Here is an 88,469-nt window from a genome sequence, read left to right on the forward strand (position 1 = left end):
CGTCCGGCGCCCGGCTCCGGGTGCCGGACACCGGGGCGGCGGAGCCCGTACCGGACGCCGGGGGCGCTCTCGACCCCGCGCTGGTCGCCGGCCGCACCGACCTGCCACCGCTGACCGCCGACGCGGAAGGCTCCGAACTGGCCCTGGTCGACTGGGGCGACGGGGTGCTGACGCTGCGCGCCCCCGGCGGCCGGTATCTGTCGGTCGCCGAGGACGGGTTCGTCCGCGCGTCGGCGGACGAACCCGGCGGATGGGTCGTCCAGGAGACGTTCCGGCTCGAAGCCCATGGGGACGGGCACCTCCTTGTGCACCTCGGGACGGGGGGCTACGTCTCTGTCGCCGCCGGAGCCGTGAAGGTTGCCGCGGATCGCGGATCGGCCGAGACGTTCACCGTCGAGACGGTCGAACGCGGCGAGGAGGCGGTCGCCCGGGCCGCCGCGGCGGCGGACGTGGTGGTCGTCGTCGCCGGGAACGACCCGCACGTCAACGGCCGGGAGACCGAGGACCGCACGACGCTCGGCCTCCCCGCCCACCAGGACCGGCTGTGGCGGGCCGCGCACGCCGCCAACCCGCGGACCGTCCTCGTGCTCACCTCCGCCTACCCGTACGCGATACCGGAGGCGGCGGCGACGCTCCCGGCGCTGCTCTGGACCGCGCACGGCGGCCAGGCGGCGGGCACGGCGCTGGCCCGGGTCCTCGCCGGCGACGTCTCACCGGCGGGACGGCTCCCGCAGACCTGGTACGCCTCCGACGGCGACCTGCCCGGGATGCTCGACTACGACGTGATCGGCGGGCGCCAGACGTACCTGTACTTCGACGGAACGCCGCTCTTCCCCTTCGGGCACGGCCTGTCGTACACGACCTTCGGCTACGAGGAGCTGACCGCGACCGTCGACGGGGAGACCGTCCGGGTGTCCTGCACGGTCACCAACACCGGCCCCGTCGCCTCGGACGAGGTGGTGCAGGTCTACGCCCGCGCCGTCGCCCCCTCCGTCCCGCGCCCGCACCGCGAACTCGTCGCGCACGAACGCGTCCCCCTCGCCCCCGGCTCCACCGTCACCCTCGGCTTCGCGGTGCCGTCGGCCGCCCTCGGCCACTGGGACGTGGCCCACGGCCGGTGGACCGTGGAGCCCGGGGCGTACGAGTTCCAGGCGGGCCCGTCCAGCGCCGACATCCGCCGCACGGTCCGCGTCGAGAGGGTGGGCACGGCCCCGGGCCCCCGTCCGGTCGTCTCCGGCGGGCTCGCCGCGGCCGACTACGACGAGCAGTCCGGCACGGTCATCGTCGACCGCACGAAGGTCTCGGGGGACGCGGTGACCCCCTCCTCACCGGACGGGCCCGGCACCCTGCTGTACCGCTCCTGCGACTTCGCCGACGGCGTGACGGAGGTGGCCGTGACGGTCGCGGGCGAGGGCCTGGTGGAGCTGTCCCTCACCGCCGGCCAGCCGGTCCGCTTCGAGGTGCCCCCGACCGGCGGCCCGTACGCCTACCGCACCCTGAGCGCCCCCCTGGAAGCCCAGGACGTCACGGACCTCCGCGTCACGCTGCGCGGGCGGGTGCGCCTCGCGCGCCTGGACTTCCCGGGCTGATCGCCGCCGCCGCGCCAGGGACTTCACGGGGCGCGGAAATCCGTGGACGGCCCCGCGGAGGATCACGTACGGTGTGGCTCACGCCCTGAAACGGACGGAAGGAGGCGAGTGCCGTGCAGTTCACACCTTTCCCGCGCTCCCTCTTCCGCTGTCCCGGCGTGGTTCGTCCGTTCTGACCGGGAGCGCTCCAAGCAGCCTGTATCCCGGAGGAATCCATGACCGATACGGTCATCCGCGCGCTTTCCGCGAGCGACGCCCCTCTCTTCGACGCACACCCCGACCCCCTCGGCGCCGGTGAAGCCCACCGGCGTACCCGGTTCCGCCCCGACTGGAAGCGCGTCGCCCTGCGCGACGGCGAGGTCGTCGCACGCGGTGCCTGGTGGGGCGGCCCCGACGACGCCGAGCCCGTCAACATCAACTGGTTCGACGTGGCCGAGGGCGAGGAGGAGGCCGGTGCCGAACTCCTGCGCTCCGCCCCCTGGCAGGTCGAACTGGAGATCAACCTGCCCGGCGGCTGGCGGGAGAACACCGACCTGCGCGCCGGCGCCGAGGCCCGCTTCGCCGCCGCACGCGCCGCGGGGTACGAACTCCTCGTGGAACGCTTCCTGTACCACTGGACCCCGGAGCGCGGTCTGCCCGAACGGCCCGGACGCCTGCGCTTCGGCGCCGAACCCGACGACACCGTGTTCCTCGACGCCTTGCGCCGCATCCACTCCGTCACCCTGGACGCCCACGCGCTCAGGGCCATCGAGGAGGGCGGCCTCGACCAGGCCGCCCAGGAGGAACTCGACTTCTTCCACTGGTGCCCCTCCCCGCGGGAGTGGTGGCAGGTCGCGTACACACCGGAGGGCGACCTGGCCGGCATCCACATCCCGGCCCACAACCCCTCCGGCCCCACCATCGGCTTCATCGGAGTGCTCCCGGAGCAGCGCGGTCACGGCTACGCCTACGACCTCCTCGCGGAATGCACCCACCTCCTCGTCGAACACGGCGCGGAGTCCATCAGCGGAGCGACCGACCAGGGCAACTTCCCCATGGCCGCCAACTTCGCCAAGGCCGGCTTCCCCGTCATCCGTGAACGCCTCAACTTCCACCCGGCGGGCCAGGCGTCCTGACGAGTCGTAGCATGCCGCAAGCGGTCCGGTCCGAGCTCAGGTCCGGACCGCTTGCCCATGCCCGGGTCCGTTCACGAGCGGGCCGGTGAGCTTCCTCAGCCGCCGGGTGCACGACGACACCCTGGCGGGTCGCCGCTTCGAGACAGGCACCCCACCCGGTGCGCCGTTGCGGTGTCAGCTCCGGAGGGTGGCGATGGCCTTCTCGATGCGGCGCCGGCGCGTGTCGGCCCCCTTCGCGCTCTCGATGGCGAGCACGTGCTGGCGCTTGCGGGTGTGGGAAAGACTGTCGTACGCGGCGCGGACGAAGGGGTCTTCGTCCAGGGCCGCGGCGAAGTCCGGCGGCTCGACGACGACGCGCGGCTCGGTGTCGAGCTCCAGCTCGACCTCGACCTCCTCGCCGGTGTCGACACCCGCGGCCTCCCGGTTGGCTTTGCTGAGGCCGAGCAGGTGGCGGCCTCGCATGATGGCGACCCGGCTCTTCCAGGAATGCCCGTTGACGGTGATCGTCACCGGCGGCCGCGCGCCTCCGCCGAGCGCGGCCACCACCTCGGGCGGAACTTCCAGGCCCCGCATGCGCTCGGGCGGCTCGACGTGGGACCGAAACTTCATGATCTTCCTCCTGTTGTCCTGCCGGCACACCGCGGATCGCTCCCGCCCGGCTCCCACAGCCGCTGCGAACGGCCGGATCCCGGGGCGCCGCAGCCGAGAGTCCGGACGTCGCCGTCCGGGTCCGCGAAGGTACCGCCGCAGCCGCCGCGCGGCAGAGCACCGGCGGGCTTGAGGATCGTAGCGCCGGCCTTCCGTGCCTCGTCGCCCTATCTCGGCCACGTCGTGGGTCAGTTCCCGTCCAGGACGCCTCCGGGTCCCAGGGTCCTTACCGCGTAGGGAAGTTCGGTGCCCGTCGTCTCCACGTGCGGGCCGTCCGGGGTGCGGGTGACGCGGTAGACCGCCGCCGGGGCGCCCCGGTGGTCGGGGACGGTGACGGTGGTCGTGGTGCCGGGCGTGGCGCCCGGGGCGACGAGGAGGGTGAGGCCGTCGAGCCAGGCGCCGTCCGGGCGGGAGTCGTCGACGGCGAGGGGGAGGACTGCGCCGGGGCGGACGTACAGGGGGAGGCTGTGGAGGTCGTGGGTCTCGTGGCGCCAGGCGGGGCCGGTGACGGTCTCGCCGGTGAGGAGGTGGGTCCATTCGCCCTCGGGGACGTACACCTCGACCTCTCCGCCGGGGCTCATGACCGGGGCCACGAGGAGGTCGGGGCCGAGCATGTACTGCCGGTCGAGGGTGCGGCAGGCGGGGTCGTCGGGGAAGTCCAGCAGCATGGGCCGCATGACGGGGGTGCCGGTGGTGTGGGCCTCGACGGCGGCGCCGTACAGGTACGGCATGAGCCGGTGCTTGAGCCGGGTGAAGCGGCGGGCGACGTCGACGGCGGCGTCGCCGAACTCCCACGGCACCCGGTAGGAGTCGCTGCCGTGCAGCCTGCTGTGCGAGGACAGCAGGCCGAAGGCGAGCCAGCGGGTGAAGACCTCCGGCTCGGGGGTGCCCTCGAAGCCGCCGATGTCGTGGCTCCAGAAGCCGAATCCGCTGAGGGAGAGGGAGAGGCCGCCGCGCAGGGACTCGGCCATGGCCTCGAAGGAGGCCCAGCAGTCGCCGCCCCAGTGGACGGGGAACTGCTGGCCGCCGGCGGTCGCCGAACGGGCGAAGAGGACGGCCTCGCCGGTGCCGCGCTCCTTCTCCAGGAGTTCGAAGACGGTCCGGTTGTAGAGCTGGGCGTAGTGGTTGTGCATGCGCTCGGGGCCGGAGCCGTCGTGCCAGACGACGTCCGTGGGGATCCGCTCGCCGAAGTCGGTCTTGAAGCAGTCGACGCCCTGGGCGAGCAGCGGGCGCAGCTTCTCCTGGAACCAGGTCCTGGCCTCGGGGTTCGTGAAGTCGACCAGGGCCATGCCGGGTTGCCACAGGTCCCACTGCCAGACGTCGCCGTTCGGCCGGCGGACCAGGAGGCCCCGCTCCGCGCCCTCCGCGAAGAGCTCGGACTTCTGGGCGATGTACGGGTTGATCCAGAGGCCGACGCGCAGCCCGCGTTGCTTGAGGCGGGCGAGGATGCCGGCCGGGTCGGGGAAGGTGTCGGGGTCCCAGCGGAAGTCCGACCACTGGTACTCGCGCATCCAGAAGCAGTCGAAGTGGAAGACGGACAGCGGGATGTCGCGCGCGGCCATGCCGTCGACGAAGGAGGTCACGGTCGCCTCGTCGTACCGGGTGGTGAACGAGGTGGTCAGCCAGAGGCCGAAGGACCAGGGCGGCGGCAGGGCGGGGCGGCCGGTGAGCGCGGTGTAGCGGGCGAGGACGTCCTTGGGGGTGGGGCCCGCGACGACCAGGTACTCCAGGCTCTGGTCCTCGACGCTGAACTGGACCTGGCCGACCGCTTCGGAGCCGACCTCGAAGGAGACGCGTCCGGGGTGGTTGACGAAGACGCCGTAGCCGCGCGAGGAGAGGTAGAACGGGATGTTCTTGTACGCCTGTTCGCTGCTGGTGCCGCCGTCGGCCTGCCAGATGTCGACGCTCTGGCCGTTCCTCACGAACGGGGTGAAGCGCTCGCCGAGGCCGTAGATCTGCTCGCCGACGCCGAGCGCGAGCTGGACGGCCATGTGGTGGGCGCCGTCGGGGGTGGTGACGAACGCGGTGCCCTTGCGGCCGGCTTCGGTGAGAGGCCGACCGTCGGCGTCCGTGAAGCTCAGCGTCCAGGGCGCCGCGCGGTCCAGGCGCAGCCGCAGCGGCCCCGAGGCGAGTTCGACGACCGATCCGTCCTCGTGGACCGCGCCGGCGCCCGGTCCGCCGTCCGCGAGGGCGAAGTCCGGTCCGTGGTGGGCCTTTCCGGCGTGGTGGGTGACGCGGACCCCGATGACGCCCTCGGCGTGGGCGCGGCACTCCACGGTCAGGAGGGCCGAGTTCAGGGTGTCGCCACGGGTCAGGACCCGCTTGACGGAGGCGTAGGCGGTGAAGCGGTCGGCTTCGGTGCGCAGGTCGCGGACTTCGGTGGCGTACGAGGCGTGGACGCCCTCGCGCATGAGCCAGAAGCCGTCGGTGAACTTCATGCTGTTCCTTGAGGACGGGGGCGGAGGGGCTCCGCGGAGCCCCCAATAGTTATCCCAGAAAACAAAACGGTGAACCAGCCCCGGCGCCCCTCGGATCGCGCGCGACAGAAAACGCTTTCACGAACCCTGTGCGAAGCATTGACGAAACACGAACGCCCCCCTAGCTTCATGCCCGTTGCACTTCGTACGTCATATATGAGACGCGATACACGAGATCTGAGAGTGCTCCATGGCCTTCGCCCCCAGCCCCATCCCGTCCCGCACCCAGTACGTCCTGGAAGCGATCAAGCACGACATCCTCACCGGGGGCCTCAGACCCGGCCAGGCACTGGTGGAGACCGAACTCGCCACGCGGTTCGGGGTGTCGAAGACCCCGGTCCGCGAGGCGCTCAAGACCCTCGCGGGCAGCGGGCTCGTGGTGATGAGCCAGTACAAGGGCGTCACGGTCCGGATGGTCGACGCGGACATGGCCCGCGCCGTCTACGACGTGCGCCTGCTCCTGGAGCCCGAGGCGGTCCGCCGCGCCGTCGCCTCCGGCGCCCCGCTCGACGCGGCGCACGACGCCCTGCGCCGGGCCGCCGGCGCCGAGGACCCGGCGGAACGGTCCCTGGCCAACCGGGAGTTCCACCGCGCGCTCTACCTGCCCTGCGGCAATCCGCTGCTCGGCCGGATGCTCGACGAGGTCCGCGACCAGGCCGCCCTGGTCTCCACGGTCGCCTGGGCCGCCGTCCCCTCCTGGGAGCGCGAGGCCGCGGAGCACGAGGAGATCCTGCGGCTCGCCGTCGCGGGCGACGTCGCCGGGGCCGGCCGGGCCGTGCACGACCACATCGCCTCCTTCGTCGAGCGCGCCTTCCCCCCTTCCCCCGTGAACAGCGAGTGAGCGCCCACCCCGTGAGCGCACAGCCCGTGAGTGAACTGCGAGGCACCATGGAATTCGAGACCCTCAGGACCGCCCTCGCCGACGTCGTGGCGATCCCGGTCACCCCCTTCGCCGAGGACGGCTCGGTCGACACCGCCGCCCACCGGGCGCTGCTGCGGCGGCTGCTCGACGGCGGGGTCCGCACCCTCACCCCGAACGGCAACACCGGCGAGTTCTACGCCCTCACCCCCGAGGAGCGCCGCGCCGTCACGGAGGCGACGGTCGAGGAGGCGGGCGGCCGCGCGCTGATCCTGGTCGGCGTGGGGCACGACGTGCCGACCGCCGTCGAGGCGGCCCGGCACGCCCACGCCACGGGTGCCGACATGGTGATGGTCCACCAGCCCGTCCATCCGTACGTCTCCGAGAGCGGCTGGGTCGACTACCACCGCGCCATCGCCGACGCCGTCCCCGAGCTCGGCGTGGTCCCCTACATCCGCAACCCGCTCCTGAGCGGGGCCCGGCTCGCCGAGCTGGGCGCCGCCTGCCCGAACGTCGTGGGCGTGAAGTACGCGGTGCCGGACGCGGCCCGGTTCGCCGGCTTCGCTCGGGACGCGGGCCTCGACCGGTTCGTGTGGGTGGCGGGCCTCGCCGAGCCGTACGCCCCCGCGTACTTCGCGAGCGGCGCGACCGGCTTCACCTCCGGCCTGGTCAACGTCTCCCCCGCGCTCTCCCTGGAGATGCTGCACGCGCTGCGGGCCGGCGACTATCCGACGGCCATGAAGGTGTGGGAGCGGATCCGACGCTTCGAGGAGCTGCGGGCGGCGAACGGCAGCGCCGACAACGTCACCGTGGTCAAGGAGGCCCTCGCCTCCCTCGGCCTGTGCCGCCGGGCCATCCGTCCGCCGAGCCGGGAACTCCCCGAGACGGAGCGGGCCGAGGTCGCGGCGATCGCCGGCGGGTGGCCGATATGAGCCCCGCGCCCGCCCGCGCCGGCCGCAGGCCCGAGGAGCTGCGCAGCCACCAGTGGTACGGCACGGACGGGCTGCGCTCGTTCAGCCACCGCGCCCGCACCCGGCAGCTCGGCTACCTCCCCGAGGAGCACCTCGGCAAGCCGGTCATCGCGATCCTCAACACCTGGTCCGACATCAACCCCTGCCACGTCCACCTGCGCGACCGGGCCCAGGCCGTGAAGCGGGGCGTGTGGCAGGCGGGCGGCTTCCCGCTCGAGTTCCCGGTCTCCACCCTCTCGGAGACCTTCCAGAAGCCGACCCCCATGCTCTACCGCAACCTCCTCGCCCTGGAGACGGAGGAGCTGCTGCGCTCGTACCCGGTGGACGGGGCGGTCCTGATGGGCGGCTGCGACAAGACGACGCCGGCGCTGCTGATGGGCGCCGCCTCGGTCGACCTGCCGACCGTGTTCGTGCCGGCCGGCCCGATGCTGCCCGGCCACTGGCGCGGCAAGACCCTCGGCTCCGGTACGGACATGTGGAAGTACTGGGACGACAAGCGGGCGGGCCTGATCGGCGACTGCGAGATGGCCGAGCTGGAGAGCGGCCTCGCCCGCTCCCCCGGCCACTGCATGACGATGGGTACGGCGTCCACGCTCACCGCCGCCGCCGAGACGCTGGGCGTGACGGTGCCGGGCGCCTCCTCGGTGCCGGCGGTGGACTCCGGCCACGACCGGATGGCCGCCGCCTCGGGCCTGCGGATCGTGGAGCTCGTACGGCAGGACCTGCGGCTCTCCGAGCTGCTCACCCGGGAGGCGTACGAGGACGCGGTCGCCGCGGTCCTGGCGCTCGGCGGCTCGACCAACGCGGTGATCCATCTGATCGCGATGGCCGGGCGGTCCGGGGTGAAGCTCACGCTCGACGACTTCGACCGGATCGCCAGGACCGTGCCGGTGCTCGCAAACCTGCGGCCCGGCGGGCGCTTCCTGATGGAGGACTTCCACTTCGCTGGCGGAATGACCGGCTTCCTGTCCCGGCTGACCGACGTGCTGCACCTGGACCGGCCGACGGTGTCGCACCCGAGCCTGCGCGCACAGCTCGCGGGGGCGCTGGTGCACGACGACGAGGTGATCCGGGACCGGTCGCGGCCGCTGGCCGCGGAGGGCGGGGTCGCGGTGCTGCGGGGCAACCTCTGCCCGGACGGCGCCGTCATCAAGCACATCGCGGCCGAGCCGCGGCTGCTGAAGCACACCGGCCCGGCGGTCGTCTTCGACGACTACCGGGCGATGCAGCGGACCATCGACGACCCGACGCTCGGCATCACCGCCGACCATGTGCTGGTGCTGCGCGGCGCGGGCCCGAAGGGCGGGCCGGGGATGCCGGAGTACGGCATGCTGCCGATCCCCCGGTACCTCCTGGAGCAGGGGGTGCGGGACATGGTCCGGATCTCCGACGCCCGGATGAGCGGGACGAGCTACGGGGCGTGTGTGCTGCACGTGGCACCCGAGTCCCATGTCGGCGGACCCCTTGCCCTCGTCCGTACGGGCGATACGATCACCCTCGACGTCGCTGCCCGCTCCCTCCACCTGCACGTCACGGACGAGGAGCTGACCGGCCGTCGGGCCGCGTGGACCCCTCCGCCGGCCCGGTACGAGCGCGGCTACGGCGCGCTGTACATGGAGCAGATCTCCCAGGCCGACACCGGCTGCGACTTCGCCTTCCTGGCCCGGCCGGGAACCACCCCCGATCCGTACGCGGGCTGATCCCCGCCCGCCGGCCCGGCCGTCCGACCATCCGTCCCCGCACCCCGTCCCGCCTGTCCGAAATCTCGAACGTCGTTCGCGAAGCGCTTCACCGAGAACGGAGCCGCCGTCATGGCCTCAGCTGTGACCCCACCGCCCCGCGCCGTCCCGGCACGGGCGCGCCGTCGCACGGGAGCGACGCCCCGCCGACTGCCGTACCTGCTGATCGCCCCCGCCGGACTGCTGATGCTGGGCTTCATCGCCTACCCGGTGCTCAGCGTCTTCTCCTACAGCCTCCAGCACTACAACCCCACGAAGCCCTGGCGGAACGGGTTCGCCGGCCTGGACAACTTCACCCGGATCCTCACGGACGACCCGCACTTCTGGGGGACGCTGACCTTCAGCCTGAAGTGGGTCGTCGTCGAGGTGACGCTCCAGCTCCTGTTCGGGCTCGCACTCGCCCTCATCGTGAACCAGACGTTCGTCGGCCGGGCCCTGGGCCGGGCCCTGGTCTTCTCGCCGTGGGCGGTCTCGGGCGTGCTCACCTCCGCGATCTGGGTCCTGCTCTACAACTCCCAGACCGGCATCACCCGTTACCTGGCCGACCTGGGCATGGGCACGTACGGCACGTCGTGGCTCTCCGACACCGCGACGGTGTTCCCCGCGGCGATCGTCGCCGACCTCTGGCGCGGGGTGCCCTTCTTCGCCATCCTCATCCTGGCCGACCTCCAGTCCGTACCGAAGGACCTGTACGAGGCGGCCGAGGTCGACGGGGCGGGCCGGATCCGCCAGTTCGTCCACATCACGCTCCCGCACATCCGGGACGCGATCGTCCTATCCACACTGCTGCGGGCGGTCTGGGAGTTCAACAACGTCGACCTGCTGTACACGCTGACAGGCGGCGGGCCGGCGGGCGAGACGACCACCCTGCCGCTGTACATCGCCCACACCAGCGTCGACGCCCACAACTTCGGATACGCCTCCGCGCTCACCACGGTGGCGTTCGTGATCCTTCTCTTCTGCTCGATGGTCTATCTGCGCCTGAGCAAGTTCGGAGGCGACGGCAAATGACAGCCGAGTCCACCCTGAGCGCGGCCCCGGCCGCCCCGGCGGCCACCGCGCAGGCCGCTCCGCCGCCCGGCAGGACGCCGCCCGCGACCGTCCGCGGCAGGCGCCGGGCCTGGGACGAGGTGCCCCGCTGGCAGATCTACCTGCCGCTGGGGATCTACCTCCTCTTCACGCTCGTCCCCTTCTACTGGATCCTGCTGTTCGCCGTGCGGCCCGCCGGCTCCACCTCGCTCGTGCCCTGGCCGATGACCACCGCGCACTTCGAGAAGGTGTGGAACGAGCGCAGCTTCGGCGTCTTCTTCCAGAACAGCCTGCTCATCGGCGTCGCGGTGCTGGTGATGACCACGGTCGTCGCCCTGGCCGGCGGCTACGCCCTGGCACGCTTCGACTTCCGGATCAAGAAGGGCTTCATGCTGGCCCTGCTCTGCTCCCAGTTCGTGCCGGGCGCCCTGCTCCTCGTCCCGCTGTTCCAGATCTTCGCCGAGCTGCGGATGATCAACTCGCTCGGCAGCGTCGTCATCGCCGAGACCGTCTTCCAGCTCCCGCTGTCGATGATCCTCATCAGCGGCTTCATCAGGAACGTGCCGTACTCCCTGGAGGAGGCGGCCTGGGTCGACGGCTGCAACCGCTTCCACGCCTTCCGGATCGTCGTCCTGCCGCTGCTGCGCCCCGGCCTGGTCGCCGTCGGCTCCTTCGCCTTCGTCCACGCCTGGAACCACTTTCTCTTCGCCCTGATGTTCCTCAGCAGCCAGGACAAGCAGACCATCCCCGTCGGCCTCAACACCCTCATGGGCGCCGACAGCGTCGACCTCGGCGCGCTCGCCGCGGGCGGGGTCATCGCCGCCGTCCCCGTCGTCGTCGTCTTCGCCTTCATCCAGAAGTGGCTGGTCACCGGCTTCAGCGCCGGGGCGGTGAAGGGATGAACAGCACCCACACGAACAGGGAAGACATGAACACCCCACGCACCCCCCTGCCGGTCGTCCTCGCGGGCGCCCGCGGCCACGGCCGCAGCCACCTCCTCAACATCCGCCGCCTCCAGGAAAGCGGCCTCGTGCGGCTCGCCGGGGTCTGCGAGCTGCGCCCCCTGGACGCGGCCGAACTCGACGGCATCGGGGACCCGGAACAGTCCGCCGACTTCGAGGCGCTCCTCGCCTCCACCGGCGCCCGGATCGCCGTGCTCAGCACGCCGATCCAGACGCACACCGACATGGCCCTCGCCGCCGCCCGACACGGGGCGCACATCCTCCTGGAGAAGCCGCCGGCCCCGTCGTACGCGGAGTTCCGCAGGATGGCCGACGGTGTCGCGGCGGCCGGTGTCGCCTGCCAGATCGGCTTCCAGTCGCTCGGCTCGCACGCGGTGCCCGCGATCCGCAGGATGGTCGAGGAGGGCGCCGTCGGCGAACTCCTCGGGGTCGGCGCGGCGGGAGCCTGGGTCCGGGACGAGGCGTACTTCCGGCGCGCCCCCTGGGCCGGGCACCGGCGGCTCGGGGGCGTCGACGTCGTCGACGGGGCGCTGACCAACCCGCTCGCCCATGCCGTCGCCACCGCGCTCGCGCTCTCCGGCTCCAGCCGCGCCGAGGACGTCGAGCACATCGAGACGGAACTGCTCCACGCGCACGCCATCGAGTCCGACGACACCTCCGCGGTACGGGTCGTGACCTCGGCCGGCACCCAGGTCACGGTCGCCGCGACGCTGTGCGCCGAGCGGTCCTCGGAGCCGTACGTGATCGTCCACGGCACCCAGGGCCGGATCACCTTCTGGTACCGGCAGGACCGGGTGCTCGTGCAGCGCGCCGGACACGGGCCGGAGGAGACCGAGTACGGCCGCACCGACCTCCTGGAGAACCTCGTCGCCCATGTGACGGACGGCGAGCCGCTGTGGGTTCCGCCGGCGGCGACCGGCGCGTTCATGCGGGTCGTCGAGGCGGTGCGGACGGCCCCCGACCCGCTGGCGATCCCCGCCGCCCACTGGCACACCGAGCCCGGCGAGAGCGCGCCCCGCCGGGTCGTCGACGGCGTCGACGCGCTGGTCGACGCCGCCGCCGACGGACTGCGGCTCTTCTCCGAACTCGGCGCCGCCTGGGCGCCGTCGACGCGGGCGGAGGTCCGATGAACGCCGGACCGCCGACCCTGCTGCGCTGCGCGGGCCGCACCGTCGCCCGCTACACCACCCGGCCCGAGCTCGCCGCCGACCACGCGCCCCGGCCCTCCCTGCACCCCGTCACCACGCTCGCCGGGCGGGTGGTGACCGAGACCCTGCCCGAGGACCATCCGCACCACCTCGGCGCGGGCGTCGCCGTGGCCGACGTCGACGGCCGCAACTTCTGGGGCGGGCGCACCTTCGTCCGCGACCGCGGCTCCGTCGAGCTCGACAACCACGGCGTCCAGCGGCACGACGGGTTCAAGCTGTGCGACCCGGACGGCTTCGTCGAGGAGCTGAGCTGGACGGCCGGCGGCGAGCGGCTGTTCCGCGAACACCGCACCGTGGCGGCCACCGCGCTCACCGACTCCGCCTGGGCCCTCGACCTCACCTTCTCGCTGGCCAACGCGTCGGGGCGGGAGCTGTCGATCGGCAGCCCGGCGACGAACGGACGGCCGGGCGCCGCGTACGGCGGCTTCTTCTGGCGCGCGCCCAAGGAGGCGACGGCGCCGGTGGTGTTCGGCGCGGAGGCGGACGGCGAGGAGGCCGTGCACGGGGCGGCGGCCGACTGGGTGGCGCTCGCGGGCGACGGCTGGACGCTGGTCTTCGCCGGGGCGACCGCGGCGACCCGCGCCGACCCCTGGTTCGTCCGCGCCGCCGAGTACCCCGGTGTCGGCTCCTCGCTCGCCCACGACGAGCGGCTCGTGGTGCCGGCCGGGGAGACCCTGGTGCGGCGGGTGGTCACCGTCGTCGCCGACGGCCGCCTGGACCGCTCCGGGGCCGCGGCCCTGGTCCGCAAGGCGGTGGCCGCGTGACCGGGGCGGCCGCGGATCGTCGGGGCGGTGGACTCGCGGCAGGGGCGCCCCCGGGCGCGGGGACCGCCACCGGTGACCTGGGGGACGGGACGTACCGCAACCCGGTCCTGGCGGCGGACTGGTCCGATCCGGACGTCCTGCGGGTGGGCGAGGACTACTACCTGACCTCGTCCAGCTTCGGCCGCGCGCCGGGTCTGCCCCTGCTGCACTCCCGCGACCTGGTCAACTGGAGCCTGGTCGGCCACGCCCTCGAACGCCTAGAACCGGCCGCCGCGTTCACCGTTCCCCGGCACGACCGCGGGGTGTGGGCCCCGTCGCTGCGCCACCACGACGGGCGGTTCTGGATCTTCTGGGGCGATCCCGACCACGGGATCTACCAGGTCAACGCCGCTTCGGTGCGCGGTCCTTGGACCACGCCGCACCTGGTGAAGGCCGGCCGGGGCCTCATCGACGCCTGTCCGCTGTGGGACGAGGAGTCGGGTGAGGCGTACCTCGTGCACGCCCTGGCCAAGTCCCGTGCCGGGGTCAACAACCGGCTCGTCGGGCACCGGATGAGCCCGGACGGAACGAAGGTCCTCGACGAGGGCCGGATCCTCGTGGACGCCGACCGGATCCCGGGCTGGTTCACGCTCGAAGGCCCCAAGTTGTACCGGCACGACGGCCTGTTCTGGATCCTCGCCCCGGCCGGGGGCGTGGCCACCGGCTGGCAGGGCGCGTTCCGGTCGCGCTCGTTCCTCGGCCCGTACGAGGAGCGGATCGTCCTGGCACAGGGCGACACCGACGTCAACGGCCCCCACCAGGGCGGCTGGGTCCGCACCCAGCACGGCGAGGACTGGTTCCTGCACTTCCAGCAGGCGGGCGCGCACGGCAGGATCGTCCACCTCCAGCCGATGCGCTGGGACGCGGACGGCTGGCCGGTGCTCGGCGACGGCGGCGCCCCGGTGCGCGTGCACCGCAAGCCGGACCTGCCGGAGCAGCCGGCGGCGCGTCCGGCCGTGGACGACACCTTCCCCGGCGGGCGGTTCGGCCGCCAGTGGCAGTGGACCGCCAATCCGGAGGAGGGCTGGGCCACCCAGCACGCGGCGGACGGCCTGCGCCTGGGCTGCGTCCGTACGGAGCGCCTGGACGACCTGCGGAGCGTGCCGCACGTGCTCACCCAGCGGCTGCCCGCCGGGGCGCGCACGGTCGAGGTGGGGCTGCGGCTCGACACGGAGGCGCCCGGCGCCCGTGCCGGGCTGGTCGTCCTCGGCGACGCCTACGCCTGGATCGGCCTGGAACGCGCCGCCGACGGCACGACCCGGCTCGTGCACCGCTTCGCCCCGGCCAACGCCGACCCGGAGCGGGACGCGGCCCACTCCCTGCCCCTCAGCGGCGACCGGGTCCTGCTGCGGATCGAGGTCACAGCGGACGCGCGCTGCCGGTTCTCGTACGACGCGGGCGCGGGCCCGGTGCGGCTCGGGCCGGAGTTCGCGGCCACGCCCTGGCGCTGGGTCGGCGCGCTCCTCGGCCTGTTCGCGGGCGCCCCGACGGGCGCGGGGCACGCCGGGACGGCCGTGTTCTCCGCCTTCCGCGTCACCCCCGCCTGACCGCTCCTCCCCCACCGGGCGCCGCCGGCGCCCCCTTCGGACTCCCCCACACCCCTCCCCGCAAGTCCCCGCAACACCCGCAGAGAAGAGAGCCGACGATGACCATCCTCCCCGGCGGACGGCGCAGAGCCGCCCTCGCCCTCGCCCTCTCCGGCGTCCTCGCCCTGACCGCCACCGCCTGCGGTGACGACGGCAGCGGCGCGGGCGGCGACAAGGGCACCGAGGGATCGGGCAAGGGAAAGATCACCTTCTGGGACAACAACGGCGGTGTCCGCACCGACGTCTGGAAGGAGATCATCGCGGACTTCGAGAAGGCGAACCCCGACATCGACGTCGAGTACGTCGGGATCGCCTCCAAGGAGGTCCAGTCCAAGTACGACACCGCCATCCAGGGCGGCGGCCTGCCGGACGTCGGCGGCGTCGGCGCGGCGATGCTCGCCGGGATCGCCGCGCAGGACGCCCTGGAGCCGATGGACGCCCGGATCGAGGGCAGCTCCCTCAAGGGCAGGCTGAACGCGGGCATGCTCGCGAGCGTGAAGTCGGCCGGCGGCCAGGGCAAGCTGTTCACGGTCCCGACCTCCGCCAGCAACGGGGTGCTGTACTACCGCACCGACCTGTTCAAGGCGGCCGGTCTGGAGGAGCCCGCCACCTGGTCGGCGTTCTATGCGGCGGCCGAGAAGCTGACCGCCGCGGACAAGAACCGTTTCGGCTACACGATCCGCGGCGGCGCCGGCTCCATCGCCCAGGCCCTGGACGCCATGTACGGCCAGAGCGGCATCACCTCCTTCTGGAACGGCGACAGGACCACCGTCAACGACCCGAAGAACGTCGCCGCCCTGGAGAAGTACGCCGGTCTGTTCAAGCGGACCACCCCGGCCGCCGACGTCAACAACGACTTCACCAAGATGGTCGCCCAGTGGGACAGCGGCCAGATCGGCATGCTGAACCACAACCTGGGTTCCTACCAGGACCACGTGAAGGCGCTCGGCACGGAGAAGTTCCGGGGCATCCCCAACCCGACCCTGGACGACGGCACCCGGGTGCAGGTCTCCAACCCCGTCGACGGGCTCGGGCTGTTCTCCTCCGGCAAGAACAAGGCCGCGGCGTGGAAGTTCATCGAGTTCGCGGCCTCGCACGAGTCCAACAGCAAGTGGAACGAGTCGGCCGGCGCCATCCCCGCCAACACGGAGGCCGCCGGGGACCCGTGGCTCCAGCAGGCCGAGCCGACCAAGCTCGGCGCCGAGGTCCTCTTCAGCGGCAAGGCCACCATCGTGGAACTGCCGTACTACCTGCCGGACTGGAACACGATCTCCAAGGCCGAGAACGAGCCGGCCTTCCAGAAGGTCCTGCTCGGCAAGGCCACGGCCAAGGAGTTCCTCGACCACCTCGCCGAGCAGCTGAACGCCGCCCAGGCCGAGTGGAAGCAGCAGAACAAGTGAGCGTCGGCCGCCGCGCGGTCGTCACGGCCGGGGCGGGCCTCGCGCTCGCCCTGGCCGGGACCCCCGCCGCCCAGGCCCTGGGCCGGCCCCGCTCGCGGACCCTCTTCGTCGCGGGCGACTCCACGGCCGCCCAGAAGTACGCCGACGCCGCACCCGAGACCGGCTGGGGCATGGCCCTGCCGTTCTTCCTGCACCGGGGGATCGCGGTGGCCAACCACGCGGTCAACGGACGCAGCACCAAGAGCTTCCTCGACGAGGGCCGGCTCGACCCGGTCCTCGCCGCGATCCGCCCCGGCGACCTGCTCCTGGTCCAGTTCGGCCACAACGACGAGAAGACCGCCGACCCCACCCGCTTCACCGAGCCGTGGACCACCTACCAGGACAACCTGCGCGTCTTCGTCGACGGCGCGCGGTCCCGGGGCGCCCTCCCGGTGCTCGCCACCCCCGTGGAGCGGCGGAGGTTCGCCGCCGACGGGACCGCCCAGCGCACCCACGGCGCGTACCCGGCGGCGATGCGGGAGGCCGCCGCCGAGGCGGACGTCCCGCTGCTCGACATCGAGGCCCTGTCCCTGGCCCTGTGGCAGGAGCTCGGGCCCGAGGCCACCAAGACGTACTTCAACTGGACCGCTACCGAGCAGGACAACACCCACTTCAACCCGCCCGGGGCGATCGAGGTGGCCCGGCTGGTCACCGCCGAGCTCCTGCGCACCCGCGTCCTCGCGCCGCGCGAGACCTGCCGCCTGGACGCCGGGATACCCACCGACCGGATCACCTGGCCCGTTTCCGAGGAGAGCTGACCGTGAACCGAAGCAAGCGACTGGGAGTGGTGGCCGCGACCGCCCTCGCCCTGACCGTCACCGCCCCCGCGGCGGGTGCCCACGCCGGTCACCGGCCCGGCGCCGACCCCGCTCGCGCCACCCTCCCGGCCGGCGACGGCTGGGCCTCCGACGGCACCGGCACCACCGGCGGGGCCGCCGCCGACGCCTCGCGGGTCTTCACCGTCACCACCTGGGAGGAGTTCCGGACCGCGCTCGCCGCACCCGGCACCGAGCCCCGCATCGTCAAGGTGGTGGGCACGCTGAACGCGACCGCGGCCGGCTGCGCCGCCTTCGAGGCCCCCGGCTACGACTTCGCCCGCTACCTCGCCGACTACGACCCCGCGGTCTGGGGGTACGAGACCGAGGTCAGCGGCCCCCAGGAGACGCTGCGGGCCGCCTCCGCCACCGCGCAGGGCCTGGCGATCAAGGTGAAGGTGCCGGTCAACACCACGATCGTCGGCGTCGGACGGCACGCGGGGATCACCGGCGGCAGCCTCCAGGTGCAGGGCGTGGACAACGTCATCGTCCGCAACCTCACCCTGGAGAGCCCGCTCGACTGCTTCCCGCAGTGGGACCCGACGGACGGCGCGACCGGGGCGTGGAACTCCGAGTACGACAGCCTCGTCGTGTACGGCTCCACGCATGTCTGGATCGACCACAACACCTTCACCGACGGGGCCCACCCGGACAGTTCGCTCCCCTCGTACTACGGGGAGGTCTACCAGCAGCACGACGGGGAGCTGGACGTCGTGCGGGGCGCGGACCTCGTGACCGCCTCCTGGAACGTCTTCACCGACCACGACAAGACGCTGATGATCGGCAACAGCGACAGCGCGGGCGCCACCGACCGGGACAGGCTGCGCGTCACCCTCCACCACAACCTCTTCGCGAACGTCGTGGAGCGGGCGCCCCGGGTCCGGTTCGGCCGGGTCGACGCGTACAACAATCACTTCGTGGTGCCGAGCGGGCCGTACGTGTACAGCTTCGGCATCGGCCAGGAGTCGCGGCTGTTCGCCGAGAAGAACGCGTTCACGCTCGCCGGGGACGTGCCCGCCGGGAAGATCCTCAAGAAGTGGAAGGACGCGCCGGTGACGGTCTCCGGCAACTACGTCAACGGCCGCCCGGTCGACCTGCTCGCCGTCCACAACGAGCAGTACCCGGCCGAGGCGCTGCGCGCCGACGCGGGCTGGACCCCCGTCCTGCGCACCCGGGTCGACCACCCGCGGGCGGTCCCCGCCCTCGTCGACCATCTCGCGGGCGCCGGCCGTCTGCGCTGAGCCCCGGCATCCCAGGAGGATCCGCATGCCCGCACACCCCACCGGAGCGGGGGCCGTCGGCCGCCGCTCCCTCCTCACCGCCGGCCTCGGCGCCGCCCTCGTCCCGGCCCTGCCGGGCCGGGCGGCGGCCGCCGCCCCGCACCGCGCCCCGGGCCCCTTCGGCCGGTTCGGTTCGCCGGCCGCCCGGCGCGACGAGCGGACGCTGTACGTGCACCCCGGCGGCCTCGGCGACCACACCACCGTCCAGGCGGCGGTCACCGCGGCGTCCGGCGGCGGCTGGACGCTGGTGCTCGCCCCCGGCACGTACCGCGAGACGGTCGCGGTGAGCGCCGCCCGTACCGGCATGACCTGGATCGGGGCGACCGGGGACCCCCGGGACGTCGTCGTGGTGTACGCCAACGCGGCCGGCACGCCCCGGCCCGAGGGCGGCACCCACGGCACGACCGGCTCCGCGACGACCACGGTCCAGGCGGACGGTTTCACCGCCCAGGGCGTCACCTTCGCCAACGACTTCCGCCGCGCCGACCTGCCGGGCGATCCCGGCACCCAGGCCGTCGCGATCAAGGTCCAGGGCGACCGGTCGGCCTTCTTCCACTGCCGGTTCCTCGGCCATCAGGACACCCTGTACGCCGACTCCCTGTCCCTGGGAGCCGTCGCCCGCCAGTACTTCGCGCACTGCTACGCGGAGGGGGACGTCGACTTCGTCTTCGGCCGGGCCCGGGCGGTCTTCGCGCACTGCCACTTCCGCACGCTGCTCCGCACCGACCTGGCGGCGGCCCCGCACGGCTTCGTCTTCGCCCCGTCCACGGCCCGGCCGAACGCGTACGGCTTCCTCGCCGCCCGCTGCCGGGTCAGCAGCGAGGCCCCGGACGGCTTCTACAAGCTCGCCAGGCCCTGGGTGCCCGGCTCCGACCCCACCGCCTGGCCGTCGCTGGTGGTCCGGGACAGCGTCCTCGGCCCCGGGATCGACGCCGTCGCCCCCTACGCCGACATGCGCGACCTCTACCCGTGGCAGGAGCAGCGGTTCGCCGAGTACCGCAACACCGGTCCGGGCGCCGCGGTCACCGTCCCCGAGAACCGCCCGCAGCTCCCGGCCGCCGAGGCCGCGACGGTGACCCGGGCGGCGTACCTCGGCGACTGGGTGCCCCGGCGGCCCCGCGTCTGACGGGCGGTCCGTTCACACGGGCGGCCCGTTCACGGGCACAGGACGGGGAAGTCCGCCCCGGCCCACAGGGCCCGGACGACGGCGGGCCGGGCTCCGACGGGCCCGTCGTCCGGCTCCTCCCCGGTGCTCCAGCGGTGGGCGCGGGCGGGAGCGCCCGCCTCCACCGCGGGCCAGCCGGGGTCCCCGTGGGTGGCGAAGTCGGCCCAGGCGCGCACCATGCGGCGGGCGAGGTCGTGGTCCTCGGGGGTGGGGGCGCCGCCGATGAGGAAGGCCGCGCCGTCGCGGTCGACGTTGCCGAAGGCGAAGGGGACGTCCGCGCAGTGCCAGGCCCGCACGCCCCCGTGCGGGCCCGGCCGGCGGCGGTCGAAGCGCGACAGGAACGCCCGGCCGCCGGCGAGGGCGTGCCGCTCGGCCAGCCGGTTGCCGTACTCGGCGAAGAGCAGGTCGCCGAAGACGGCGAGGTAGACGTCGAGCACCGGGGCGTCGGGCAGCTCGGCCCGGTAGCCGGCCACCAGGCCGGCGGGAAGGCCGAAGTCGCGCGCGAACCGGTCGAGTCGTTCCTCGGTGGTGACCTTCGCGCTGCTGCCGACGGCGTCGAGCAGCCAGTACTCCTCCGTGGTGTGGCAGACCAGCAGGTCCACGTCCCGGGTCGCGCCGGCGGCCATCCCGGCGAGGGGGTCGACGGGCAGGACGTCGCCGTCGAGGACGGGGGCGTAGAGCGTGGGGTCGTAGTGGCGGGAGCCCGAGGAGGGGTCGCGCCGGTAGGCGTCGACCACCCGGTCGGAGGCGGCGACCAGGGCCTGGGGGCTCGTGGAGGCCAGCCCTTCGGCGGTGGCCGGGCAGCCCGCCGCGGCGGCGACCTCGCGGGTGGTGGCGGCCGCGGTCTCCGGCGGGTGGTGCGGGCTGGCGGGGCTGTGGGCGACGGCCCGGTGGAACAGACCCCGGGCGCGGTCCATCACCATCAGGCAGGCGACCGAGGCGGCCCCGGAGGACTGGCCGGCGACGGTGACGTTGCGCGGATCGCCGCCGAACGCGGCGATGTTGTCGCGGACCCAGCGCAGGGCCGCGACCTGGTCGAGCAGGCCGCGGTTGTCGGGGTACTCGCCGTGTCCGCCGGCGGGTACGTGCCCGAACCCCTCGAAGCCGAGCCGGTAGTTGAGGGTGACCACGACGAGGCCGGCGCGGGCCAGCGCGTCGCCGTCGAAGTCGGGCTGGGCGGAGGAGCCGAAGGCGTAGGCCCCGCCGTGGATCCAGACCAGGACGGGCAGGGAGCCGCCGTCCGGTGCCGGGGTCCACAGGTTGACGGTGAGGACGTCCTCGTCGCCGGGCCGCCACACGGGCGCGCCGGGGAGCTCCGCCGACTGCGGGGCGACGGGGCCGAAGGCCGTGCCGTCACGTACTCCGCTCCACGCGGCCGCCGGGCGGGGCGCGCGGAACCGGTCGGCGCCGAACGGCGGCGCGGCGTAGGGGATTCCGAGTACGGCGACGACGTCGGCGGAGGCGCGGAAGCCCCGTACCGCGCCGTGTGTCGTCGTGAAGATGTCCATGCCGTCAGCCTCGCATCGCGCCCCTGGCCCGCACCAACACCAAGATCGCCGCGATTCACGCGTCTGCGGTGTCAATACGGGCGCCCGGGGCGGGAGTTCCGCCTCCGGTCCCGGGCGCCCGCGGTCAGGGCAGCAGGTCGACGCAGTCGACGGCGGTGCCGGGGCTGAGGAAGCCGGTACCGGAGGAGCCGCTGACGATGTTCAGCCTCAGGACGTTGTACTGGCTCGGGTCGGTCTTCCAGGCGCTCGCCGGGACGACGTAGGTGAAGGTGTGGTTGTTGCCCCGGTAGGAGCCGTTGGTCAGCGAACGGGTCGAGGGCTGGGCCGGCGGCGAGGGGACGGCGGAGACCCAGTCGTTGACGGTGACCTGCGGGCGTCCGTTGAGGAAGGCCGTGGTGACCCCGATCCGGAGGGTGTGCGCGGCGGCGGCCTGGGCGGCGGTGAGCCGGAAGTACACGAGGACGCCGTCGTTGACGTCCTTCCACAGATAGCAGGGGAAGGCGGCGGACACGTCGCTCCCGTCGACGACGACGTTCCCGGTCCAGGACGCGGCCCGGACGTCGGCGGGGTGCGCGTACGTCATCAGGGCGGCGTTCTTGAAGGCCCCGGGGGTGCCGTCCCAGTCGCCGATCCGCCAGAGCGCGGGCGCGGTGGCCGGGTCGTTCGCGAGGGTGATCGTGTGCAGGGCGGTGGCGGTCCCGGCGGTGACGGTCACCGCGGCGGTGTGGACGGCGAGTTCGCCCTTGTAGACGGTGAGGGTGTACGTGCCGGGCAGCATGCCCCGGCAGGAGAAGGCGCCGGTGCCGGCGGTGGCGCGGGTCCAGTACTGGGCGTCGGGGTTGGCGAAGCCGACCGTGTACGGGTGGTCCGCGGCCATGCCGGCGAGGCCGACACCCGCGACCCGGCCGCGCCCGGCGGCACCGACCCAGCCGGGGATGCCGAGGCCGTCCACCCAGGACGTGTCGTGGTCGACGGCGCGGAGCGCCGGGTCGGGGGCGCCGCCGTCGGTGAAGGCGAGCAGGTAGGGACCCTGGAGGCCGAAGCGCATGGCCTCGGTCTGGGACTGGCTGTAGTGGAGGATCTCGTACAGTCCGACGCCGAGCTCGTTGGAGTGGCGGAGCAGGGAACGGTAGAAGGGGCCCCCGGACGCCTTCTCGTGGTTGGAGCGGACCATCCACAGTCCCACCGAGCCGGTGGTGCAGCCGATGTGGTCGTAGTCCATGACCCGGACCCCGGAGTAGTGCTTGGAGCGGGTCTGCCCGTCGGCCCGCTGCCACACGTCACCGGCCTCGATGACGGTGTCGGCGCCCTCGACCCAGGAGTCGGGGCCCTCGTTCGGGAAGATCCCGGGCTTGAGGCGGGCGATGAAGCGGGTGGCGGTGAAGGACGTGTCGGCCTTGTCGGTCCACAGATAGACGTTGTCGAGTCCGGCCCGGGCAGCGATGTAATGGCGGAGCGTGCCGTGGACGACGGTGACGAGCACGGTGGAGCCGGTCTGCGCGAGCGACACGGTGGAGGCGCCCAGCCCCGACTCGACGTGCGAGTGCTTGCCCCCGTACCCCTCGTACTCCTTGCCCTTGTAGACCAGCGAGGTGAGGTCCCCGGTCGACTTGGAGACCTTGAACACCAGTCCGGCACCGGTGTCGATCACGTACTGCGTGCCGTCGTCGCTCCAGCCGAACCCGGCCGCCGCGGCCGTGGCCGGGGCGATGCCCCCGGCGGCGGCCAGCGCCGAACCGGCCGCGGCGGCGCCGAGCAGGGTACGGCGGCGGAGGGTGTGTTCGGTGATGTCGTACGAGCTCATCGGCGTGGCTCCTTCGGTACGGCGGTACGGGGCGGCTCCCGGTTGTCTCTGTGTCGCCGCCGCCGGGGGAAGGGTTGCCGGGGTTTCGAAACGTTTCAGACGGCCGCGCGCGGCGGCCGGAGGCGACGCCTGCCGTACGCCACGGTCAGCACCGCGAGGAGCGGGCCCCAGAGCACGAGCGGCGCGTAGCAGACGTAGAAGAACGCCGCCTGCCGGCCCCCGGCCCTGCTCGGGTAGTCGAGGGGCAGGGCGTCGCCCCGGATGGTGGTGCCCAGGACCTCGGTGGCCAGGGCCAGCACGGTCCACAGCAGCGTGAGGGCCGCGGCCCCGAGGGCCGCGGGGACGAGGACGGCGGCCGGTGGGATGCGCCGGCCGCGCAGGACCGGGACCCAGCCGGGGACCACCTCGCCCCACCGGGCGACGAGCCCGACGGCGGTGAAGGCGACGGCCTCGGAGAACAGCGAGAGGAACACGATGTAGAGCCGCTCGGCGACGCCGATCCCGGAGTCGAAGGCCGCCGGCAGCCGCCACAGACCGGCCGGCAGGACGGTGAACGGCACGGCGTAGGCGAGCCGCCGGGTCCGCCGGGAGACTCCGGGCACGGGCTCGTGGGCCGACCGCCAGGCTCTGCGGATCCGGCCCGGAGGGGCGGGTGACGGTGCGGCGGGGCGGAGGGGCTCGTGCTGCATGGGCGGTCCTCGGTCCGGTGGGCCGCCGGGCGACCCGTTCGGTGTCGACGATCGCGGCCGGGGGGCGCCGGGGGATCGGGCCGTGGACGGAACCCGCTCCCCCGCGCGGGCGAGGCGGTGGTACGACCCCGGGGGCCCGCGGCACCGGCCGGTCAGCGGCCGAACGTGCCCCGGAGCGTGGTGCGGCCGCCGTCGGCGCCGGTCAGGACGGCGGTGTAGGTGTCGGCGGAGGCGTCGCGTACGCCCTCGGCGTGGTTGTACTGGGCGGCGAAGACGTGGGGGCCCGGGGGCATGTCGCGGCCCGGCCTGAGGGTCCACCGGTAGACGAGGGCGCCGTCGTGCTCGGACACCGTCACGGTGAAGTCGTCGGCCGGGCGGGTCTGCCAGTGCCCGGTGGTCACGACGCCGGGGGTACGGGCGACGCGCAGCTCGACGGTGAGGCCGGAGACGGGCGAGTCCGTCGTCAGGGCGAGGTCGCTCTGCGCCCACCAGCGGTTGCTGCCGGGGTCGACGGTGCCGGCCGCCCGGGCGGCCGGGCCGGGCGCGGGGAGCACGGTGGCGGGCGGGGCGGGCCGGTCGCCCAGGGTGGTCGCGGCGAGGCCGCCGATGCCGACGACCCCGGCGACGGCCGCGGCGACCGCCGCGCCCACCGTCCAGCGGCGGCCGGCCCGGCGGCCCGCCGACGGGCGGCGCCGGGGCGCCGGGGCGGGCTCGGCCAGCCCGCGTTCCACCCGGGCGAGGATGCGGGCGTGGTCGGGCCGGTGCGCGAGCGCGGCCTCCCTCAGTTCGCGGCGGAGCCGTGTCTCGTCCATCAGCGCCTCCCCGCGGCGAGTTCGGTGGCTGCCCGGGGGCCGAGGAGCCGCTGGAGTTCGGCCATGCCCTTGGCGGTCTGGCTCTTGACCGTACCGACCGAGACGCCGAGGGCGAGCGCCGTGTCCCGTTCGGAGAGGTCGAAGGCGTGGCGGAGCACGACGCAGGCGCGCTTGCGGAACGGCAGGGCGCGCAGGGCGGTCCTGACGTCGACGACGGCGGGCACGTCCGGGTCCTCGGTGTGCTCCGGGCGACGGTCCCAGAAGGCGGCGATGCGGCGGCGTTCGCGGACGGTGCCCCGGATGCGGGTGCGGACGAGGTTGGCGACGACGCCCCGCGCGTAGGCGGCGGGGTGGTCGGCGGCGCGGACCCGGTCCCAGCGGTGCCACAGGGCGAGCATGGCGTCGGCGGCGAGGTCGTCGGCGGCGTCGGTCTCGCCGGTCAGCAGGTGGGCGAGGCGCGCGAGTTCGGCGTAGTGGCGTTCGAAGAAGGCCCGGAACTCCGTCGCGCTGTCCTCGGTGTCAGCGTCCGTCGTGACCACGACGGCCCTCCGGCGGCGAGGCGGGACGGGCCGGTGCGGCGGGGCCGGTGCTGGCGCGCGCGGTGAGCCGCGGCGCGATGAGTTCCGTGCCGCGCGGGGCCTGTCCGGCGAGACGCGCGACGAGGCGTTCGACGGCCTGCCGCCCCATCTCCTGGGCGGGTACGGAGACGGCGGTGAGCGGCACGGAGGCGTGCACGGCGACCTGGTCGGGGCAGATGGCGACGACGGAGACGTCCTCGGGGACGGCGCGGCCCTGGTGGCGCAGGAGGGCGAGCAGCGGCTCGACGGCGGCCTCGTTCTGGACGACGAGGGCCGTGGTGCCGGGGCGTTCCTCGAAGACGCGGGTGACGGCGGCGGCGACGGCGGCGTAGGTGCCGTCGACGGGCCGGTGGAGCAGCCCGACGCCGTGCCGGGCGGCGGCGGTCCGCAGGCCGGTGAGGGTGCGGGTGGCGAAGCCGGTGCCGCGCTCGTAGACGGCGGGGGGTTCGCCGAGGACGGCGATACCGGTGTGGCCGAGGGCGGCGAGGTGTTCGACGCAGCGGGCGCCGGCGGCCTCGAAGTCGAGGTCGACGCAGTCGAGTCCGGTGGTGTCGGCCGCTTCGGCGGTCTCGGCGGGCAGGCCGATGAGGACGGCGGGCCGTTCGGCGGCCTGGAGGCAGGGGATGCGCGGGTCGTCGAGGCCGACGTCCATGACGATCATGGCGTCGGCGACGGCGCTGCCCTCGACGCGGCGGACGGCCTCGGGGCCCTCCTCGCCGGTGAGCAGGAGGACGTCGTAGCCGTGGGTGCGGGCCGTGGTGGTGACGGCCATCGCGATCTCCATCATCACGGGCACGTAGAGGCCGGTGCGCAGCGGCATCATCAGGGCGAGGATGTCGGTGCGGCTGCTGGCGAGCGCGCGGGCGCCGGCGTGCGGCCGGTAGCCGAGGGCGTCGATGCTGTGCTGGATGCGCTCGCGGGTGGGGCCGGATATGGAGCGCTTGCCGCTGAGCACGTAGCTGACGGTGCTGGCCGAGACCCCGGCGTGGCGGGCGACATCGGCGAGGGTGACCACGTGCGCGCTCCTGGGCGTTTCCCGGTGTTCCGGGCGACCGCCCGACGATTCGGCTCCCGACCCTAAGCGGCGGCTCGACGAGCTGTCCAGGCGGGTCGCGAAGAGTCCAAGGGTCCGGTGGCCTCGCGGGGTTGTGCGGTGGCATTCCGCGCGGTGGGATGAACCTCGGACGGCAAGCGCTTTCTGCGCCATGGATCGCACCTTTCTCTTCCGCTCCTCTTCCGCTTTCTTCCGCTCTCCGACAGGAGGACCATGTCCGCCCTGCCCTTGCGCACGCCCCCGTCACCGCCCTGGCACGAGGACGTCTCACCCGGGCGCGGCACGCTCCCGCCCCGCGCCTGGTACGCCCGCTCCGACGCGGCCGCCCTCTCCCTGAACGGCGACTGGGCGTTCCGCCTCTCCCCCACCGCCGACGCCGAGGACGCTTCCTTCGCCGCCCCGGCGTTCGACGCGAGCGCCTGGGGGACGGTCGCGGTGCCGGGCCACTGGGTGCTCCAGGGCAAGGAGTACGGCGGCCCCGTCTACACGAACGTGCGCTACCCCTTCCCCGTCGACCCGCCACGCGTCCCCACCGAGAACCCGACCGGCGACCACCTGCGCCGCTTCGACCTGCCCGCCGACTGGCCGGCGGCCGGCGGCGCCGTCCTGCGCCTCGACGGGGTCGAGTCCTGCGCCCGGGTCTGGCTCAACGGCACGGAACTGGGCGACTTCAAGGGCTCCCGGCTGGCCCACGAGTTCTCCGTCGGACACCTCCTGAAGGCGCGGGACAACGTCCTGGCGCTCCGCGTCCACCAGTGGTCCTCCGGCTCCTACCTGGAGGACCAGGACCAGTGGTGGCTGCCGGGCGTCTTCCGTGACGTGACCCTGCTGCACCGGTCGGAGGGCGCCCCCGGCGACTTCTTCGTCCACTCCGCGTTCGATCACACCACCGGCGACGGCACCCTGCGGGTGGACTGCGACGTCCCGGGCCGGGTCACCGTCCCCGGACTCGGCCTCGATCTCGCCACCGGGGAGAGCGTCACCGTGCCGGTCGAGCCGTGGAGCGCCGAGGTGCCCCGGCTGTACGAGGGCGAGCTCGCGGCCGGCGGCGAGCGCATCGCGCTGCGGATCGGCTTCCGGACGGTGGCCGTGGAGGGCGGGGTCCTGAAGGTCAACGGCCGCCGGATCCTCTTCCGGGGCGTCAACCGGCACGAGTTCCACCCGGAGCACGGCCGGAGCCTGGACCTCGCGACGATGCGGCGGGACGTGGAGCTGATGAAGCGCCACAACATCAACGCCGTCCGCACCTCCCACTACCCGCCGCACCCCGCCTTCCTCGACCTGTGCGACACCTACGGGCTCTGGGTGATCGACGAGGGCGACCTGGAGACCCACGGCTTCGAGGACCTGGCCTGGCGGGGCAACCCGGTCGACGACGCACGCTGGACCCCGGCCCTGCTCGACCGGGCGGCCCGCCTCGTCGAGCGGGACAAGAACCATCCCTCGGTCGTCATGTGGTCGCTGGGCAACGAATGCGGCACCGGCGCCGGCCTCACCGCGGTGGCGGAATGGATCCGCCACCGCGACCCGTCCCGGCCGATCCACTACGAGGGCGACCGCTCCTGCGCGGACACCGACGTCTACTCGCGGATGTACCCGCCGCACGCCGAGGTCGACGAGATCGGCCGGCGGGCCGACGGCGGCCCGGAGTCCCGGCGCGAACTCCCCCTCATCCTCTGCGAGTACGCGCACGCCATGGGCAACGGACCGGGCGGACTCGCCGCATACCAGCGGCTCTTCGAGCGGCACGAGCGCTGCCAGGGCGGCTTCGTGTGGGAGTGGATCGATCACGGACTCGCCCATCCGGTGCACGGGTACGGCTACGGCGGCGACTTCGGCGAGGAGCTGCACGACGGGAACTTCGTCTGCGACGGCCTCCTCTTCCCCGACCGGACGCCGTCGCCGGGGCTCCTCGAGTACAAGAAGGTGATCGAGCCCGTACGGATCACCCCGGCGGGCCCGGACACGGTCCTGGTGGCCAACGGCCACGACGTCGCCGATCTCGCTCATCTCGTCCTCACCTGGTCCTTCCTGGCCGACGGCGAGACCCTCGCCACCGGTCCGCTCGACGTCCCGCCGCTCGCCGCCGGGGCGAGCGCCCGGGTGGCGCTGCCCGCCCCGCCCCCGCACCCGGCCGAAGCCGAAACGCTGTGGACCGTAAGGGCGTTGCTCGCGCACGACACGGCGTGGGCGAGCGCCGGGCACGAGGTCGCCTGGGGTCAGGTCCCCGTCGCCCCGGCGACTCCCGCGCCGCGCGGCACGAGCGGTCCACGGCCCGTGCGCGCGGCCGGTCGGATCACCCTCGGCCCCGGCGTCTTCGACGCCCGCACCGGAGAGCCGGTGGCCATGGGCTCCCTGCCCGTCACCGGGCTGCGCCTCGACGTCTGGCGGGCGCCGACCGACAACGACGAGGGCGCGCCCTGGCAGCCCGACGAGCGCCACGGACCGCTCTGGCGCGAGCTCGGCCTGCACCGGATGCGGCACCGTCTCGACGAAGTCGCCCTGGAGGACGACGGGTTGACCGTACGGACACGCGTGGCACCGGCGGCCCTCGACATCGGGCTGTACACCACGTACCGCTGGACGTCGGACGGCGACGCGCTGCGGCTGCGGGTCGAGGTCGAGCCGGACGGCGAGTGGCGGGTGCCACTCCCCCGGCTGGGGGTCCGGCTCGGCCTGCCGGCGGCGCTCGACCGGGCCGTCTGGTACGGAGCCGGTCCGGGCGAGGCGTACCCGGACACCCGGGCCGCCGCCCGGCTCGGCCGCTGGGAGGCCCCGGTCGACGGGCTCCGGACCCCGTACCTGCGACCGCAGGAGAACGGGGCCCGGATCGACACCCGATGGGTGGAGCTGACCTCCGGCGGCGAGGGCGTACGGGTGGCGGGCGAGCCGTCGTTCGCGTTCACCGCCCGTCGGTGGACCACCGAGCAGCTGGACGCCGCCGCCCACGACACCGACCTGGTGGCGGGCGACACGCTGTGGCTGCATCTCGACCACGCCCAGCACGGCATCGGCTCCCAGTCCTGCGGACCGGGCGTGCTTCCCGCATACCGGCTCGACGCGGCCCCGGCGTCCTTCTCCCTCGCCTTCACCCCGGTGGCCTGACCTTCTCCCCGGCCCCGCGAAGGGGCCGGGGCTCAGGTCATGTTGAAGTACGGCAGGGGCCCGGCGGGCTGGTCGGCGGTCACGCGGCGGACGACCGCGATCGCGAGGACCGCGCACAGGATGCCGAGGCTCTGGTCGACCGGGTTGCGGTAGTCCCAGTGGCCGAGGACGAGATAGTGGAAGGCGACCGAGAGCGGGCCGTCGAGGAGCCAGACGAGCCACCAGGCGTTGATCAGCAAGGCGTCCCGGGGCGGGCCGCCCGCCCGGCGGATGTCGAGGGTGATGCGCCGCGGCACCCACCACATGGCCAGCGGGATGGCCCAGGCGCCGATGGCGAAGCCCGCGGTGTACTTGTGGGTGCCCGGGGCGAGGACCTCGGCGTTGCAGCGGACGCGGAAGAACCAGACGAGGAACGCGACCCAGCACGACACCTGGAGCACGGCCGGAAACGGGACCATGTCCTCGGCGAGCCAGGGCGAGTCCTTGCCACCGCTCGCGATGATGTAGACGTCGGTGAGGGCCTGGGTGGCGATCAGCGACTGGACCACGAGCGCCGGTCCGTTCGGGTTGCGGAATCTGTGGCGGGGCCCCCGCACGGCGGCCGGCCCGACGGGCACGTTGTACGCGTCCATGAAACATCCCCCCGGAATACGGTGCCGCCGCCGTGGTCGGTCACGGCGGCGGTGATCATCCGCATGGTAGGCGGGATACGACCGGGCGCCCAGGGGCCGTCGCCCCTCGAACTCGGCCTACCGGAGCAGCGGTTCCGGGACGATTCCCCGGGCCCGTAGTTCCGCGGCGACGAGAGCCGCGTACTCGGTGGCCCCGCGTACCGAGGTGTGGGTGTTGTCCCGCTTCTCGGTCGTCAGGTAGAGGGCCTTGGACGCCTCGGGGCCCAGCTGTTCGACCCGCGCCCTGGTGAGGGCGGTGAGGTCGATCAGCGGGGTGCCGAGGGTGTGCGCGAGGGCGCGGATCTCGGCGGGGTGGTCCACGCCGAGGCCGTTGACGAGCAGGGCGATGCCGTTGTCCAGGGTGCCGTCGGCGTTGAACCAGCGGCGGACGATCGGGGTGACGAGGACGGGTTCGCCGCCCCGGGCCCGTACCCGCTCGACCATGCCGGTCAGATGGGCGCGGTAGGTGACGGCGTCCGTCTGCTTGTCGTTGTGGGCGAGCTGGATCAGGACGGGATCGCCGGGCCTGATCGCCGCCTCGACCGTGTCGAAGAGCGCCGGGTTCGCCAGGAAGGTGACGGTGCTCTCGCCGGAGTCCGCGTGGTTGGCGACGGCGACGCCCCGCTTCAGGTGGACGGGCAGCTGCTGGCCCCAGCCCGTGTACGGGTCGCCCGGCTGGTCGCAGACGGTCGAGTCGCCGACGAGGAACAGCCGGCGGGCCCTCGGGCCGGGAGTGACCCGCAGCGCGGTGACACGGGGCGCCGCACCGCCGAGGACCAGGTCGAGCCCGGGGCTGCCGGCGGGGCCGGTGGGCTCCCCCTCCGGATCGCGTACGTCCACGGTGAAGGACCGGCGGACGGTCTCCCCCGCCGCGGTGGCGGTCTCGGCGAGCAGGGCGCGCCGGGTCTCGCCGCCGACGGCGGTGGAGCCGGCGGTGTCCCCGCCGAGGGTGACGGTGACGTCGTACGTGCCGGGGGCCACGTCGAAGTGGCAGGCGAGCCTCCCGCCGCCGGTGGGCGCGCAGTGGTCGAGGCCCTGGCCGAAGGGGCCGTCGGCGTGGGCGGCCGGCGCGGCGGCGAGCGTCCCGAGCAGGGTCGCCGCCGCGGCGAGCAGTGCGGTCTTGCGCATCGTGCGCCTCTCTGGGGTCGGGTGGGCCGGTCCGGCGGGGCGGGTCGCCGGAACCGCCGGGGCCGGCCGGGTCACTTGGGCAGGTGGTCGCCGACGAGGGCGAGGTTCTGGATGGCGGCGAGACCGAACAGGGCCGTGGTGTTGGTGCTGATCCACAGGTGCTCGTAGCCGGGTTCGAGGGCGGCGGAGCCCCGCACGGGCGTCTTGTCCCAGACCATGGCCGCCGTGTATCCGTCGCTCTTGTCGAACCTGGCCCAGGCGCGCTGGGCGAGCTGGGTGTCGTTCAGCTGGGCGGCGGCGTAGGCGTCCTGGCGCGAGTGGCCCTGGAAGAGCAGCAGGGTGCCGAAGTTCTGGCCGTAGCGGGCGGCCTGCTCCGTCTTGCTCGCGTTGAAGTAGCGGCAGTAGTCGAGCCAGGCGCTCTTGAAGGCGGGCATGTCGACCAGGTCGATGAGCTCGGCGCACATCTCGACCAGGCCGAACATCGCGGAGAGGTGGGAGACGCCGACGACCGGCTGCGGGGCGACGGCGAAGCGGCCGGTGTCGAGGTCGTACAGCCCGGTGCCCTGGACGAAGCCGTTGGGCTGGGCGGCGATGGTCTCCATGGTGGAGCGCAGCCGCGCCTCGGCCTTGGCGGCCTTGGGACCGCCGCGTTCCCACTCGGTGAGCCAGGCGGCGGCGAGGCCGCTCCAGTCGGTGCCGAAGCCGACGGAGAGGGCATGGCGGTCGGGGGTGTAGGGCTCGGTGCGGATCTTGCGGATGGGGTCGAGGACGAGAAACGTCTCGTCGGAGTCGACCTGGTCGTGCATGAGGTCGCCGACGCGTTCGTCGGCGGTGAGGAAGTAGTAGGGGCGCCGGTAGACGGCGGTGGAGATGCGCTGCTGCTTGGCGCTGTCGGCGAAGTGCTGGACGCCGTGGCGGGTGCCGAGGCCGGCCCACCTGCCGAGGTGGTAGACGTCGACCTCGCCGGTGTGGCGGGTCATGGCCTCGGCGAAACGGAAGACGTCGGCGCGGCCGGAGCGCAGATAGGCGTACCAGAGCCACAGGTCGGGCGACAGCTCGGAGTTGTCCCAGGCGTAGCCCCCGACGTCGTACCGCCACTGGTGCCGGTCCTCGTCGTAGGTGTGCATGATGTCGCCGTAGTCCCAGAAGCCGTACCAACGGCGCTGCTCCGCCTGGTCCTTGTAGTAGGAGAAGAGGAAGTCGAGGTGGTCCTCGATCTTCGCCTTGGCGGGGGTGGAGCGGTCGACGGGCGAGAAGAGGCCGCCGAACACCCGAGCGCGCACCAGGTCCTCGGGGGCGGCGGCGAGCTGCGGCGGGGTGCGGACGGCTTCCGCCTGGGCGACGAGGGACGCGGCGGCGGGGGTGGCGGCGTTGGCCCAGAACATCAGCTCGCTGGTGCGGGCGATGCCGTACGGGGTGCCGAAGCCGGGTTCGTGGTCCTCGTAGGTGATGTTGAGGCCCTCGAGCTGCTCGGCGTACGTGTCCTGGCCCATGCCGTCGTGGTAGAAGCGCAGGTCCATGGGCTGGGCCTCGGGCGACCAGAGCCAGAGGGTGACCTCGGCCTCGTCGCCGGCGGCGCCCCTGATGTCGAGTTGGGCCGGGTGCTTCTGCCAGAAGTCCCGCAGCCCGAAGGAGAGTCCGCCGCTCACGCCGCCGACGTAGCCGAAACCGCTCGCGCGGCGGCCGCCGCCGGCCGCGATCCAGCCGTGGCCGGGCTTGGTGCGCTTGCGCAGGCCGAACCCGTCGGCGGAGAGCTGGGCGAGGGTGTAGTCGCCCCAGGTGGGGACGTACTGCATGCGGGTGGTGACGCGCTGGTCCCAGGTCGCCGGGTCGGGCAGCTTCTCGCCCTTGACCTGGGCCGCACGGACGGCGGCACCGGGGTCGCGGCGCAGGCCGGTGACGCCCTGGACGGCCTCGGTGAGGAAGCCGGCGCCCTCGCCGGCGATACGGACGTGCCGGTCGTAGGCGGCGTCGCGCATGGGGACGGTGAAGCGGACGCCGAGACCGCGGATGAAGTCCTTGGTGTGATCGCCGTCGTAGGTGATGGTGTGCACCATGCGGAAGGACTCGGAACCGGCGTAGAAGTACAGACGCACCGAGAACGGCAGCCAACTCCGGCTGCCCTTGCGGTGATTGCCGTCGATACGGACCACGGCCCGCACGGGCCCGCTCTGTTCGACGGTCGCGCCCGAGATCTCCCCGTCGAACCGCTCCCACTTGGCGTTGCCCTGGTCGCCGTCGTCGAGGTCGCTCTGCCGCAGCAGCACGAGCCGGCCGTCGGTGGCGATCTTCACGCCGTCACGGGTGACGGACTCGACGAGCTTCCCGCCGTCCTTCCGCACCACGGCCCGCACGGTGCCGGTGTCGATGGTGATCCGGCGGCCGGACTCGGTGACGGACACCGACGTGCCGGCGGCCGCGGGGGTTCCGGGGGCCAGCGTGAAGCGCTCGGCCCCGGCGCTCTCGGGGCCGACGGCGTGCGCGGTCCACTTGAGGGAGCCGTCGGGCCAGCGAGCGGTCGTCCAGGTCTGGACGGGGACGGGGGCGCCTTCGGCGGTGGTCAGCGCGAAGGTCCGGTCGCCGGGGTGGACGCCCTTGGGCCAGGCGACGCCGAACGTCGACCCGGCGGCCGCGCCGAGCCCGCCGGGCTCCAGCCAGGTGACCGTCGCCGGACGGTCGGCCGCCGGCGTCTCGGCGGGCGCGGCGGCCCGGGCGTCCCCGCGCCCGAGGGCCCAGCTGAACTGCGCGGCTGCCCCGGCCACGGCGGCGGCCTTGAGGAGAGAACGGCGAGGTACGGAGGACATGGGAACTCCTTTCATGGGCATGCCGAGGGACGGCACGCCTGCGGAAGCGGGAGGTGTGGTGGCCGCGGCCCACCGCCCGTGTGGGCATGCGTCCCGCCGGGGCGGGACGGGTGGGCACACGGGACGGCGCCCTAGGCGGCGCCTCCGCCCTTTGTGCTGGACCCGCGCCGTGTAGTGGACCGTGCGCGGGGTGCGGGGTGCGGGTTCAGGCCCGGAAGCCCAGGCCCGGCACGGGGCGCCGTCCGTTGTGCCCACCCGTCCCGCCCCTGGCGGACGATTGCCCACAACGGGGTAGGCGCAGGCCCACAACGGGGGTAGGCGCAGGCCCACAACGAGGCGGGCGGAGGCCCACAACGGGGTCAGGTGGTCACCGGGGACGCCTGGCGGTGCTCGGCGGCGAGGGCCGAGGCGACGAGGATGCCGAGGGCGGGCAGGGCCAGGGGTGCGGAGAACCAGGCCGACGCGGCGATCACCGCGAGGCCGCAGACGACGAGGAGGGAGCCCGCCGGGTCGCGCAGCGCGCGGCGGGCGGCCGGGCCGAGGAGGGCTCGCCAGCGCAGGTGCGGGCGCCAGGCCGTGGCCGCCCGCAGGACGGTGACCGTCAGCCAGATCGCCGCGAGGATCGCGAGGGCCCCCGTGGCCCGCCCACCGGGTACGGGCAGCGCCCGTACGAGGGCGAGGTCGGCGCCGACCAGGGCGAGCGCGGCCAGGCAGGCGAGGCCCACCGCCCAGCCGCCGCCCCGGACGGCGGCGCGCAGGTCGGCGGCGAAGGTCCGCAGTCCGGCCTGCTCGTCGCCGGTCCAGCGCCGCAGGTGTGACGCCCCGGCGGCGAGCGCCGCCGGCAGCGTCACGAGCGGCAGTGCGGCGACGGCGATCCACACGCCCACGAGGAGGCACTCCGCGAAGACCCCGAACCGGGCCAGGAACCGTGTTCTCATCTCGCCGGCCATCCCCCTCAGCCCTTCAGGCCCGAGGTGGCCATGCCGTCGATGAGGTACCGCTGGAAGGCGAGGAAGAAGGCGACCACCGGCAGCAGCGCCACCAGCGACATCGCGATCATGCCGCCGTAGTTGGCGACGCCGTCCTGGTCGACGAACATCTTCAGGCCGAGTGAGACCGTGTACTTCTCGGGTTCGTTGAGGTAGATCAGCGGACCCATGAAGTCGTTCCAGGCGTTGATGAAGGTGAAGATCGCGCTGGTGATGAGCGCGGGCCGGCACAGCGGCAGCACGATCGACCAGTAGGTCCGCAGGTGGCCGCAGCCGTCGAGGCGGGCCGCCTCGTCCAGCTCCTTCGGCAGCCCGCGCATGAACTGGAGCATCAGGAAGACGAAGAAGGCGTCCGTGGCCAGGTACTTGCCGAGCAGCAACGGCGTGTAGGTGTTGATCAGTTCGAGCTTCTGGAAGAGCACGTACTGCGGGATGAGCAGCACGTGGTACGGCAGGAGCAGGGTGCCGATCATCAGCGTGAAGAGCAGGCCGCGTCCGGCGAAGCCGATCTTGGCGAAGGCGTAGGCCGCCAGCGAGCTGGAGAGCACCACGCCGATCACCGAACCGACGGCGAGGAAGAGGGAGTTGCCGAAGAAGGTGGAGATGGGGATGTCGGCGATGCCGTCGGCGAGCCGCCGGTAGTTGTCGGTGACGGGGTCGGCGGGGAAGAGGTCGAGGCTTCCGACGATCTCGTCGTTCGGCTTGAACGAGCCGCCGATCACCCACACCACGGGGTAGAGGATGACGGCGAGCACGGCGAGCGCGCCGAGGTGCCAGGCGACCGACCCCGCCGTGCGCGGCCGGCGCGTCCGGGTGCCGGTGGCCGCTCCGGCCTCCGGCGCGATACGTGTTCCGGTGGGTGCGAGGCTCATCGGGCCCCCTCCTCGTAGTGCACCCAGCGCCGCTGGGACCAGAAAAGGACCGCCGTGACCAGGCCGACGGCGAGCAGCAGCATCCAGGCCATCGCCGAGGCCAGGCCCATCCGGCTGTTCTCGAAGCCCTGGATGTAGAGGTAGCAGGTGTAGACGAGCGTGCCGTCGGCCGGCCCGCAGGCGTTGCCCTGGCTGCCGATGATGTAGGCGGAGCCGAAGATCTGGAAGGAGTGGATGGTCTCCAGGAGCACGTTGAAGAAGAGCACCGGGGAGATCATCGGCAGGGTGATGTGCCAGAACCTCCGCCACGGGCTCGCCCCGTCGACCTGCGCCGCCTCGTACAGCTCGCGCGGCACCTGCTTGAGTCCGGCCAGGAAGATGACCATCGGGGCGCCGAACTGCCAGACCGTCAGCGCGACCAGGGCGTAGATGATCCGGTCGGGGTCGCCGATCCAGCCTCCGGGGTCCAGGCCGAGGAGCTGCTGTCCGCGGTCGACCGCGGCGCCGTCGGAGAAGATCGCGCGCCAGACGATGGCGATCGAGACGCTGGCCCCGATCAGCGAGGGCGCGTAGAACGCGGCCCGGTAGAAGCCCTGCCCGCGCCGGCTCTGGTTGAGCAGCAGGGCGACGCCGAGCGCGGCCGCCAGTTTCAGCGGGGTGCCGATCAGCACGTACCAGCCGGTGACCTGGACCGAGGTGCGCCAGCGGGGGTCGCCGAGCATCTCGGTGAAGTTGTCGAGGCCGATCCATTGCGGGGCGTCGAAGAGGTTGTAGTCGGTGAAGGCGAAGTAGAGCGAGGCGACCATGGGCCCCGCGGTGAGCAGGAGGAAGCCGGCGATCCAGGGGGACATGAAGAGGTAGCCGGCGAGGTTCTCGCGGCGGGCCCTGCCGGTGCGGGAGGGGCCGCGCGGGCTCCCGCCGCCGGACGGGGAGTCCGCGGGCGCGGTCCCCCCGTCGGGGCGGGTCACCGGTGCGGGGGTCGGTGCGGAGGTCACGGCGGCGCCCATCAGGAGGAGAGCGCCGTCTTCGCCTCGGTGAAGTACTGCTTCACCGCGTCCGCTACCGGCCGCTCGCCGAGGGACATCTCCTCGGAGAGCCGCAGGAACGCGGCCTCGCACACGTCGGCGCCGGCCGGGTGGGGTGTGATCGGCTCCAGGACGCGGGACTCGACGAGCTGCTTCTCGTAGGCGGCGATCTGCTTGCCGACCTCGTCCGTCGGCACGTACGCCCGGTACTGGGCCTCGGTGGCCGGGACGCCCCGGTCGTAGCCCATGATCTTCCCGACCTCGGGGTCGTGGACCATGAAGTCGATGAACCGGGCGACCTCCTTGGGGTGCTTGGTGCGCTTGGAGGCACTGAGCATGAGGGAGCCGAGGTACTGGCCGGTCCTGTGGCCGTCCGTGGTGGGGATGGGCGCCAGGCCGTACGTGCTCTTGCCCTCGGCGGTGTAGCGGACCGCGAAGTTGTCCCAGGTGAACTCGGAGCCGGCGAGTTCGGCGGTGACCGCCGACTTGGGCTTGGCCTGGATGGTCTTCTTCGGGTCGGCGTAGACGCCGGACCTGACGCGCTCGAACGCCTTGGTCCACCACTCCGTGAGGTCCGCCTCGGTGAAGCCGAGGCCGGAGGCGGTGAAGAACGCCTTGCCGTGCTGGCGCAGGTAGAGGTCGTAGAGGTACATGATCCCGTACGGGCCCGCGTCGCCGGCCCGGCCCTGGCTCTGCCGGATCCTGGCGAGGGCGTCGTGGTACTCGTCCCAGGTCCAGCCGGGCTTCGGGGTGACGCCGGCCTTGGTGAAGACGGTCCGGTCGACGACGAGGGCCATCGAGTTGCTGCCGACGGGTATGCCGAGCAGTTTGCCGTCGACCTCGCCGAACTTCTCCAGGCCGGCGCGGAATCCGTCGAGGCGGAGGTTGCCCGCCTCGGCCTGCTCGCGCAGGTCGAGGAGGACGTTCTTCGCGTCGTACTTGCGCAGGAAGCCGATGGCGTTCTGGAAGACGTCCGGTGCGTTGCCGCCCGACGCCTGGGTGTTGAACTTCTTCCAGAAGTCGGCGTACGGCTGGAAGTCGGTCTTGACCTTGATCTTCGGGAACTTCTTCTCGAAGAGGGCGATCGACTGGTTGATCCGCTTGGCCCGGTCGTCGGAGCCCCACCAGGTGTACCGGATGGTGACGGTGCCGTCTCCGGAGCCGGAGCCGGAGCCGGTGCCGCAGCCCGCCGCGGTGAGACCGACAGCCGCCAGCGTCCCGCCGGTGACCTTCAGCAGGCTCCGACGGTCAACAGTGCCTTGAGTACGCACAGTTCGTCCTCCGCGCGTTATTAGAACGTTTCAGGAAAGCGCTTGCTGGGACAAAGTAGGGTCGTCCGTCAGCCACGTCAACGCTTCGGACAGGATCTTTCGAAGCGCTTCGAAGCCGGAGTCGCACCCACTTGGATGAAAGGATTCAACAACCGGCTCGTCAGGCCAGCCGGATGACGTTCCAGGACATCGGCTCCAAGGCCGCCCGCAGCACCCCGTCCACGAGCTCCGTCCCCTCCACCGGGTGCGGCACGACCCGCTCCGGCTCGGCGAGGGTGTTGCGGGCCTCGGGGTCGGCGTCGGCGAGTGCGCTGTGCTCGACCACCCGGTCGAGGCCGAACCCGCGGAGGGTCACCTCCAACGGCAGGGACGCGTTCCGGCCACGGTTCACCGCGAACACGGTCACCCCGCCGTCCTCGCCGCGCACGGCCGTGGCGTGCAGCAGCGGCACCTCCCCGTACCGGGCCGTGGCGTACGTCGGCGAGGCCACGCGCACGTCGAGGACGGTCCCGCGGCCGTGCCGGGACGCCTGGGCGAAGGGGTGGAAGGTGGTCTGCCGCCAGGCGGGACCGCCCGGCTCCGTCATGATCGGGGCGATCACGTTGACGAGCTGGGCCAGACAGGCCACCGCCACCCGGTCGGCGTGGCGCAGCAGCGCGATCAGGAGGGTGCCGAAGACGACGGCGTCGGTGACGGTGTACACGTCCTCCAGGAGGCGCGGGGCCTCCTGCCAGTCCTCCACCGCGTGCGGGTTGGGCCGGCGCTGGTACCAGACGTTCCACTCGTCGAAGGAGAGCGTCAGCCGCTTCCCGGACTTCAGCCGGGCGCCGACGTGGTCGCAGGTGGCGACGACCTCCTCGATGAACGCCTCCATGTCGACGGCGGAGGCGAGGAAGGAGTCGCGGTCGCCGTCGGTCTCCTCGTAGTAGGCGTGCAGCGAGACGTGGTCGACGACCTCGTACGTCTCCGCCAGGACGGTGGCCTCCCAGGCCGCGAAGGTCGGCAGGCCGCGCGCCGAGCTGCCGCAGGCGACGAGTTCGAGCCCCGGGTCGATGCCGCGCAGGGCGCGCGCGGTCTGGGCGGCGAGCCGGCCGTACTCCTCCGCCGTCTTCTGCCCCGTCTGCCAGGTGCCGTCCATCTCGTTGCCCAGGCACCACAGGCGGATGCCGAAGGGGTCCTTGTCGCCGTGGGCGATGCGGCGGTCGGAGAGTTCGGTGCCGCCGGGGTGGTTGGCGTACTCGACGAGGTCCATCGCCTCGGTGATGCCGCGGGTGCCGAGGTTGAGCGCCATCATCGGCTCGGCCTCCGGACCGGCCTTGCGCAGGAATGCCATGAACTCGCTCAGGCCGAAGCGGTTGGTCTCGGTGGACCGCCAGGCGACGTCGAGCCGGCGCGGCCGGCGCTCGACGGGCCCGACACCGTCCTCCCAGCGGTATCCGGAGACGAAGTTGCCGCCGGGGTAGCGGATCGCGGTGACGCCCAGCTCGCGGACGAGCTCCAGCACGTCGCCGCGCAGGCCGTCCTCGTCGGCGGTGGGGTGACCGGGCTCGTGGAGGCCGGTGTGGACGCAGCGCCCGAGGTGTTCGACGAAGGAGCCGTAGAGACGGGGGTCGACGGCGCCGACGGTGAAGTCGGGGTCGAGAGTGAAGCGGGCGGCGGGGGCGGCCTGTTCGGTGCGTTCGGTGCGGGACACGTGGTTCCCTCTCGTTCGACGTGTTCGGTATTTCGGACAACGGTCGTATCTCCGAACGAGAAGGTAGGAGCGCGGCCCCGGGGCGTCAATGGATCACCGGTCCGGGAACGGCCGAAGGCCGGGCGGGCCCCTTGCGGGGTCCACCCGGCCTCGTCGTACGCGGAGCCCGCTCTCGCGGGGCGGGCTGTTATTCGAGCAGCTCCGCGTACGAGCCCATGGCCAGGGCGATGTCCGCCTGGGCCCAGAACCGGTGGTAGGTGAAGACGGGGGCCGCGCCGCCCGCCAGGTATGCCTCGATCTTCGGCCAGGCCGGGTCGTTCCGGTAGAAGGTGCGCATCGAGGCGAAGGTGGACGAGTTGTTCACCGCGTCGCCGTTCGGCATGGTGCCGGTCCAGCCGCTCGGCACGTAGACCGGGTCGTCGAAGCGGTTGTAGTCGGCGCGGGTCTCCGGGACGGCGATGCCCAGCGCGTCCTGGTGGTGGTCCCACATGCCGTCGAGGAGGGCCTTGGCGACGCGCTTGGCCTCGGCGTGGCCGGACTTGGCCGCGTAGTACGTGAGGGTCTTGGCGTAGGCGGCGGCCACGCCGACGTCGTCGGTGTAGTCGGCGACGGTGACGTGCAGACCGGCGTTGGCGCCGGGGCTCGCCGCGTTCCAGGTGTCGGGCGCGCCGGACCACTGGAGGGTGGAGGGGATGCGGTAGGTGCCGTCCGGGTTGACCGTGGTCTTGGACAGCGCCCAGGAGACCCACTTGTCCAGGACGGTCTTCGCCTCGGCGTCACCGGTCTGCTGGTAGTACTCGGCGACCCGCTCCATGGACCACGCCTGGAAGCCGAACCACTGGTTGGACGCGGGGTCGTGGTAGACGGGCTTCTCGTCGTAGAAGAGGCCGTGGAAAGTGGGCGTACCGACCGGCGGGGTGGCGTACCGGCCCTGCCAGCTGTTGGTGGCGCCGCCCGCGATGGCGCCCTCGTCGGACTGGAGCCAGCGGTAGAACTCCAGCTGCCGGTCAAGGCTGGTCGCCCAGTCCGCGGCGCCCGTCGTCGACTTGGGCTTCAGCGGCGCGTAGGAGCTGAGCGCGTAGGCGGCGAGCGGGTTCTGGTAGCCGCCGTGGGCGTGGCTGGAACCGATCCGCCAGGACCAGCCGGCGGAGGTGTCGGTGGCGCCGCCCCAGGCGTAGTACCAGGACATCAGGTAGTGCGCGCTGTCCTTGCCGGTGCCGGCCGGGCAGGTGGTCGGGCCGACGCAGTTCCCGGCCTTCTTGAAGTACTTGTCGAACATCGCGTACCGCAGGTAGTCACCCATCTTCGCGGCCTTGCCGACGGTCGCGGAGACCTGGGTGCCCTTGCCCTGCTGCTTGGCCCAGAGGTCGGCCCAGTAGGCGGCCTGGACGGCGCGGGCGTCGGCGTCGGGGGCGTTGGTGTACTTCCACTGCTTGGCGTAGGAGGAGTCCCCGGTGAAGAGGTCCAGGTAGCCGTTCTTCCCGCCGAAGGAGAAGTTGTCGCAGGTGGGGTGGGTGACGGTCTCCCAGACGGATTCCTGGGGGCCGCGCTGGAAGGTGTTGATGTAGGAGGGGCCGGTCGCCGTCGGTCCGGCGGAGCACTTCCCGGGCTCGTTGCCGAATCCGTAGACGTTGTCGACGTCCTGGAGCCAGTGCATGCCGTAGACGTCGTCGGTGCCGTAGGCGCTCTTGAGCTCGGCGGCGATCGGGTCGGAGCCGGAGGTCACGCCGGAGTCGAGCTTCGCCGGGTACTGCGACGGGAGGTCCCACTCGGGGGCGTACGTCGCCGGCTTCGAGGCGTTGTAGGAGGAGCCGGTGGGCTGGTCGGCGTGGGTGGGGATCATGAATTTCTCCATGGTGTCCCAGGCGCCGTTGAACTTGGTCCAGTCGCCGGTGATCTTCCCGTACATGGCCTGGAGCCAGATGAGGTAGCTGTACGCCTCCGAGGTCGTCTCGTGCCCGTGGTCGGGGGCCTCGACGATCAGGGTCTCCACGGAGTGGTACGGGATGCCCTCGGGCGAGAAGTAGCCGTTGGCCGGGTTGGTGATCTTCCCGTGCAGGTCGAGGAAGCGGGCGTCGTACGTGGAGTTCGCGGCCAGCTGGGCGACGGTGACCTCGGCCTTGGAGTGGCCGGGGGCGGTCGCGGTGAAGACGGCCGAGCCGGTGCCGGTGGCCGCCGCGGCGACGGTCACCTTCTGGGCGGTGTTCCAGTTCGCCGGGGTGAAACCGAGGGTGGCGGGGGTCGCGGTGAGGTTGGTGTTGCCGGAGGTCCGGGCGATGCTCACCGTGACGTTCGCGGTCGGGGCGGTGGACAGCTTCAGGTCGAAGGTGCCGGTCGCGCCCTGGCGGACGCCGAGCTGGCTCGGCGAGGCGACGAGCGCGGGTCCCGCGGCGACGGTGATGCCGACGGGCGCCGACTCGGCGGACGCGCCGAGGCTGTCGTACGCCTTGGCATAGAGGGAGTGGGCGCCGGTGGCGAGGCCGGCGGCGCTGTGGGCGAAGGGCGCGGTGGTGTCCGTGCCGAGGAGCGTGGTGTCGCTGTAGAACTCCACTTTGCTCACGGTGGCGCTGTCGGCCGCGGCGGCGGTGGCGGCCAGCGGCACCGTGTCGCCCTGGGTGAAGACCGCGCCCGCCGCGGGGCTGGTCAACACGGCGACCGGGGGCTGGTGGGCGCCGGTGCAGGGGGTGCCGTTGACCGCGAAGGAGGTCGGGGCGGCGTTGGTCCCGCTGTAGGTGAACTGGGCGCCGGTGGTGGTGGCGGCGCCCGCGGCGAGGGTGCCGTTCCAGGACGCGTTGGTCACGGTGACGTCCTTGCCGGACTGGGACCAGACGCCACTCCAGCCGTTGGTGAGTTTCTGGTCACCGGCGTAGGAGTAGGTGAGCGTCCAGCCGTTGAGCGTGGTCGTCGCGCGGTTGGTGAGCGTGAGTTCGGCGGTGAAGCCCGAACCCCAGTCGTTCGTCTTGTAGTCGACGCTGCACTGCACGGCGGCGGCCTGGGCCGTGGTGGCCCCGACGGCCGTGAGGCCGAGGGGGAGGGAGAGCGCTGCGGCCAGCGCGGTCAGCTGCCGGCGTGGTCGTCGTACGCGTGGTCGTGGCATGCGGGTGGTTCTCCTCGCGGCTCGGAAGGACGGGGGGTGCGAAGAGCAGGACGGGCTTGCGGGGACAAGCCCTGAACCAGTGGGAGCGCTCCCACTGTGCAGTTGGGGCGCAACGGCGTCAAGGTGTGTGAAGAGTCGAAGGCAGATGACGGGGAAATTTACCCAACCCCTCTTTTGCTTGGCGGCTGTTGACGCTACGGTCTGCCCGACCAGTGGGAGCGGTTCCATCCAGTCGGCACGCCATCAGGGGTGTGCCCTCGCTGTGAGGACTCGCTCATGCGACATCCCCCACGTCTGTCCGCGCTGCTCGCAGGAGCGGCGCTCACGATGGCGAGCACCGCTTTCGCCGTCATGGGTACGGCCTCAGGAGCAGCGGCCGCACCCGTCTGCACCGTGGAGTACTCGGTCTCCGGCCAATGGGCCGGCGGCTACCAGGGTGCCGTCACCCTCACCAACAACAGTGCCGCGCTGAACGGTTGGAGCCTCGGCTTCGACTTCCCGGCCGGCCAGGTCGTCAGTCAGGGCTGGGGCGGGAAGTGGTCCCAGTCCGGGACGTCCGTCACGGTCGTGAACGAGACCTGGAACGCCGCGCTCGCCACGGGCGCGAAGGTCACGGGCGGCTTCATCGCCTCCTGGACGGGCGCCAACACGGCACCCACCGCGTTCACGCTCAACGGCACCCCCTGCAACATCGACGGGCCCACCCCCACACCGACGCCGTCGACCACGCCTCCGACCACCCCACCTCCCACGACCACACCTCCGACCACCCCGCCACCGACCGGCACCCCGGTCACCGGCGCGCCCGAACTGAGCGTCACCGGCAACAAGTTCACCGACCAGAACGGCGCGGTGCGACGCCTCCTCGGCGTCAACCGCTCCGGCGGCGAGTTCATGTGCGTCCAGGGCTACGGCTTCTTCGACGGTCCCGTCGACGACGCCTCGGTCAAGGCCATCGCCGACTGGAAGGCCAACACGGTCCGCATTCCCCTGAACGAGGAATGCTGGCTCGGCCTGGACAACATCAAGGCCGAGTACCGGGGCACCAACTACGTCAACGCGGTCAAGGACCTGGTGACCAAGGTCCTCGCCCACGGCATGACCCCCGTGGTCGAACTGCACTGGACGCACGGCCAGTACACGGGCAACTCGTCGGGCTGCGCCGACGTGTACGCCTCCTGCCAGAAACCGATGCCCGACGCCCAGTACACCCCGGCGTTCTGGACATCGGTGGCGAACACCTTCAAGAACGACCGGCGGGTCGTCTTCGACCTGTTCAACGAGCCCTATCCGGACCGGGCGACCTCCACCGCGGCCCAGGCATGGTCCTGCTGGCGCGACGGAGGCAGCTGCCCCGGCATCGGCTACGAAGTCGCCGGCATGCAGGACCTGGTGGACGCGGTCCGCGCCACGGGATCGAAGAACCTCGTCCTCGTCCCGGGCATCGCGTACTCCAACGACCTCAGCCAGTGGCTCACGTACGCCCCCACCGACCCGGCGGGCAATCTGGCCGCCGCCTGGCACGTCTACAACTTCAACACCTGTTCCGACGAGACGTGCTGGAACAACACCCTCGCCCCGGTCGCCGCCAAGGTTCCTCTCCTCGCGGGCGAGATCGGTGAGAACACCTGCGGACACGCGTTCATCGACCGCGTCATGAAGTGGTTCGACGACCGCGGCCTCTCGTACCTGGGCTGGACCTGGAACACCTGGAACTGCAACTCCGGTCCCGCGCTGATCAGTTCGTACGACGGCACCCCCACCGCATTCGGCATCGGGCTGCGCGATCACCTGCGCAGCCTCACCCCCTGAAAGGAATCCCCACCCGCATGAGCCGCACCAGAAGCACCAGTCGCACCGCCCTCCTGGCGGCACTCGGTCTGATCACCGCCACCGGCGCCACCGCGACCGTCTTCGGCACCACCGCCGGCGCCGCCACCCCCGGCTGCAAGGTCGACTACCAGATCACCAACCAGTGGAACACCGGCTTCGGCGCCAACGTGACCGTCACCAACACCGGTGACCCGGTCGCCGCGTGGACCGTCGAGTGGACCTACGGCGGCAACCAGCAGGTCACCCAGGGCTGGAACGCCACCATCACCCAGTCCGGCGTGAACGTCACCGCCAAGAACGTCTCCTACAACGGGACGCTGGCCACGGGCGGTTCCACCTCCTTCGGCTTCAACGGCTCCTACAGCGGCACCAACGCCGTGCCGGCCACCTTCAAGCTGAACGGGGTCGTCTGCAACGGCGCCACCGAGCCGACGACGCCCCCGACCACCCCGCCCACCACTCCCCCGACCACGCCTCCCACCACGCCGCCGACCACACCGCCGGCCGGGACCAAGGCCGACAACCCGTACGCCGGCGCCAAGGTGTACGTGAACCCCGAGTGGTCCGCGAAGGCCGCGGCCGAGCCGGGCGGCACCAAGGTCTCCAACCAGCCCACCGGTGTCTGGCTGGACCGGATCGCCGCCATCAACGGTTCGAGCACGTCGATGGGCCTGCGCGCCCACCTCGACAAGGCCCTGGAGCAGAAGGGCTCCGGCGAGCTCGTCGTCCAGCTGGTCATCTACAACCTGCCCGGCCGTGACTGTGCCGCCCTCGCCTCCAACGGCGAGCTGGGCCCGACCGAGATCAACCGCTACAAGACCGAGTACATCGACCCGATCGCCGCGATCCTCGCCGACTCCAAGTACGCGGGGCTGCGGATCGTCACCACGGTCGAGATCGACTCGCTGCCCAACCTGGTCACCAACGTCTCCGGGCGCCCGACGGCCACCGCCAACTGCGACGTCATGAAGGCCAACGGCAACTACATCACCGGCGTCGGCTACGCGCTCAAGAAGCTCGGCTCGATCGGCAACGTCTACAACTACATCGACGCCGGTCACCACGGCTGGCTGGGCTGGGACGACAACTTCGGCCCGTCCGCCGAGCTGTTCAAGCAGGCCGCCACGGCCGAGGGCTCCACGGTCTCCAACGTGACCGGCTTCATCGTCAACACCGCCAACTACAGCGCCCTGAAGGAGGACCACTTCACCATCAACGACAGCGTGAACGGCACCTCCGTGCGCCAGTCGAAGTGGGTCGACTGGAACCGCTACACCGACGAGCTGTCGTACGCCCAGGCGATGCGCGCCAAGCTGGTCTCGATCGGCTTCGACAGCAACCTCGGCATGCTGATCGACACCTCCCGCAACGGCTGGGGCGGCACCGCCCGGCCCACCGCCCCGGGAGCCCTGACCAGCGTCGACACCTACGTCAACGGCGGCCGCTACGACCGCCGCATCCACCTCGGCAACTGGTGCAACCAGTCCGGAGCGGGGCTCGGCGAGCGGCCGCAGGCGGCCCCGGCCGCGGGCATCGACGCGTACGTCTGGATGAAGCCCCCGGGCGAGTCCGACGGCGCCTCCAAGGAGATCCCGAACAACGAGGGCAAGGGCTTCGACCGGATGTGCGACCCGACCTACACGGGCAACGCCCGTAACGGGAACAGCATGTCGGGCGCGCTGCCGGACGCCCCTCTCTCGGGCCAGTGGTTCTCGGCCCAGTTCCAGGAGCTCATGAAGAACGCCTACCCGGCGCTGTAGCGCCCACGGCCCCGCGGCCGGCCGGACCCCCGGGTCCCGGCCGGCCGCGGGAGCATGCGCGCGAACGCCCCGGAACCGGGGCACACGAAAGCCCCGCGGGACGCGACGTCCCGCGGGGCACCGGCGTACGGCCACACGGCGGGGCCCGCGCACGCCGTCCGGGACTCCTCGCGCACCGTTCGGGGCTCCTCGCGCACCGAGGCCCGGCGGGCCGTTCCCGCGCGCGCCCGCCCGCGCCCGCTCAGCAGGAGGCGCGCACGATCAGTTCCGTCGGCAGGACGTGGCGGCGGGGCTCGGACGGGGTCTCCGTGCCCTCGTGGATCTCCCGGATCAGCATCCGCGCCATCGTGCGGCCCATCTCCTCGATGGGCTGGCGCACGCTCGTCAGCGGCGGGTCCATGAGGCGCGCGACCGGCGAGTCGTCGACGCCGACGAGGGCCACGTCCTCGGGCACCCGACGGCCCGCCTCCCGCAGCACCCCGCGCGCACCGGCCGCCATGACGTCGGAGGCGGCGAAGACGGCGTCCAGGTCCGGCCGCCGGTCGAGCAGCAGCCGCATGGCCCGCCGGCCGCCCGCCTCGGTGAAGTCGCCGGCCGACACCAGGTCCTCGTCGGGCGTGAGGCCGGCCTCCGTGAGACCGGCCCGGTAGCCGCCGAGCCGGGCGCGGGCCACGTACATGTCGAGCGGTCCGGTGACGGTCGCGATCCTGCCGCGTCCGCGGGCCACGAGGTGGGCGACGGCGGCCCGGCCGGCCCCGATGTTGTCGGAGTCCACGTAGGGCACGGGTTCGGCCTCGGAGCGGCGCCCGTTCATGACGACCGGGAGGCCGAGCTCCCGGATGCGGTCGGGCAGCGGGTCGTCGCCGTGCACGGAGGCCAGCAGCACCCCGTCGACGCGCTGGGCGGCGAGGTACTGCTCGAAGCGCTGCCGTTCCTGCTCGCTGCGGACCAGGGTGAGCAGGAGCTGCTTGTCGGCCTCGGCGAGTTCGGCGCTGACGCCCCGGATGAGGTCGAGGAAGTAGGGCTCGGCGAACAGCCGGGCCTCCGCCTCGGGGATGACGAGCGCGATCGCGTCGGTGCGGCTGCCGGCCAGGGCGCGGGCGGCCTGGTTGGGTACGTAGCCGAGTTCGGCGACGGCTCTGGCGACGGCCGTTCTGGTCTGCTCGCTCACCCGCGGGGAGCCGTTGATGACCCGGGAGACCGTGCCCCGGCCGACCCCGGCCCGGGCCGCGACCTGCTCCAGGGTGGGTCTGCCGCTCTGCCGTCCGTTCACAACTCCCGAACTCCCCTCGTAGGACAACGTGCTGCTCACCACGGCCACAAAGAAATGGGAGCGCTCCCACACTAGTCCACCGCCCTCCTGCCGCGCCACGCGTCTGCGTTCAGGAGATGACGACCCCGTGACGCCAGGGCGTCGCGAAACCCCCGGAAAACCTTCCGGTAACGAATCCGCGTTCATGTCTTGACACCCACACCCGCCAGGCAGCAACCTTCCGGCAACGACGTGGGAGCGCTCCCATCCGGGACGCACACAACCTGCATCAGGTCCTGCCAGGCAGCCGCCGAGCCGCGATCAGCCGGCCGGGCCTCATGGCGCACAACGAGCACCACCTTGGACGAGGAGAGTGGAATGCGCACTTCCAGCAGCAGACGCGGACGCCGAGCGGCGATCGCGGCGGTCGCCGTCGTCGTGACCGGCACGACCCTGCTCACCGGTTGCGGCAGCGACGACGACAGCGGCAAGGGCGGCACGAGCACCCAGGGCGCCGAGAAGATCACGCTGCGGATCGGGACCTTCGGTTCGTTCGGCTACGACGACAAGACCGGCGCCAAGCTCTACGCCGAGTACGAGCGGCTCCACCCGAACATCAAGATCGAAGAGTCGAACGTCTCCGACGGCCAGAAGTACTGGGACACCCTGAAGCTGCGCCTCGGCCAGAACAGCGGCCTCGCCGACATCCAGGCCGTCGAGGTCGGCTACATCGCCGAGGCGACCGGCACGGCGATGGCGAACAAGTGGGTCGACCTCGGCAAGGAGGGCGGCGCGAACACCGCCGACTTCCTCGACTGGAAGGTCAAGCAGGCGACGACGGCCGACGACAAGATCATCGCCCTCGGCACCGACATCGGCCCGATGGCCATCTGCTACAACAAGGACCTCTTCGCCAAGGCCAAGCTCCCGACCGCCCGCGAGGAAGTCGCCAAGCTGTGGGCCGGCGACTGGGCCAAGTTCCTCGAGACCGGCGAGAAGTACAAGGCGGCCGCCCCGGCCGGCACCTCCTTCCACGACTCCGCGAGCGGCCTCTTCAACGCCGTCGTCTCCAGCGACCCGGTGCAGTACGCCAACACCAGCGGCCAGCTCGACTGGGAGAACAGCCCCGGCGTGAAGAAGGCGTGGGACACCGCCGTCAAGGCGGCCCAGGGCGGCCTCACCGCCAAGCTGCGCCAGTTCGACGAGAAGGGCACCTGGAACGCGGCCTTCAAGAACTCGAAGTTCGCCACCGTCGCCTGCCCGAGCTGGATGACCGGCATCATCAAGGACCAGGCCGGTCCCGCCAACCAGGGCAAGTGGGACATCGCCGCTCCGCCGGTCGCCGGCAACTGGGGCGGTTCGTTCCTCGCGGTGCCGAAGGCCGGCAAGCACACCAAGGAGGCCGCCGAGCTCGCCGCCTGGCTGACCGCCCCGGAGCAGCACGCCAAGGTCTTCGCGGTCAACGGCAACATCCCCTCGTCCAAGGACACGCTCGCCTCCTCGGCGGTCCAGGACGCCAAGCTGCCGTACTTCGGCGACACCCCGGTCGGCAAGATCTTCTCCAGCGCGGCGGCCGGCATCACCCCCGCCGTCATCAGCCGCTACGACGGCCAGGTGAAGACCTTCCTCACCGACAACGGCATCCTCGACATCGAGCAGCGCGGCACCGACCCGGCCAAGGCGTGGGAGAACGTCAAGAAGCTGGTCGACGACAAGATCGACCAGTAGCGGGGACCGTGTGCCGGCCCGCCGCCCGCGGGCGGCGGGCCGGCACCGCACGCACCACCGCACGCATCGACCTGGAAGGACGCCCCCGTGGCCACCTCCGTTCGGGCGAGGACCGACGGCTCCCCGCCGCCCGCCGCACCGCCCTCCTCCTCCGGCGCCCGCCGCCACCGCTCCACCTCGGGCGGTTGGCGGAGCACGCTCTACCGCTGGGACCTCAAGGCGATCCCGTACGTCTTCATCGCCCCCTTCTTCCTCACCTTCGCGGCCTTCGGCCTCTTCCCGCTGATCTACACCGGCTGGCTCTCGCTCAACCGGGTCGAGCTCGGCGGCGACCCGACGTGGAAGGGCCTGGAGAACTACACCGACCTCGCGACCAGCGAGTTCTTCTGGAACGCGCTCGCCAACACCGTCACCATCGGGGTCATCTCGACCGTCCCTCAGCTGCTCATGGCCCTGGGCCTGGCGCACCTGCTCAACTACAAGCTCCGGGGCCGCGGTTTCTTCCGGGTCGCGATCCTCGCCCCGTACGCCACCTCGATCGCGGCGGCGACCCTGGTCTTCGCCCAGCTGTTCAACACCGACTACGGCATGATCAACGGCCTCCTGGGCTGGATCGGCATCGACCCGGTGAGCTGGGAGTCGTCCAAGTGGCCGGCGCAGATCGCGATCTCGGTGATCGTCACCTGGCGCTGGACCGGCTACAACGCGCTGATCTACCTGGCCGCCATGCAGGCCGTGCCCCAGGACCTCTACGAGGCCGCCTCGCTCGACGGCGCCTCGCGCTGGCGCCAGTTCGTCAGCGTCACCATCCCCTCGATCCGGCCGACGATCCTCTTCACGATCATCGTCTCCACCATCGGCGCCACCCAGCTCTTCGGTGAGCCGATGCTCTTCGGCGGCAGCGTCGGCATCAGCGGCGGCAGCGGCAACCAGTTCCAGACGCTGAGCCTGCTGATGTACGAGAAGGGGTGGGTGACCGGCGCGCTGGGACAGGCTTCCGCGATCGCCTGGGTCATGCTCCTGCTCCTGCTCCTGATCGGCGGCGTCCAGGCGCTCGTCTCCCGCTACAACCGCAAGAAGCTGGGGGGCTGACCTCATGGCCCGCACACTCGACACGACACCCCTCGAGGCCAAGGCGCCGGCGGCCCGGCCGGGGCGGCGCTTCCGCCAGTCCGCCGGCCGTCAGCACCACGCCGGACCGCTCACGTACGTGCTGCTCGTCGTGGCCGCGTTCGTCTCGCTCTTCCCGCTGTACTGGAACGTGGTCGCCGCCTCGCACAGCGGCGAGCGGGTCGTCGAGGCCCCCGCCCCGCTGCTGCCGGGCAACCGCCTGCTGGACAACCTCAGCTTCGCCTGGAACCAGGTCGACATGGGCGCGGCGCTGATCAACACGACGATCGTGGCGAGCCTGGTGGCCCTGTCCACCGTGCTGTTCTCCACGCTCGCCGGATTCGCCTTCGCCAAGCTGCCGTTCCGGGGCCGGGGCATACTGCTCTCGCTGGTGGTCGCCACCATGACGATCCCGCCGCAGCTCAGCGTCATCCCGCTGTACCAGATCATCACCGACCTCGGCTGGTTCGACCAGCTCCAGTCGGTGGTCCTGCCCTCGCTGGTGGCCGCCTTCGGCGTCTTCTTCATGCGCCAGTTCCTGGTCGAGGCGCTGCCGATGGAGCTGGTGGAGGCGGCCCGGATGGACGGGGCGCACAGCCTGCGGGTCATCTGGCACGTGGTGTTCCCGATCGCCCGGCCGGCCATGGCGGTTCTCGGCATGCTGGTCTTCGTGCAGTCGTGGAACGACTTCTTCTGGCCGTTCATCGCCCTCACCCCGGACGGCAACCCCACCCTCCAGGTGGCCCTCGCCGGACTCGGCGCGGGAAACCACACCGTGGACCACGCCGTCGTGCTGACCGGCGCGCTGATATCCACCGTGCCGCTGCTGCTGGTCTTCGCCTTCCTCGGCAAGCACATCGTGGGCGGCATCACGGCCGGCGCCGTCAAGAGCTGACCGGCGCCCCTCGCCCCGCGGCAGCCTGCTCCGCACGGCACACCTCTCCGTCGGGCATGCCCGCCCCGTGCCGCATGCCCTTTCCGTACCGCATGTACCGAACGTACGTGCCCCGTACCCGCGTTGGGAGCCCTCTCCTATGACCGCGTCCGAGACCCGGCCGCTCACCGCCACCCGTTCGTTCCCGTCCGACTTCCTCTGGGGCGCGGCCACCGCCGCGTACCAGATCGAGGGAGCGGCGGCGGCGGACGGCCGCACCCCGTCCATCTGGGACACCTTCTCGCACACCCCCGGCAAGGTCTTCGAGGGCCACACCGGCGACGTGGCCGTGGACCACTACCACCGGTTCCGCGAAGACGTCGGCATCATGTCCGAACTCGGCCTGAACGCCTACCGGTTCTCCGTCTCCTGGTCCCGGGTGCAGCCCACCGGGCGGGGGCCGGCCGTCCAGAAGGGCCTGGACTTCTACCGGGCGCTCGTCGACGAGCTGCTCGCGGCCGGGATCGAGCCGGCCCTGACGCTCTACCACTGGGACCTGCCCCAGGAGCTGGAGGACGCGGGCGGCTGGCCCGAGCGGGCCACCGCCGAGCGGTTCGCCGACTACGCGGGGATCGTCGCCGACGCCCTCGGCGACCGGGTCAAGCGATGGACCACGCTCAACGAGCCCTGGTGCACCGCCTTCCTGGGGTACGGCTCCGGGGTGCACGCCCCCGGCCGTACGGACGCGGTGGCGAGCCTGCGCGCCGCCCACCACCTCAACCTCGGGCACGGGCTCGCGGTCCAGGCCCTGCGGGCCTCGCTGCCGACGGACCGGCAGCTCGCGGTCTCGCTCAACCTGCACGAGGTGCGCCCGCTGACCGGTTCCGCCGAGGACGCGGAGGCGGCCCGCCGTATCGACGCCGTCGGCAACCGGGTGTGGCTGGGCCCGATGCTGGAGGGCGCCTACCCCGAGGACCTGCTCGCCGACACGGCGCGCCTCACGGACTGGTCCTTCGTCCGGGACGGCGACACCGCCGCGGCGAACCAGCCGCTGGACCTGCTCGCGATCAACTACTACACGCCGACGGTCGTCTCGCACATGCCGGAGGGCGCGGAGAAGCCCCAGGACGACGGTCACGGCAACAGCGCGTACTCGCCGTGGCCGGGCGCGGACTCGGTGGCCTTCCACCGGGCGCCGGGCGAGCCGACGGCGATGGGCTGGGCGGTCGACCCGAGTGCGCTGTACGACCTGCTGACCCGGGTCTCGGCCGCCTATCCCGGGCTCCCGCTGGTGATCAGCGAGAACGGTGCGGCGTACGAGGACGTCGTCGGCGAGGACGGCACGGTGCACGACCCGGAGCGGGCGGCCTATGTGCACGCGCATCTGGAGGCGGTGCACCGGGCGATGACCGACGGGGTGGACGTGCGCGGCTACTTCCTCTGGTCGCTGCTCGACAACTTCGAGTGGGCGTACGGCTACGCGAAGCGGTTCGGCGCGGTCCACGTCGACTACGACACACTGGCGCGCACGCCGAAGTCCAGCGCGCGCTGGTACGCGCGGGTGGCCCGGTCGGGTGAGCTGCACGCGCCCGACGGCGGCTGATCCCGCGACGGGGGGAAGGGCCGTGCCGGGAGTCCGGCACGGCCCTTCGCCCGTCTCAGGTGCCGACCGTCGGTCAGATGTCGACGACCCGGTAGCCGATCACGTAGACGCCGCCGGAGCCCTCGACGGAGCGCCACTGGGTCTCGGCGCCGACCTCGCTGCCGGTGACCAGCGTGGCGCCGAGCTTGTCGTCGCCGCTGGTCGTGTCGTAGTCCCAGAGGGTCAGGGTGCGGGCCTGCTCCTTGCCGAGGATGAGCGCCGCGTTGCCGTTGCCGTCCTCCATGGAGCGGACGTAACCGGTGCCCATGGTCTGGTACTTGATGCCGTTGCCGGGCCAGACCTTGACGGCGTTGCCGTTGGCGTCGGTGATCTTGAGGTACGCCTCGTCGTGGTCGCCCTCGCTGTTCTTCTGGCAGTGCAGCTCGAACAGCTCGATCTTCACGTAGTCGATCGGTTCGGCGTGCGCGGTGCCGGCGAAGGCGCCGAGGCTGCCGAGTCCCAGCAGGGCGGTGGCGGCGATTCTGACGGCTCGGTTCTTGCGCATGTGGTCCCCCCACACATCGGGTCACGCGTGTGACATGTGTTCCGGCCCGCCTCCGCGGCGGGGCCGGGTGCCGTTTCCCCCCGGCACGACACCTACTGTGCCCGGCCCGCCCGGCCCGGTTCTACGCGCGTTCCGCTGGATGGAACGGGCCTGCCGGGCAAGGGTGTCCGGGGCGCGTCAGAGCACGAGGGCGGCCGACGGGACCGGTCTTCGCTGTCCGCCCCGGGCGAGCGAGCGGGTGATGGCGGCCCCGGCCTCGGCGACGGCCTGGGCGAGCGCGTCGAGCCTCCGGCCGGCCGGGACCATGCCGGCGAGCGCGGCGACGGTCCGCCCGTCCGGGGCGCGGACGGGCAGCGAGGCGCAGCACACCCCTTCCATCACGTCCTCGCGGTCGAGGACGGGGCCGCCCCGGAGCGGGCCCCGCAGGGCCTTTCCGGCGGCGGTGTCGAGCCGGAAGGCGATGCCGTCGCGTACCGGCAGGAGCGGTTCCAGGTCGCCGGGAGCGGAGCTCACCGTGATGGCCATCTCCTCGCGCATCACGGCGAGGACCACGCTCGCGCCCGTGACGCCGCGGAGCCGCTGGATCGGCAGCCGGGCGGCGGGCACCAGACCGGGGTGGGGTTCCCACGCCTGGCCGAGCCGGTAGAGCTGCGGGCCGACCCGGTAGCGGTTGCCCTTCCGTTCGACCGCGCCGACCCCGACGAGCTGGTCGAGCAGCCGGTGCACACTGCCCTTGGGCACCCCGCAGGCGAGTGCGAGTTCGGTCACACCGGCCTCGTCGCCGCTCCGGCGCAACGCGTCGAGCAGCGCGAACGCCCCTTCGAGGACGCTCCGGCCCCGCTCCTGCCCGGCCGCCCGGCCGGTCCCGGCAGTCACTTCCCCCTCCGGCGCGCGCGTCGTACCGGTGTCCATGAGTCTCCCCCGACCCCTCACGCCCCAGCCGTGGTCCCCCGATGGCACGGCTCCGGGCCCGCCTCCCACCATGCCGCAGACCGGACGAATCGACGAAGGGATTGCGCCGCGCGTCGTGTCGCCGGGTCCCTGGCCGGGACGGGGCGGCGGCCCCCGTAAGGTGTCCGCTCATGAGACACGCTCATCCGCCCGCCCCCCGGTCACGGCGCCGCAGGAACACCGCCCTCGCCGCGGCGGTGCTCGCGGTGGCCGGCGTGGCGACCGCGTTCGTCGTCGCCGCGACGCCCTCGCAGTCCGCGCCCCGCCCGGGGGCGGAGAGCGCCGCGAAGGGCGGGGGCCCGTGGCTCCGGGCGGCGGGGGCGCCGCTGACCGTGATCGCGCACCGCGGCGCGCCGTCCGCCGCGCCCGAGAACACGCTGATCTCGGACGAGGTGGCCCGCCGGGGCGGGGCGAAGTGGATCGAGAACGACGTCCAGCCGAGCAAGGACGGCGTGCCGTACGTCCTCCACGACTCCACGGTCGACCGGACGACCGACGGCACGGGTCCGCTCCGCGACCTGACCGCGGCCCAGCTGGACGCGCTCGACGCCGGTTCCTGGTTCGCGCCCGCGTACGCCGGTGCCCGTGTCCCGACGCTCGCCGCCCAGCTGGAGGACCTGCGGAAGCGGGGCGGGAACCTGCTCCTGGAGGTCAAGGGGCCGCACAGCCACGCCGAGGTCGCCCGGATCGTGCGGGAGATCCAGGCGCAGGACATGAGCGACCGGGTCTTCGTGCAGAGCTTCGACATCCCGTCGCTGCGGTACGTCCACGAGCTGGCGCCCGATCTGCCGCTGGGTCTGCTGCGCGACCGGCTGGACCCGGATCCGGTCGCCCTCGCCGGGGAGCTGGACCTCTCGGCGTACAACGTCGCGGACGCGGCGCTGGCCACCCGCCCCGAGGCGGTCGCCGAGCTGCACGCGGCGGGCGTGGCCGTGAACGTCTGGACCGTGGACCGTCCCGCCCGCTGGAAGGCGCTCGCCGCCCTCGGGGTCGACGGGGTGATCACCAACCGGCCGACGGAACTGGCGGGCTGGAACAGCGCCCAGCTGCCCTAACGCCCACCCGAATCACCCTCTTCTTCCCGATTTGCCCGCTCGTGGTGGCGCTCCTCCCACTCGGGGAGGAGGCCGGGGTTGACCCGGGTGAGGATGGCCGCGACGTGCGCGGGATCGGCCGCGGCCCACAGGACGTCACGGGCGGCGCGGTACTTGGCGGCGAGCCGTTCGCGCTGGGCGGGCGGCAGCGCGGCGGCCCGGTCGACGCGGCTGTTGTGCGCGTTGTCGGCGATCTTCACCAGGGTGGCGTCGGGGTTCTCGGCGATACGGCGGATCTTCTCCTCGTACGGCGTGCCGGGCCGGTTGGTGACGGCTTCGACGACGGCGACGACACCGTCCGGGATGCCGTCGGCCCGCAGCCGGTCGGCGGTCCACGCGGTGTCCTCGATGACGTCGTGCAGCAGCCCGGCCATCGCCAGGTGCGGGCCGAGGGGCGCGAGTGCCGCGGCGACCGCCCGGACGTGCTCCACGTACGGGGCACCGGCCTTGTCGACCTGCCCGGCGTGTGCCAGGGCCGCCAGTTCGTCCACTTCGGCGAGAGACTTCATCCCCCCATGATGGCGGGAGGGGCCTGGCCCCGGCCCGGCACCCGGCCGGGAGCCCGCTCCGACCCCTGCGCGGAGCCCGGCCCGGGACGCCACAGGGACGCCACATACTTGTCACACGGGAGCGGGAATCCGGTCCCGCGGGCGCCGGTTGCCGCGTGCATGACTCTCGGAGTAACGCTCAGCTCGACCTCACGTCAGCTCCCCCTCGACAGCACGGTGCGGCTCGCGCGGGAGGCGCGGGACGCCGGCCTGCACTCCGCGTGGTTCGGCCAGTCCTTCGCGTACGACTCCCCCACGCTCGCCGCGATCGTCGGCCGCGAGGTGCCCGGGCTCCAGGTCGGGACGGCGGCGATCCCGGTCTTCGGCCGTCATCCGCTGCTCGTCTCCAGCCAGGCGCAGACGGCCCAGGCGGCCACCGGCGGCCGCTACCACCTCGGGCTCGCCCTCGGCACCAGGCATCTGACCGAGACCGGTTTCGGCATTCCGTACCGGCGCCCCATCGGTCTGCTCAGGGAGTTCCTGACCGCCCTGCGCCCGCTGCTCGAGACGGGAAGCGCCGACTTCCACGGCGAGTTCCTCACCGCGACGACGCCGTACCCGGCGGCGGTGCCGGGCGCCCGGCCGCCGGTTCCGCTGCTGGTCGCGGCGATGGGCCCGCAGGCCCTGCGCGTCAGCGGTGAACTCGCCGACGGCATCCTGCCGTTCCTGGCCGGTCCGCGTGCGCTGGCCGACCACATCGTGCCGGCGGTGACCGCCGCCGCGGCCGCGGCCGGGCGGCCCGCGCCGCGGATCGTGGCCCTCGTGCCGGGAGTGGTCACCGCCCGCGCCGACACCGACGCCGTGCGGGCCGAGGCCGCCGAGGCGCTGGCGCTGTACGAGCGGATCCCCTCCTACGAGCGCGTCATCGGGCTCTCCGGCGCCGCCCGGGCCGCCGATCTCGCGGTGATCGGCGACGAGGAGACGGTCGCCGCCGAGGTGCGCCGTTACCGGGAGGCCGGGGCGACGGAGGTGGTCTTCACCGCGACGGACATCAACGGCGAGGCCGGCCGGCGTCGGACGTGGAACCTGCTGGGTGAACTGTCTCGGAAGGGGTGATCTCGCCTTCGCCCTCGGTGTCGAGGTGCGGCAGCACCCGGTCCAGCCAGCGTGGGATCCACCAGGCGCGCTTGCCCAGGAGGGTCATCACGGCCGGCACGAGGAGCAGCCGCACCACGGTGGCGTCGATGAGGACGCTGGCGGCGAGGCCGAGGCCGAGCATCTTGACGACGATGTTGTCGGAGACGATGAAGGCCGCGAAGACGCTGACCATGATCAGCGCGGCGCAGGTGATGACCCTCGCGGTGATCTCCAGGGCATGGGCCACCGAAGCCTCGGGGTCGCCCGTGCGCAGCCATGCCTCGCGGACCCGGGACAGCAGGAAGATCTCGTAGTCCATGCTCAGGCCGAAGACGATGGCGAACATCATCATCGGGACGTAGCTCTCGATGGGCACCTTGCCGGAGACGCCGAGCGCGGGTCCGCCCCAGCCCCACTGGAAGACGGCCACGACCACGCCGTAGGAGGCGGCGATGGAGAGCACGTTGAGCACGGCCGCCTTGACCGCCACCAGCAGACCGCGGAAGACGATCAGGATGACGAAGAAGGCCAGGCCCACGACGACGGCGATGATGAGGGGCAGACGACTGGAGACGATGTCGAGGAAGTCGACCTGGGCGGCCGTCGTGCCCGTCACGTAGGTCTGCGCGTCGGTGCCGGCCACCGCCTGCGGCAGCACGTCGTCGACCAGGTGGTCGGTCAGCTGGGTCGTCTTCTCGTCCTGCGGCGAGGCCACCGAGTACGCGGTGCCGATGAGCACGTCGCCGTCGGGGGTGGTCTGCAGCGGGGTGATGTAGGCGGCGTCCGGGACGCCGGTCAGCGACTGCTGGAGTTTGGTGCCCAGGGCGGCCCGGTCGGAGGCGGGGACGGCGGACTGGTCGACGACGACGGTGAGCGGCCCGTTGGCGCCCGGTCCGAAGGCCGTGGAGATCAGGTCGTACGCCCGGCGGTCGGTGAAGGACTTGGGGTCGGCGCCGTCGCCGATGTGGCCGAGCTGGATGAACAGCAGCGGGAAGGCCAGGATCAGCAGGACGATGACGCCGCCGCCGAGGAACCACCAGGGGCGCTTCTGCACCCGCTGGGCGTACCGGTGCCAGGTGCCGTGCGCGGGCGCGCCGGGTTCGGCGTCGGTCTCGGCCACGGGCTTGCGGACGTGGTAGCGGTCGATCCGGCGGCCGACGAGCCCGAGCATGGCCGGGACGAGGGTGAGCGCGGCGATGACGGCGGTGACCACGGTGAAGGCCGCGGCGAGGCCGAGTTTGCCGATGAAGGTGACGTCGGAGACCCACAGTCCGGACAGGGCGATGATGACGGTGCAGCCGGAGACGAGGACGGCGCGGCCGCTGGTGGTGGTGGCGAGTCCGGCCGCGTCGGCGGGATCGTGGCCGTTCATGAGGTTCTGGCGGTGGCGGGTGATGAGGAACAGCGCGTAGTCGATGCCGACGCCGAGGCCGATCATGGTGGCGAGGGTCGGTGAGACGGTGCCGAAGGTGAAGGCGGCCGCGGCCAGGCCGAGCAGCGCGAGTCCGCAGAGCGCGCCGAGGAGCGCGGTGACCAGCGGCATGACGGCGCCGATGACGGTGCCGAAGCCGATGAGGAGGACGACGATCGCGACGGCGAAGCCGATCGCCTCGCTGCTGCGGTCGTCGGCCTGCGGGCGGGCGAGCTCGCCGAGCGGGCCGCCGTACTCGACGGTGACCCCGGCGTCCCTCAGCGGCTGTACGGCGGCGTCGACGCCGTTCAGGTAGTCGCTGCCGAGGGTGGAGGGGGTCACGCTGAAGCGCATGGTGATGTACGCGGTCTTGCCGTCCGTGGAGAGCGGTCCGACGTTGGGGGTGCCGGCGGGGAGCGCGGGCGGGGTGGTCCCGGGCGGCGGCAGCGGGTTCTGGACGCTGAGGACGTCGGGGAGCTTCGCCAGGGCGGTGACGGCGTTGTTGACGGCCGTGGCCTCGTCGGTGAGCGGGCCCGAGGGCCGGTTCAGGACGACCTGGGCTCCGTAGCCGCCGGCCGCGGGGTCGTGCGCCTGGAGGACGGCGAGCCCGTCGGCCGACTGCACGCCCGGGAGCGCGAAGTTGTCGGAGAACTGCCCGCCGACGGCCCGGTCGGTGATCTGCAGGCCCGCGACGGCCGCCAGCCAGAGGGCGATGACGACGAGGAAATGGCGGGCGCACCAGTGGCCGGTGCGGTAAAGCGCGCCTTTGGGGGGTGCTGGCCGGCCCTGGGCCGGGCTTCCTGCGTTCATGGGCGTGGCCGTGTCCGGTTGGGAATCCCCGAGCGGGTACCGGCACCGACGTCATGCGCGGGCCTACCCGTCCCATTCTTCGCCCGCCGCGTCGCTCCGGCATCTCGGCCGGGAGGGGAGCGCCGCGACGGGCGCGGCCGCTCAGGCCGGGAGGCTGTTGGGGTGGGAGGACCGGCGTGCCGCGGCGAGCAGGGCGTGGATCCGGGGGCCGGCCTGGTCGATGTCCGTGACGGGGGTGGGGAACGGAAGCCGGGCGTCGTGGTGGCCCGTGCGGTGTTCGAGGCGGAGGGTGAGGCCGTACCGGTCGAGGGCGACGGGCAGCACGCGGACCAGATCCCGGTCCGGGCGCGGCCGGACGAGGCGCAGCAGCAGGGGGACGAGTTCGGCGTGGCCGGCGACGAGGTGGGTCAGCAGGGACGCCTCGGCCCCGGCCAAGGGGTCGGGTTCGGCGGCCTGGAGTGCGTCGAGGCCGACGAACGTGCGTCCTTCGGCCTCCTCGAGGAGGGCCTGGCCGAACACCATGCACGTGCTGGTGGTGGCCTCCGAGGTGTACGGCGCGGTCAGAAGTCCCGTCAGGGTGACGCGGGCGCGCAGGCGTTCGCGTACGGGGGTGGGTGCGATGTCGGTGAACTCCAGGCGGACGGGGATGCGGGCGGTCCCGGCGGCCTGGCAGTCCTCGGACGGGTCGTGCAGGTGGACGTGGCCCATCGGCCCCGTGCCGTCCAGGCGGTGCACCTCCTCGTGGAGTCCGTCGGTCACGACGTTCATCGAGTGGGCGGCGGCGAGGATCGACCGGAGGCGTTCGGCGGGGTGGGGCCGGCCGGCGGGGGCGGTGAAGGGACGCATGCACGTTCTCCCGGTACAGGTGACGGAGACCTTGACCATTACTTAGGCAAGCCTAACCTAACTGAGGTTGCGAAGAGAAGAAGGTCACAGTCGTACGACCTCCTGCACCTTTGTCGATCTCCCCTAGCATCCGAGCATGACGGTCCTGCCTGACGACGGCCTCTCCCTGGCGTCCGAATTCCCTGACGCGCCACACGAGCAGTGGCAACACCTTGTGGCGGGTGTCCTGCGCAAGTCCGGCAAGGAGGTCTCCGGCGACGCCGCCGAGGACGCCCTGTCCACCGTGCTGGAGGACGGGATCACCACCCGCCCGCTGTACACCGCGCACGACACCGCCACCGACGCCGGCCTCCCCGGTTTCACCCCCTTCGTCCGCGGCGACCGCGCCGAGGGGAACACCACCGGCGGGTGGGACGTACGCCAGCGCCACACCGCGGCCGACGCCGACGCGGCCCTCTCCGACCTGGAGAACGGCGTCACCTCCCTCTGGCTGGGTGTCGGCGGGACCGGCATCCCGGTGTCCTCCCTCGCCGACGTCCTCAAGGACGTCTACCTCGACCTGGCGCCCGTCGTCCTCGACGCGGGCGACGAGACGCCCGCCGCCGCCGAACGGCTCCTCGCGCTGTACGAGGAGCGGGGCGTCGCCGCGGACGCGGCGCGGGGCAACCTGGGCGCGGACCCCCTCGGCTTCGAGGCCCGCACCGGCCGCCCGGCCTACGACCTCGCGTCCGTCGCCGGACTCGCGCGCCGCTGCGCCGACGGTTACCCGGGCCTGCGGGCCCTCACCGTGGACGCGCTGCCGTACCACGAGGCCGGCGGCTCGGCCGCCCAGGAACTGGGCTGTTCGCTGGCGACCGGCGTGGCCTACCTGCGCGGGCTCACCGACGCCGGGCTGAGCGTCACGGAAGCCTGCGGACAGCTGGAGTTCCGCTACGCGGCCACCGCCGACCAGTTCCTCACGATCGCCAAGCTCCGCGCCGCGCGCCGCCTCTGGGCCCGGGTGGCCGAGGCGTGCGGCGCCCCGGAGGCCGGGGCGCAGCTCCAGCACGCCGTCACCTCGCCGGTGATGATGACCCGTCGCGACCCCTGGGTGAACATGCTCCGCACCACGGTGGCCACCCTGGCCGCCGGCGTGGGCGGCGCCTCCAGCGTGACCGTCCTGCCCTTCGACGAGGCCCTCGGCCTGCCGGACGCCTTCGCCCGCCGCATCGCCCGCAACACCTCCACCATCCTCATCGAGGAGTCCCACCTCGCCCGGGTGATCGACCCGGCCGGCGGTTCCTGGTACGTCGAGCGACTGACCGACGAACTCGCCCACGCCGCCTGGGAGTTCTTCCGGACCATCGAGCAGAACGGCGGCCAGGAGGCCGGCCTGCGCTCCGGGGCGATCGGCGAGCGGCTCGCCGAGACCTGGTCCGCCCGCAGCGCGAAGCTCGCCACCCGCCGCGAACCGATCACCGGCGTCAGCGAGTTCCCGCACCTCGACGAGAAGCCCGTCGACCGCGCCCCCGCGCCCGAGCAGCCCGCCGGCGGTCTGCCCCGGGTCCGGCGCGACGAGGCGTTCGAGGCGCTGCGCGCCCGCTCCGACGCCCACCTCGCGGCGACCGGCGCCCGGCCCCGCGTCTACCTGGCCGCGATCGGCCCGGCGGCCGCGCACTCGGCCCGCCTCGCCTTCGCCGCCAACCTCTTCCGGACCGGCGGCATCGAGCCCGTCACCGAGGGCACGTTCGAGGAGAGCGGCGCCCCGGAGGCGTGCCTCTGCTCCAGCGACGCGCTGTACGAGGAGCGGGCGGAGGCCACGGCCGCGGAGCTGCGGGCCGCGGGCGCCGCGCACGTCCTCCTCGCCGGCCGTCCCTCGCAGTACGCGGGTGTCGACGGGTACGCCCACGCCGGGTGTGACGCCGTCGCCCTGCTCTCCACCACCCTTGACCGCATGGGAGTGTCCTGATGTCCATCCCCGATTTCTCCGGGATCGAGCTCGGGGCGCCGACCGCCGACGGCGGCCCCGAGGCGTGGCGCGCCGCCGTCAAGAAGGCGGCGGGCGGTGACGACCTGCTCTGGGAGACCCCGGAGGGCATCTCCGTCAAGCCGCTCTACACCGGGCAGGACCTGGAGGGCCTGGACTTCCTGGACACCCGCCCGGGCATGGCCCCGTACCTGCGCGGCCCGTACCCGACGATGTACGTCAACCAGCCCTGGACGATCCGCCAGTACGCCGGCTTCTCCACGGCCGAGGAGTCGAACGCCTTCTACCGGCGCAACCTGGCCGCCGGACAGAAGGGCCTGTCGGTCGCCTTCGACCTGCCGACCCACCGCGGCTACGACAGCGACCACCCGCGCGTCACCGGCGACGTCGGCATGGCGGGCGTCGCCATCGACTCGATCTACGACATGCGCCAGCTGTTCGACGGCATCCCGCTGGACAAGATGACGGTGTCGATGACGATGAACGGCGCGGTGCTGCCGGTCCTCGCGCTGTACATCGTGGCCGCCGAGGAGCAGGGCGTACCGCCCGAGAAGCTGGCCGGGACCATCCAGAACGACATCCTCAAGGAGTTCATGGTCCGCAACACCTACATCTATCCGCCCGGGCCGTCGATGCGGATCATCTCCGACATCTTCGCCTACACCTCGCAGCGGATGCCGCGCTACAACTCCATCTCCATCTCCGGGTACCACATCCAGGAGGCGGGCGCGACGGCCGACCTGGAGCTGGCGTACACGCTCGCCGACGGTGTGGAGTACATCCGCGCGGGACGCGAGGCGGGCCTCGACGTGGACGCGTTCGCACCGCGCCTGTCGTTCTTCTGGGCGATCGGCATGAACTTCTTCATGGAGATCGCCAAGCTGCGGGCGGCGCGGCTGCTGTGGGCCAAGCTGGTCAAGCAGTTCGACCCGCAGAACGCCAAGTCCCTCTCCCTGCGGACCCATTCGCAGACCTCCGGCTGGTCCCTCACCGCGCAGGACGTCTTCAACAACGTCACCCGCACCTGCGTCGAGGCGATGGCGGCCACCCAGGGCCACACCCAGTCGCTGCACACCAACGCCCTCGACGAGGCGCTCGCGCTGCCGACCGACTTCTCCGCGCGTATCGCCCGCAACACCCAGCTCCTCATCCAGCAGGAGTCGGGCACCTGCCGGACCATCGACCCGTGGGGCGGCAGCGCGTACGTCGAGAAGCTGACCTACGACCTCGCCCGCCGCGCCTGGAAGCACATCCAGGAGGTCGAGCAGGCCGGCGGCATGGCCAAGGCCATCGACGCCGGCATCCCCAAGCTGCGCGTCGAGGAGGCCGCGGCCCGCACCCAGGCCCGGATCGACTCCAGCCGGCAGCCGGTGATCGGCGTCAACAAGTACCGGGTGGCGACCGACGAGCAGATCGACGTGCTCAAGGTCGACAACTCCTCCGTACGCGCCCAGCAGATCGCCAAGCTGAAGCGGCTGCGCGAGGAGCGCGACGAGCAGGCGTGCCAGGACGCGCTCGCCGCGCTCACCCGGGCGGCCAGCGGCGAGGGCAACCTCCTCGAACTCGCGGTGAACGCGGCCCGCGCGATGGCGACCGTCGGCGAGATCTCGGACGCCCTGGAGAAGGTGTACGGACGCCACGCGGGCCAGATCCGTACGATCTCCGGTGTGTACCGCAACGAAGCCGGCGAGTCCCCGTCCGTGGACCGCACCCGGGCCCTGGTCGACGCCTTCGGCGAGGAGGAGGGGCGCCGTCCGCGCATCCTCGTCGCCAAGATGGGCCAGGACGGCCACGACCGCGGCCAGAAGGTCATCGCCACCGCCTTCGCCGACCTGGGCTTCGACGTGGACGTCGGCCCGCTGTTCCAGACCCCTGCCGAGGTGGCCCGCCAGGCCGTCGAGGCGGACGTGCACATCGTCGGGGTCTCGTCGCTGGCCGCCGGACACCTCACCCTCGTGCCCGCGCTCCGCGAGGAGCTGGCAGCGGAGGGCCGCGAGGACATCATGATCGTGGTCGGCGGGGTGATCCCGCCGCAGGACGTGGCGACGCTCCTGGAGATGGGCGCGGCCGCGGTGTTCCCGCCGGGGACGGTGATCCCGGACGCGGCCCACGACCTGGTCACCCGGCTCGCGGCCGACCTCGGGCACGCCCGGTGATCGGTCTCGACACGTACGTCGAGGGTGTACTCGGCGGGAAGCGGGCGCTCGTCGCCCGCGCGATCACTCTCGTCGAGTCCACCCGCCCCCAGCACCGGGCCCTCGCGCAGGAGCTGCTCACCGCGCTGCTGCCGCACAGCGGCAAGGCCGTGCGGATCGGGATCAGCGGGGTGCCCGGTGTCGGCAAGTCGACGTTCATCGACGCGTTCGGCACGATGCTCACCGGGCTCGGCCACCGGGTGGCGGTGCTGGCCGTCGACCCGTCGTCGACCCGGACGGGCGGCTCCATCCTCGGTGACAAGACCCGGATGGAGCGGCTCGCCGTCGACCCGGCGGCCTTCGTGCGCCCCTCCCCCAGCGCCGGCACGCTCGGCGGGGTCGCCAAGGCGACCCGCGAGTCGATGGTGGTGATGGAGGCCGCGGGCTACGACGTGGTGCTGGTGGAGACGGTGGGTGTCGGCCAGTCGGAGACCGCCGTCGCCAACATGGTCGACTCGTTCCTGCTGCTGACCCTGGCCCGCACCGGCGACCAGCTCCAGGGCATCAAGAAGGGCGTCCTGGAGCTGGCCGACGTGGTGGCCGTCAACAAGGCGGACGGCCCGCACGAACGCGACGCCCGCGCCGCCGCGCGCGAGCTGGCCGGCGCGCTGCGGCTCATGCACGGCGCCGACCCGTTCTGGACGCCGCCAGTGCTCAGCTGCAGCGCCCGCGAGTCGGCGGGCCTCGACGAGGTGTGGGGCCGGCTCACGCACCACCGCGAGCTGCTCGACTCCAGCGGGCGGCTGACCGCCAAGCGGGACGACCAGCAGGTCGACTGGACGTGGGCGATGGTCCGCGACGAACTGCTGCGCCGCCTGCACACCGACCCGTCGGTCCGGGAACTGGCCCCGGTCCTGGAGCGCGGCGTGAGGGACGGCGCGCTCACGGCGACCCTGGCCGCCGAGCGGATCCTGGCGGCCTTCGGGGAACGCCGGGACTGACCGGCCGCACGGACCCGGACGCCTGGGTGGGGGAATCCCCCTCAGGCGTCCTTTTCCATGCCCGGGCGCAGGCGCGCCAGGAGGGCGTACAGCGTCGCGCTGTCCTCCGCGCCGAGCGTGTCGAGGGCGCCGTGGGTGGCCTGCATCTCCTCGCGGACGCGCCGGATGACGTCCCGGCCCTCGTCCGTGGCCACCACGTTCTTGACCCGGCGGTCGACGGGGTCGGGCTCCCGGCGCACCAGGCCGCGGGCCTCCAGGCGGTCGACGATCCCCGTCACGTTCGACGCGTCGCAGACCAGCAGGGTGGCCAGGGCGCGCATCGGCAGCGGGCCGCCCAGCTGGGCGAGGACCTTGGCCTGGGTGGACGTGAGGCCGTGGTGGGCCGCGGCCGCGGCGAAGTCGCGCCACTGGGCCGTGCCGATGGCGGCGAGGAGCTCAAGCAGCTGGAGCTTGGTGGGCGTCTCGGGGGTCGTCGCGCTCATGCTTCGAGCGTACTCACGATGCTTGACATTATCAATTGTTTACTTGACCTCCTCAACTATCGAGGTCTACCTTCGACGAATTACTTGATGACATCAACGGTCTATGTCCTGAAGCACCGAGAAGGCCCCCACTCATGAGCAACGTGACTCCCCCGCCCGCCGGAGAGCAGCGGCGCGAGACGCTCGTCGTCTTCGCCCTCAGCCTCGCCGCCATGGTCGTGTCGATGATGCAGACCCTGCCGGTCCCGATCCTCGGTCTCATCCGCAACGACCTCGGCACCACGACCGCCGGCGTGAGCTGGGTGACCACCGCCACGCTGCTCTCCGCCGCCGTCTTCACCCCGCTGCTCGGCCGCTTCGGCGACCAGCACGGCAAGAAGCCCACCCTGGTCGCCGTCCTCGGCGTCATGGTCGTCGGCTCCGTCGTCGCGGCCCTGGCGACCTCGCTCCCCCTGCTGATCCTGGGCCGCGTCCTCCAGGGCGCCGCCACCGCGATCTTCCCGCTCGCCCTGTCCGTGCTGCGCGAGGAGGTCCGCCCGCAGAAGCTGCCCGGCGCGATGTCGCTCGTCAGCGGCACCCTCGCCTTCGGCAGCGGTCTCGCCCTCGTCGCCACCGGTCTGCTGACCTCCGGCTCCGACGCCGACTACCGCAGCGCCTTCTGGATGGCGACGGCCTTCGCCGTCCTCGCCCTGCTCGCGGTCGTCATGCTGGTCCCCGCGACCCGCCACAAGACCGGCGGCCGGACCGACTTCCTCGGCGCCCTGACCCTCGGCGTCACGCTCCTGCTGCTCCTGCTGCCCATCTCGCAGGGCCACGAGTGGGGCTGGACCTCCGGCCGCACCCTGGGCAGCTTCGCCGGCGCGGCCGTCATGACCGTCGTCTGGGTGTTCACCGAGCTGAAGGTCCGCGAACCCCTCGTCGACATGCGGATGTTCGTCCACCGGCCGGTCCTCATGGCCAACCTGGCCGGTGTCCTCGTCGGCTTCGGCATGTTCGCGAACTTCCTGGGCGTCTCCTACCTCGTCCAGATGCCCGAGGCCCTCACCGGCTACGGCTTCGACGCGTCGATCCTGCGCGCCTCCGTGGAGTTCCTGCTGCCGGGCGCGATCGTCTCCCTGCTCGCCTCGCCGATCGGCGGCCAGCTGGTCCGCCACCGCGGACCGCGCACCGCGCTGGGCCTGGCCGCCGGCCTCGGCGCCCTCGGCTTCGCCTGGCTCGCCCTCGACCACGCCCACATCGCCTCGGTGATCGGCGCCGGCGTGGTCGTCGGCGCGGCCGTCAGCTTCGGCTACGCGGCCATGCCCGCCGTCATCATGGCGAGCGTCCCGCACCACCAGAGCGGCATCGCCAACGGCATCAACTCCATCTCCCGCTCGACCGGCAGCGCGGTCGGCAGCGCCGTCGTCACCACGATCCTGGCCTCGCAGACGCTGGAGCACCTGCCCGCCGGAGTCCCCGCCCTGCCCGCCGAGTCCGGCTTCACCCTCACCTTCTGGATCGGGGCCGCGGCCTTCGCGCTCGTCGCGGTCATCGCCCGGGTCGGACTGCGGGGCGGCCACGCCCCCCGTACGGCCCCGGTGAGCGCCGCGCCCGCCCCCGAGAAGGCGGACGCACCCGCGGTCTGAGCCGGCCGCGCGCATGGGCCGGGTCCGTCGGACGACGGACCCGGCCCTCGGCGTCAGGCAACGGTCAGACGCGGTCGGCCGCGATCAGGACGTACTGGAACGAGCCGTCCTTGTACGACTCGATGAACGCCTCCTCGATCCCCGTGACCAGCGACGACGTGGCCCGCAGCTCCCAGTACGGGAGGGTGTCGGGGGTCAGGTCGATGACGGCCTGCGGCACGAGGCGGTTGTCGGCCATGGCCTTCAGGTACTCGCGGCGGGAGTGGATGTTGCACTCGAAGTGCGCGTTGATCTGCGAGACCCACTTCGAGGGCTGCCCGTACCGCGGGTTCCAGCAGCCCGTGATGGTCACGTAGCGGCCGCCGACCTTGAGGAACCGGGAGTGCTCGGCGAAGAGGTCGTCCAGGTCGACGTACATGGTCGACTCGTTGTTCCACGAGGCGGCGATGCTGCCCTTCTCGAAGGGGGTGTCGAGCATGTTGCAGACGCGGGCGCGGACGTGGTCGCCGATGCCCAGCTCCTTCGCGCGCCGGTTGCCGAAGTCGGCCTGCGTGGAGGAGAGGGTGACGCCCTCGACCTTGCACCCGAAGCGCTGGTGGGCCATGACGCTCGAACCGCCGCGGCCGCAGCCGGCGTCGACGAGCGTGTCGGCGGCGCCGATGGTGCCGAGGTGGTCCAGGAGGACCTCGGCCTGCGCCGACTCCAGCCGGTGCAGTTCGGCGATCAGCTTCTTCTCGTACTCGCTGTCCTCGGTGTCCCCGAGGGCGGCGTGGTCGACGTCGCCGATGCCGTAGTGGTGGTGGTAAAGCCCGTCGACATCGCCCAGGCGCAGGTTGACGGGCCTGGCCTCCTGGTTCCAGTAGCGGGCGATGTCGCCCTGGTAGGGGGACGCCGGGCCCGGCACGAACGCGGTGGTGTCCTGGGCGGTGGTGAGCTCGGTGCTGGTCACAGATGAATCCATTTCTTACCAGAAATCGGGCAGGCTGTAGCGGTAGGTATTGGTCTGGTGCCAGTAGTGGTTGCCGTCGACCCACGTGGCCACGCCCCGCAGGAAGCGCTGCACGCCGGGGACGGGGCAGGCGGCGGCCAGGGCGGCGGCTTCGGCCTCGAAGTCGCGCATGAGGTCGTTGTGGACCTCGACCGCCTTCAGATAGCCGTCCTGGTCGGAGAGGTCCTCCCGGTCGGCGATCACCACGGGCAGGTTCAGGTGCCGCCCGGGGGCGGCGAGTTCCTTGGTGTACGAGTACAGGTCGTTCACGATCGTGCAGGCGTTCCCGGCGAGGGCGATCACCCGCTGCATGGCCGGCTGGGCGTGCAGGTCCGCGGGCAGTTCGTAGCCGCCGACGGTGTCGGTGATCGTGGGACACGGCCGGAAGTTGTTGAACTGCCGCATCACCAGGTACTCCCACACCTCGGGGGTGTGGTCCGTCTGCGCCCAGGAGCCCTCGGCCAGGTACCCCAGGTGGAGCCGGGCCATGTCGTGCCGGAACCGGTCGGCCTGGGAGGGCGTGGCCTGCCGGCCGAAGTACTCCATGGCCGAGCGGTACGCGCGCCGCGGGGCGTCCGCGCGCAGCGACTCGGCCCACTGCGGCTGGTACTCCCGCGTGGTGTGCAGCGGGTCGAGCGCGGTGTGCGCGAGGAGGAGGCGCCCGCCGAGGCCGATGGGCGACCCCCCGTGGTCCTCGCAGTAGTAGTCGTCCACCGCGTTCTCGGCCACCATCAGGCGCGTGGCGATCATCAGGTGGTCGACGGTCGGGGCGTCCGGGTGGCAGGCCACCATGTACCGCCCGACGGAGAACCCGTCGAACTGCTTCTCCCACTCCTCGGGGTAGAGCTCGACCTCCTCGACCGCCCACTCCTTGATCCTGCGGCCGATCTCCGCCACCCGCACCGGATCGGGCTCCGGCACCGGGTGGTAGTACAGGCCGGGGATCTCCAGGACCTCCACCGGCGCCTCGGCCGCCACGGCCGCGGGCGGTTCCACGGCACGGACCAGGCTCAGGCCCGCCGTGCCCAGACCGGAGGGACCCCGCAGGACCCGCTCCAGGCCGGGCCCCGGCGTTCCCGCCGCGGCGGAAACGGCGACGACGGGAGCGGGGACCGCGGGGGCCGGACCGGCGGGAACGGCGACGGCGGGGGTGGGGACGGCGGGAGCGGCGACGCCGGGCAGGACGCCGGAGGCGCCGGGCAGGACGCCGGAGGCGCCGGGCAGAACGCCGGCGACGGCGGGCTGGGCGACGGGGGCGGCCTCGGCGCCGGCGGTCCGGGACCGGCCGAGGACATGAGCCCCGAAGTGGGACGCGGCGGTGGGCAGGGTCGACTGCAGGGGGGAAAGCCCGGGCTCGGGCATCCGTGGCTCCTTGCTGGGTGGGTGGTCTGTCCCGGATCACGGGCACGCCGGCCCGTCCCGGAGGCGTCGGGGAGGTCGGGGCGGTCGGCGCCGGTTCCGCCGTGCGTCAGTCGCGCCTGCGGGCGATCTGCACGTTCTCCAGCACGCCGAGCGCGTTGGGCACCAGGATCGCGGCGGAGTAGTACGTGGTGACGAGGTACGACATGATCGCCTGCTCGCTGATGCCCATGAAGCGCACCGAGAGGCCCGGCTCGTACTCCTCCGGCAGGCCGGTCTGGCGCAGCCCGATGACTCCCTGGTTGTCCTCGCCGAGGCGCATGGCCAGGATCGAGCTGGTGTTCTCCTTGCTGATGGGGATCTTGTTGCACGGGAGGATCGGGACGCCGCGCCAGGCCGGGACGCGCTGTCCGTCGAGCTCGACGGTGTCCGGGTAGAGCCCGGCGGCGTTCCACTCGCGGCCGATCGCCGCGATGGTGCGGGGGTGCGCGAGGAAGAGCTTGGTGCTGCGGCGGCGGCAGAGCAGCTCGTCGAGGTCGTCCGGGGTGGGCGGGCCGGAGTGGGGCTGGATCCGCTGCTTGAAGTCGGCGTTGGCCAGGAGTCCGAACTCCGGGTTGTTGATGAGCTCGTGCTCCTGGCGCTCGCGCAGCGCCTCGATCGTCAGCCGGAGCTGCTCCTCCGTCTGGTTCATCGGCCCGTTGTAGAGGTCGGCGACCCGGCTGTGGACCTTCAGGACGGTCTGGGCGACGGAGAGTTCGTACTCGCGGGGCTTGAGCTCGTAGTCCACGAAGGCGCCGGGGAGTGCGACTTCGCCGGTGTGGCCGGCCGACATCGCGATCTCGGCCTCGCCGTGCTTGTTCTGCCGCTGCTGGGGCAGCGAGCCGAACTCCTCGATGTGCGAGCGGAGTCCGGGCGCCTGGGCGACGACGGAGGCGAAGTCGGCGCGGGAGAGGGTGAGCAGGGTGCCGGCGGTCTCCGCGGTGGCGGTGTAGTCCCACGTGGCGTCGGCGTCCAGGAGGGCGTTCTCGCCGAACCGGTCGCCATCGGCGAGCACGGAGACGGCCACCTCGTCGCCGTACTTGCCGACGGAGGTCTGGCCGATCCGGCCGTGGGCGATCAGGTGGATCCGCTCGGCGGGGGTGCCGCGCTCGACCAGCACCTCGCCGGCGCGGAAGTCGCGCTGGACGCACCGGTCGGCGATCGCGCCGAGTACCGCGTCGTCCTCGAAGCCGCGCAGCAGGGCCAGTTCGCCGAGTTCCCGGGGGATCACGCGGACGCGACCGCCGTCCTGGACGAACTCGATGCGGCCGTCGCCGACGGTGTAGCTCAGCCGGCGGTTCACCCGGTAGGCGCCACCCTTGGTCTCCACCCAGGGGAGCATCCGCAGCAGCCAGCGGGAGCTGATCTCCTGCATCTGCGGGGCGGACTTGGCGGTGGTGGCGAGGTTGCGGGCGGCCGCGGTGCTCAGGCTGGACTGCCGGGGCGGCTCCACCTGGGCTTCCGGGCCGGTCTCAACGGTCATGGGTGAGGGCTCTCCTTCACAGGGGGGTGGGCCGGCGTATGCACGCCAACCGGGGAAAGAGGAATGAAAGGGGGTCAATCTCTGGGAATTCGTCCAGATCCCGGGGAACAGTAACGGCCGGTAAGCCGGGCTCACCCCCAGAGTCCGGAGCCATTACCTCGATGCAGTGATCTTGTTTCGTACGTGGTTTATCCGTGCGACCAGCGACATTCGAGCCACCTGGCCGAGCGACCCATGACAGCCGGGCGAGGAGCCGTGTCCGCTGGGCGACACGCAGGCGGGTCCCGAAGATCCGTTCGCGTGGGTTTCGCGTGGATGAGGCCGTTCCGGTGGTTTGGCCGAACTCCGCGTAGACCCGATAGGTGCCTGAGGCATGTAGTGGAGACGGCAATCCATGTCAGTGACACCGATACGCGCTTGCGAGGCCCCCATGCCGAAAGCCGTGACGTTCCCCCAGGACCGGACCTGCCCCTACCACCCGCCCGCCGCCTACCCCCGCGTCCACGAGGAGCGACCGCTGTCGCGGGTCACCCTCTGGGACGGCCGGGCGGTGTGGCTCGTCACCGGACACACCGCCGCCCGGAGCCTCCTGGCCGACCCCCGGCTGTCCACCGACTCCACCCGCGACGACTTCCCGCTGCCCACCGAGCGGGCCGCGACCCTGCGCCGCCGCCGGCGAGCGGCCCTGCTCGGCTGGGACGACCCCGAGCACCACACCCAGCGCCGGATGCTGATCCCGAGCTTCACCCTCAAGCGCGCCGAGGGCATGCGGCCCCGCATCCAGGAGACCGTGGACCGGCTCCTCGACGCGGTCGAGGCCCAGGGGCCACCGGCCGAACTCGTCGCCTCGTTCGCCCTGCCGGTGCCCTCCATCGTCATCTGCGACCTGCTCGGCGTGCCGTACGAGGACCACGACTTCTTCGAGGAACAGTCGCGCCGGCTGCTGCGCGGCCCCACGGGCGCGGACACCGAGGACGCGCTCGCCCGGCTGGAGGGCTATCTCGGCGACCTGATCGACCGCAAGCGCCGGAATCCGGGCGACGGCGTCCTCGACGACCTGGTGGCCCGGGGCGCGGGGAACGGCGGCCCGGCACGGCAGGAGCTGGTCGAACTCGCCACGATCCTGCTGGTCGCGGGGCACGAGACCACCGCCAACATGATCTCCCTCGGCACGTACACACTGCTGCGGCACCCCGAGCGGCTCGCCGAACTCCGGGCGGATCCCGGGCTCGTACCGGCCGCAGTCGAGGAGCTGCTCCGGTTCCTGTCGATCGCCGACGGGCTCCTCCGGGTCGCGCGCGAGGACGTCGACGTCGACGGGACCGTCGTCCGGGCGGGCGAAGGAGTGGTGTTCTCGACCTCCGTCATCAACCGGGACACCGCCGCCTACCCCGATCCGGACACCCTCGACTGGGTCCGCCCCGCCCGCCACCACGTCGCGTTCGGTTTCGGCGTCCACCAGTGCCTCGGGCAGAACCTCGCCCGCGCCGAACTGGAGATCGCCCTCGGGACCCTGCTGCGCCGCCTTCCGGGCCTGCGACTGGCCGTGCCCGCCGACGAGATCCCGTTCAAGCCGGGAGACACGATCCAGGGGATGCTCGAACTCCCCGTCACCTGGTGAGAGGAGCCCCGCGATGCGTGTCTCGATCGACGGCGACGTCTGCATCGGCGCCGGACAGTGCGCCCTGACCTCCCCGGACGTCTTCACCCAGGACGAGGACGGTTTCGGCACGGTACTGCCGGGCCGGGAGGAAGGCGGCGGGGCGCTGGTCCGGGTGGCCGCCCACGCCTGCCCCGTACGCGCGATCACGGTGCACGAGAGCGGCGACCAGGGGGTGTCCGGGGTCGGCCCGGCCTGACCGGCAGGACACCCCGGAGGGTGCCCTGGCCGGCCCCGTACAGGACGCGAACCGGCACCGTGCAGGGAGCACGGTGCCGGTTCGGGGGGCGTCGTCCGCGAGGACGGTGGGTCAGGAGATCTCGGGGAGCAGCCCGGTGGCCGGTGCGGCCAGGTCGGTGAGCTGGTGGATCTGGTTCAGGTCGTTGACCCGGTTGAGCCCGCCCAGCTGCTCGGCGATGCCGGGGAACCGGTCACGGGACTCCTCGGGGATACCGGTCGTCGTGAGGGCGTCGAGCTCGGTGACCGGGCTGATCGGCGGGCCGAGCGGGCCGGTGGCGGCGACGGCTTGGGTCGCGGCCCCGCCGAGGCAGGAGAAGGCGGCGGCGACGGCCAGGACGGAGGAAATGCGTCGGGTTGAGATCACACCCACACAACGGACCGACGCGCCGACGGACACGGCCCCGCCCCGCGCGCACCCTCCGAACGGGGGTCCCCGGGAAGCCCCGGCCGCGTCGGCGGCCGGGGCGGCGTGGCGGGAGCGAGCCGTTGGCGCGGGGGCGAGCCCGGTGCCAGTGGGGGCGAGCCGGTCGCGTGGGGGCGGGTCAGCCGAAGTCGGGGATGGGACGGTCCGGCGCGAGGGCGGCGGCGATGCGCTGGGCGATCAGGTGGGCGCTGTGTCCCCCCGCCGCGGCGGGCCCGTTCGTGGTCGAGACCGCGATGGACAGGCGCTCGGACGGAAGGTACGCCTGCGAGGCGGAGTAGCCGAAGAACAGCGGGTGCTGGGCGATCCAGTCACCCAGGACGAGCAGTCCCATGCCGTAGTGGGTGGCCTCGGTGTTCGCCAGGCAGACCGTGGCCGGGCACTTCTCGGTGGGGTGGCCCAGGCCGACCGTCCCCGGGTTCAGCAGCTCCCGGTAGACGGCCCGGGAGAGCAGCCTGCCCGAGCCGATGGCGGCGGCCGAGCGGGCCAGATCGCAGATGTCGGTGGTCTGCACGGCGCCGGGGGCGGTGGTCCACGAGGGGTTCCAGAAGGTGGACTCCTCGTACGTCCCCCGGTCGGCGGTGAAGGCGTGCAGGGCGGGTTCGGGGATGTCGGGGGTGAAGCTGTTGCGGGTCTCGCGCAGCCCGAGCGGCCCGAGGACCTGCTCCCTCAGCAGGACGTCGAGACGGGTCCCGGTGATCTTCTCCAGGGCCGCGCCGAGGAGGACGAAGTTGGCGTGCGAATAACTCCAGTTGGTGCCGGGCGCGTACCAGCGGTCCTTTCCGGTGGACAGGGCCACCAGCTCCTCGGCCCTCCACTGACGGAACGGGTCGGCGACGACGGCCTGCTGGAACTCGGGGAGGCGGACGTAGTCGACGAGACCGGTGGTGGAGGCGGCCAGCATGCGCAGGGTGATCCGGTCACCGTCCGCGAGGCCGGGCAGCCAGCGGCCGACGGGGTCGTCGAGTCCGACCCTGCCCTGGTCGACCAGGCGCAGCAGCGCGGTGCCCAGGTAGCTGATCGCGATGTTGCCGTTCCGGAAGTGCATGGCGGGCGTGGCCGGCACCCCGGTCATGGACTCGCCGAGCGCGGTGGTGACGACCTCGCGGCCGTCGACGGTGACCCGCACGATGACGGACTTCAGGTCCATCTCCGCCGCGGCCCGCTCGGCGATCCGCCGAATGTCCCGGGCCGGGCCGTGGGCGGGCACCTTCGAGGCGACGCAGGGTCGGTGGCCGCTCTCGCCCGCCGTCGTCCCGGCGGCCGGAACGGCGGCGCCGACGACGCCGAGGGCGAGGAGTGCGGTGAGCGCGGCGAGGCGCGTGCGGGACGGGGTACGGGCTGGGCTCATGGCCGGAGTATCGGCAGGTGCCTCGCCCGCCGGTGCTCCCCGCGCCCTCGACCCGCGCGAACATCACCCGTCAGGCCCGTCGGCGGGGCGGAGACGGCGCCGTCGCGACGAGGACGAACCCCTCGCGTCCTCGTGCCGTCACGCGTCCGCGGGTGGTGGGGGCGGCGGGATCGCCCAGCGCAGGGCGGCGGTGACGGCGCGGCCTCCCGGGCGGGCCAGGGGCAGCGTGAGCCGGGTGAGGGCGGGCGGGCCGAGGGCCGTCCTGGCCCAGGCGGGGAGGAGTTCGACCGCGGCGGCGGCCAGGAATCCGTAGGGGAGGCGGGCGAGCGGCGGCAGGGGCGGTTCCGAGAGCAGGAAGCGCGCGGCCTCGCGGGACGCGGGGGTGGCGCGCAGTTCGGGCCGGTACTCGGCCAGGCGGGCGGTCAGTTGGGCCCGGGTGGCGGGCGGGCGTTCGGCACCGAGGCGCCGGGCCACGCGGGCCATGTCGGCCACGTAGCCGTCGGCCCCGGCCGGGCCGAGCGGCGTGCGGCCGTAGCGCTGGTGGGCCCGGAGGAAGCACGCCGTCTCGGCGACGTGCACCCAGCCGAGGAGGTGGGGGTCGGAGGCGCGGTACGGCACGCCCTCGGGCGTCGTGCCCCGGACCCGCGCGTGCACCGCCCGGACGCGTGCCACCGCCTCCTCCGCGTCCCGGCCGGTCCCGAAGGTCGTGACGGCGAGGAACGTGCTGGTGCGCTGGAGGCGCCCCCAGGGGTCGCCCTGGAAGCCGGAGTGGGCCGCGACCGCCGCCATGGCGGTCGGGTGCAGCGACTGGAGCAGGAGGGCGGCGAGACCGCCGATGTACATCGACGCGTCCGCGTGCACGACCCGTACGGGACGGTCGGGGCCGAACCAGCGGGGACCGGGTGTGCGGTGGATGCGGTCGCGCTTCCGGTGCGCCTCGGGGCCCGCGACCCGGTGGAGCAGGGCGTCACCGGCTCGCTCCCGCAGGGCGCCGACGCACGGCGGTGACCGGAGCACCTCTCCAGTATGCCCCCGTGCGGACCGCGGAGGGGAGGACGGCGCCCGCGGGGCACGGCTTCCGCGCCCGGGGAACCGCTGCCCCGCCGGGGGGACCGCGTCCCGTCAAGAGGCAACCGGCACCGCTCCGTTGCCGTCCTCCGGAGGCGAGAGGGGCAACCGGACACCAGGGGGCCGGCGGAGACCGGGTCCTCGGGGGCGGGGCGACACCGCTGCCCGGTGCCCCGACGAGACCGATCGTGAGGAAGACCGCTTTGATACGTGTCACACGCGCCGTGGCCACCGCCGCGGCGTTACTCGCGCTGGCCGCGGTGTCACCCGGGCCGGCGTACGCGGCTCCGGCTCCGGCTCCGGCTCCGGCTCCGGCTCCGGCGGAACCGTCGACGACGTCCGCCGGAGACCGTCCGGGAGACTCCGGACTCCCCGACGGCTGGCGGATCACCGGGACCGGGGCGGGCCGGCAGCTGGTGTGGACGTCGCCCGAGCCCGTGCCCACGGGCGACGCCAGGGTCGAGTTCCACGCCGGCGACCGGCTGCTCGGCCGCCCGGTGGCCGCGCCGGACGGCCGCACCTTCCGGTTGCCCCTCGGCGCCGTCCGGATCACCGACGGGGCGCGGCTGCGGGTGACGGCCGCCGGCCGCCGGCTGGACGCGGCCGCTCCCGCGCGCGCGACGGGTCTGCGCCCCGGCGCCCCGTCCGCCGCGCCGGAGGCCCCGCTTCCCGTGAACGGTGTCGACCCCGGAGTGCCGGGACGCTACGCCACGGTCACCGGCACCTACGACCTCGCGCCCGTCCGGCTGCCGGGGTTCCCCGAACCCGTCGAGATGCGCGCCGTGGTGGTGGGGCCGGCCGGCGCACCGGGCAAGCGGCCCGTGGCCCTCTTCCTGCACGGCCGCCACGACACCTGCTACGCCCCCGGAACCGAGGAGATACGTCTCGCCTGGCCCTGCCCGGAGGGGATGCGGCCGATACCGAGCCACGAGGGGTACCTGCGGACCCAGCGGCTCCTCGCCTCCCAGGGGTACGTGACGCTGTCGGTGTCCGCCAACGGCGTCAACGGCCAGGACCACCTCGCCGAGGACGGCGGCGCCCAGGCCCGCTCCTCCCTGGTGCGGCTGCACCTGGCCCGCTGGGCGGCCTGGTCCGCGCAGCGGGCCACCGCCCCGGCAGCCGTCCGCGCCACCGCGCCCGCGGACCTCTCGCGCGTGCTGCTCGTCGGTCACTCCCGGGGTGGCGAGGGCGTCAACCGCGCCGCGCTCGACAGCCTCTCCCCGCCGCCCGCCGACCAGGACGGCCACCGCGGCCGGGTCCGCTGGAACATCCGCGGCACCGTCCCGATCGGGCCCACGATCTTCGGCGGCAACCCGGCTCCCGACGTACCGTCGATGACCATCCTGCCGGGGTGCGACGGCGACGTGTACGACCTCCAGGGCCAGACCTACGTGGACGGCACCCGGGGCGTCAGCCGGGGCGCCGCCCTGCACAGCGCGGTCTACATGGTCGGCGCCAACCACAACTTCTTCAACAGCGAGTGGACCCCGGGGCAGGCGCAGGCACCCGCCGTGGACGACTTCTCGTCCGAGGACGGGGCCGACCCGGTCTGCTCCCCCGGCACCCCGACCCGGCTGACCGCCGTGCAGCAGCAGGCCGCCGGCGCCACCTATGTCGCCGCGGCCGCCCGGCTGTTCGTCGGCGGTGACGACCGCGTCCGTCCGCTCCTCGACGGCACCGGCCGCCGCGCGCCCTCGGCCGGCCCGGCCCGGGTCCTGGCCCACGCCGTCGGGGCTCACCGCACGCCGGTCGTGCTGCCGGACTCCACGGTCACCGTGTACGGGGGCGGCAGGCTCTGCGCCCAGGTCGACCCGGACGCGGCCCGTTCCTGTCTGTCCCCCGAAGAGGGCGGCATGTCCCCGCACTTCGCGTACTGGGAGGCATCCCCCGAGCCGGGCCGCGACGCCGTCGCGCTGGCGTGGGCGGGCCCGGGATCCCGGGTCACGGTGCGCCCCGCGCGGCCGGTCTCCCTGGCCGGCGCCGACGCTCTGGCCCTGCGGCTGATCGTCCCGCCCCGCAGCACGGGCACCCTGCTGGACATCGCCGTGACCGACGCCTCGGGCCGTCGCGCGTCCCTGGGCCGTACCCGGATCGACGGGCTGCCCGGCAGTGAGCGGACCGCGTCCTTCTGGGCGCGCGAGGTCCGGGTGCCGCTGTCCGCCGCGGCCCGGTCCGGTCTGGACCTCCGGCGGATCAAGGCCCTGGAACTGACCCCGCGCGGCGGCGCCGGCCGTGCCTGGCTGATGGACGCCTGGGGCTGGCGCCCCGGCACACCGGCGGTGCGTCCCGTGCCACTGACGCGCGTCGACGTCGGCCGGCTGACGGTGCAGGAGGGCGACTCCGGGGTCCGGACCTACCGGGTGCCTGTCACCGTCTCCGGACGGGGCGGCGGCCAGGTCCGGCTGTTCCTCCCGAGTCCGGACACGGGCGAGGTCACGACCCGCACGGTGACCGTACGACCGGGACACCACGACATCGACGTACCGGTCGAGGTCAGGGGCAACACCCGCTACGGCTACGACGTCACCCGCGACGCGTTCGTCAAGGCGGTGCGAGGCACCGTGGTCGGCTCCCACCGCGGCGGCGTCACCGCCCTGAACGACGACGTGATGCCCACCGTGCGCCTCACGCCCGTCGCGGACGACGTGTCCGAGGGGGCCGCCCTGACCTGGCGTGTGACGCTCTCCGGCATCGCCGACGCCGACATCGCGGGCGACGTCTCCTTCCTGCCGCCGGCCGACGGCCCGGAGCTCTCCACGGCGGACGTCGACCGCGCCTGGCTGGAGGAACGCCTCGGCGAGGTGCCGGACCCGGCCGTCCCGCTGTCCGAGGCGAGCCGGCGCGGCCTGACCCTGGGCATCACCGTCCCCGCCGGGCGGACGGGCACGGAACTGACCGTCCCCACCGTCCGGGACGGCGTCGTCGAGCCGGCGGAGTTCCTGCGCGCCCGGCCGACCACGTACGACGGCTCCTGGGAGCCCGTTCCCGGTCCGGAGTTCACGGGAACGGTGCGGGAGGCGCCGTGACCGCGATCTGACGTGCCGGGGCCGTTCGGGAGCGATCCGGAGCGGCCCCGGCTCAGTTCACCGGCGTCATGTCCGCCCACAGGGCGGCGGCGTCCGGCGAGAGCGGGGCGACCTCCCGGCCCGGCGCCGAGTCGTCCTCGTCCCACCACACGCCCTGGCCGGGGACCATGAGATGCCCGTCGTTCCCCGCCCGCCACCGGCCGCGCAGCACGTGGAACACCCCGGCGTGCCCGGCGGGCGGCACGACCGGACCGGCGACCCGGTGCACCGCCGCCGTCCAACGGCCGCGCCGCGTCATGATGTTGAGCACCCGGCAGGAGCCGCCCGGCAGTTCGGCGGTCAGCGCGAGGTCACCGGAGAAGGCGGTGGGCTCGCCGACCCGGGTCAGCAGCCGGTCGAACGCCCCGGCGGAGGTCAGCCGCACGCCGTCGCCCGCCAGGAGGGTGAGCGTCCGGTCGACCCCGGGGAACGCCGAGAACGGTCCGTCCCGGTCGATGTCGGCGATGCTCGCACGCCACGCGAACTCCTCCGTGCCCGCCGGCCAGGAGACGACCTCCCTGGTGGAGCCCCCGCCGTTGCGCCACCGTCCCGCCGTCAGGGTCTCGACATCGAAGGGGTTCATGGGTGCTCCTGGGGCGGTCGCGGTAAGGGTCCGGAGTCTATGCGTCCGTCGCCCGGATCCCGGTGGCCGTGCCCGGACGGGAGGCCGTTCCCCCCGGGTACGGAAACAGCCAAGAGGAGGGGCACGCTCCGACCGAGGGACCGCGGGTCCCCGAAACGCGGGCGGGGACTGACCCGGAGCGCCGTCCGGAGGCACCGGCCCGCACCGCTGTCGCGGAAGCATCGCCCCGACATCGCGGCGCCGTCACACCGCTGTCGTCGTCCCATCACACTCCGGGACGCCAAGTTGGCCGGAAACCACGCGCCGAGGCCCCTCCGGTCCGGACCGCCGTTGATCACGCCTTTCCGGCCTCACATACTGCGCTGACCAGCGGCGGGCGACGTTGCGCCCCGCGGACTGGAATCGACCATTCGACCTCATCCCAAGCTCCTGGGGGAGACTTGCGCGCACATGTGAAGAGAGCACACGCCTTCACCATCGCGGCGGCCACATCGGTGGCCCTGATCGCAGGCATGACCGGCCCCGCGACAGCGATCGCCACGAACACGACGGCCACACCCGGCGCCCCGCGCCCCGACGGCACCCAGCGGATCCCGCTGGTCACGGGCGACCGCGTGGTGGTCGACGCCAAGGGCCGCATGGTGGCCTTCGAAGCCGCCCGGGGACGTGAGCACATACCCGTCCAGATCCAGCGCACCCCTGGCCACACCCTGGTGATACCCGCCGACGCACACCGCCTGATCGCCACGGGCAGGCTGGACCAGCGGCTCTTCGACCTCGACACGCTCACCTCGCGGCCGCTGCGCGAGAGCCACCGCGACGGGCTCAAGCTCATCGTGCAGTACGCCGGGACCGCCGGCACGGCACGGGCCGAGCTGCGCGCGGCCGGCGACACCCGGGTCCGGCGCACCATCCCCGCCCTGAACGCCGACGCCATCCGCACGCCCGAGGACGACGTGGCGAAGGTGTGGGACGCGCTGACCGACCCGCAGAAGAGCGGCGCGCGCGCCACCGCCTCCGGCGTCGGCAAGGTGTGGCTGGACGGCGTACGCACGGCGAGCCTGGACCGCAGCGTCCGGCAGATCGGCGCCGACAAGGCGTGGGAGTCCGGGTACGACGGCAAGGGCGTCACGATCGCCGTCCTCGACACCGGCGTCGACAGGACCCACGACGACCTGAGGACCCAGGTCGTCGGCGAGAAGAACTTCTCCGCCTCTCCCGACGCCGTGGACCGCGTCGGACACGGCACGCACGTCGCCTCGATCGCCGCCGGCACCGGCGCCGCGTCCGGCGGCCGGTTCAAGGGCGTCGCCCCCGGCGCCAAGGTGATCAGCGGCAAGGTCCTCGACGACGAGGGCTACGGGGACGACTCCGCCGTCATCGCGGGCATGGAATGGGCCGCCGCCGAGGGCGCGGACGTGGTCAACCTCAGCCTCGGCAGCCCCGACAGCCCCGGCGTCGACCCGGTGGAGGCGACGGTCGACCGGCTGTCCGCCGAGAAGGGCATCCTGTTCGCCGTCGCGGCGGGCAACGACGGCGAGGCCGGCGACTCGACACTGGGCTCGCCCGGCACCGCCGACGCCGCCCTGACCGTCGGCGCCGTCGACAAGGACGACAAGCCGGCGTCCTTCTCCAGCATCGGCCCGCGCCTCGGCGACGGCGCCGTCAAGCCGGACGTGACCGCGCCGGGCGTCGCCATCACCGCGGCGGCCGCGGCCGGCAGCGCGATCGACACGCGCCCCGGCACGCCCCACCCGGCCCCGGGCTATCTGCAGATCGACGGCACCTCCATGGCCACGCCCCACGCGGCGGGCGCGGCGGCGCTCCTGAAGCAGCGTCACCCCGACTGGAAGTCGACCGAGCTCAAGGGCGCGCTCATCGCGTCCGCCAAGGGCGGCGAGTACAGCGCCTTCCAGCAGGGCGCGGGCCGCATCCAGGCCGACCGGGCGCTGTCCCAGACGGTGATCGCCGAGCCGGTCTCGCTGGCCTTCGGCACGGCGCGGTGGCCCCACGCCGACGACCGGCCGGTCACGAAGAAGGTCGCCTACCGCAACCTCGGGACCGCCGACGTCACGCTCGACCTCTCGGTGGCCACCCTCGACCCGGCGGGCAAGCCGGCCCCGGCGGGCTTCTTCGGCCTGGGCGCCACCCGGGTGACCGTGCCCGCCGGCGGCACGGCCGAGGTCGACCTGACGGCCGACACGAGGATCGGCACCGCCGACGGCACCTACTCGGGCTACGTCACCGCCACCGCGGCGGGCCAGTCCGTGCGTACGGCCGCGGTGGCCGTACGGGAGGCGGAGTCGTACGACCTCACGCTCAGGGCCGTCGGCCGGGACGGCGCCGACGCGCGGAACTTCTCCAGCACCCTGACCGGTGTCGGCGGTCCCGCCGCGGGCTTCCAGGCCCGGATCGACGACCAGCCGGGTGTCCACACCCTCCGGGTGCCCAAGGGCTCGTACACGTTCAACACGGCCGTCTACCAGGACCCTTCGGACTACGCCAAGGGCACCGACTGGATCGCCCAGCCGAAGCTGGAGGTCTCCGGCGACACCACGGTCACCGCGGACGCGCGGACCACCAAGCCGGTGGACCTGACCGTGCCCGGCATCGACACGGTGGACTACGGGGGCACGTACTACGAGCGCGCCACCGACATCGGCAGCGTCGGCAACGGCTGGGTCCTCAGGGGCTTCACCGGCTTCCGCACCGCCCATCTGGGTCCGGCCGTCACCGACGGCTCGCTCCTGCAGACCTGGGACGGGCACTTCCTGAAGGACGCCACCACCCAGTACTCGGTGGCCTTCGGCGGCGCGACGAGCACGGTCGCGACCGGCTACACCAAGCACGTGAAGGCGAACGAGCTGGCCACGCTGAAGGTCGGCCTCGGGGCCTCCGCCGCCGGGAAGACCGCCTTCGTCTCCCCGTTCGCCCACCTGCCGGGCGCGCCGGAGGGCAACGGGTACTCCGCGCCGCAGGCGGCGCCGGGCACGCGCACCTTCCACGTCTCCACCGCCGACGGCGTCACGTGGCTCACCCGGTTCACCCAGGCGGGCCCGCTCGACGAGTGGGGCTACCCGGCCTTCGAGGGCAGTTACGAGATGGCCGCTCCGAAGCGGTACGAGGCCGGCCGGACGTACCGGGAGAACTTCAACACCGGCGTCTTCGGCCCGCTCCTGGGCGCGGACAAGGGTGTCTTCCGCACCGCTCCCGACCCGGTGACGGGCGAGCAGCGGATCACCGGCTCCCTCCCGCTGTTCGCCGACGGCAAGGGTCACGCGGGCATCGCCCCGTACGGCTCGGCCACGTCGACGCTGTACCGCGAGGGTGTCAAGATCGGCGAGAACGACGACCCGCTGAGCGGCGAGAAGCCCTTCACGGTCGACGGCTCCGACGCCGAGTACCGGCTGACGACCTCGGCGGAGCGCCCGGCGGCGCTCGCGGCGGCCTCCACCCGCGTCGAGACCAGCTTCACGTTCCGCTCGCAGCAGGTCGCGGCGACCACCGCGCTGCCGGTGTCCACCGTCCGCTTCGCGGCCCCGGTCGACCTCGCCTCGCGGGCCCCGGCGGGCGCGTCGGTCCCGGTCCCGGTGACGGTGCAGGGTTCGGCGGCCGGTCGGAACCTCATGTCGCTCAAGGTGTCGGTGAGTTACGACGACGGGAAGACCTGGCGGCTCGTCCGGGTCGACGGCGGCAGGATCACCGTGAAGAGCCCGGCGAAGGACAAGGGCGTGTCCCTCTTCGCCGAGGTCACGGACAAGCAGGGCAACACCTCGCGGGTGACGATCCACAACGCCTGGTACGGCAGGTGACATCGTCCCGGTGACGGCCACGGGCCGGAGAGTGTCCCCGGGACACCCTCCGGCCCGTTCGTTCACCCGGCGGGCGGGAACAGCGCCGTCGCGGAGAGCCGCGGCCGCGCGAGGCGTACGAGTTCCAGTGCCTGCTCCGGGAACCAGGCGCCGGCGGCGGGGTCGACCGTGCGGCGTTCGGGGTCCTCGGGACCGGCGGTGCCGCGCAGGCACAGGCCGTCCGACTCGCCGGGGATCTTGATCCAGAGCTTGGCGTCGTACAGCGGGTCGCCGGTGTCGGTGGTCGGCCGGTCGCCGAGACCGCGCCCGGGCGGGTTGCACCAGTCCTGCGCGTCGGTGTACTTGCCGGCCGGCGCGGTCCACGGGCCGAGGCCGTTGCGGCTCGTGTCGGTGACGAAGTGCTTGCGCCGGGAGGCGGGCGTCGTCACGTGCTCCGCGATCCACGCCTCGGCGTCGGCCCGCGGCCCGTACTGGTCGGGGCAGTCGGCGGCGGCTCCGCCGTCCTCCACGTATCCGACGCAGGCGGAGATCAGCGTGCCGTACCAGTGACTGTCGTCCTCGGTACGGTAGTTGGACGCGTTGGTGAAGACACCTGTGGCGTCGCCGACGCCGGCCCGGATCAGCCGCGGCACGATGGACCTGACGCTGTGCCAGCCCGGGTGGCCGGTGTCGAGGTAGACCTTGGTGCGGGCGAGCCGCCCGAGGGCGTCGACGGCGTAGCCGACCTCGGCGTAGCGGGCGGTGGTCCTGGTGCCCTGCGCGTCGTCCTGGCCGCAGTCGGCCGGCAGCAGCGCGAGCGAGTCGGGTTCGAGGACGACCATGGCGTCGTGGCCGCCGATGCCGCGCGCGACGGCGTCCACCCATGCCTGGTACTCGGCCGTGTTCGACGCTCCCCCGGCTGAGTAGTTCGAGCAGTCGCGACCCGGCACGTTGTAGAGGGCGAGCACGGGGACCGCACCCTTGCGGGCGGCGTCCCGGACGACCGTCCGGGCCTGGCGCTCGACCTCGGCGGGCGGCTGGTCGCCGAGCCAGACGGCTTGCGGCGTGGCGACCATGGCGAGGACGCCGGCGGCGTCCGCGTACCGGCCGTCCTTCAGGAGTCCGACGGCCTGCCGGTACGCGTCGGGGTTGGCCTTCGGGGTGTAGAGGCGGCTCCCGTGCGCACCGGCGGAGCCCACGGGCCCCTCGGCCGCGGCGGGTTGAGGCCCTGCCAGCAGGGCGGCTGCGAGAGCCAGGGGCAGCGCGAGCGCGTGGGCGGCGGTTCTGCGGCGCATGAGTGGGGGACCTCCGTCGACGGCACGATGGGGACGCTCCCTGTCCTTCACGCGGGACGGACGGGGATGGGAGCGCTCCCATGAGCCTCCCGGAGCCCGTGGCGCGCCGTCAAGAGCCGTGCACGGGCGCACCGATGACGCGAGGGGCCGCACCGCCCCGGACGGGTGGCGGGTGGCGGGTGGCGGCGGAACTCCGGCGACCGGGGCGACGGACGGGGTCGCCGACACAGGGGCGGCGGCGGACGGGGCTCCCGGCGCCGGAACGGGGGTTCCTGCCCGGACAAGCCCTCCTCGCTGCCGCCGGACGGGGTCCGTGGTCACCGGCTCGGCGGGATGTTCCGGTCGACGGCGACGCGCTCCGGTCCCCGCAGGGCATCACTTCACGGGCCGGTCCGGCAGACGGAAGCCGTCGAACAGGTCGTCCATGCCCCGCAGGGCCAGCCGGGCAGGGGTGGCGCGGAGCACGAGGTCTCGGACGGCGACGACGAGCGGATGCCGGACGGTGCCCAGGCGGCCGACCCGGCGGGCGCGGACGCGCACGGCGTCGGTGCGGTCCCGGCGGGCGGCGGTGTAGGCGGCGAGAGCCTCCGGGACGCCGTCCGGGCCGTCACCGCTCTCCCCCGCGGGCAGGAGGTGCGCGAGGATCACCGCGTCCTCGACGGCCTGGCAGCCGCCTTGGCCGAGGTTCGGGGCCATGGCGTGGGCCGCGTCGCCGAGCCAGGCGATCCGCCCGTGGTGCAGGCGCGGCAGCGGCGCGGCCAGCTCGTGGAGGTCGTGCCGCAGGACGTCGGCGACGTCCAGGCGGTCGACGCGGTCGAGCAGCGCAGGAATCGGGTCGTGCCACGCGCCGAAGCGACGGCGGAGTTCGGCACGGGGGTCCTCCGACCGCGTATCGGCCGGAACAGTGGCGGTGGCGTACAGGTAGAACCGGCCGTCGGTGAGCGGGGTCACCCCGAACCGCTCACCCCGTCCCCAGGTCTCGCTCATGTCCCGTACCGACAGGTCAGGGGCTTCCACGAGGGCCCGCCAGGCCGTCTCCCCGAGGTAGCGCAGCCCCGGGTGGGCGGGGAAGTACGCGCGGCGCAGCGGGCTGTGGATGCCGTCGGCGGCGACGACCAGATCGGCGGGCAGTTCCCCGCCCGCCGCGGTACGCACGACCGGGCGGCCCCCGGACTCCTCCACTGCGCTCACGGCGGTCCCGTAGCGGAGGGCGCCCGTCGGCAGCGCCGCGGCCAGCGCGACCGTGAGCGCCGGACGCGGGACGGCGATCGGCGCCCTCCCGTACCGCGCCGCCATGTCGGCCGTGGCGGTCCGGGTGAGCCACCGGCCGTCGGCGCGCCGCACCCCCATCGTGTCGGGCACGGCGCTCCCGGTGACCCGCGTGACATCGACGTCGACGGCCAGCAGCGCGCGCAACGCGTTGGGCGCCAGTCCGATACCCGCACCGGTGACGGGCGGTTCGGCGGCCTGCTCGCAGACCGTGACGTCCCAGCCGCGACGGTGCAGGGCCACCCCGGCCGTGAGACCCCCGATCCCGGCCCCCACCACGACCACGCGACGTCTCGCCACGGAGCTCTCCCCCCTCGCTTCGGGTACCCGCCACCTTTGGCGACGGCGGTCGCCGCCCGTTCCGCGCACCTCGCGCAACCCGACGTGCACGAGGTCGCATTGTGGCAGCCGGCCGGCCGTACCCCCTTCCGGACAACGGTCAGGGGCCGCTTCGGATTTCTCCGAGACGGCCCCTGCGCCGCGTCTCTTCCGGGTCGGGGCGACAGGATCCGCCGTCGGCGAGGGCGGCGGTCAGGCGGAGTGGCGCCTGATCCTGGCGAGGAGATGGACGATGCGCTGCTGGGCGGCCTCGTCGCCACCGCTCCGGACGCGAGCCGCGGGCTCGGCCGGGACGGCGTACGGGCGGGGCCGGGCGGCCGTCCGGTCCCGGTGCGCCCCGACCGCCGCGCCGATGATCCAGGAGCCGGCGACCGGCACCCGGACGGCCTGCGGGGGGCGGGAGTGCACGAGCTGCGGGACCGCGGGTGCGGGTGGGGGCGTGGGCGTGTGGGGGATCTGGATGACGTAGGTGAGGCCGGATCCCCGGGGGTGTTCCCGTGCGACGAGTTCTCCGCCGTGGGCGTCGATGATCCCGCGCGCGACGAGGACGTGGGCGGGGTCGTTGACGGCCCGGGGGCCGGAGATCTCGATGCGCAGGTGGTCGCCGCGCAGCGCCGCCGTGATGACGACGGTGGTGTCGGCCTGGGGCACGGCCCGGGCGTGCGGGCGGGCCGGGCCCGCGGAGGTGACTCCGGAGGCGTCGGCGATCAGATGGGCCAGGGCGGTCGACGCGCGCGCCGGATCGAGCGCGACGACGACGGGCGGGGCGTGCACCGCGAACTGCGTCCGGTGCGGGCCGGTGAGCGCGGATGCCTTGTCGATGCCGGCGGTCACGATGGTGCCCAGTGTGGTGGGGTGGCGGACGACGGTGGCCGCCACCGCTTCGCGCCGTCGGGGCCCCGGACCGCTCGCGGCGAGCGGATCGAACTCGTCCGGCCTGAACTCGGCGAGTACGGCCGTCAGTTCGGCGTGCCGGGCGGCGAGGGCGGCGTACCGCTCCGCCTGCTCCTGGCGCTCGGCCGCGTACCGCGCGATCAGCTCCTCGTACGGCCTGCGGTCGGTGAAGGTCATGACGGCGCCCACCAGCCGGTCCCCGTCGCGTACGGGTGCGGTGGTGAGGTCGACGGGTACGCGGTCACCGGCCTTGGACCACAGGACCTGGCCGCGCACACGGTGCTTCCGGCCGGACCTGAGGGTGTCCGCGAGCGGGGACTCCTCGTACGGGAACGGGGTGCCGTCCGCGCGCTCGGCGAGGATCAGCGGATGCAGCTCGGCGCCGTCGAGTTCGTCGGTGCGGTAGCCGAGGATCTCGGCGAAGGCGGGGTTCACGAGGACGACCCGGCCGTCGGTGTCCGTGCCGACGACGCCCTCGGAGGCGGTCCGCAGGATCATCTCGGTCTGCCGCCGCGACCGGGCGAGTTCGGCCTCGGTGTCGAGGGTGCCCGTGAGATCGCGGACGACGAGCATCAGCAGCTCGTGCCCGCTGTACCCGCCATACCTGCCGTCCCCGCCGTACGAGTCGGATTCCCCACGCCCGCCCTCCAGGCCGGCGCTGGCCACCTCGACCGGGAACTCGCCGCCGTCCGTACGCCGGGCGATCATCCGCGTCGGCATCGTCCGGCCCCGCTCGTCCACTTGATCCGGGCGGCGCGTCGAGCCCGTGATCAGCCGCGAGTCGAACGTCGGCAGCAGGTCCGGCAGCCCGCGCCCGACGAGCGGGGCGCCTGGGGTCTCGAACATGCCGAGGGCGATGGTGTTGGCGTGGACGACCGTGCCGTTGCGATGGACGAGCACGAGGCCGTCGGGGAGGGCGTCGAGCAGGGCTGCGAGGCGAGCGGCGCCCAGGGGGAGGGGCAGGACCATGGCGACGTTTCCTTTCCGGGCCTTGGAACCGGCAGGGGCGGTGAGGTGCCGGGCGGTCGGGACGCCCGAACCTGCGCGGTGATGAGGGTGGGAGGTCTGGCGGTGGTGCGGTGAACTGGTGGAAACCTACTGAGGTTTTCAGGGTGGGGTCGGTGGTACGAGGGTCAGACCGGTGGCGGTGAGGCAGCCGTCGATCAGGTGGGGCCGGAGCTGGATCCTG

General features: G+C 73.0%; 64 protein-coding genes and 1 pseudogene (1 of these 65 only partly in view). 31 read left to right on the forward strand and 34 right to left on the reverse strand.

Annotation, left to right across the window (positions count from 1 at the left end):
* Positions 1-1,589, forward strand: the 3' portion of a protein-coding gene (locus tag ACFVZH_RS20150; protein ID WP_384898726.1) for a glycoside hydrolase family 3 C-terminal domain-containing protein. Its footprint begins 1,267 nt before the window's first position; 1,589 of the gene's 2,856 nt are visible here — the last part of the coding sequence; the start codon falls outside the window, past its left edge; the stop codon is at positions 1,587-1,589.
* A 215-nt stretch (positions 1,590-1,804) separates the two neighbouring features.
* Positions 1,805-2,704, forward strand: a complete 900-nt coding sequence (locus ACFVZH_RS20155) for a GNAT family N-acetyltransferase (RefSeq protein ID WP_384898727.1) — start codon at positions 1,805-1,807, stop codon at positions 2,702-2,704.
* Positions 2,705-2,878: 174 nt separating this feature from the next.
* On the opposite strand, the gene ACFVZH_RS20160 is transcribed toward ACFVZH_RS20155, so the two are convergent.
* Both ACFVZH_RS20160 and yicI read right to left on the reverse strand, forming a co-directional pair.
* Positions 2,879-3,313: a YdeI/OmpD-associated family protein gene (locus ACFVZH_RS20160; RefSeq protein WP_384898729.1), complete on the reverse strand. Its 435-nt coding sequence runs from the start codon at positions 3,311-3,313 to the stop codon at positions 2,879-2,881.
* Between the two features lie 227 nt (positions 3,314-3,540).
* Positions 3,541-5,790: an alpha-xylosidase gene (gene yicI, locus ACFVZH_RS20165; protein ID WP_384898730.1), complete on the reverse strand. Its 2,250-nt coding sequence runs from the start codon at positions 5,788-5,790 to the stop codon at positions 3,541-3,543.
* Positions 5,791-6,019: 229 nt separating this feature from the next.
* On the opposite strand from yicI, the gene ACFVZH_RS20170 reads away from it, so the two are divergent.
* From ACFVZH_RS20170 to ACFVZH_RS20225, 12 genes are all read left to right on the forward strand, one after another.
* The gene (locus ACFVZH_RS20170; RefSeq protein WP_384898731.1) at positions 6,020-6,670 is read left to right on the forward strand and encodes a GntR family transcriptional regulator; all 651 of its coding nucleotides are present in this window, start codon (positions 6,020-6,022) and stop codon (positions 6,668-6,670) included.
* 47 nt (positions 6,671-6,717) lie between these two features.
* The gene (locus ACFVZH_RS20175; RefSeq protein WP_384898836.1) at positions 6,718-7,620 is read left to right on the forward strand and encodes a dihydrodipicolinate synthase family protein; all 903 of its coding nucleotides are present in this window, start codon (positions 6,718-6,720) and stop codon (positions 7,618-7,620) included.
* Entirely contained in the window at positions 7,617-9,359 is a 1,743-nt protein-coding gene (gene araD, locus ACFVZH_RS20180; RefSeq protein WP_384898733.1) for an L-arabinonate dehydratase, read from the forward strand. The genes ACFVZH_RS20175 and araD overlap by 4 nt, the downstream gene beginning before the upstream one ends.
* A 111-nt stretch (positions 9,360-9,470) precedes the next feature.
* Complete coding sequence (locus tag ACFVZH_RS20185; protein WP_384898735.1) at positions 9,471-10,409, forward strand: carbohydrate ABC transporter permease; 939 nt, start codon at positions 9,471-9,473, stop codon at positions 10,407-10,409.
* Positions 10,406-11,329 carry a carbohydrate ABC transporter permease gene (locus ACFVZH_RS20190; RefSeq protein WP_384898737.1) on the forward strand — a complete coding sequence of 308 codons (924 nt, stop codon included), beginning with the start codon at positions 10,406-10,408 and terminating at the stop codon, positions 11,327-11,329. The genes ACFVZH_RS20185 and ACFVZH_RS20190 overlap by 4 nt, the downstream gene beginning before the upstream one ends.
* On the forward strand, positions 11,326-12,519 hold the full coding sequence (locus ACFVZH_RS20195; RefSeq protein WP_384898739.1) for a Gfo/Idh/MocA family protein: 1,194 nt from the start codon (positions 11,326-11,328) through the stop codon (positions 12,517-12,519). Before ACFVZH_RS20190 ends, ACFVZH_RS20195 begins: the two co-directional genes overlap by 4 nt.
* The gene (locus ACFVZH_RS20200) at positions 12,516-13,361 is read left to right on the forward strand and encodes a PmoA family protein (RefSeq protein WP_384898741.1); all 846 of its coding nucleotides are present in this window, start codon (positions 12,516-12,518) and stop codon (positions 13,359-13,361) included. The genes ACFVZH_RS20195 and ACFVZH_RS20200 overlap by 4 nt, the downstream gene beginning before the upstream one ends.
* A 77-nt stretch (positions 13,362-13,438) precedes the next feature.
* Positions 13,439-14,947, forward strand: coding sequence for a family 43 glycosylhydrolase (locus ACFVZH_RS20205; RefSeq protein WP_384898837.1), 1,509 nt, complete (start codon positions 13,439-13,441; stop codon positions 14,945-14,947).
* A 98-nt stretch (positions 14,948-15,045) separates the two neighbouring features.
* Entirely contained in the window at positions 15,046-16,386 is a 1,341-nt protein-coding gene (locus ACFVZH_RS20210; RefSeq protein WP_384898742.1) for an ABC transporter substrate-binding protein, read from the forward strand.
* Positions 16,383-17,183, forward strand: a complete 801-nt coding sequence (locus ACFVZH_RS20215) for a rhamnogalacturonan acetylesterase (protein ID WP_384898744.1) — start codon at positions 16,383-16,385, stop codon at positions 17,181-17,183. The genes ACFVZH_RS20210 and ACFVZH_RS20215 overlap by 4 nt, the downstream gene beginning before the upstream one ends.
* Positions 17,184-17,185: 2 nt before the next feature.
* Positions 17,186-18,481: a polysaccharide lyase family 1 protein gene (locus ACFVZH_RS20220; protein WP_384898746.1), complete on the forward strand. Its 1,296-nt coding sequence runs from the start codon at positions 17,186-17,188 to the stop codon at positions 18,479-18,481.
* A gap of 25 nt (positions 18,482-18,506) precedes the next feature.
* Positions 18,507-19,646, forward strand: coding sequence for a pectinesterase family protein (locus ACFVZH_RS20225; protein ID WP_384898748.1), 1,140 nt, complete (start codon positions 18,507-18,509; stop codon positions 19,644-19,646).
* Between the two features lie 29 nt (positions 19,647-19,675).
* Here ACFVZH_RS20225 and ACFVZH_RS20230 read toward each other — a convergent pair whose 3' ends face one another.
* The 6 genes from ACFVZH_RS20230 to ACFVZH_RS20255 all read right to left on the reverse strand — a co-directional run bounded on the left by ACFVZH_RS20230 (position 19,676) and on the right by ACFVZH_RS20255 (position 26,091).
* A complete protein-coding gene (locus ACFVZH_RS20230; RefSeq protein ID WP_384898750.1) occupies positions 19,676-21,193 on the reverse strand; it encodes a carboxylesterase/lipase family protein in 1,518 nt (505 codons plus the stop codon).
* A gap of 124 nt (positions 21,194-21,317) precedes the next feature.
* The gene (locus ACFVZH_RS20235) at positions 21,318-22,997 is read right to left on the reverse strand and encodes a rhamnogalacturonan lyase B N-terminal domain-containing protein (RefSeq protein ID WP_384898752.1); all 1,680 of its coding nucleotides are present in this window, start codon (positions 22,995-22,997) and stop codon (positions 21,318-21,320) included.
* Between the two features lie 95 nt (positions 22,998-23,092).
* The gene (locus tag ACFVZH_RS20240; protein WP_384898754.1) at positions 23,093-23,686 is read right to left on the reverse strand and encodes a hypothetical protein; all 594 of its coding nucleotides are present in this window, start codon (positions 23,684-23,686) and stop codon (positions 23,093-23,095) included.
* 152 nt (positions 23,687-23,838) lie between these two features.
* Positions 23,839-24,498, reverse strand: a complete 660-nt coding sequence (locus ACFVZH_RS20245; RefSeq protein ID WP_384898756.1) for a hypothetical protein — start codon at positions 24,496-24,498, stop codon at positions 23,839-23,841.
* Positions 24,498-25,037, reverse strand: coding sequence for a SigE family RNA polymerase sigma factor (locus ACFVZH_RS20250; protein ID WP_384898758.1), 540 nt, complete (start codon positions 25,035-25,037; stop codon positions 24,498-24,500). Before ACFVZH_RS20250 ends, ACFVZH_RS20245 begins: the two co-directional genes overlap by 1 nt.
* On the reverse strand, positions 25,018-26,091 hold the full coding sequence (locus ACFVZH_RS20255; RefSeq protein WP_384898760.1) for a LacI family DNA-binding transcriptional regulator: 1,074 nt from the start codon (positions 26,089-26,091) through the stop codon (positions 25,018-25,020). The genes ACFVZH_RS20250 and ACFVZH_RS20255 overlap by 20 nt, the downstream gene beginning before the upstream one ends.
* 252 nt (positions 26,092-26,343) lie before the next feature.
* Between ACFVZH_RS20255 and ACFVZH_RS20260 the strand changes: the two genes are divergently transcribed.
* The gene (locus ACFVZH_RS20260; RefSeq protein WP_384898761.1) at positions 26,344-29,235 is read left to right on the forward strand and encodes a glycoside hydrolase family 2 TIM barrel-domain containing protein; all 2,892 of its coding nucleotides are present in this window, start codon (positions 26,344-26,346) and stop codon (positions 29,233-29,235) included.
* A gap of 32 nt (positions 29,236-29,267) precedes the next feature.
* On the opposite strand, the gene ACFVZH_RS20265 is transcribed toward ACFVZH_RS20260, so the two are convergent.
* The 9 genes from ACFVZH_RS20265 to ACFVZH_RS20305 all read right to left on the reverse strand — a co-directional run bounded on the left by ACFVZH_RS20265 (position 29,268) and on the right by ACFVZH_RS20305 (position 42,785).
* Positions 29,268-29,867 (reverse strand): DUF4328 domain-containing protein, encoded by a 600-nt coding sequence (locus tag ACFVZH_RS20265; protein ID WP_384898763.1) that lies wholly within the window; start codon positions 29,865-29,867, stop codon positions 29,268-29,270.
* A gap of 117 nt (positions 29,868-29,984) precedes the next feature.
* Positions 29,985-31,034, reverse strand: coding sequence for a rhamnogalacturonan acetylesterase (locus ACFVZH_RS20270; RefSeq protein ID WP_384898765.1), 1,050 nt, complete (start codon positions 31,032-31,034; stop codon positions 29,985-29,987).
* Positions 31,035-31,105: 71 nt separating this feature from the next.
* Positions 31,106-33,838 carry a Tat pathway signal sequence domain protein gene (locus tag ACFVZH_RS20275; RefSeq protein WP_384898767.1) on the reverse strand — a complete coding sequence of 911 codons (2,733 nt, stop codon included), beginning with the start codon at positions 33,836-33,838 and terminating at the stop codon, positions 31,106-31,108.
* A 359-nt stretch (positions 33,839-34,197) separates the two neighbouring features.
* Entirely contained in the window at positions 34,198-34,776 is a 579-nt protein-coding gene (locus ACFVZH_RS20280; RefSeq protein WP_384898769.1) for a hypothetical protein, read from the reverse strand.
* A 17-nt stretch (positions 34,777-34,793) separates the two neighbouring features.
* Positions 34,794-35,699 carry a carbohydrate ABC transporter permease gene (locus ACFVZH_RS20285; RefSeq protein ID WP_384898770.1) on the reverse strand — a complete coding sequence of 302 codons (906 nt, stop codon included), beginning with the start codon at positions 35,697-35,699 and terminating at the stop codon, positions 34,794-34,796.
* A complete protein-coding gene (locus tag ACFVZH_RS20290) occupies positions 35,696-36,706 on the reverse strand; it encodes a carbohydrate ABC transporter permease (RefSeq protein ID WP_384898772.1) in 1,011 nt (336 codons plus the stop codon). The genes ACFVZH_RS20285 and ACFVZH_RS20290 overlap by 4 nt, the downstream gene beginning before the upstream one ends.
* Positions 36,706-37,995, reverse strand: coding sequence for an ABC transporter substrate-binding protein (locus ACFVZH_RS20295; protein ID WP_384898774.1), 1,290 nt, complete (start codon positions 37,993-37,995; stop codon positions 36,706-36,708). The genes ACFVZH_RS20290 and ACFVZH_RS20295 overlap by 1 nt, the downstream gene beginning before the upstream one ends.
* A 160-nt stretch (positions 37,996-38,155) precedes the next feature.
* Positions 38,156-39,688, reverse strand: a complete 1,533-nt coding sequence (locus ACFVZH_RS20300) for an alpha-N-arabinofuranosidase (protein ID WP_384898776.1) — start codon at positions 39,686-39,688, stop codon at positions 38,156-38,158.
* Positions 39,689-39,875: 187 nt separating this feature from the next.
* Complete coding sequence (locus ACFVZH_RS20305) at positions 39,876-42,785, reverse strand: glycoside hydrolase family 48 protein (protein WP_384898778.1); 2,910 nt, start codon at positions 42,783-42,785, stop codon at positions 39,876-39,878.
* 276 nt (positions 42,786-43,061) lie between these two features.
* Here ACFVZH_RS20305 and ACFVZH_RS20310 point away from each other — a divergent pair, with 276 nt between their 5' ends.
* Positions 43,062-44,597, forward strand: coding sequence for a cellulase family glycosylhydrolase (locus ACFVZH_RS20310; RefSeq protein ID WP_384898780.1), 1,536 nt, complete (start codon positions 43,062-43,064; stop codon positions 44,595-44,597).
* A gap of 17 nt (positions 44,598-44,614) precedes the next feature.
* A complete protein-coding gene (locus ACFVZH_RS20315; RefSeq protein ID WP_384898781.1) occupies positions 44,615-46,378 on the forward strand; it encodes a glycoside hydrolase family 6 protein in 1,764 nt (587 codons plus the stop codon).
* Positions 46,379-46,619: 241 nt separating this feature from the next.
* On the opposite strand, the gene ACFVZH_RS20320 is transcribed toward ACFVZH_RS20315, so the two are convergent.
* A complete protein-coding gene (locus ACFVZH_RS20320) occupies positions 46,620-47,651 on the reverse strand; it encodes a LacI family DNA-binding transcriptional regulator (protein ID WP_384898784.1) in 1,032 nt (343 codons plus the stop codon).
* Between the two features lie 357 nt (positions 47,652-48,008).
* Between ACFVZH_RS20320 and ACFVZH_RS20325 the strand changes: the two genes are divergently transcribed.
* The 4 genes from ACFVZH_RS20325 (at position 48,009) to ACFVZH_RS20340 (ending at position 52,945) form a co-directional block, all read left to right on the forward strand.
* Positions 48,009-49,358, forward strand: coding sequence for an ABC transporter substrate-binding protein (locus ACFVZH_RS20325; protein ID WP_384898785.1), 1,350 nt, complete (start codon positions 48,009-48,011; stop codon positions 49,356-49,358).
* Positions 49,359-49,445: 87 nt separating this feature from the next.
* A complete protein-coding gene (locus ACFVZH_RS20330) occupies positions 49,446-50,450 on the forward strand; it encodes a carbohydrate ABC transporter permease (protein ID WP_384898787.1) in 1,005 nt (334 codons plus the stop codon).
* Positions 50,451-50,454: 4 nt separating this feature from the next.
* Positions 50,455-51,363, forward strand: a complete 909-nt coding sequence (locus tag ACFVZH_RS20335; RefSeq protein WP_384898789.1) for a carbohydrate ABC transporter permease — start codon at positions 50,455-50,457, stop codon at positions 51,361-51,363.
* Between the two features lie 139 nt (positions 51,364-51,502).
* A complete protein-coding gene (locus tag ACFVZH_RS20340) occupies positions 51,503-52,945 on the forward strand; it encodes a GH1 family beta-glucosidase (RefSeq protein ID WP_384898791.1) in 1,443 nt (480 codons plus the stop codon).
* A 73-nt stretch (positions 52,946-53,018) separates the two neighbouring features.
* On the opposite strand, the gene ACFVZH_RS20345 is transcribed toward ACFVZH_RS20340, so the two are convergent.
* Positions 53,019-53,489 carry a hypothetical protein gene (locus tag ACFVZH_RS20345; RefSeq protein WP_384898792.1) on the reverse strand — a complete coding sequence of 157 codons (471 nt, stop codon included), beginning with the start codon at positions 53,487-53,489 and terminating at the stop codon, positions 53,019-53,021.
* Between the two features lie 177 nt (positions 53,490-53,666).
* Positions 53,667-54,365: a helix-turn-helix domain-containing protein gene (locus tag ACFVZH_RS20350; RefSeq protein ID WP_384898794.1), complete on the reverse strand. Its 699-nt coding sequence runs from the start codon at positions 54,363-54,365 to the stop codon at positions 53,667-53,669.
* A gap of 206 nt (positions 54,366-54,571) precedes the next feature.
* Here ACFVZH_RS20350 and ACFVZH_RS20355 point away from each other — a divergent pair, with 206 nt between their 5' ends.
* The gene (locus ACFVZH_RS20355; RefSeq protein ID WP_384898796.1) at positions 54,572-55,495 is read left to right on the forward strand and encodes a glycerophosphodiester phosphodiesterase; all 924 of its coding nucleotides are present in this window, start codon (positions 54,572-54,574) and stop codon (positions 55,493-55,495) included.
* Here ACFVZH_RS20355 and ACFVZH_RS20360 read toward each other — a convergent pair.
* The gene (locus ACFVZH_RS20360; RefSeq protein ID WP_384898798.1) at positions 55,492-56,043 is read right to left on the reverse strand and encodes an HD domain-containing protein; all 552 of its coding nucleotides are present in this window, start codon (positions 56,041-56,043) and stop codon (positions 55,492-55,494) included. The genes ACFVZH_RS20355 and ACFVZH_RS20360 overlap by 4 nt on opposite strands.
* Before the next feature lie 159 nt (positions 56,044-56,202).
* Between ACFVZH_RS20360 and ACFVZH_RS20365 the strand changes: the two genes are divergently transcribed.
* Positions 56,203-57,138, forward strand: a complete 936-nt coding sequence (locus ACFVZH_RS20365) for a TIGR03564 family F420-dependent LLM class oxidoreductase (RefSeq protein ID WP_384898800.1) — start codon at positions 56,203-56,205, stop codon at positions 57,136-57,138.
* Here the strand turns inward: ACFVZH_RS20365 and ACFVZH_RS20370 are convergent.
* Complete coding sequence (locus ACFVZH_RS20370; protein WP_384898801.1) at positions 57,074-59,380, reverse strand: MMPL family transporter; 2,307 nt, start codon at positions 59,378-59,380, stop codon at positions 57,074-57,076. The genes ACFVZH_RS20365 and ACFVZH_RS20370 overlap by 65 nt on opposite strands.
* Positions 59,381-59,521: 141 nt before the next feature.
* Positions 59,522-60,226, reverse strand: a complete 705-nt coding sequence (locus ACFVZH_RS20375; RefSeq protein ID WP_384898803.1) for a DUF2470 domain-containing protein — start codon at positions 60,224-60,226, stop codon at positions 59,522-59,524.
* A gap of 136 nt (positions 60,227-60,362) precedes the next feature.
* Between ACFVZH_RS20375 and ACFVZH_RS20380 the strand changes: the two genes are divergently transcribed.
* The 3 genes from ACFVZH_RS20380 to meaB are packed head-to-tail and all read left to right on the forward strand — an operon-like array spanning position 60,363 to position 65,328.
* A complete protein-coding gene (locus ACFVZH_RS20380; RefSeq protein ID WP_384898805.1) occupies positions 60,363-62,174 on the forward strand; it encodes a methylmalonyl-CoA mutase family protein in 1,812 nt (603 codons plus the stop codon).
* Positions 62,174-64,348 carry a methylmalonyl-CoA mutase gene (scpA, locus tag ACFVZH_RS20385; protein WP_384898807.1) on the forward strand — a complete coding sequence of 725 codons (2,175 nt, stop codon included), beginning with the start codon at positions 62,174-62,176 and terminating at the stop codon, positions 64,346-64,348. Before ACFVZH_RS20380 ends, scpA begins: the two co-directional genes overlap by 1 nt.
* Positions 64,345-65,328: a methylmalonyl Co-A mutase-associated GTPase MeaB gene (gene meaB / locus ACFVZH_RS20390; RefSeq protein ID WP_384898809.1), complete on the forward strand. Its 984-nt coding sequence runs from the start codon at positions 64,345-64,347 to the stop codon at positions 65,326-65,328. Before scpA ends, meaB begins: the two co-directional genes overlap by 4 nt.
* A gap of 41 nt (positions 65,329-65,369) precedes the next feature.
* Here meaB and ACFVZH_RS20395 read toward each other — a convergent pair whose 3' ends face one another.
* The gene (locus ACFVZH_RS20395) at positions 65,370-65,810 is read right to left on the reverse strand and encodes a MarR family winged helix-turn-helix transcriptional regulator (RefSeq protein WP_384898810.1); all 441 of its coding nucleotides are present in this window, start codon (positions 65,808-65,810) and stop codon (positions 65,370-65,372) included.
* A 134-nt stretch (positions 65,811-65,944) separates the two neighbouring features.
* Here ACFVZH_RS20395 and ACFVZH_RS20400 point away from each other — a divergent pair, with 134 nt between their 5' ends.
* Positions 65,945-67,435, forward strand: coding sequence for an MFS transporter (locus tag ACFVZH_RS20400; RefSeq protein ID WP_384898811.1), 1,491 nt, complete (start codon positions 65,945-65,947; stop codon positions 67,433-67,435).
* A 64-nt stretch (positions 67,436-67,499) separates the two neighbouring features.
* On the opposite strand, the gene ACFVZH_RS20405 is transcribed toward ACFVZH_RS20400, so the two are convergent.
* The 3 genes from ACFVZH_RS20405 to ACFVZH_RS20415 form a co-directional block, all read right to left on the reverse strand.
* Entirely contained in the window at positions 67,500-68,384 is an 885-nt protein-coding gene (locus ACFVZH_RS20405; protein ID WP_384898813.1) for a geranyl diphosphate 2-C-methyltransferase, read from the reverse strand.
* A gap of 15 nt (positions 68,385-68,399) precedes the next feature.
* Positions 68,400-69,785, reverse strand: a complete 1,386-nt coding sequence (locus ACFVZH_RS20410; RefSeq protein WP_384898815.1) for a family 2 encapsulin nanocompartment cargo protein terpene cyclase — start codon at positions 69,783-69,785, stop codon at positions 68,400-68,402.
* 106 nt (positions 69,786-69,891) lie between these two features.
* On the reverse strand, positions 69,892-71,304 hold the full coding sequence (locus ACFVZH_RS20415) for a family 2B encapsulin nanocompartment shell protein (protein WP_384898817.1): 1,413 nt from the start codon (positions 71,302-71,304) through the stop codon (positions 69,892-69,894).
* Between the two features lie 394 nt (positions 71,305-71,698).
* Here ACFVZH_RS20415 and ACFVZH_RS20420 point away from each other — a divergent pair, with 394 nt between their 5' ends.
* Together ACFVZH_RS20420 and ACFVZH_RS20425 are read left to right on the forward strand one after the other, a co-directional pair.
* Positions 71,699-72,925 (forward strand): cytochrome P450, encoded by a 1,227-nt coding sequence (locus tag ACFVZH_RS20420; protein ID WP_384898819.1) that lies wholly within the window; start codon positions 71,699-71,701, stop codon positions 72,923-72,925.
* Between the two features lie 13 nt (positions 72,926-72,938).
* Positions 72,939-73,163: a ferredoxin gene (locus ACFVZH_RS20425; RefSeq protein WP_384898820.1), complete on the forward strand. Its 225-nt coding sequence runs from the start codon at positions 72,939-72,941 to the stop codon at positions 73,161-73,163.
* 111 nt (positions 73,164-73,274) lie between these two features.
* On the opposite strand, the gene ACFVZH_RS20430 is transcribed toward ACFVZH_RS20425, so the two are convergent.
* The 3 genes from ACFVZH_RS20430 to ACFVZH_RS20440 all read right to left on the reverse strand — a co-directional run bounded on the left by ACFVZH_RS20430 (position 73,275) and on the right by ACFVZH_RS20440 (position 75,993).
* The gene (locus tag ACFVZH_RS20430; RefSeq protein ID WP_384898822.1) at positions 73,275-73,568 is read right to left on the reverse strand and encodes a hypothetical protein; all 294 of its coding nucleotides are present in this window, start codon (positions 73,566-73,568) and stop codon (positions 73,275-73,277) included.
* Between the two features lie 178 nt (positions 73,569-73,746).
* Entirely contained in the window at positions 73,747-74,976 is a 1,230-nt protein-coding gene (locus ACFVZH_RS20435) for a serine hydrolase domain-containing protein (protein ID WP_384898823.1), read from the reverse strand.
* A gap of 138 nt (positions 74,977-75,114) precedes the next feature.
* Complete coding sequence (locus ACFVZH_RS20440) at positions 75,115-75,993, reverse strand: oxygenase MpaB family protein (RefSeq protein WP_384898825.1); 879 nt, start codon at positions 75,991-75,993, stop codon at positions 75,115-75,117.
* Positions 75,994-76,247: 254 nt separating this feature from the next.
* On the opposite strand from ACFVZH_RS20440, the gene ACFVZH_RS20445 reads away from it, so the two are divergent.
* The gene (locus ACFVZH_RS20445) at positions 76,248-79,070 is read left to right on the forward strand and encodes a hypothetical protein (protein WP_384898827.1); all 2,823 of its coding nucleotides are present in this window, start codon (positions 76,248-76,250) and stop codon (positions 79,068-79,070) included.
* A 52-nt stretch (positions 79,071-79,122) separates the two neighbouring features.
* Here the strand turns inward: ACFVZH_RS20445 and ACFVZH_RS20450 are convergent, their stop codons facing one another.
* Positions 79,123-79,692 carry a HutD family protein gene (locus tag ACFVZH_RS20450; protein ID WP_384898828.1) on the reverse strand — a complete coding sequence of 190 codons (570 nt, stop codon included), beginning with the start codon at positions 79,690-79,692 and terminating at the stop codon, positions 79,123-79,125.
* 512 nt (positions 79,693-80,204) lie between these two features.
* On the opposite strand from ACFVZH_RS20450, the gene ACFVZH_RS20455 reads away from it, so the two are divergent.
* Positions 80,205-83,504, forward strand: coding sequence for a S8 family serine peptidase (locus ACFVZH_RS20455; protein ID WP_384898839.1), 3,300 nt, complete (start codon positions 80,205-80,207; stop codon positions 83,502-83,504).
* 62 nt (positions 83,505-83,566) lie between these two features.
* Here ACFVZH_RS20455 and ACFVZH_RS20460 read toward each other — a convergent pair whose 3' ends face one another.
* The 3 genes and pseudogenes from ACFVZH_RS20460 to ACFVZH_RS20470 all read right to left on the reverse strand — a co-directional run.
* Positions 83,567-84,778 (reverse strand): glycoside hydrolase family 6 protein, encoded by a 1,212-nt coding sequence (locus tag ACFVZH_RS20460; protein WP_384898830.1) that lies wholly within the window; start codon positions 84,776-84,778, stop codon positions 83,567-83,569.
* A gap of 375 nt (positions 84,779-85,153) precedes the next feature.
* Positions 85,154-86,347 (reverse strand): FAD-dependent monooxygenase, encoded by a 1,194-nt coding sequence (locus ACFVZH_RS20465; RefSeq protein ID WP_384898832.1) that lies wholly within the window; start codon positions 86,345-86,347, stop codon positions 85,154-85,156.
* Positions 86,348-86,935: 588 nt separating this feature from the next.
* A pseudogene (locus tag ACFVZH_RS20470) lies at positions 86,936-88,249 on the reverse strand (PAS domain-containing protein); the annotation flags it as partial.
* Positions 88,250-88,469 lie beyond the last annotated feature (220 nt).

The organism is Streptomyces sp. NPDC059534, assembly GCF_042743475.1.
In the GTDB taxonomy this organism is placed as follows: Bacteria; Actinomycetota; Actinomycetes; order Streptomycetales; family Streptomycetaceae; genus Streptomyces.

Bases quoted from the DNA above. Each gene is read 5' to 3' on its own strand.
- ACFVZH_RS20425 (WP_384898820.1), top strand. From the start codon at position 72,939: ATGCGTGTCTCGATCGACGGCGACGTCTGCATCGGCGCCGGACAGTGC.
- ACFVZH_RS20170 (WP_384898731.1), top strand. From the start codon at position 6,020: ATGGCCTTCGCCCCCAGCCCCATCCCGTCCCGCACCCAGTACGTCCTG.
- ACFVZH_RS20160 (WP_384898729.1), bottom strand. From the start codon at position 3,313: ATGAAGTTTCGGTCCCACGTCGAGCCGCCCGAGCGCATGCGGGGCCTG.
- ACFVZH_RS20360 (WP_384898798.1), bottom strand. From the start codon at position 56,043: ATGAAGTCTCTCGCCGAAGTGGACGAACTGGCGGCCCTGGCACACGCC.
- ACFVZH_RS20415 (WP_384898817.1), bottom strand. From the start codon at position 71,304: ATGACCGTTGAGACCGGCCCGGAAGCCCAGGTGGAGCCGCCCCGGCAG.
- ACFVZH_RS20230 (WP_384898750.1), bottom strand. From the start codon at position 21,193: ATGGACATCTTCACGACGACACACGGCGCGGTACGGGGCTTCCGCGCC.
- ACFVZH_RS20395 (WP_384898810.1), bottom strand. From the start codon at position 65,810: ATGAGCGCGACGACCCCCGAGACGCCCACCAAGCTCCAGCTGCTTGAG.
- ACFVZH_RS20155 (WP_384898727.1), top strand. From the start codon at position 1,805: ATGACCGATACGGTCATCCGCGCGCTTTCCGCGAGCGACGCCCCTCTC.
- ACFVZH_RS20275 (WP_384898767.1), bottom strand. From the start codon at position 33,838: ATGTCCTCCGTACCTCGCCGTTCTCTCCTCAAGGCCGCCGCCGTGGCC.
- ACFVZH_RS20290 (WP_384898772.1), bottom strand. From the start codon at position 36,706: ATGGGCGCCGCCGTGACCTCCGCACCGACCCCCGCACCGGTGACCCGC.
- ACFVZH_RS20355 (WP_384898796.1), top strand. From the start codon at position 54,572: ATGAGACACGCTCATCCGCCCGCCCCCCGGTCACGGCGCCGCAGGAAC.
- ACFVZH_RS20240 (WP_384898754.1), bottom strand. From the start codon at position 23,686: ATGCAGCACGAGCCCCTCCGCCCCGCCGCACCGTCACCCGCCCCTCCG.
- ACFVZH_RS20260 (WP_384898761.1), top strand. From the start codon at position 26,344: ATGTCCGCCCTGCCCTTGCGCACGCCCCCGTCACCGCCCTGGCACGAG.
- ACFVZH_RS20310 (WP_384898780.1), top strand. From the start codon at position 43,062: ATGCGACATCCCCCACGTCTGTCCGCGCTGCTCGCAGGAGCGGCGCTC.
- ACFVZH_RS20455 (WP_384898839.1), top strand. From the start codon at position 80,205: ATGACCGGCCCCGCGACAGCGATCGCCACGAACACGACGGCCACACCC.
- ACFVZH_RS20325 (WP_384898785.1), top strand. From the start codon at position 48,009: ATGCGCACTTCCAGCAGCAGACGCGGACGCCGAGCGGCGATCGCGGCG.
- ACFVZH_RS20380 (WP_384898805.1), top strand. From the start codon at position 60,363: ATGACGGTCCTGCCTGACGACGGCCTCTCCCTGGCGTCCGAATTCCCT.
- ACFVZH_RS20340 (WP_384898791.1), top strand. From the start codon at position 51,503: ATGACCGCGTCCGAGACCCGGCCGCTCACCGCCACCCGTTCGTTCCCG.
- ACFVZH_RS20335 (WP_384898789.1), top strand. From the start codon at position 50,455: ATGGCCCGCACACTCGACACGACACCCCTCGAGGCCAAGGCGCCGGCG.
- ACFVZH_RS20450 (WP_384898828.1), bottom strand. From the start codon at position 79,692: ATGAACCCCTTCGATGTCGAGACCCTGACGGCGGGACGGTGGCGCAAC.
- ACFVZH_RS20225 (WP_384898748.1), top strand. From the start codon at position 18,507: ATGCCCGCACACCCCACCGGAGCGGGGGCCGTCGGCCGCCGCTCCCTC.
- ACFVZH_RS20365 (WP_384898800.1), top strand. From the start codon at position 56,203: ATGACTCTCGGAGTAACGCTCAGCTCGACCTCACGTCAGCTCCCCCTC.
- ACFVZH_RS20280 (WP_384898769.1), bottom strand. From the start codon at position 34,776: ATGAGAACACGGTTCCTGGCCCGGTTCGGGGTCTTCGCGGAGTGCCTC.
- ACFVZH_RS20370 (WP_384898801.1), bottom strand. From the start codon at position 59,380: ATGAACGCAGGAAGCCCGGCCCAGGGCCGGCCAGCACCCCCCAAAGGC.
- ACFVZH_RS20270 (WP_384898765.1), bottom strand. From the start codon at position 31,034: ATGCGCAAGACCGCACTGCTCGCCGCGGCGGCGACCCTGCTCGGGACG.
- ACFVZH_RS20460 (WP_384898830.1), bottom strand. From the start codon at position 84,778: ATGCGCCGCAGAACCGCCGCCCACGCGCTCGCGCTGCCCCTGGCTCTC.
- yicI (WP_384898730.1), bottom strand. From the start codon at position 5,790: ATGAAGTTCACCGACGGCTTCTGGCTCATGCGCGAGGGCGTCCACGCC.
- ACFVZH_RS20345 (WP_384898792.1), bottom strand. From the start codon at position 53,489: ATGCGCAAGAACCGAGCCGTCAGAATCGCCGCCACCGCCCTGCTGGGA.
- ACFVZH_RS20185 (WP_384898735.1), top strand. From the start codon at position 9,471: ATGGCCTCAGCTGTGACCCCACCGCCCCGCGCCGTCCCGGCACGGGCG.
- araD (WP_384898733.1), top strand. From the start codon at position 7,617: ATGAGCCCCGCGCCCGCCCGCGCCGGCCGCAGGCCCGAGGAGCTGCGC.
- ACFVZH_RS20175 (WP_384898836.1), top strand. From the start codon at position 6,718: ATGGAATTCGAGACCCTCAGGACCGCCCTCGCCGACGTCGTGGCGATC.
- ACFVZH_RS20285 (WP_384898770.1), bottom strand. From the start codon at position 35,699: ATGAGCCTCGCACCCACCGGAACACGTATCGCGCCGGAGGCCGGAGCG.
- ACFVZH_RS20420 (WP_384898819.1), top strand. From the start codon at position 71,699: ATGTCAGTGACACCGATACGCGCTTGCGAGGCCCCCATGCCGAAAGCC.
- ACFVZH_RS20435 (WP_384898823.1), bottom strand. From the start codon at position 74,976: ATGAGCCCAGCCCGTACCCCGTCCCGCACGCGCCTCGCCGCGCTCACC.
- ACFVZH_RS20305 (WP_384898778.1), bottom strand. From the start codon at position 42,785: ATGCCACGACCACGCGTACGACGACCACGCCGGCAGCTGACCGCGCTG.
- ACFVZH_RS20190 (WP_384898737.1), top strand. From the start codon at position 10,406: ATGACAGCCGAGTCCACCCTGAGCGCGGCCCCGGCCGCCCCGGCGGCC.
- scpA (WP_384898807.1), top strand. From the start codon at position 62,174: ATGTCCATCCCCGATTTCTCCGGGATCGAGCTCGGGGCGCCGACCGCC.
- ACFVZH_RS20200 (WP_384898741.1), top strand. From the start codon at position 12,516: ATGAACGCCGGACCGCCGACCCTGCTGCGCTGCGCGGGCCGCACCGTC.
- ACFVZH_RS20245 (WP_384898756.1), bottom strand. From the start codon at position 24,498: ATGGACGAGACACGGCTCCGCCGCGAACTGAGGGAGGCCGCGCTCGCG.
- ACFVZH_RS20375 (WP_384898803.1), bottom strand. From the start codon at position 60,226: ATGCGTCCCTTCACCGCCCCCGCCGGCCGGCCCCACCCCGCCGAACGC.
- ACFVZH_RS20315 (WP_384898781.1), top strand. From the start codon at position 44,615: ATGAGCCGCACCAGAAGCACCAGTCGCACCGCCCTCCTGGCGGCACTC.
- ACFVZH_RS20195 (WP_384898739.1), top strand. From the start codon at position 11,326: ATGAACAGCACCCACACGAACAGGGAAGACATGAACACCCCACGCACC.
- ACFVZH_RS20210 (WP_384898742.1), top strand. From the start codon at position 15,046: ATGACCATCCTCCCCGGCGGACGGCGCAGAGCCGCCCTCGCCCTCGCC.
- ACFVZH_RS20410 (WP_384898815.1), bottom strand. From the start codon at position 69,785: ATGCCCGAGCCCGGGCTTTCCCCCCTGCAGTCGACCCTGCCCACCGCC.
- ACFVZH_RS20265 (WP_384898763.1), bottom strand. From the start codon at position 29,867: ATGGACGCGTACAACGTGCCCGTCGGGCCGGCCGCCGTGCGGGGGCCC.
- ACFVZH_RS20235 (WP_384898752.1), bottom strand. From the start codon at position 22,997: ATGAGCTCGTACGACATCACCGAACACACCCTCCGCCGCCGTACCCTG.
- ACFVZH_RS20400 (WP_384898811.1), top strand. From the start codon at position 65,945: ATGAGCAACGTGACTCCCCCGCCCGCCGGAGAGCAGCGGCGCGAGACG.